Origin of the sequence: Amycolatopsis camponoti (assembly GCF_902497555.1) — a bacterium.
Classification (GTDB): domain Bacteria; phylum Actinomycetota; class Actinomycetes; order Mycobacteriales; family Pseudonocardiaceae; genus Amycolatopsis; species Amycolatopsis camponoti.
In genome coordinates this window covers 223438-335012 of record NZ_CABVGP010000001.1, presented here as the reverse complement: position 1 = coordinate 335012, position 111575 = coordinate 223438, and the positions used below count along the sequence as shown (strand labels likewise).

At 70.7% G+C, this 111575-nt stretch carries 112 protein-coding genes, 1 tRNA gene and 1 pseudogene (2 of these 114 only partly in view); 53 read left to right on the top strand and 61 right to left on the bottom strand.

The annotated features are described in order from the left end of the window. Both AA23TX_RS01655 and AA23TX_RS01650 read left to right on the top strand, forming a co-directional pair. On the top strand, positions 1 to 488 hold the final stretch of the coding sequence (locus tag AA23TX_RS01655; protein ID WP_155540836.1) for a molybdopterin-dependent oxidoreductase. The gene continues 631 nt to the left of window position 1, outside the view; 488 of the gene's 1119 nt are visible here — the last part of the coding sequence; its start codon lies off the left edge, out of view; the stop codon is at positions 486 to 488. Then, positions 485 to 1132, top strand: a complete 648-nt coding sequence (locus AA23TX_RS01650) for a ribosomal eL19 family protein (RefSeq protein WP_155540835.1) — start codon at positions 485 to 487, stop codon at positions 1130 to 1132. The genes AA23TX_RS01655 and AA23TX_RS01650 overlap by 4 nt, the downstream gene beginning before the upstream one ends. Positions 1133 to 1271: 139 nt before the next feature. On the opposite strand, the gene AA23TX_RS01645 is transcribed toward AA23TX_RS01650, so the two are convergent. From AA23TX_RS01645 to AA23TX_RS01615, 7 genes are all read right to left on the bottom strand, one after another. Further along, the gene (locus AA23TX_RS01645) at positions 1272 to 2690 is read right to left on the bottom strand and encodes a S1C family serine protease (RefSeq protein WP_155540834.1); all 1419 of its coding nucleotides are present in this window, start codon (positions 2688 to 2690) and stop codon (positions 1272 to 1274) included. A 72-nt stretch (positions 2691 to 2762) separates the two neighbouring features. After that, entirely contained in the window at positions 2763 to 3845 is a 1083-nt protein-coding gene (gene galT, locus AA23TX_RS01640) for a galactose-1-phosphate uridylyltransferase (RefSeq protein ID WP_155540833.1), read from the bottom strand. Then, entirely contained in the window at positions 3842 to 4642 is an 801-nt protein-coding gene (locus tag AA23TX_RS01635; RefSeq protein ID WP_155540832.1) for a DeoR/GlpR family DNA-binding transcription regulator, read from the bottom strand. Before AA23TX_RS01635 ends, galT begins: the two co-directional genes overlap by 4 nt. Before the next feature lie 145 nt (positions 4643 to 4787). Beyond that, entirely contained in the window at positions 4788 to 6197 is a 1410-nt protein-coding gene (locus tag AA23TX_RS01630; protein ID WP_155540831.1) for a HAMP domain-containing sensor histidine kinase, read from the bottom strand. Beyond that, a complete protein-coding gene (locus AA23TX_RS01625) occupies positions 6194 to 6886 on the bottom strand; it encodes a response regulator transcription factor (RefSeq protein WP_155540830.1) in 693 nt (230 codons plus the stop codon). Before AA23TX_RS01625 ends, AA23TX_RS01630 begins: the two co-directional genes overlap by 4 nt. Positions 6887 to 6953: 67 nt before the next feature. Further along, positions 6954 to 7562 carry a trimeric intracellular cation channel family protein gene (locus AA23TX_RS01620; RefSeq protein WP_155540829.1) on the bottom strand — a complete coding sequence of 203 codons (609 nt, stop codon included), beginning with the start codon at positions 7560 to 7562 and terminating at the stop codon, positions 6954 to 6956. Then, positions 7563 to 8216: a response regulator gene (locus tag AA23TX_RS01615; RefSeq protein WP_013230063.1), complete on the bottom strand. Its 654-nt coding sequence runs from the start codon at positions 8214 to 8216 to the stop codon at positions 7563 to 7565. A 263-nt stretch (positions 8217 to 8479) separates the two neighbouring features. Between AA23TX_RS01615 and AA23TX_RS01610 the strand changes: the two genes are divergently transcribed. Next, a tRNA-Arg gene (locus AA23TX_RS01610) sits at positions 8480 to 8552 on the top strand. Positions 8553 to 8565: 13 nt separating this feature from the next. Here AA23TX_RS01610 and AA23TX_RS01605 read toward each other — a convergent pair. Genes AA23TX_RS01605 through AA23TX_RS01585 form a run of 5 tightly spaced genes read right to left on the bottom strand, consistent with a single transcriptional unit; the run spans position 8566 to position 11900 of the window. Next, positions 8566 to 8868 (bottom strand): hypothetical protein, encoded by a 303-nt coding sequence (locus AA23TX_RS01605; protein WP_155540828.1) that lies wholly within the window; start codon positions 8866 to 8868, stop codon positions 8566 to 8568. Beyond that, positions 8861 to 9226, bottom strand: coding sequence for a hypothetical protein (locus AA23TX_RS01600; RefSeq protein ID WP_155540827.1), 366 nt, complete (start codon positions 9224 to 9226; stop codon positions 8861 to 8863). Before AA23TX_RS01600 ends, AA23TX_RS01605 begins: the two co-directional genes overlap by 8 nt. Positions 9227 to 9228: 2 nt before the next feature. Beyond that, positions 9229 to 10311, bottom strand: a complete 1083-nt coding sequence (locus tag AA23TX_RS01595) for a hypothetical protein (RefSeq protein WP_155540826.1) — start codon at positions 10309 to 10311, stop codon at positions 9229 to 9231. A 41-nt stretch (positions 10312 to 10352) separates the two neighbouring features. Then, positions 10353 to 11258: a hypothetical protein gene (locus AA23TX_RS01590; protein ID WP_155540825.1), complete on the bottom strand. Its 906-nt coding sequence runs from the start codon at positions 11256 to 11258 to the stop codon at positions 10353 to 10355. Between the two features lie 42 nt (positions 11259 to 11300). Beyond that, positions 11301 to 11900, bottom strand: coding sequence for a vWA domain-containing protein (locus AA23TX_RS01585; RefSeq protein ID WP_155540824.1), 600 nt, complete (start codon positions 11898 to 11900; stop codon positions 11301 to 11303). 146 nt (positions 11901 to 12046) lie between these two features. Between AA23TX_RS01585 and AA23TX_RS01580 the strand changes: the two genes are divergently transcribed. Continuing rightward, the gene (locus AA23TX_RS01580) at positions 12047 to 14938 is read left to right on the top strand and encodes an AfsR/SARP family transcriptional regulator (protein ID WP_230862299.1); all 2892 of its coding nucleotides are present in this window, start codon (positions 12047 to 12049) and stop codon (positions 14936 to 14938) included. Between the two features lie 41 nt (positions 14939 to 14979). Here AA23TX_RS01580 and AA23TX_RS01575 read toward each other — a convergent pair whose 3' ends face one another. Together AA23TX_RS01575 and AA23TX_RS01570 are read right to left on the bottom strand one after the other, a co-directional pair. Beyond that, positions 14980 to 15162 carry a hypothetical protein gene (locus tag AA23TX_RS01575; protein ID WP_155540823.1) on the bottom strand — a complete coding sequence of 61 codons (183 nt, stop codon included), beginning with the start codon at positions 15160 to 15162 and terminating at the stop codon, positions 14980 to 14982. 85 nt (positions 15163 to 15247) lie between these two features. Next, positions 15248 to 16492 (bottom strand): MFS transporter, encoded by a 1245-nt coding sequence (locus AA23TX_RS01570; RefSeq protein WP_155540822.1) that lies wholly within the window; start codon positions 16490 to 16492, stop codon positions 15248 to 15250. An 83-nt stretch (positions 16493 to 16575) separates the two neighbouring features. Between AA23TX_RS01570 and AA23TX_RS01565 the strand changes: the two genes are divergently transcribed. Continuing rightward, positions 16576 to 17406 (top strand): LysR family transcriptional regulator, encoded by an 831-nt coding sequence (locus tag AA23TX_RS01565; protein WP_155540821.1) that lies wholly within the window; start codon positions 16576 to 16578, stop codon positions 17404 to 17406. Here the strand turns inward: AA23TX_RS01565 and AA23TX_RS01560 are convergent. Both AA23TX_RS01560 and AA23TX_RS01555 read right to left on the bottom strand, forming a co-directional pair. Further along, positions 17396 to 18595, bottom strand: a complete 1200-nt coding sequence (locus AA23TX_RS01560) for an amidohydrolase family protein (RefSeq protein ID WP_155540820.1) — start codon at positions 18593 to 18595, stop codon at positions 17396 to 17398. The genes AA23TX_RS01565 and AA23TX_RS01560 overlap by 11 nt on opposite strands. Positions 18596 to 18605: 10 nt before the next feature. Then, positions 18606 to 19121 (bottom strand): GlcG/HbpS family heme-binding protein, encoded by a 516-nt coding sequence (locus tag AA23TX_RS01555; RefSeq protein ID WP_155540819.1) that lies wholly within the window; start codon positions 19119 to 19121, stop codon positions 18606 to 18608. A gap of 158 nt (positions 19122 to 19279) precedes the next feature. On the opposite strand from AA23TX_RS01555, the gene AA23TX_RS01550 reads away from it, so the two are divergent. Together AA23TX_RS01550 and AA23TX_RS01545 are read left to right on the top strand one after the other, a co-directional pair. Beyond that, entirely contained in the window at positions 19280 to 20383 is a 1104-nt protein-coding gene (locus tag AA23TX_RS01550; protein ID WP_230862298.1) for a sensor histidine kinase, read from the top strand. Next, the gene (locus AA23TX_RS01545; RefSeq protein WP_155540817.1) at positions 20380 to 21003 is read left to right on the top strand and encodes a response regulator; all 624 of its coding nucleotides are present in this window, start codon (positions 20380 to 20382) and stop codon (positions 21001 to 21003) included. Before AA23TX_RS01550 ends, AA23TX_RS01545 begins: the two co-directional genes overlap by 4 nt. Here the strand turns inward: AA23TX_RS01545 and AA23TX_RS01540 are convergent, their stop codons facing one another. After that, a complete protein-coding gene (locus AA23TX_RS01540) occupies positions 21004 to 21999 on the bottom strand; it encodes an aldo/keto reductase (RefSeq protein WP_155540816.1) in 996 nt (331 codons plus the stop codon). A 46-nt stretch (positions 22000 to 22045) separates the two neighbouring features. Here AA23TX_RS01540 and pdxR point away from each other — a divergent pair, with 46 nt between their 5' ends. Together pdxR and AA23TX_RS01530 are read left to right on the top strand one after the other, a co-directional pair. Then, a complete protein-coding gene (gene pdxR, locus AA23TX_RS01535) occupies positions 22046 to 23362 on the top strand; it encodes a MocR-like pyridoxine biosynthesis transcription factor PdxR (RefSeq protein WP_230862297.1) in 1317 nt (438 codons plus the stop codon). Positions 23363 to 23465: 103 nt separating this feature from the next. Continuing rightward, positions 23466 to 26711: a GH92 family glycosyl hydrolase gene (locus tag AA23TX_RS01530; protein WP_155540814.1), complete on the top strand. Its 3246-nt coding sequence runs from the start codon at positions 23466 to 23468 to the stop codon at positions 26709 to 26711. A gap of 72 nt (positions 26712 to 26783) precedes the next feature. Here AA23TX_RS01530 and AA23TX_RS01525 read toward each other — a convergent pair whose 3' ends face one another. From AA23TX_RS01525 to AA23TX_RS01515, 3 genes are all read right to left on the bottom strand, one after another. Continuing rightward, entirely contained in the window at positions 26784 to 27842 is a 1059-nt protein-coding gene (locus AA23TX_RS01525; RefSeq protein ID WP_155540813.1) for a glycosyltransferase, read from the bottom strand. A gap of 120 nt (positions 27843 to 27962) precedes the next feature. Continuing rightward, on the bottom strand, positions 27963 to 29447 hold the full coding sequence (locus AA23TX_RS01520) for a serine/threonine-protein kinase (RefSeq protein WP_155540812.1): 1485 nt from the start codon (positions 29445 to 29447) through the stop codon (positions 27963 to 27965). A 137-nt stretch (positions 29448 to 29584) separates the two neighbouring features. Next, complete coding sequence (locus tag AA23TX_RS01515) at positions 29585 to 30385, bottom strand: inositol monophosphatase family protein (RefSeq protein ID WP_155540811.1); 801 nt, start codon at positions 30383 to 30385, stop codon at positions 29585 to 29587. 29 nt (positions 30386 to 30414) lie between these two features. Between AA23TX_RS01515 and AA23TX_RS01510 the strand changes: the two genes are divergently transcribed. Continuing rightward, complete coding sequence (locus AA23TX_RS01510; protein ID WP_155540810.1) at positions 30415 to 31113, top strand: creatininase family protein; 699 nt, start codon at positions 30415 to 30417, stop codon at positions 31111 to 31113. On the opposite strand, the gene ribA is transcribed toward AA23TX_RS01510, so the two are convergent. Genes ribA through AA23TX_RS01480 form a run of 6 tightly spaced genes read right to left on the bottom strand, consistent with a single transcriptional unit; the run spans position 31102 to position 36105 of the window. Beyond that, positions 31102 to 31761: a GTP cyclohydrolase II gene (gene ribA / locus AA23TX_RS01505; RefSeq protein ID WP_196425144.1), complete on the bottom strand. Its 660-nt coding sequence runs from the start codon at positions 31759 to 31761 to the stop codon at positions 31102 to 31104. The genes AA23TX_RS01510 and ribA overlap by 12 nt on opposite strands. Next, positions 31758 to 32777 (bottom strand): lysylphosphatidylglycerol synthase transmembrane domain-containing protein, encoded by a 1020-nt coding sequence (locus AA23TX_RS01500; protein ID WP_155540809.1) that lies wholly within the window; start codon positions 32775 to 32777, stop codon positions 31758 to 31760. The genes ribA and AA23TX_RS01500 overlap by 4 nt, the downstream gene beginning before the upstream one ends. Continuing rightward, entirely contained in the window at positions 32774 to 33652 is an 879-nt protein-coding gene (locus AA23TX_RS01495) for a methyltransferase domain-containing protein (RefSeq protein ID WP_155540808.1), read from the bottom strand. The genes AA23TX_RS01500 and AA23TX_RS01495 overlap by 4 nt, the downstream gene beginning before the upstream one ends. Further along, on the bottom strand, positions 33649 to 34716 hold the full coding sequence (locus tag AA23TX_RS01490) for a glycosyltransferase family 4 protein (protein WP_155540807.1): 1068 nt from the start codon (positions 34714 to 34716) through the stop codon (positions 33649 to 33651). The genes AA23TX_RS01495 and AA23TX_RS01490 overlap by 4 nt, the downstream gene beginning before the upstream one ends. Next, complete coding sequence (locus tag AA23TX_RS01485; protein WP_155540806.1) at positions 34713 to 35111, bottom strand: 6-pyruvoyl trahydropterin synthase family protein; 399 nt, start codon at positions 35109 to 35111, stop codon at positions 34713 to 34715. Before AA23TX_RS01485 ends, AA23TX_RS01490 begins: the two co-directional genes overlap by 4 nt. A gap of 31 nt (positions 35112 to 35142) precedes the next feature. Next, positions 35143 to 36105: a zinc-dependent alcohol dehydrogenase gene (locus AA23TX_RS01480; RefSeq protein ID WP_155540805.1), complete on the bottom strand. Its 963-nt coding sequence runs from the start codon at positions 36103 to 36105 to the stop codon at positions 35143 to 35145. 78 nt (positions 36106 to 36183) lie between these two features. Between AA23TX_RS01480 and AA23TX_RS01475 the strand changes: the two genes are divergently transcribed. Continuing rightward, complete coding sequence (locus AA23TX_RS01475) at positions 36184 to 36945, top strand: CDP-alcohol phosphatidyltransferase family protein (protein WP_155540804.1); 762 nt, start codon at positions 36184 to 36186, stop codon at positions 36943 to 36945. Here AA23TX_RS01475 and AA23TX_RS01470 read toward each other — a convergent pair. Genes AA23TX_RS01470 through AA23TX_RS01455 form a run of 4 tightly spaced genes read right to left on the bottom strand, consistent with a single transcriptional unit; the run spans position 36942 to position 41257 of the window. Beyond that, the gene (locus AA23TX_RS01470; protein ID WP_155540803.1) at positions 36942 to 37901 is read right to left on the bottom strand and encodes a DNA polymerase domain-containing protein; all 960 of its coding nucleotides are present in this window, start codon (positions 37899 to 37901) and stop codon (positions 36942 to 36944) included. The genes AA23TX_RS01475 and AA23TX_RS01470 overlap by 4 nt on opposite strands. 38 nt (positions 37902 to 37939) lie before the next feature. Further along, positions 37940 to 39499 carry a DUF8728 domain-containing protein gene (locus tag AA23TX_RS01465; RefSeq protein ID WP_230862296.1) on the bottom strand — a complete coding sequence of 520 codons (1560 nt, stop codon included), beginning with the start codon at positions 39497 to 39499 and terminating at the stop codon, positions 37940 to 37942. Positions 39500 to 39548: 49 nt separating this feature from the next. Beyond that, positions 39549 to 40346 carry an oxygenase MpaB family protein gene (locus AA23TX_RS01460; protein ID WP_155540802.1) on the bottom strand — a complete coding sequence of 266 codons (798 nt, stop codon included), beginning with the start codon at positions 40344 to 40346 and terminating at the stop codon, positions 39549 to 39551. Between the two features lie 32 nt (positions 40347 to 40378). Beyond that, on the bottom strand, positions 40379 to 41257 hold the full coding sequence (locus AA23TX_RS01455; protein ID WP_155540801.1) for a LysR family transcriptional regulator: 879 nt from the start codon (positions 41255 to 41257) through the stop codon (positions 40379 to 40381). Between the two features lie 70 nt (positions 41258 to 41327). Between AA23TX_RS01455 and AA23TX_RS01450 the strand changes: the two genes are divergently transcribed. Then, positions 41328 to 42593 carry an FAD-binding oxidoreductase gene (locus AA23TX_RS01450; RefSeq protein WP_155540800.1) on the top strand — a complete coding sequence of 422 codons (1266 nt, stop codon included), beginning with the start codon at positions 41328 to 41330 and terminating at the stop codon, positions 42591 to 42593. A 3-nt stretch (positions 42594 to 42596) separates the two neighbouring features. Here the strand turns inward: AA23TX_RS01450 and AA23TX_RS01445 are convergent, their stop codons facing one another. Beyond that, a complete protein-coding gene (locus tag AA23TX_RS01445; RefSeq protein WP_155540799.1) occupies positions 42597 to 43019 on the bottom strand; it encodes a nitroreductase family deazaflavin-dependent oxidoreductase in 423 nt (140 codons plus the stop codon). Between the two features lie 105 nt (positions 43020 to 43124). On the opposite strand from AA23TX_RS01445, the gene AA23TX_RS01440 reads away from it, so the two are divergent. Continuing rightward, positions 43125 to 43589: a MarR family winged helix-turn-helix transcriptional regulator gene (locus AA23TX_RS01440; protein WP_155540798.1), complete on the top strand. Its 465-nt coding sequence runs from the start codon at positions 43125 to 43127 to the stop codon at positions 43587 to 43589. A gap of 1 nt (position 43590) precedes the next feature. Here the strand turns inward: AA23TX_RS01440 and AA23TX_RS01435 are convergent, their stop codons facing one another. From AA23TX_RS01435 to AA23TX_RS01425, 3 genes are all read right to left on the bottom strand, one after another. Then, a complete protein-coding gene (locus AA23TX_RS01435; protein WP_155540797.1) occupies positions 43591 to 43950 on the bottom strand; it encodes a PLDc N-terminal domain-containing protein in 360 nt (119 codons plus the stop codon). A gap of 59 nt (positions 43951 to 44009) precedes the next feature. Continuing rightward, positions 44010 to 44669 carry a cytochrome P450 family protein gene (locus AA23TX_RS01430; RefSeq protein ID WP_155540796.1) on the bottom strand — a complete coding sequence of 220 codons (660 nt, stop codon included), beginning with the start codon at positions 44667 to 44669 and terminating at the stop codon, positions 44010 to 44012. Positions 44670 to 44772: 103 nt separating this feature from the next. After that, a complete protein-coding gene (locus AA23TX_RS01425) occupies positions 44773 to 45447 on the bottom strand; it encodes a GNAT family N-acetyltransferase (RefSeq protein WP_155540795.1) in 675 nt (224 codons plus the stop codon). A 52-nt stretch (positions 45448 to 45499) separates the two neighbouring features. Between AA23TX_RS01425 and AA23TX_RS01420 the strand changes: the two genes are divergently transcribed. Beyond that, entirely contained in the window at positions 45500 to 46342 is an 843-nt protein-coding gene (locus AA23TX_RS01420) for a PaaX family transcriptional regulator (RefSeq protein ID WP_155540794.1), read from the top strand. Positions 46343 to 46373: 31 nt separating this feature from the next. Here AA23TX_RS01420 and AA23TX_RS01415 read toward each other — a convergent pair whose 3' ends face one another. After that, positions 46374 to 46775: a RidA family protein gene (locus AA23TX_RS01415; RefSeq protein ID WP_155540793.1), complete on the bottom strand. Its 402-nt coding sequence runs from the start codon at positions 46773 to 46775 to the stop codon at positions 46374 to 46376. Between the two features lie 67 nt (positions 46776 to 46842). On the opposite strand from AA23TX_RS01415, the gene AA23TX_RS01410 reads away from it, so the two are divergent. Both AA23TX_RS01410 and AA23TX_RS01405 read left to right on the top strand, forming a co-directional pair. Further along, positions 46843 to 49185, top strand: coding sequence for a bifunctional salicylyl-CoA 5-hydroxylase/oxidoreductase (locus tag AA23TX_RS01410; RefSeq protein WP_155540792.1), 2343 nt, complete (start codon positions 46843 to 46845; stop codon positions 49183 to 49185). Beyond that, entirely contained in the window at positions 49182 to 50348 is a 1167-nt protein-coding gene (locus AA23TX_RS01405; RefSeq protein ID WP_155540791.1) for an acyl-CoA dehydrogenase family protein, read from the top strand. Before AA23TX_RS01410 ends, AA23TX_RS01405 begins: the two co-directional genes overlap by 4 nt. On the opposite strand, the gene AA23TX_RS01400 is transcribed toward AA23TX_RS01405, so the two are convergent. The 8 genes from AA23TX_RS01400 to AA23TX_RS01365 all read right to left on the bottom strand — a co-directional run bounded on the left by AA23TX_RS01400 (position 50293) and on the right by AA23TX_RS01365 (position 59772). Further along, on the bottom strand, positions 50293 to 50934 hold the full coding sequence (locus tag AA23TX_RS01400) for a DUF2306 domain-containing protein (RefSeq protein WP_439328762.1): 642 nt from the start codon (positions 50932 to 50934) through the stop codon (positions 50293 to 50295). The two genes, AA23TX_RS01405 and AA23TX_RS01400, sit on opposite strands and share 56 nt — an antisense overlap. Positions 50935 to 51135: 201 nt before the next feature. Then, positions 51136 to 52539: a GH1 family beta-glucosidase gene (locus AA23TX_RS01395; protein ID WP_155540789.1), complete on the bottom strand. Its 1404-nt coding sequence runs from the start codon at positions 52537 to 52539 to the stop codon at positions 51136 to 51138. A 41-nt stretch (positions 52540 to 52580) separates the two neighbouring features. Further along, positions 52581 to 53576 (bottom strand): ABC transporter ATP-binding protein, encoded by a 996-nt coding sequence (locus tag AA23TX_RS01390; RefSeq protein ID WP_196425143.1) that lies wholly within the window; start codon positions 53574 to 53576, stop codon positions 52581 to 52583. Further along, on the bottom strand, positions 53573 to 54565 hold the full coding sequence (locus AA23TX_RS01385) for an ABC transporter permease (protein ID WP_155540788.1): 993 nt from the start codon (positions 54563 to 54565) through the stop codon (positions 53573 to 53575). The genes AA23TX_RS01390 and AA23TX_RS01385 overlap by 4 nt, the downstream gene beginning before the upstream one ends. Position 54566: 1 nt before the next feature. Next, the gene (locus AA23TX_RS01380) at positions 54567 to 55547 is read right to left on the bottom strand and encodes an ABC transporter permease (protein ID WP_155540787.1); all 981 of its coding nucleotides are present in this window, start codon (positions 55545 to 55547) and stop codon (positions 54567 to 54569) included. Further along, positions 55544 to 56623, bottom strand: coding sequence for an ABC transporter ATP-binding protein (locus AA23TX_RS01375; protein WP_230862294.1), 1080 nt, complete (start codon positions 56621 to 56623; stop codon positions 55544 to 55546). Before AA23TX_RS01375 ends, AA23TX_RS01380 begins: the two co-directional genes overlap by 4 nt. A gap of 15 nt (positions 56624 to 56638) precedes the next feature. Next, positions 56639 to 58309, bottom strand: coding sequence for an ABC transporter substrate-binding protein (locus AA23TX_RS01370; RefSeq protein ID WP_196425142.1), 1671 nt, complete (start codon positions 58307 to 58309; stop codon positions 56639 to 56641). 206 nt (positions 58310 to 58515) lie between these two features. Then, positions 58516 to 59772, bottom strand: a complete 1257-nt coding sequence (locus tag AA23TX_RS01365) for an ROK family transcriptional regulator (protein WP_155540785.1) — start codon at positions 59770 to 59772, stop codon at positions 58516 to 58518. Positions 59773 to 59904: 132 nt separating this feature from the next. On the opposite strand from AA23TX_RS01365, the gene AA23TX_RS01360 reads away from it, so the two are divergent. The 6 genes from AA23TX_RS01360 (at position 59905) to AA23TX_RS01335 (ending at position 68117) form a co-directional block, all read left to right on the top strand. After that, positions 59905 to 61140, top strand: a complete 1236-nt coding sequence (locus AA23TX_RS01360; protein ID WP_155540784.1) for an ROK family transcriptional regulator — start codon at positions 59905 to 59907, stop codon at positions 61138 to 61140. Positions 61141 to 61644: 504 nt separating this feature from the next. Beyond that, entirely contained in the window at positions 61645 to 62877 is a 1233-nt protein-coding gene (locus AA23TX_RS01355; protein ID WP_155540783.1) for a glycoside hydrolase family 16 protein, read from the top strand. A 77-nt stretch (positions 62878 to 62954) separates the two neighbouring features. Beyond that, complete coding sequence (locus tag AA23TX_RS01350) at positions 62955 to 64022, top strand: glycoside hydrolase family 75 protein (RefSeq protein ID WP_230862293.1); 1068 nt, start codon at positions 62955 to 62957, stop codon at positions 64020 to 64022. Further along, on the top strand, positions 64019 to 65881 hold the full coding sequence (locus tag AA23TX_RS01345) for a ricin-type beta-trefoil lectin domain protein (protein WP_196425141.1): 1863 nt from the start codon (positions 64019 to 64021) through the stop codon (positions 65879 to 65881). Before AA23TX_RS01350 ends, AA23TX_RS01345 begins: the two co-directional genes overlap by 4 nt. Then, on the top strand, positions 65878 to 67239 hold the full coding sequence (locus tag AA23TX_RS01340) for a chitinase (RefSeq protein WP_155540782.1): 1362 nt from the start codon (positions 65878 to 65880) through the stop codon (positions 67237 to 67239). Before AA23TX_RS01345 ends, AA23TX_RS01340 begins: the two co-directional genes overlap by 4 nt. A 218-nt stretch (positions 67240 to 67457) precedes the next feature. Then, positions 67458 to 68117 (top strand): DNA alkylation repair protein, encoded by a 660-nt coding sequence (locus AA23TX_RS01335; RefSeq protein WP_155540781.1) that lies wholly within the window; start codon positions 67458 to 67460, stop codon positions 68115 to 68117. 129 nt (positions 68118 to 68246) lie between these two features. On the opposite strand, the gene AA23TX_RS01330 is transcribed toward AA23TX_RS01335, so the two are convergent. Next, positions 68247 to 68969: a GntR family transcriptional regulator gene (locus AA23TX_RS01330; protein WP_155540780.1), complete on the bottom strand. Its 723-nt coding sequence runs from the start codon at positions 68967 to 68969 to the stop codon at positions 68247 to 68249. Between the two features lie 114 nt (positions 68970 to 69083). Between AA23TX_RS01330 and AA23TX_RS01325 the strand changes: the two genes are divergently transcribed. From AA23TX_RS01325 to AA23TX_RS01305, 5 genes are all read left to right on the top strand, one after another. Next, positions 69084 to 70328, top strand: coding sequence for an MFS transporter (locus AA23TX_RS01325; RefSeq protein WP_155540779.1), 1245 nt, complete (start codon positions 69084 to 69086; stop codon positions 70326 to 70328). A 77-nt stretch (positions 70329 to 70405) separates the two neighbouring features. After that, positions 70406 to 71200 (top strand): putative hydro-lyase, encoded by a 795-nt coding sequence (locus tag AA23TX_RS01320; RefSeq protein ID WP_155540778.1) that lies wholly within the window; start codon positions 70406 to 70408, stop codon positions 71198 to 71200. A gap of 1 nt (position 71201) precedes the next feature. After that, positions 71202 to 71951 (top strand): LamB/YcsF family protein, encoded by a 750-nt coding sequence (locus AA23TX_RS01315; RefSeq protein ID WP_155540777.1) that lies wholly within the window; start codon positions 71202 to 71204, stop codon positions 71949 to 71951. Next, positions 71948 to 72559: a 5-oxoprolinase subunit B family protein gene (locus AA23TX_RS01310; RefSeq protein ID WP_155540776.1), complete on the top strand. Its 612-nt coding sequence runs from the start codon at positions 71948 to 71950 to the stop codon at positions 72557 to 72559. The genes AA23TX_RS01315 and AA23TX_RS01310 overlap by 4 nt, the downstream gene beginning before the upstream one ends. Next, positions 72556 to 73389: a 5-oxoprolinase subunit C family protein gene (locus tag AA23TX_RS01305; RefSeq protein ID WP_155540775.1), complete on the top strand. Its 834-nt coding sequence runs from the start codon at positions 72556 to 72558 to the stop codon at positions 73387 to 73389. The genes AA23TX_RS01310 and AA23TX_RS01305 overlap by 4 nt, the downstream gene beginning before the upstream one ends. A 15-nt stretch (positions 73390 to 73404) precedes the next feature. Here AA23TX_RS01305 and AA23TX_RS01300 read toward each other — a convergent pair whose 3' ends face one another. Together AA23TX_RS01300 and AA23TX_RS01295 are read right to left on the bottom strand one after the other, a co-directional pair. After that, on the bottom strand, positions 73405 to 73584 hold the full coding sequence (locus AA23TX_RS01300; RefSeq protein WP_155540774.1) for a hypothetical protein: 180 nt from the start codon (positions 73582 to 73584) through the stop codon (positions 73405 to 73407). Next, entirely contained in the window at positions 73577 to 73930 is a 354-nt protein-coding gene (locus tag AA23TX_RS01295; RefSeq protein WP_155540773.1) for a hypothetical protein, read from the bottom strand. The genes AA23TX_RS01300 and AA23TX_RS01295 overlap by 8 nt, the downstream gene beginning before the upstream one ends. Positions 73931 to 74005: 75 nt before the next feature. On the opposite strand from AA23TX_RS01295, the gene AA23TX_RS01290 reads away from it, so the two are divergent. After that, positions 74006 to 74584 (top strand): ArsR/SmtB family transcription factor, encoded by a 579-nt coding sequence (locus AA23TX_RS01290; RefSeq protein WP_155540772.1) that lies wholly within the window; start codon positions 74006 to 74008, stop codon positions 74582 to 74584. Here the strand turns inward: AA23TX_RS01290 and AA23TX_RS01285 are convergent. From AA23TX_RS01285 to AA23TX_RS01270, 4 genes are all read right to left on the bottom strand, one after another. Continuing rightward, entirely contained in the window at positions 74581 to 75207 is a 627-nt protein-coding gene (locus tag AA23TX_RS01285) for an alpha-ketoglutarate-dependent dioxygenase AlkB family protein (RefSeq protein WP_196425140.1), read from the bottom strand. The two genes, AA23TX_RS01290 and AA23TX_RS01285, sit on opposite strands and share 4 nt — an antisense overlap. 247 nt (positions 75208 to 75454) lie before the next feature. Beyond that, complete coding sequence (locus tag AA23TX_RS01280) at positions 75455 to 76513, bottom strand: zinc-binding dehydrogenase (protein WP_155540770.1); 1059 nt, start codon at positions 76511 to 76513, stop codon at positions 75455 to 75457. Between the two features lie 47 nt (positions 76514 to 76560). Then, on the bottom strand, positions 76561 to 76905 hold the full coding sequence (locus AA23TX_RS01275; protein ID WP_196425139.1) for a transcriptional regulator: 345 nt from the start codon (positions 76903 to 76905) through the stop codon (positions 76561 to 76563). 72 nt (positions 76906 to 76977) lie between these two features. Beyond that, a complete protein-coding gene (locus tag AA23TX_RS01270; RefSeq protein WP_155540768.1) occupies positions 76978 to 77796 on the bottom strand; it encodes an LLM class flavin-dependent oxidoreductase in 819 nt (272 codons plus the stop codon). A gap of 158 nt (positions 77797 to 77954) precedes the next feature. On the opposite strand from AA23TX_RS01270, the gene AA23TX_RS01265 reads away from it, so the two are divergent. Further along, entirely contained in the window at positions 77955 to 78449 is a 495-nt protein-coding gene (locus AA23TX_RS01265; RefSeq protein WP_155540767.1) for a hypothetical protein, read from the top strand. A 28-nt stretch (positions 78450 to 78477) separates the two neighbouring features. On the opposite strand, the gene AA23TX_RS01260 is transcribed toward AA23TX_RS01265, so the two are convergent. Together AA23TX_RS01260 and AA23TX_RS01255 are read right to left on the bottom strand one after the other, a co-directional pair. Beyond that, positions 78478 to 79161 carry a metal-dependent transcriptional regulator gene (locus AA23TX_RS01260; RefSeq protein WP_155540766.1) on the bottom strand — a complete coding sequence of 228 codons (684 nt, stop codon included), beginning with the start codon at positions 79159 to 79161 and terminating at the stop codon, positions 78478 to 78480. Positions 79162 to 79201: 40 nt separating this feature from the next. Beyond that, a complete protein-coding gene (locus AA23TX_RS01255) occupies positions 79202 to 79642 on the bottom strand; it encodes a GNAT family N-acetyltransferase (protein WP_155540765.1) in 441 nt (146 codons plus the stop codon). A 64-nt stretch (positions 79643 to 79706) separates the two neighbouring features. Between AA23TX_RS01255 and AA23TX_RS49510 the strand changes: the two genes are divergently transcribed. Next, positions 79707 to 80024: a hypothetical protein gene (locus AA23TX_RS49510; RefSeq protein WP_196425138.1), complete on the top strand. Its 318-nt coding sequence runs from the start codon at positions 79707 to 79709 to the stop codon at positions 80022 to 80024. Between the two features lie 4 nt (positions 80025 to 80028). Here AA23TX_RS49510 and AA23TX_RS01245 read toward each other — a convergent pair whose 3' ends face one another. After that, positions 80029 to 81615: an amidohydrolase gene (locus tag AA23TX_RS01245; RefSeq protein WP_155540764.1), complete on the bottom strand. Its 1587-nt coding sequence runs from the start codon at positions 81613 to 81615 to the stop codon at positions 80029 to 80031. A gap of 47 nt (positions 81616 to 81662) precedes the next feature. Here AA23TX_RS01245 and AA23TX_RS01240 point away from each other — a divergent pair, with 47 nt between their 5' ends. Genes AA23TX_RS01240 through AA23TX_RS01225 form a run of 4 tightly spaced genes read left to right on the top strand, consistent with a single transcriptional unit; the run spans position 81663 to position 84931 of the window. Continuing rightward, positions 81663 to 82400, top strand: coding sequence for an enoyl-CoA hydratase/isomerase family protein (locus tag AA23TX_RS01240; RefSeq protein WP_155540763.1), 738 nt, complete (start codon positions 81663 to 81665; stop codon positions 82398 to 82400). Then, positions 82397 to 83920 carry an ATP-dependent acyl-CoA ligase gene (locus AA23TX_RS01235; RefSeq protein WP_155540762.1) on the top strand — a complete coding sequence of 508 codons (1524 nt, stop codon included), beginning with the start codon at positions 82397 to 82399 and terminating at the stop codon, positions 83918 to 83920. The genes AA23TX_RS01240 and AA23TX_RS01235 overlap by 4 nt, the downstream gene beginning before the upstream one ends. After that, positions 83917 to 84552: a TetR/AcrR family transcriptional regulator gene (locus AA23TX_RS01230; RefSeq protein ID WP_155544174.1), complete on the top strand. Its 636-nt coding sequence runs from the start codon at positions 83917 to 83919 to the stop codon at positions 84550 to 84552. Before AA23TX_RS01235 ends, AA23TX_RS01230 begins: the two co-directional genes overlap by 4 nt. 58 nt (positions 84553 to 84610) lie before the next feature. After that, on the top strand, positions 84611 to 84931 hold the full coding sequence (locus tag AA23TX_RS01225) for a hypothetical protein (RefSeq protein ID WP_155540761.1): 321 nt from the start codon (positions 84611 to 84613) through the stop codon (positions 84929 to 84931). Between the two features lie 66 nt (positions 84932 to 84997). On the opposite strand, the gene AA23TX_RS01220 is transcribed toward AA23TX_RS01225, so the two are convergent. Continuing rightward, positions 84998 to 86167 carry an acyl-CoA dehydrogenase family protein gene (locus AA23TX_RS01220; RefSeq protein ID WP_155540760.1) on the bottom strand — a complete coding sequence of 390 codons (1170 nt, stop codon included), beginning with the start codon at positions 86165 to 86167 and terminating at the stop codon, positions 84998 to 85000. 130 nt (positions 86168 to 86297) lie between these two features. On the opposite strand from AA23TX_RS01220, the gene AA23TX_RS01215 reads away from it, so the two are divergent. Beyond that, complete coding sequence (locus AA23TX_RS01215) at positions 86298 to 86984, top strand: 4'-phosphopantetheinyl transferase family protein (protein WP_196425137.1); 687 nt, start codon at positions 86298 to 86300, stop codon at positions 86982 to 86984. Here the strand turns inward: AA23TX_RS01215 and AA23TX_RS01210 are convergent. Together AA23TX_RS01210 and mihF are read right to left on the bottom strand one after the other, a co-directional pair. Beyond that, entirely contained in the window at positions 86981 to 88135 is a 1155-nt protein-coding gene (locus AA23TX_RS01210; protein WP_155540758.1) for an isochorismate synthase, read from the bottom strand. The two genes, AA23TX_RS01215 and AA23TX_RS01210, sit on opposite strands and share 4 nt — an antisense overlap. Positions 88136 to 88217: 82 nt before the next feature. Further along, the gene (gene mihF / locus AA23TX_RS01205) at positions 88218 to 88529 is read right to left on the bottom strand and encodes an integration host factor, actinobacterial type (protein WP_026468624.1); all 312 of its coding nucleotides are present in this window, start codon (positions 88527 to 88529) and stop codon (positions 88218 to 88220) included. Between the two features lie 445 nt (positions 88530 to 88974). On the opposite strand from mihF, the gene AA23TX_RS01200 reads away from it, so the two are divergent. From AA23TX_RS01200 to AA23TX_RS01160, 9 genes are all read left to right on the top strand, one after another. Then, on the top strand, positions 88975 to 90603 hold the full coding sequence (locus AA23TX_RS01200) for a long-chain fatty acid--CoA ligase (RefSeq protein ID WP_155540757.1): 1629 nt from the start codon (positions 88975 to 88977) through the stop codon (positions 90601 to 90603). 99 nt (positions 90604 to 90702) lie between these two features. Beyond that, complete coding sequence (locus AA23TX_RS01195; RefSeq protein WP_155540756.1) at positions 90703 to 92001, top strand: ABC transporter substrate-binding protein; 1299 nt, start codon at positions 90703 to 90705, stop codon at positions 91999 to 92001. After that, the gene (locus tag AA23TX_RS01190) at positions 91998 to 92894 is read left to right on the top strand and encodes a carbohydrate ABC transporter permease (RefSeq protein WP_155540755.1); all 897 of its coding nucleotides are present in this window, start codon (positions 91998 to 92000) and stop codon (positions 92892 to 92894) included. Before AA23TX_RS01195 ends, AA23TX_RS01190 begins: the two co-directional genes overlap by 4 nt. Next, complete coding sequence (locus AA23TX_RS01185) at positions 92891 to 93709, top strand: carbohydrate ABC transporter permease (RefSeq protein WP_155540754.1); 819 nt, start codon at positions 92891 to 92893, stop codon at positions 93707 to 93709. The genes AA23TX_RS01190 and AA23TX_RS01185 overlap by 4 nt, the downstream gene beginning before the upstream one ends. Before the next feature lie 54 nt (positions 93710 to 93763). After that, the gene (locus tag AA23TX_RS01180) at positions 93764 to 94186 is read left to right on the top strand and encodes a DUF4190 domain-containing protein (RefSeq protein ID WP_155540753.1); all 423 of its coding nucleotides are present in this window, start codon (positions 93764 to 93766) and stop codon (positions 94184 to 94186) included. A 58-nt stretch (positions 94187 to 94244) separates the two neighbouring features. Then, positions 94245 to 94679, top strand: a complete 435-nt coding sequence (locus AA23TX_RS01175; RefSeq protein ID WP_155540752.1) for a DUF4190 domain-containing protein — start codon at positions 94245 to 94247, stop codon at positions 94677 to 94679. 150 nt (positions 94680 to 94829) lie between these two features. Beyond that, the gene (locus AA23TX_RS01170) at positions 94830 to 96557 is read left to right on the top strand and encodes a TIGR03767 family metallophosphoesterase (protein WP_155540751.1); all 1728 of its coding nucleotides are present in this window, start codon (positions 94830 to 94832) and stop codon (positions 96555 to 96557) included. 97 nt (positions 96558 to 96654) lie between these two features. Beyond that, positions 96655 to 97056, top strand: coding sequence for a PaaI family thioesterase (locus AA23TX_RS01165; RefSeq protein WP_155540750.1), 402 nt, complete (start codon positions 96655 to 96657; stop codon positions 97054 to 97056). Positions 97057 to 97127: 71 nt separating this feature from the next. Continuing rightward, positions 97128 to 98390, top strand: coding sequence for a C39 family peptidase (locus AA23TX_RS01160; protein ID WP_196425136.1), 1263 nt, complete (start codon positions 97128 to 97130; stop codon positions 98388 to 98390). Between the two features lie 30 nt (positions 98391 to 98420). Here the strand turns inward: AA23TX_RS01160 and AA23TX_RS01155 are convergent, their stop codons facing one another. Then, positions 98421 to 98870, bottom strand: a complete 450-nt coding sequence (locus AA23TX_RS01155; RefSeq protein WP_155540748.1) for a carboxymuconolactone decarboxylase family protein — start codon at positions 98868 to 98870, stop codon at positions 98421 to 98423. 76 nt (positions 98871 to 98946) lie between these two features. On the opposite strand from AA23TX_RS01155, the gene AA23TX_RS01150 reads away from it, so the two are divergent. Next, positions 98947 to 99807: a sigma-70 family RNA polymerase sigma factor gene (locus tag AA23TX_RS01150; protein WP_155540747.1), complete on the top strand. Its 861-nt coding sequence runs from the start codon at positions 98947 to 98949 to the stop codon at positions 99805 to 99807. Positions 99808 to 99932: 125 nt separating this feature from the next. On the opposite strand, the pseudogene fdxA reads toward AA23TX_RS01150, so the two are convergent. Continuing rightward, a pseudogene (gene fdxA / locus AA23TX_RS01145) lies at positions 99933 to 100253 on the bottom strand (ferredoxin); the annotation flags it as partial. A gap of 161 nt (positions 100254 to 100414) precedes the next feature. On the opposite strand from fdxA, the gene AA23TX_RS01140 reads away from it, so the two are divergent. Together AA23TX_RS01140 and AA23TX_RS01135 are read left to right on the top strand one after the other, a co-directional pair. Then, positions 100415 to 101512, top strand: coding sequence for an S-(hydroxymethyl)mycothiol dehydrogenase (locus tag AA23TX_RS01140; RefSeq protein WP_155540746.1), 1098 nt, complete (start codon positions 100415 to 100417; stop codon positions 101510 to 101512). Between the two features lie 65 nt (positions 101513 to 101577). After that, positions 101578 to 102132, top strand: a complete 555-nt coding sequence (locus tag AA23TX_RS01135; protein ID WP_155540745.1) for a gamma-glutamylcyclotransferase family protein — start codon at positions 101578 to 101580, stop codon at positions 102130 to 102132. Here the strand turns inward: AA23TX_RS01135 and AA23TX_RS01130 are convergent. Beyond that, the gene (locus tag AA23TX_RS01130) at positions 102110 to 103729 is read right to left on the bottom strand and encodes an FAD-binding oxidoreductase (protein WP_196425135.1); all 1620 of its coding nucleotides are present in this window, start codon (positions 103727 to 103729) and stop codon (positions 102110 to 102112) included. The two genes, AA23TX_RS01135 and AA23TX_RS01130, sit on opposite strands and share 23 nt — an antisense overlap. Positions 103730 to 103826: 97 nt before the next feature. Here AA23TX_RS01130 and AA23TX_RS01125 point away from each other — a divergent pair, with 97 nt between their 5' ends. The 6 genes from AA23TX_RS01125 to AA23TX_RS01100 all read left to right on the top strand — a co-directional run bounded on the left by AA23TX_RS01125 (position 103827) and on the right by AA23TX_RS01100 (position 109198). Next, on the top strand, positions 103827 to 104390 hold the full coding sequence (locus AA23TX_RS01125) for a TetR/AcrR family transcriptional regulator (protein ID WP_155544173.1): 564 nt from the start codon (positions 103827 to 103829) through the stop codon (positions 104388 to 104390). Then, complete coding sequence (locus AA23TX_RS01120; protein ID WP_155540743.1) at positions 104387 to 105925, top strand: glycerol-3-phosphate dehydrogenase/oxidase; 1539 nt, start codon at positions 104387 to 104389, stop codon at positions 105923 to 105925. The genes AA23TX_RS01125 and AA23TX_RS01120 overlap by 4 nt, the downstream gene beginning before the upstream one ends. A 349-nt stretch (positions 105926 to 106274) precedes the next feature. After that, complete coding sequence (locus AA23TX_RS01115) at positions 106275 to 106544, top strand: helix-turn-helix transcriptional regulator (RefSeq protein ID WP_155540742.1); 270 nt, start codon at positions 106275 to 106277, stop codon at positions 106542 to 106544. Next, the gene (locus tag AA23TX_RS01110; RefSeq protein WP_155540741.1) at positions 106541 to 107089 is read left to right on the top strand and encodes a hypothetical protein; all 549 of its coding nucleotides are present in this window, start codon (positions 106541 to 106543) and stop codon (positions 107087 to 107089) included. The genes AA23TX_RS01115 and AA23TX_RS01110 overlap by 4 nt, the downstream gene beginning before the upstream one ends. Continuing rightward, positions 107082 to 108011, top strand: a complete 930-nt coding sequence (locus tag AA23TX_RS01105) for an ABC transporter ATP-binding protein (RefSeq protein WP_155540740.1) — start codon at positions 107082 to 107084, stop codon at positions 108009 to 108011. The genes AA23TX_RS01110 and AA23TX_RS01105 overlap by 8 nt, the downstream gene beginning before the upstream one ends. Next, positions 108008 to 109198, top strand: coding sequence for an ABC transporter permease (locus AA23TX_RS01100; protein WP_155540739.1), 1191 nt, complete (start codon positions 108008 to 108010; stop codon positions 109196 to 109198). The genes AA23TX_RS01105 and AA23TX_RS01100 overlap by 4 nt, the downstream gene beginning before the upstream one ends. Positions 109199 to 109201: 3 nt before the next feature. Here AA23TX_RS01100 and AA23TX_RS01095 read toward each other — a convergent pair whose 3' ends face one another. Both AA23TX_RS01095 and AA23TX_RS01090 read right to left on the bottom strand, forming a co-directional pair. After that, positions 109202 to 110548 (bottom strand): cryptochrome/photolyase family protein, encoded by a 1347-nt coding sequence (locus AA23TX_RS01095; RefSeq protein ID WP_155540738.1) that lies wholly within the window; start codon positions 110546 to 110548, stop codon positions 109202 to 109204. Positions 110549 to 110612: 64 nt separating this feature from the next. Beyond that, positions 110613 to 111575: the 3' portion of a citrate synthase gene (locus AA23TX_RS01090; protein WP_155540737.1), read on the bottom strand. The gene runs 354 nt beyond the window's last position; 963 of the gene's 1317 nt are visible here — the last part of the coding sequence; the start codon falls outside the window, past its right edge; it ends in the stop codon at positions 110613 to 110615.

Sequence of the window (111575 nt, the reverse complement as noted above, 5' to 3'; positions counted from 1 at the left end):
GGGTGTCCGGCCTCTCCTGGAAGACGGGCAAGGGCACGCAGGACCTCCCGGTGAACCGGACGGCGGCGGCCGCGGGCGTCACGTGGTCGGCGTCCTGGCGGCTCTCGGTGGTGACCCCGGGCGGCACGAAGAAGTTCTCGCTCGACGAGCTGCGCGCGCTGCCGCAGACGACGGCCGAGCTGCCGATCGCCTGCGTGGAGGGCTGGAGCCAGTCGGCGACCTGGCGCGGGATCTCGTTGCCGGTGCTGCTGAAAGCCGTCGGCGCGTCGCCCGGCACCGCGGTACGGGTGTCCTCTTCGGAGCGTTCCGGGCTCTACAGCGTCAGCGTCCTGCCCGGCGAGCACACGGCCGACGAACTGACGTTGCTCGCGCTGGAGCTGAACGGCGAGGTGCTCGACCTCGACCACGGGTTCCCGTGCCGCATCATCGCCCCGAACCGGCCCGGGGTGCTGCAGACGAAGTGGGTCACGAAGCTGGAGGCGCTGTGAAGACCGCTCGCGCTCTGCTCGCCCTGCCGGGCCTCGCGGCGCTGGCCTGGGGCGTGGTGTTGTTCGTCGAGTACGCGTTCCCGCTGCGTCCGGACGTCTTCGGGACGGTCGGCTGGATCGTCGGCGGGCCGCTCGTCAACGACGGCGTCGTCGCCCCGCTGACGGCGGTGCTCGGCATCGCCCTGGCTCGCGTCCTCCGGCCGCCCTGGCGGGTTCCGGTGGTCACGGGCACGGTCATCACGGGCGTGCTGCTGATCGTGGCGTTCCCGCTGCTCTGGCGCCCGTACGGAACGCCCCCGATGCCCGGCCTCCACGACGGCAACCCGGCCCTGGGCCTGGCCCTGACCCTGGCCGCCGTCTGGCTGGTGGTCGTCTTGACCGCCCTGGCCCGTGTCGTCCGCCCAGGTACGCGTGTCGTCCCTCCAGACACGCGTGATGCCCCGCCAATCACGCGAGATACCCCCGCAATCACGCAAGATGCCCCGCCAGACACAGCAGCCGACCCTCCAGGCACGCTGGCCGACCCCCCAGGCACGCGAACCGACCCTCCAGAAACGCCAGCCGCCCCTCCAGACACGCGAACCGACACTTCAAGTACGCCGGCCGACCCTCCGGCTACGCGAACCGACCGTTCCGGCACCTGACCCCGGCCGCAAACGCGGCCACGCGCGACCGGCATCGAGTGCCTGGTCGCGCGTGGCCTTTGTGGGTCCGGCCCCGAGGTGCGGGGGTCGAGCCGATGCTGGTCTCGGCCGCGCCGAGGCGGCCGAGCGTCTGGTGGGATCAGTTGGCCGGGACGGGCTGTCCGCCGAGCGTCACCTCGACCGTGCGGCCGTCGGAGAGGGTGAACGTCGCCTTCTCGTCCGGGGCGCGGGTGCGGATCGCGGCGACCAGCGTGTCGGACGTGTCGATGTTCCGGTCGTCGATCTTCGTCACGATGTCGCCGGACTTGAGGCCGGCCTTCTCCGCCGGGCTGCCGGCGGTGATGGCACCGAGCTTCGCGCCGCCCTGCGGGGCGTCCGTGACCTGCGCGCCGATGTAGGTCTGCACCGCCTGGCCGGTCTTGATGATCGTGTCCGCGGTGCGGCGGGCCTGGTCGATCGGGATGGCGAAGCCGATGCCGACGTTGCCGCTCTCGGAGCCGCCCTGGCCCTGGCCGCCGGACGCCGACTGCGGGCTGTAGATCGCCGAGTTGATGCCGATGACCTGGCCGGACATGTTGGCCAGCGGACCGCCCGAGTTGCCCGGGTTGATCGCGGCGTCGGTCTGGACGGCGTCCATCACCGTCTCCTGGCCGCCCTGGCCGCCGCCCGCCCGCACCGGCCGGTGCAGCGAGCTGACGATGCCCGAGGTGACCGTGCCGGCCAGCTCGAACGGCGAGCCGATGGCGACCACCGACTGGCCGACCCGCAGATCGTCGGACCGGCCGATCTCCACGGGGGTCAGGTTGGCGACGCCGTCGACCTTGACGACCGCGATGTCGGTCGTCGGGTCGCGGCCGACGACCTTGGCGGCGGACTTCTTGCCGTCCTGGAACACGGCCTGGATCTGCCCGCCGTTCGCGGCGACCTCGACGACATGGTTGTTGGTCAGGATGTAGCCGTCGGTGCTGATGACGAACCCGGAGCCCTCGCCGGCCCCCTGCTGCCCGCTCACCTGCAGCTCGACGACGCTCGGCGACAGCTTCTGCGCGACCGCCTCGACCGAGCCGGCGGGCGCGTTGCCCGTCTGCTGGGCCGGCTTCGGCGCGTCGAGCGCGTTGCTCCCCGGGCCGCTGGACGAGCCGCCGGTGAGGTACCCGACCGCCCCGCCCGCGATGCCGCCGACGAGCAGCGCGACCAGCGCGACGCCGGCGAGCAGCTTGCCGCCGGATCGCTTGGGCTGCGCGGGCGGCGCCGGCGGCGCGCCGTAGACGGACGTGCCGGGCTGCCCGTACGGGCTGGGGTTCGGGTAGACGCTCTGCTGGGTCTGACCCGACGCGGACCAGGGGTTCGAGTTCGGCGCCCCGTAGGACGGATCGGCCCCGGTCACCGCGTGGTAGGACGGCTCCGGCGACGAGTACTGCGGCGTGCCGCCGGACTCGGGCGTGGCGGCCTGGTCACCGTACGGGCTCCCCGCCCAACCGCCCTGAGCCGCCTGCTGGCCGGTCTCGGGGTGCCGCGGCGCGGCGGGGTCGTGCGCAGTGGGGTCGTTCTCGGTCATGTCATCACCTTGCGGGACGGTCCTGAGAGGTTCCTGAGCCGAACCTGTGCATCGGAGATGAGTATGGCCGGATCAGCCCGCCGCGCGGAGCTTTTCCGCGATCTGCTCCGGCGTCGCGTCGTTGACCCACACCGCCATGCCCGATTCGGACCCCGCCAGGTACTTCAGCTTGTCCTTGGCGCGCAACACGGAGAACAGTTCCAGGTGGAGCCAGCCGAGCTCGCGGTCGCGACGCACCGGCGCCTGGTGCCACGCCGCGATGTACGGCAGCGGCCGGTCGTACAGCGCGTCACACCGGCGCAGGACGTCCAGGTAGACCTCGGCGAAGTCGTCGCGCTCGGCGTCCGTCAGGGCCGGGATGTCCGGAACCTGCCGGTGTGGCACCACGTGCACCTCGATCGGCCAGCGCGCGGCCGGGGGCACGTACGCCGTCCAGTGCTCGCCGGACGCCACCACGCGCGCCCCGGACTTCCGCTCGGCGGCCAGCACGTCACCGAGCACCGGGCGGCCGTGTTCGGCCTGGTAGGCGCGGGCGACGTCGAGCATCCGCCTGGTCTTGGGCGTGACGAACGGGTAGCCGTAGATCTGCCCGTGCGGGTGCGACAGCGTGACGCCGATTTCCTCGCCGCGGTTCTCGAACGGGAAGACCTGTTCGACACCGGGCACTTCGGACAGCGCGGCGGTGCGGTCCGCCCACGCGTCCACCACGGCCCGCACCTGCTTCGGGCTCAGCCGCGAGAAAGCGCCGTCGTGGTCGCTGGTGAAGCAGACGACCTCGCAGCGTCCACGGCCGGGCCGCACCTGCACCAGCCCAAGACCATCCACAGTGGACGGCTCGCCGATGACATCTTCGGCGAAGGAAGGAAAGCGGTTCTCGAAGACGACGACGTCGTAGTCGCTTTCGGGGATTTCGCTCGGTTTCCCGGGCTTGCTCGGGCACAGCGGGCAGAGGTCCGCCGGCGGCTTGTAGGTCCGCGTCTGCCGGTGCGCGGCCATCGCGACCCACTCGCCGGTCAGCGGGTCCAGCCGGATCTCCGACGCGGCCGAAACCGGCGGCAGGTCGCGGGTGTCCTCGGCGACGCGGTCGGGCGCGCCGGGCTGGTCGAAGTAGATGATCTCCCGGCCGTCGGCCAGGTGTCGTACCGTGCGCTTCACGCTTCTTCGGCCTCGACTGTCTCCGCCGTTTCGGCGATCATGAGTTCCGTTGCCCTTTCGGCGAGTATTTCCTTGGCGTCGTCGGGAATTCCGTCATCGGTGACGACGACGTCGGCCTCGTCCAGGTCGGCGATCGTGGAGATCCCGACGGTGCCCCACTTGGTGTGGTCGGCGAGCACGACGAGCTTGCGCCCGGCCTCGACCAGCGCGCGGTCGGTCTCGCTCTCGGTGAGGTTGGGCGTCGTGAACCCCGGCCCCTCGGCCATCCCGTGCACGCCGAGGAAGACGACGTCGAGGTGCAGCGACCGCAGGCTGTGCACGGCGACCGGCCCGACCAGCGCGTCCGACGGCGTCCGCACCCCGCCGGTGAGCACGACGGTGCGGTCCGGCTGCGTCGACCCGCGGAGCACGTCGGCGACCTGGATCGAGTTGGTCACGATGGTGAGCCCCGGGATCGCGTCGAGCGCGCGGGCGAGCGTCCAGGTGGTGGTGCCGGCGGAGATGCCGATCGCGGTGCCGGGCCGCACGAGCGTCGCGGCGAGCTCGGCGATGGCCTCCTTCTGCGCCCGCTGGCGCACGGATTTGGCCTCGAAGCCGGGTTCGTCGGTGCTCTTGCCGACGATCGAAGTGGCGCCGCCATAGACCTTCTCGACAAGCCCTCGCCCGGCCAAGACGTCCAGATCGCGGCGCACCGTCATGTCGGAGACACCCAGCCTGGTCACGAGGTCACTGACCCGGACCGCACCCGTCCGGCGTGCCTCTTCCAGGATCACCGCCTGTCGCTGACGCGCCAGCACCGCTCAACTCCGTCCCCGTCACACCCCAACCACACAAAATCCTACACGATTCAACACAGGATCCGCAGGGTCGACCTGGGTGAACTTCGAATGACCAGGTCACGGAGCAGGCGTAGCGGGCGCGGGCGAACAACACCACGACGAATCAGCCAGGCGCCCCCGGCAGCCGGATCGTCATCAGCGCGCCGCCCTCGGGCGCCCGCGCCGCGTACACCGCGCCGCCGTGCCGTTCGGCCGCGTGCTTCACGATCGCCAGGCCGAGGCCCGAACCGGGCAGCGTCCGCGCTTCCGACGAGCGGTAGAAGCGGTCGAACACCTTGGGCAGGTCCTCCTCGGCGATGCCCGGGCCCTCGTCGGCGACCTCGACCACGGCGGTGCCGTCGCCGAGCGGGTACAGCCGCACCCAGACCGTCGCGTCCGCCGGGGAGAACTTCACCGCGTTGTCCAGCAGGTTCAGCACCGCGCGTTCGATCGAGCTGTTGTCGCCGGTGAGCACCCACGGCTGCAGCGAGACGTCGAAGTTGATCTCGCCCGCGCGGCGGCGCGCCCGGTCGAGCGCTCGCTCCACGACGTCCAGCAGCTCGACGCGCTCGAAGCGTTCGCGGGGCTCGTCCTGGCGCGCGAGCTCGACGAGGTCGCCGATGAGCTGCGTCAACTCGTCGAGCTGGCCGCTGATGTCCGCGACGATGTCGACGCGGTCCTCGTCCGGCAGCGGTGGCGCGCCCGGCTTGCTCGCGGCGAGCAGCAGCTCGAGGTTGGTGCGCAGCGACGTCAACGGCGTCCGCAGCTCGTGGCCGGCGTCCGCGACCAGCTGGCGCTGGCGTTCCTGCGAGTCCGCGACCGTGCCGAGCATGGTGTTGAAGCTGGTGGTGAGGCGCGCGAGCTCGTCGTCGCCACTGACCGGGATCGGCCGCAGGTCGCCGGTCTTGGCGACGCGCTCGGCGGCCGACGTCAGCCGGTCGACCGGGCGCAGACCGGTGCGCGCGACCGCGGTGCCCGCCGCGGCGGCGACCAGGATGCCGGCGCCGCCGATCAGGAACAGCACCAGCGCGAGTTCGTTCAGCGTGCGCTTGGTCGGCGCCATCGACTGCGCGAGCACGATGGCCTCGCCGTGCCCGGTGGGCAGCGCGACCACGCGGCTGTCCGTGCGGAAGTCCGTCCGCAACGACTCCGCCGAGTCGCCGTTCGCGACGGCCAGCTCGTCCTGCCCGAACGGCGGCGGCGAGCTCGAGAGCGGGTAGGTCATCACGGCGTGCTGGACGTCGGGCGCGGCGTTGAGCTGCCCGATCTGCAGGTCGGCGCTGGCCAGGAACGCGCCCGGCACCTGCCGCAGCTCGGTCTGCACCTGCGGCGACGCGACGGCCGCCTGGGCGCGCGCCATGAGGCCGTCGTCCAGCTGCTGGTAGAGGTTGTTGCTCACGACCATGTACGCGCCGAGCGACACCAGCGCGACGGCGCCGGCGACACAGGCGGCGGCCAGCAGCGTCACCCGGCCGCGCAGCGAGAACCGGCGCGTCCCCCAGCGCGTGCCGCGGGGATCGCCGGGCTCGGTCACGGCGGGGTTTCCCTCAGGACGTAGCCCACTCCCCGCACCGTGTGGATCAGCCTCGGCTCCCCCTCGGCTTCCGTCTTGCGGCGCAAGTAGCCGACGTAGACCTCCAGCGCGTTGCCCGACGTCGGGAAGTCGTAACCCCATACTTCCTCCAGTATCCGGCCCCGCGTGAGGACGTGCTTCGGGTAGGAAAGGAACAGTTCCAGCAGCGCGAACTCGGTCCGGGTCAGGCTGATCTCGCGGCCGTCGCGGCGGACCTCGCGCGTGCCCGGGTCGAGCGTCAGGTCGGCGAAGGACAGCATCTCCGATGCCTGGCCGTTCTGGGCGTCCGGGGTGGCGCGGCGCAGCAGCGCCCGCAGCCGGGCGAGCAGCTCTTCCAGCGCGAACGGCTTCGGCAGGTAGTCGTCGGCGCCGGCGTCCAGCCCGGACACGCGGTCGGAGACGGTGTCGCGCGCGGTGAGCACGAGGATCGGCAGGTCGTCGCCGGTGCTGCGCAGGCGGCGGGCCACCTCGAGGCCGTCGAGGCGGGGCATCATGACGTCGAGGACCATGGCGTCCGGACGGTCGGCGATGATCGCTTCCAGGGCTTGCGCACCGTCGCTGGCCAGCTGGACCTGGTAACCGTTGAACTCCAGGGACCGCCGGAGCGACTCACGGACGGCGCGGTCGTCGTCCACCACAAGGATGCGCATGGCGACAGTTTTACTCAGCGTGCTGAGACTCGCCTAAGAACACACACAGAACTAACAAAAAGAATCCTCACTCCGGTGCGCGCGCGACCGGAGCGTTCCAGTGCCGCCAGAGCGCGATCATCCTGATCGCGACGACCACGGCAGCCGCGATGACGGTCACCGGCCCCTCCGGCAGTCGCACAGCGTGACCGACCACGACGAGCGCCGAGCCGGCCAACGCGGCGACGGCGTAGATCTCTTTCCGCAGGACGAGGGGGATTTCCCGGAGTAGGAGATCCCGGACGGCCCCGCCGCCGATGCCGGTGGTCATGCCGATCAGGCACGCGGCGTAGACGGTCGCGCCGGCGTTCAGCGCGATGGTCGTCCCGGCGGTGGCGAAGACGCCGAGGCCGAGCGCGTCGGCGAGCAGCACACCGCGTCGCAGCCGCGCGACCTGCGGGTGGAAGGCGAAGACGACCAGGGCGGTCGCCGCGCAGACGGCGAGGTAGGGCCAGTTCCGCAAGGTCGTGGGCGGGTGGATGCCGAGCAGGACGTCCCGGATGACCCCGCCACCGAGCGCGGTGGTGAGCCCGACGACGACCACGCCGAAGACGTCGAGCCGCGCCCGCACGGCGGCGAGCGCCCCGGACGCCGCGAAGGCGACGAGCCCGAGGAACTCCAGCGCCGTGAGCAGCATCTACTGGTCGAGAAGTCCACCGCGGTAGGCCAGCAAAGCGGCCTGCACCCGGTTGGCCGCCCCGATCTTGGAGAGCACGGCGGAGACGTACCCCTTGACGGTGGCTTCGGACAGGTGCAGGCGGCCGCCGATCTCGGCGTTGCTCAGTCCCTGCCCGATGAGCGCGACGACCTCGCGTTCGCGTTCGGACAGTGAGGCGAGCAGCTTCCGGGCCGGCTGAGCAGCGCGTTGTTCGTCCCGGTGGGACTGGACCATCCGCGCGGCAACCCCCGGGTCCAGGACGGCCCCACCGCGGCTCAGGTCCCGGACGGCCCTCAGCAGAGCGGCGGGATCGATGTCCTTGAGGAGGAAGCCGTTGGCGCCGAGCCGCAGCGCGAGGCTGACGTACTCGTCGATGTCGAAGGTGGTCAGCATGGCCACGGTGGGCGGATCGGGAAGGGCGAGAATGGCCCTGAGGGCGCGAATGCCGTCGTCAGGAGCCCGCATCTTGATGTCGAGCAAGGCGACGTCGGGGTGGTACCGCCGGGCAACTTCCACTGCGGATCTGCCATCGGAGGCCTCGCCCACGATCTCGATGTCCTGAGCCCCGGACATCATCGCGCGCAACCCCGAGCGCACCAGTTCCTCGTCGTCGGCGAACATGAGCTTGATCAACGAAGCCCTCCGCAACAGCCAGTAGGAGGCGGCTCCCCGCGTCCCGTTAACGAAGGTTACCTACTGTTGTTCAGCAGTTCGAAACCAGACACGACCAGGTGACCGGCTGGTCCGTCCAGGTCAGGCGCGGTGGACCGCCCGGCAGGGTGTATCCGCCATGTGGGAGACCGGTGAGAACCACTCACCTGGGTGACGCCGTAGGTCGTACCGCCCCAGGTGCTCGACCACCCTTCGGCAGGCTAAGCTTGCGACGGCAGTAGCAGGCCCTCGTAGCTCAGGGGATAGAGCACCGCTCTCCTAAAGCGGGTGTCGCAGGTTCGAATCCTGCCGGGGGCACCTTCGGGTCGCGTCAAGCGCGGGCCAGGCGTAAGGCGACGTCGAGCATTACTCCTGAGCCAACGACGAACACCAGCGTCACCACTGCGAGCAGCACGGTTTCGCCGCGGCGACTCGCGTTGCGCAGGCGGTGGTTCGCGGCCAGTGCCACCGCGGCCGCGACTACGGGCAGCGTCCAAGACCAATGGGGATAGCGGACGATGCCCCAAATGGCGAAACCGGCGAAGACGAGGCTCAGTAGCCAAACGCCGAAATACGCCTTGCGCAAGATGGCGTCGGTGTCGAACAACGGTGATTCGTTTCGCGGGTCAGCCATCGAGCCAGTCCACCTCGGAGAAATCCTCGTCGTCGACGGAGTCTTGCCGTCTTCTGCGGGACGGCGCGGGCTTGTCGTCGGATGCCAGCTGTGACAACGCATTCCGCCCTGCTTCGGCTTGCGCGTCCTTCTCGGACTCGGACAGGTTGCCGTACCACTCGGTGAAGCCGGATGTGCTTCCGGCCAGCAAGTCGGCGTACGACGTCGAGCTCAACACTCCGCGCGGGGTCACGTTGCCGGCCAGGAGCTCGCGGGCCAGCTCGGCCGCCGCCGGGTTGGTTGTGTTGGCCGCCAGCTTCGTCAGGAGTGTGTGACGGGCGCGGTTCTTCACCGGGTCCGGGGAGAATTCCTGGGACACGCTCAAACTCCGGGGTGGTCGTAGCCGGCCGGCAGAGGGTGGGCTTCGAAGTTGCCGCCCGAACCGATGATGTCGAGGACACCGCCGTGGATGAGACGAACTGTGTTCTGCACGTTCATCAGCAGGTTTGTCATCTGCTTCCAGCCGTCGACGACGTTCTTGCACTCCAGCGCGGCCAGGCTCCAAAGAACCGCTGGACCGACGACCGTTTCGGCGAGGACACCGCCCGCCGCGAGCTCGATCGCGCCCCAGAAGATGCTGTCGAAGATGTCCTGGATGACGTCGTTGATCGTTTCGGAGAACTCCCACACGCCCTGAGCCGCTTCGCGGTACTTGTCGCGCAAGGCGCCGAGACCCTCCGCGTAGCCGTTCACGGTGTCGGTCAGCCCGCTGAAGTACTGGAACGCTTCGTTGGCCGCGTTGCCGGTCCAGCTCGTCAAGAGGACGGTGATGTTCGTCTTCAGGTCCTGAGCGAGATCAGCGGCAAAGAAGGACAGTGAGTTCAGTGCGTCCGACGCCTTGGCGAACTGTTCCCAATCGCCGGCCACCCAGTTCGAAAACTCCTCGACCGGATTGACCTGGATGGTGGCGTCCAGGAACTGCTGCGCCCAGTAGCCCGCGCTGATCAGGTTTCCCAGGTCGTTGACGAGCTGGATCGGATTGCTGAAGTCGGCGGCCTGCGGAGGCTTCAGCCGTTCCGCCGGAAAAGCGGTCTGCCGGACGACCTGCGTGCTGGTGTCCGCGGGCAAGCCCGGCACCGACGGCATCTGCGGCGGACGTCCGGGATCGGGATACGTCTGGTCCAGCCGCTCGGCTGAACCCGCGTCGACACGGTCGTACATCTGGCGGGCGCGATCGAGTTCGGCGCTGCTCGCCTCGCACACCGAGGCCAGGGCTGTCAGCGCTTTGACGATTTGGCCCTTGGCCTGCTCGTGGCTGCCGACCAGTTCGGCGATCAACCCGGGTTGCGCGCCGATCTGCAGGTTCGTCTCGGCGAAGCCCTCCGCGACCTTGGTGTCGTCGTGGTGGTTTCGCACGATGCCGCCGTACGAACCGATCTGGAAGGTGTCCACCATGAAGCCCACGCGAGCAGTATGCCCAGGACCAAGCCGCCGGACTGCCCGGTTCACTCGTCCGTGCCGCGCCAGCGGGCTCCGTACGCCAGGCCAGGCATCAGGCCACGGAATCGCAGGTGGACCTCCCCCGATGAATCCACTCGCGTCGGGCGGCCTCGATACCCCGGATCCGATACGTCCCTCTGGAACGCCCCGTCCAATGCCCAGACCTCGGGAGACGGGAGCCGACCGAAGCGGACCCGCAAGTCGAACGAATCGCACGGCTGACGCGGCACCGTGACCATGTACGGCCGCAACGACGGCGGCCGGAACAAGATCGCCACCTCCCACGACTCACCCCGCGTCAAGGGGCGGGGCAGCTCCAGCCCGTATCCCCAGCGGGTCGACGTCTCCATCCCGCGGTCCACCAATGTCCCGCCGTAGAGAACAGTGGCCGACGGGCGTCCGGCGGGGAGCGACACCGCCAGATCGATAGAGCGGAGCCCGTCCTGGTCGGCCACGATCCGGCGCTGCTCGAGAACCAACAGCTGGTCCAACACAAGAGCGATCGACAACGACGACGTGTGCCAGTCCCCAGAAACAGCCGGCGGCGACGAAGACGCCGAAGCCAGCTCCGCCAGCAAGTCGATCGCCTCGTCCACACGCCGCCGGACCGTTCGAGGATCGCGATCCAGACGGTTCGCTGCCCAGCGGACTCTTTCCTGGTACAGCGGCTGGCGGGCCTCCGCGCAGATCGCGAAAGCCGCCAGCGCCGCCACTCGCAGGTCCTCCGGGAGGTCCGCCGCCAGGCCCGTCAAACGATCCGACACCTTCTCGCGGATCGCCACCATCCCGTCCTCCGCCGAGACCGCGCACGCCGAACGAAGACACGGCCCCACCCGGTCCTCGACGCGACCCGCCAGGCCACGACCCTTGCGCAGCGTTTTCAGCTCCTGGACCAGCTCAGAACGCCCCACGGTTGCTCTCCTTCAGTGCGTCTCCATGGCCAGCACCCCCTTCTAGGACAGCGTGCGGCCGGGCGGTGGACCGGAAGTGGACAGAACGTGCATCACCGAGGCGATCAGCGCCGTCCCCAGGCGGACGCCATCGCGGCTCAGGTACGTGCGGAACGTGCCGATGCGGCCCAGCGCCTGCTCGTCCGCGTCGCCCACCCCGAACGCCACCACCCGGGGGCGGCGCGCCCAAGCCGGGTCGCACAACGACGAGAACGCCGACGGCCAGGTCACCGGATCCGTCGGCTGGCCGTCCGACAGGAAGAACACCAACGGCCGGTGGACCCGCACCCGGTGTGTCTCCAGGAGCCGGACGTCCACGTCGATGACCGAGCGCAGGAACGTGAACACCGGTCCGAAGTTGGTGCCCGCGCACGGGCTTGGCGGCGGCAGTTCGGCGACCTCGGCCGCGAGGTACAGCCCGTGGACCGCCGACGGCTCCTCCCCGAAGCCGATCACACTGCACAGGACCCGGTCGGCGACCGACGCGTCGGCGTGGACCGCCCCCCGGAACTCGCGTAGTCCCTTGTTCAGCTCCTCGATGTGGTCGGCCATCGAAAGCGAGATGTCGCACGCGACGTAACACGGCAACACGTCGGACCCCATACCGGTTTCTCCTTCACCCCTGATTCGACCGGCGGAGTCTGGCAACTCGGTGTGTATCGAACGTGCAAGAAATGCGGATTACCGAAACTCCAACGGCCGATTGCGCGACACAACCGGGGAAAGCAAGCTGACGCCGGGGAGGCCGCGTGGAGTTTCGGATGCTCGGCCCGCTGGAGGCGTGGCACAACGGCGTGCCGGTGCAGCTGGGTGACCAGCAGCAACGGTTCGTTCTCGTCGTGCTGCTCCTGAACGCCAACAAGCCGGTGTCGAGCGCCCGCCTCGCCGAGATCGTCTGGGCCGACCGCGAAGCCAAGCCCACCCTGATCCGCGGTTACATCAAGCGGCTGCGCGACGTCGGCGTCGGCATCGAGACCACGCCGACCGGCTATCTCCTGCGTGTCGGCGACGACCAGCTCGACACCGTCCGGTTCGCCCGGTTGCGCGCCCAGGCCGGCCGGAGCGACGACCCGCGCCGGAAGATCGAGCTGCTGCGGGAAGCCGTCGGCCTGTGGCGGGGGCGGTTCCTCGAGGACATCGACATCGACCGCGTCGGCGGGCCCGAGGTCGGGTTCCCGGAGGAGAGCCTGCCCGACGCCGTCGGCGACCTCGCCGAGCTGGAGCTCGACACCGGCGACCACCGCTCGGCGCGCGACCGGCTGCGGCCGCTCTTCCGGTCCGATCCCGCCAGCCAGAAGCACGCCGGTTTCCTCATGCGCGCCCTGCTCGCCGGGGGTGACCAGGTCGGCGCGCTGCGCGTCTTCAGCAGCACCCGCGACGCGCTCGCCGAGCTGCGCATGGAGCCCGGCCCGGTGCTGCGCAACCTCGCCGCGCGCGCCGAACACGGCGAACCGCCCAGCTCGCTGCCCTCCCGCCCCGGCGGGTTCACCGGCCGCGCCGCCGAGATCGCCGCGATCGAGACGGCCGCCGCGGCCGGGCGCCGCGCCGTCTGGGTCAGCGGCGCGCCGGGCGTCGGCAAGACCGGCCTCGCCGTCGAAGCGGCGCACCGGCTGCGTGACCGCTTCCCCGACGGCCAGCTCCTCGCCCGCCTGAACGGGTTCACCCCGGGCGTCCCCGAGACCAGCGTCGGCGACGCGCTCACCGAGCTGCTGGTCGAGCTCGGCGTGCCGGCCGAGCAGATCCCGGCCACCGTCGGCCGGAAGGTCACGCTCTACCAGACGACGTTGTGGGGTACGCGCACGCTGGTCGTACTGGACAACGCCGCGTCGCCGGAGCAGATCCGGCCGTTGCTGCCCGAGGCCGACGGCTGTCTCGCCGTCGTCACCAGCCGGCGGATGGGTGACGTGGGCGAGCCCGTCCGGCTGTCACCGCTGCCGCCGGACGAAGCGACCGAGCTGTTCCACGCGCTGACCGATCCGTCGCGGGTGCGCGGCCGGGCGGCCGAGGTGGCGCTGATCGTCAAGCGGTGCGGGTTCCTGCCGATGCCGATCCGGGTGGCCGCCGCGCTGTTCCGGCGGCACGACCGGTGGCCGCTGGAGCACCTGCTCCTCCTGCTCGAAGAGAACGGCCCCTGGGGCGAGGAAGACGGCATCGCCGCCGTCCGCGTGTCCTTCCAGCAGCTCGGCGAACCGCAGCGAGCCCTGTTCCGGCTGCTCGGCAGTCTGCCCGGGCCGGACGTCGACGTCGTCGGCGGCGCGGCGCTGGCCGGCTGCGACGTCGCCGAGGCCCGGCTGCTGCTCGACGACCTGCACGAGGTCAGCCTGCTGGAGGAGGCCGCGCCGGAGCGGTACCAGATGCTGGACCCGCTCAAGGAGTTCGCCGCCGTCGAACCGGCGCCCGGGCCGGCCCTGGTGCGGCTGCTCGACTTCTACCTCGTCACGCTGGCGGCCGCGGTCGGCGCCGCGTACCCGTTCGACCGGGCGCAGCTGCCCGCGTCCGACCGGTCGTGCGCGGTGACCCCGGACTTCGCCGACGCCGGCGCGGGCCTGCGGTGGATCACCGCCGAGCGCGACAACCTCGTGGCCGCGATCCGGTACGCCGCGCGGCACGACCTGCCCGAGCACACGTGGCGGCTGGCGGTGCTGCTGTGGCGCTACTTCAACACGACGAACCAGTTCGAGGACTGGATCGGCACCCTCGAACTCGCTTGGGAGACCGTCGCGGCCGATCCGGGCAACGACTACGGCCAGGCGCACGTGCTGCTGCGGCTGGCCACCGCGCACGACCGGCGCGGGCAGCTCGCCGAGGCCCTGGAGCTGGCCGCGAAGGCGCTGCCGAAGTGGCGCCGGCTCGGTGACAAGCGAGGCGAAGCGGCGACGTTGTGCGCGCTCGCGATCCCGACGATGGAGCTGGGCAAGCACGAGCAGGCGATGGCCCACCTCGAGGTCGCGTTGACGAAGTACGAGCAGAGCGAGGACCTGCGCGGCCAGGCCCACGCGCTGAGCATGCTCGGTTATCTGAACGAGCAGCGCGGCCACCTCGACGTCGCGCTGCGCCAGCATTCGGCGGCCGCGCGGATGCTGCGCGAAGTCGGCCACGTCCAGGGTGTGGCGCACACGCTGAACAACCTCGGTTCCGTGCAGGAGAACCTGGGTCTGCGTTCGGAAGCGTTGGCCAGTTACACGGAGGCGCACGCGCACGCCGCCGAGGTCGGGGATCACTGCGTCGAGGCCTACGCGCTGAACAACATCGGCAACGTTCACCGGCAGCAGGGCCGGCTCGCACAGGCCGTGCGCTACCACGACAAGGCGCGTGAGGTGGCGGCGAACGTGCCGGACGCCGACCTGCGCACGCAGTTGTACCTCGACCGCGGCGCGACGGCGCTTGCTCGCGGCGCGCGGCGGGACGCTTTGACGGCGTGCAAGGCGGCTTTGGACTTGGCTGACGGCAGCGGAAACCGCGCTTACCAGGCGCGCGCTCATCGCGGTGTCGCCGAAACGCTCCACGCGATGGGTGAGCATTCCGGGGCTGCCACGCATTGGGCTGCCGCCGAAACCGGATTCGACGCGCTTGATCTGCCGGAAGCCGGGGACGTGCGAGAGGAACGCGCGGCGCTGGAATGCGCCTGTGGCGCGCGGTGACGCATTCCGGGCCGGCCGGGGTGCGGCCGGCCCGGGGCGTGTCAACCGTGCCAGGGGTTGCCGTTGGTGCCCGCGGGCGGCGGGCCGGTGGTGGTGGGCGGCGGGGGCGTGCCGCCGTCGCCGTCCGCGAACGCCGCGGTGGAGCCGATCAGCGGCGCCGCCGCGATGATGCAGAGCGCCACGACGGGGCCGCCGATTCTGGCCAGCTTCTTGGGCATGGACATGACGAATCCTCCAAAGGAATGGTGGTTTTCAGGGATTCCGGAGGATTTCCGGGCCCTGCAACCAGGATTCGTCAGGCGGGATGCGTCAACAAGGCGTTTCCTGTTGCCTGCGGGAATAGGAAACAGGAAACAGGAAAGCGCCGGCGAGCAGGACGATCGCCGCGACGATCAGGGCAGTCGTGGCGGTCGAGAACGCACCCAAGATCGCCACGCCCAAGACCGCGCCCGTCTGGCGGGACGCGTTCAGTGCTCCGCCCGCGACGCCGGTCAGCTCCGGTGGCGCCGATCCCACCACCGCCGTCAGCAGTGAGGGGATCGTCAGGGATACACCGAAACCCAGCAATGCCAGCGCTATTACCGACCAGGACGTGAATGCCTGCAGGAGCGTGCCCGCCGACATCAGGACGAAACCCGATATCGCCGGGATGCGCGGGCCGATTCGGGCCACCAGACGGCCCGTGAAGATCGGGTTGAACGCCGTCGGGATCGTCAATGGCAGGAATGCCAGACCTGTCGATGACGGTGAATAGCCGCGCGTCTCCTGGAAGTACAGCGACAGCACGAACAGCACGCCCGACAAGGCGAAGTTCACGATCGCGCCGGCCAGGAGGTTCCGGGAAAGCAGGGAAACCGGCAGCATCGCGCCCGGGCGGCGTTGGGATGCCACGAACGCCGCGGCCGCGATCATCGGCAACGGCAGCAGCCAAAAGTTGCCCTCGACCAGCGCGTACGTCAATGTCGATAAAGCGACTACGGCCGTTACCTGGCCGAACAGGTCGACTCGTCGCGGCTTGGGCGGCGTCGCGGGGGCCGAGCGGGACAGCGCCAGTGCCACCAGCGCCACCGGGACGTTCACCACGAAGATCGCGCGCCAGCCGAACGCCTGGGTCAGGAGGCCGCCCAGGAGCGGGCCCGCCACCAGGCCCGTTCCGCTCACCGCCGCCCACACGCCCATCGCCTTCGCCCGGGCGGCCGCGGATGGGTAAGCCGAAGCGATCAGGGACAGCGATGACGGCACCAGCAACGCACCCGCGACTCCGAGCAACGCGCGGAGGGCGATCAACACGGCCGGCGAGAATGCGAAGGCCGACACCAACGACAACGCAGCGAACGACGTCAGGCCCGTGAAGAACACCCGGCGCGCGCCGAAGCGGTCCGATAACGCGCCGGCCGTCAACAGGAACGCCGCGAACGTGAGTGTGTAGCCGTTCGAAATCCATTGCTGGTCGGACAACGAAGACGACAGCGCGGGGAGCGCCACCGTCACGATCGTCGTGTCCAGCATGACCAGGAAGTAGCCCAGCGAGAGGCCGGTGAGGAGTCTTGCCACAAACGGAAGCCTGGACTCTCCGTGACATCGATGGAAGCAGGCAGTTACGATGGTTGGTATCGGGAACGCCGATGGGGGTCCTCATGGAACTGCGTCACCTGCGCACCTTCCGCGTCGTCGCGCGGACGCTCAACCTCACCCACGCCGCCGCCGAGCTGCACTACGCGCAGTCCAGCGTCAGCGAACAGATCCAGGCCCTCGAAGCCGAGCTCGGCGCCAAGCTCTTCGACCGGACGAGCCGGACACTCACCGCCGCCGGGAAACGCCTGTCCGGGTACGCCGACCAGGTGCTCGAACTCGTCGAAGAAGCCAAGGCCGCCGTCGACGACGAACGCGGCGAGCCCGACGGCGACCTGACCATCGGCGCGCTCGAAACCCTGTGCGCGCACTGGGTTCCCGGCATCCTCAGCGACTACCGGACGCGGTGGCCGGGCGTCAAGCTGACGCTGAAGGAAGGCGGCCGCGGCGAGCTGTACCACGGGGTCCGGGAGTCCGAAATGGACGTCTGCTTCACCTTCGGCGACGCGCCGGGCGAGCCCACCTTCGCCAGCCGGAAGATCGGCGAGGTACCGCTCGTCGTCATCGTCCCGCCTGGGCACCCGTTGGCGAGCAAGGAAAAAGCCGTACCCGGAGATCTTCGCGGGGTCGGGTTCCTGGCGACGCCGAAGGGGTGCGGCTTCCGGGAAATGCTGGACCGGCTCGACGGACCCGTCATCGACACCGAGGTGGGCAGCCTCGCCGCCCTCGGGCGGTGCGTCGCCGCCGGGATGGGCTGCGGGATCGTGCCCGCCCTGGTCGACCACCCCGGCGCCGTCGCCGTTCCGCTCGCCGGCGAGACCACCGACGTCACCCTGACGTGGCGACGGCGCGACGAACACAAACCCAGTATCGCCGCGCTGCTCGCTAGCGCTTGACCACGGACAAGCCGTCCGCCACCACGACTCCGTCGTGGACGACTGTCCGATCGCGACCGCGGTCCATCACCGCGCTGGTCGGCGTTTCGCCGTCGACCAAGACCAGGTCCGCTCGATCGCCGACCGCCAGGCCGGGGCGATCGGAAACGCCGGCCAGGCGCGGGACGTCGTGGCTCATGATCGACGCGCCGCCCATCGTCGCCACCGCCAGCGCCAGCTCGATGTGCGCGTCCTGGCGGAAGCCGCGGGTGAACGCCAGCTGCCACGTCCGGTCGAGCAGGTCGCAGTTGCCGTACGGGCTCCAGTAGTCCCGCTGGCCGTCCTCGCCGAGTCCGATGCGGACACCCGAAGCAACCAAGTCCAAAAGGGACAGTTGACCGGCGGCAGAAGGCGCCACCGTGGTCATCGCAATGTCCAGCGCGGCGAAGTCGTCGATCACCCGGCGGCTCACCGACTCGGAGATCGAGCCCAGGTCGTACGCGTGGGACATCGTCACCTTGCCCCGCATGTCCAGCGCGCGGACGCGCTCGATCACCAGGTCCGTCGAGAACAGGCCGAGGTGTCCCGGCTCGTGCAGGTGGATGTCGATCTCCGCCTGGTGCTTCTCCGCCAGGCCGAACACCGCGTCCAGGTGTCCTTTCGGATCGCGGTCCAGCGTGCACGGGTCGATGCCGCCGATCACCGTCGCGCCGGAGCGCATCGCCGCGTCCAGGACGTCCAGCGTGCCCGGTTCACGCAGGATGCCGGCCTGCGCGAACGCCATCACCTGCACCTCGGCCTGGTCGGCGAACTTCTCCCGCGCCGCCAGGACGGCGTCGAGCTTCTCCAGCTCGCAGTCGACGTCGACCTGCGCGTAGCTGCGGACGCGCGTGGTGCCGTGCGCGATCATCCGCTCGAGGGTCCCGGCCACCCGTTCCGGCAGCGGGACCTCCGCCGTGCGCCAGTTCTCGCGGTCGTTCGTCATCATCGCCACCACGCCGGGCCCGCCGGTGTGCGGCCGGAACGGCAGCCCGATCCGCGTCGAGTCGAGGTGCACGTGGACGTCGCTGAACGCCGGGAACAGCAGCCGCCCGCGGCCTTCGACGGTCGCCGGCCCAGGCGAGTGCGGGCGGACCGCCGCGATCCGGTCACCCCGCACCTCGACGTCACTTCGCGCACCGCCCCACGGGCGGACATCATTGATCACCACAGAGGACACGCTACTTGCCCAGCGCGTCCACACCGGCCTGCGCGAACGCCTCGTCCTGCGCACCGGACGGCGCCCCGGCGACACCCACCGCGGCGATCGGGACGGAGCCCGCGGTCACCGGGACCGCGCCGGCCAGGAACAAGGTGCCGTCGATGTCCTTCAGCGTCGGGGTCTGCTGCAGGCGGCCGACCAGTTCGGACGTCTTCGCGTTCCACGACACCGCAGTGAACGCCTTTTCCTGGGCGGAGCTGTAGGACTGCGGGCCGGCGCCGTCGCCGCGCAGGGTCAGGATGGTGTTGCCGTCGCGGTCCACGACGGCGACCGACACGTGCTGACCGGCCTTGCCCGCGGCGTCCAAAGCGGCCTGGGCGGCCTTCGAAGCGGCGGCGATCGACAGGTGCGACGTCTGGATGACGCCCTTGGGCGCGGCCGGGGCCGCGGTGGCGGACACAGCGCCGACGGTCGTGGCACCGACGGCGGCGAGCCCGGCGACAGCGGCGGCGATGCGGGTGCGGGTCGAGATCATGGTCTGCTCCTCGGGTTCCGGAAGTGCGATGACTCCAGCTTCACCCCGCCGCGGGCACGATCCGGTCGTCGTCCCGGCCGACAACCGGGTCATCCGATCGGCTGATGCGCGGCCCTTCCGCCGGGCTGAGGCTGGTCTCGGACGAGGAAGGAGCCAGCATGGACGGCATGACCGGAGCCGACGCCGACACGAGGTGGCTCGCCGTGGTCATGCACTCGGCGTTCTTCCTGCTGGTGCTCGCCTCGGCGGTCCGCTTCCTGACGCGCCACGACGGCAACCCGCTGACCCCCTGGGTGATCGCGTTCACCGCCGCGCTGGTCCTCGCGTACGGCGCGGGCCTGGTCTTCCGGCCGAGCAGCTTGCTCTGGCTGACCGTGGTCCTCGCGCTCTGGGTCGTGCTGGTGGTGCTCGCCCCCAGCTTCGCCTGGTCGGCCATCCCGCTGTTCGTCACCGGCCTGCGCACGCTGCCGACCGGGCAGGCCCTCGCCCTGGTCACCGTGATCACGGTGCTGGTGGTCGTCTCGCAGAACCGGCTGGCCGACGGCTTCGACCCGAACCTGACCATCGTGCCGATCGCCATCGCGGCGGTCACCGCCGCGGTCATCACCTACATGCGACGCCAGGCCGAGCGGCTGCGCGAGTCCGAGCGACGCGCCGGCGTGCTGGCCGAGCGGCACCGCGTGTCCCGGGAGCTCCACGACGCGCTCGCGCAGGGCTTGTCCAGCCAGGCGATGCTGCTGCAGGCCGCCGACCTGGCCTGGGACCAGCCCGATCTCGCGCGCGAACACGTGCGTGCTGCCCAGCGCATCGGCGCGGGCAACCTGTCGGAGGCACGCCGGCTCGTCCAGGACCTCGCTCCCGCCGATCTCGTCGACGCCACGCTCGAAGAAGCGCTGCGCGCGGTGGCCGGCCGGGCCGGGCTGCCCGTCGACGTCCGCATCGACGGCGCCGAGCGGCCGCTGCCCGAGCGCGTCCAGTCCACTGTGGTCCGGATCGCCCAGGGCGCGCTGGCCAACGCGCGCGAACACGCCGACGCCGGCCGCGTCGTCCTCACCCTCACCTACCTCGACGACCAGGTCGTCCTCGACGTCGCCGACGACGGGCGCGGTTTCCTCGAATCCGCGCCCGAGGGCGAGCGGGGCCACGGGCTGCCGGCCATGCGCGTCCGGGCTCAGCAGCTCGGTGGCAGGCTGACCGTGGAGTCCGCGCCCGGCCAGGGCACGGTGATTTCGGCCGCGATCCCCTGGGAGACCGTTCGATGACCATTCGCGTGCTGGTCTGCGACGATCACGCCGTCGTGCGCGCCGGCCTGCGCGCCCTGCTGGCGGGTGCGGACGGCATCGAGGTCATCGGGGAGGCGGCGAGCGGCGAGGAAGCCGTCGCGACCGCCGCCGCCACGCACCCCGACGTCGTCCTCATGGACATCCAGCTCGGTGCCGGGATCGACGGGATCGAGGCGACGCGGCGGATCCGGAGCACCCCCAGCGCGCCCCGGATCCTGGTACTGACGACCTACGACACCGACGCCGACATCAGCCGGGCCATCGCCGCCGGCGCCACCGGGTACCTCCTCAAAGCCGGGTCCGCCAACGAGCTGTACGCGGCGATCGAGGCGGCCGCGGCCGGGCGCACCGCGGTGTCCCCGCCGGTCGCCGACCGGATGATGGCCCAGCTGCGCGCCCCGCGGCCCACGCTGACCGACCGCGAAGGCGACATCCTCCGCCAGCTGGCCCAGGGGCTGGGCAACAAGGAGATCGCCCGCGCGCTGTTCATCAGCGAGGCGACGGTCAAGACCCACCTGGGCCGGATCTACGGCAAGCTCGGCGTCGACACCCGGGCCGGCGCGGTCGCGGTGGCCAAGGAACAGCGGCTGCTGGACTGATCACGCGTTGTCCAACAGGGACAGGTGCTCGTCCGGCAGCGCCAAGGTGAACGCCGGCGCGATCGACTCGTAGTGTTCCCAGGTCCGCGGGCCGATCAGCGGGAGCACGCCCCGGTGGAGCAACCACGCCAACGCCACCTGGTTGCCGGACGCGCCCAGCGCCGAAGCCACCTTCGCCACCGCCGCCAGCCGCGTTTCCGAGGCCGGGCCCGCATACGCACGCCAGATCTGCGTCGACTCGCGGTAGGCCGCGTCGTCGTAGATTCCGCGCAGCAGCGACGAATACGCGGCCAGCGAGACGTCCGGGTGCAGCGACAGCCAGTCCAGCAGCTCGCCGCCCGCGATCGAGGGGACGTCCGGGCCGCTCGGGCGCAGGTACGAGTGCTGGACCTGCACCGCCACCGGGGGCGCCCAGCCGTTGGCCAGCGCCAGGGACCGGATGCGGTCCAGGCGCCACGTCCGGACGTTGCTCCAGCCCGTGTAGCGGATCTTGCCCGACCGGACCAGACCGTCCAATGCGGACAGCGTCTCCTCCAGTGGTTCGCGGCGGAGGTCGACGTGGACGTAGTAGAGGTCGATGTGGTCGGTTCCCAAGCGCCGCAGGCTTTCCTCCACCTCGCGCCGGATCACCGCGGCGCTCGCGCCTTCGTAGGTGCGCTCTCGCGCCTCCCAGTCCGTCGTGCCGTCCGCACGGACGGCAGCGCGGGCCGCGGGGAGGTCCGTGGGCTGCGCCGAGACTTTCGTCGCCAGGAAAACCCGGTCGCGGCGCCCCTTCAAGAGGCGGCCGAGGAGGGCTTCGCTTTCGCCGCCGGCGCACGACGGGCCCGCCCACCACGCGTAGCAGTTCGCCGTGTCCAGGAAGTCGCCGCCCGCGTCGAGGTACGCGTCCAGGATGCGGGCCGATGTCGGCTCGTCCGTCGACGTGCCCATCGTCATGCAGCCCAGCGACACCTGGCTCACCCACTGGCCGGTCCGGCCCAGTTCCACCTTCTTCATGCGACGAACCTACGACCGAATCGGTCCGGTACTACAGTCCAATGGTGTGGCCGGATCACAGACCAATTGGGGCGTTCTGCTGGACCTGAGCGGTCCGGGGCCGAAGCACGAACAGCTCGCGCGCGCCCTGCGCCGGGCGATCCGCGGTCTCGACGACGGCGTCTCCGTCCCGCCGAGCCGGCAGCTCGCGGCCGACCTCGGGTGCTCGCGGTGGGTCGTCACGCAGGCCTACGCCCAGCTCGTCGCCGAGGGCTATCTCGACGGGCGCGCCGGCTCGGCCACTCGCGTGCGGCGGGTCGGGGACGCCGTCACGGCCAAGCCGCCGGCCCTGCCGGCGCCACCGCGGTACGACCTCGCGCCCGGACTCCCCGACCTGCGGCACTTCCCGCGGCAACGCTGGGCGGACGCCGTGCGCGGGGTGCTCGCGACCGTGCCGCACACCGACTTCGGACTCCCCGACCGAGACGGTCATCCCCGGCTCCGCAAGACCCTCGCCGGCTATCTGCGGCGGGTCCGCGGCGCCGAAACCGACGACGTCGTGATCTGCGGGGGCGTCACCGACGGCGTGACCCGCGTCTGCCGTGCCCTTCAGGCGAACGGCGTCACGCGGCTGGCCGTCGAAGATCCCGGTTGGACACGACTCCGGCGCGCCGCCGCGGCGACCGGGATGGCGATCGATCCGGTGCCGGTCGACGACGAGGGCGTCGACGTCGGACGGATCCCGCGCGGGACGCGGGCCGTGCTCGTCACGCCGGCGCACCAGTTCCCCACCGGCAGCGTCCTCTCGCCCCGGCGGCGCGCCGAACTCCTCGCCTGGGCGCGGGAGGTCGACGGCCTGATCCTCGAAGACGATTACGACGCCGAGTTCCGCTACGACCGGCGGCCCGTCGGCACGGTGCAGGGCACCGATCCGGGGCGGGTCGCGCTCTTCGGTTCGGTCAGCAAGACGCTCAGCCCCGCGCTCGGCCTCGGCTGGGTCGCGCTCCCTCCACAATGGACTCTTCCGGGACACGCGCCGCCGGTGGTCGACCAGCTCGCGCTCGCCGGGTTCGTCGACAGCGGCGGCTACGACCGGCACCTCCGGGCCGCGCGGCTGCGGTACCGCGCCCGGCGCGACCGGCTCGTCGAGGCGCTCGGGCCCGGGCGGCTTTCCGGGGTGGCGGCCGGGCTGCACCTCCTCCTGCACCTGGACCGGGACGCGGCCGAAGTGACGAAGAGGGCGCGCGCCAAGGGCGTGAAGGTGGCCGATCTCGACGACTACCGTGAGGCTCCCGGCGAGCCCGCGCTCGTCCTCGGCTACGGCAACCTGGCCGACAACGCTGTCGGTGACGCCGTCCGGTTACTGCGCGAAGCGGCCGGTTGAGGTCTTCTCAAACGCCCATCGAGGTGGAAAGCTGCTGACCGAACGACGGGCCTGACCAAAGGTCCGGTTCTGACAACGTTGTCATCTCCTGAGAGGTGCGCCCATGTGGTCGCAGAGCAGACGGCTGGCCGCCGCGGTGGCCGTGGGGGTGGTCGTCACCGGGCTGGCGCCGGCCGTGGCGGAAGCCGCCCCGCCGAGCGCGGATCCGGTGAGCCTGGTCAACCCCTTCGTCGGCACGCAGAACTTCGGCAACACGTTCCCCGGCGCGAGCGCGCCGTTCGGAATGGTGCAGGTCAGCCCGGACACCGGCGGTCAGGGCGGCTACGACTACCTGCAGAACGCGATCTACGGCTTCAGCCAGACGCACCTGTCCGGCGTCGGCTGCGGCGTGATGGGCGAGCTGCCGATCATGCCCACCACCGGCGCCGTCGACAACGTTGACAAGAACGCGTACAGGTCCGAGTACAGCCACGACGACGAGCACGCCGAGCCCGGCTACTACCGCGTCGGCCTCAAGAAGTACGGCGTGAACGCCGAGCTGACCGCGACCGCGCGCACCGGCTGGCAGCGCTACACCTTCCCCTCGACCGGGCAGGCGAACGTCCTGTTCAACACCGGCCAGGCCAACCAGTCGGTGAAGGACTCCGAGATCCACGTCGTCGGCGACCGCACCCTCGAAGGCCGCGTCCGCGCCGGCGGGTTCTGCGCCGGCCACGACGAGCACACCGTCTACTTCACCGCCACCTTCGACCGGCCCTTCAGCTCGTACGGCACCTGGCGCGACTCGACGCGCACGCCGGGCAGCCGCGACGCCGCGGGCACCGGCGGCAACGGCGCCTGGGCCAGCTTCGACGCGAGCACCGACCACGACGTCGTGCTCAAGGTCGGCCTGTCCTACACCGGGCTCGACGGCGCGCGGAAGAACCTGGCGGCGGAGACTTCGAACTTCGACTTCGACGCCACGAAGACCGCGCTGCACCAGCAGTGGGCCGACCGGCTCGGCGCCATCAAGATCGGCGGCGGCACGACCGAACGGCAGACGGCGTTCTACACCGCGCTCTACCACGCGCAGCTGCACCCGAACCTGGCCGGCGACACCGACGGCGCGTACACCGGCTTCGACGGCAAGGTGCACACCGCGAGCGGGTACACGCCGTACCAGAACTTCTCGCTCTGGGACACCTACCGGCCGCAGAACCAGCTGCTCGAAATGCTCGAACCGCAGGTCGCGCGGGACGTCGCGCTGTCGGTCGTGGCCATCGGCCGGGACGGCGGGTGGCTGCCGCGCTGGGCGCTGGCCGAGAGCGAAACCAACATCATGACCGGCGACCCGGTGACGCCGTTCCTCGTCGAAGCGTGGTCGAAAGGCCTGCTCGCCGGGCACGAAGAAGAGGCGTACGCGCTGCTCAAGAAGAACGCGACGAGCACGCCGCCCGCCGACTCGCCGTACAACGGGCGTTCCGGCGTCGACTACTACAACGACCGCGGGTACATCCCGAGCGGCTTGGAGCTGGGCAAGGACTGCGCGGCCAAGGGCGGCGACAACGACTGCGAGCACCCGGCGTCCGCGACCATGGAGTACTCGGCGGCCGACGCGGCGCTCGCGCTGATGGCGAAAGGCCTGAACCACCAGGCCGACGCACGGATGTTCGCCGACCGCGGCCAGTGGTACCGCAATTTGTGGGACTCGACCACGCAGCAGTTCCGCCCGCGCACCACCGAGGGCACGTTCCTCACGCCGTACAACCCGGTCGACGCCGACCACCAGTTCCACGAAGGCGGCGCGTACCAGTACCAGTGGCTCGTGCCGCAGGACCCGGCCGGGCTCGTCTCGCTGATGGGCGGCAAGCCCGCGACGCAGAAGCGGCTCGACTCGTTCTTCGCCTACGACAAGCTTTTGCGGGATCCGGCGGGCACCGCGCGCAACGACTGGATCGCCAGTCCGTACGACTACTACGGCAAGCCGACGTACAACCCGAACAACGAGCCCGACCTGCTCGCGCCGTACATGTACAACTGGGTCGGCGCGCCGGCGAAGACCGCGACCGTCGTCCGCGCGGCGATGACGCTGTTCACCACCGGCCCGGACGGCATGACCGGCAACGACGACCTCGGCACGATGTCCGCGTGGTACGTCTTCTCCTCGCTCGGGCTGTACCCGACGATGAGCGGCGCGAACTTCCTCGCGGTGTCGAGCCCGCAGTTCGAGTCGGCGACCGTCCGGATCGGACAGTACGGCCGGTCGCAGGGTGGCACGCTGACCGTGAACGCGCCGGGGGCTTCCGACGCGAACCGGTACGTCCAGAGCGTGTCGCTCAACGGCCGGGACGTCCGGCAGACGTCCCTCGATTGGTCTTCCCTGGCGCACGGTGGCGTCTTGAACCACAAGCTCGGGTCGAAGCCTTCCTCGTGGGGGACATCCGCCAGTGCCGAGCCGCCGTCGGTGAACAACGCCGTCGGTGACCTGCGGCGGCACGTCGACGCGTCGCTGCGGCAGTCGTCCGTGGTGATCCCGGCGGGGACGGCGCAGCAGGTGCACCTCGACCTGGACGTCCTCGCGCAGAACCCGGCCCTGCAGCCGGTGACCGTCTCCGTCACCGGGCCGGCCGGGTGGAAGACGAAGGTCCAGCCGGTCGACCTGATCTGGTCGGGACGGCTGCCGGTGCAGAAGACGGTGCCGATCACGGTGACCGTCCCGGCGGGGACCGCGCCCGGGACGTACGCGGTGCAGGTCAAGGTGTCCGGGCTGGGCGCGAACAGCGTGTCCCGGTCGGCGACGGTCGAGGTCCGGACGCCGTCGGCGTGTGCTTCGCCGGGTTCGCAGTGCGCGGTCGACCTGGGCCGCGACTACAACCACGACGGCACGGCGACGGTCGAGGCGTCCACGGAGGGCAACTTCGACGGCGGCGGCTGGAGCTACGACGCTTCGCTGCTGCCCGCGGCCGGCCCGGTGACCTGGGACGGCGTGACGTACGCGGCTCCGAACGCTTCGGGGACTTCGCCCAACTTCGTGGAAGCCCGTGGGCAGTCACTGCTGCTCCCGGCGGGTCAGCACGGCGCGCTGCGGCTCGTCGGGTCGTCGCACAACGGCCCGGTGTCGACAACCCTGACGGCGCACTACACCGACGGCACGAGCGCCGACCTCGCCGTGACGTTCGCCGACTGGGCGGGCTCGGGGTCATCGGTCGTGCTCGACATGCCGCACCGCATCAAGGCGGGCAGCGGAGTCGACGGGCCGCCGGTCCGGCTGTTCGGGGTATCGGCGACCTTGGACAGCGGGAAGACGCTGCAGTCGGTGAGCCTGCCGAACGATCCGCGGGTCGAGATCTACGCGCTCACCCTGGTCTGAGCGGTGCGAAGGCCCCCTTGCCGGCTCAAGTTGCCGGCGAGGGGGCCTTCGACGTCTTTCGGCGGAGCGCGGTCAGGCGACGATGCGGGGCTCGGAAGCCAACTTCGACAGCGCCTGCGTCAGACGCCGGGCCGCGGACTCCCACTCCTCCAGTGCGCTTCCCCGGCCCAGTGCCGCCGTTCTCAAAGACCGGCGCAGCTCCGGGTCCGCGTACCAGCGGTGCAGCGCGTCCGCCAGCGCGAACGGGTCGTTCGGTGGCACCAGCAACCCCGGCATCTCGCCGTCGGCATCCACGCCCAGTGCGTCGTACACCCCGCCGACCTCGGTGGCCAGTACCGGGATGCCGCGGGCCAGTGCCTGCGCTACGAACATGCCGGACGTCGCCGCGCGGGCCGGGATCACCAGCAAATCCGCCGCGTTGTACGCCGCGTTGAGGTCGACCGCGTCGCCCGCCAACGTTATGCGGCCGCCGAGGCCGAGCCGTTCGATGGACCAGCCGAGCTCGTCGACGTAACCCCGGTCGGCCTCCAGCGAGCCGGCCATGACGCAGGACAGCGCGAGGTGATCCACCTCGCCGAGGGCCTGGACCAGCAGGTCCTGGCCGTTGCGGCGGCTGACGTCGCCGACGCACAACAGCCGGGAGACGCCGTCCGCGCCCGCGGCGAGCGGCGCCGCGTCCGTGCCCGGCTTGGCCACGTAGACGCGGCCCGGGTCCAGGTCGTGGCGGTCGATCAGCAGGCGGGCGAGCCACGGGCTCGTCGCGACGACCATCCCGGCCATCCGCAGCGTCTCGCGCTCGCACGCGTCCAGCTCCGCCGCGTGTGACGGGTCGAGGCCGGGCTCGTCGGCCAGGGCCTGGTGCACCAGCACGGCCAGCCGCAGCCGGCGCGCGTGCGGCACGACGATCTCGGGCACGCCCGACGCGATCACGCCGTCGAGCAGCACCACCGTCCGGTCCGGCAGGGCGGCCAGGGATCTGGCCAGGCGACGCCGGGACGTCGCGTCGGGCTCGGGCCAGTCGCCGGCCATCGGCAGCTCCAGCACCGGCTGCCCGACGGCGGGCAGGTTCTGGCACATGCGCTTGTCGTACGTGTCGCTCCCCGGCGGTGCGGCCGGGAGGATGAACACCATCGGGTCGGCGGGCCTCATCGCGCGGGCCGGGGCAGGACGGTGGGACGGGACACGGCTACCTCCGGCGCGGTCGACGACGATGACGGCTCATCTGTCACACGCGGCCGGAGGCGAGACGGTTCAGCCTTGGGAGTCAATCATCCAAACGCCCTTCACCTGGACCATCGTGAAGGTGTCGGTCTCGGCCTTGCCACCGTCGTAAAGGACGGTCGCGGTCACCCTGCCGGGGCCGGCTTCCTTCACGTTGGTCGCGTTCACCGACTTGTACCGGCTCCAGAAGCTCTTGTACGTGTCGTACGTCTGGTGCCGGGAAGCCTTGAAGTTGTCCGTCAGGAGGTTCCACGCCGCCGGCAGGTTGCCGGGCAACAGCCGGTAGTAGGCCGAGAGCGCGTCCGCGGCGCTCGTCGTCGAGGACACCGGCGAGACCGGCGTCGAAGTGGAGGGCGCCGTGGTCGACGGGGTCGGGGAAGGCGACGGCGAAGGTGACGCCGATGGCGGAGGTGTCACGGACGCCGAGGTCGACGGCTGCGTCGCGGGCGGCGGGGCCGCGGTGTCCGTCGGCGCTTTCTGCCGCACGACCAGCAGGATCGCGACGACGACCGCGACGCACAGCAGCGCCGCGCCCGCCCCGACCGCGATCATGCCCTTGCGCGCGCCCGGCGACACGGTGGCGACTTCGCCGGCCGGCGGTACGGCGACGGTGGCCGGGACGGTCGGCACCGCGGCCGGCACGTCGGCGACCTCGGCCTCGGGGACCGTCGCCGCGAGGACCGACTCGCCCGGCTCCGCGTCCGTCAGCAGCGCTCGCAGCTCCTGCTCCACCTCGTCCATCGACGGCCGCTCGGCCGGATCGGTCGCGAGCATCCGCAGCAGCAGCGGGGTCAGCCGCTCCGCCTTGGTGGGCGGCTCGATCTCCCCGCTGGAGGCCTTGTAGAGCAAGGCGATCGGGTTGTCCGCCGTGCCGTACGGCGGCTGGCCCTCTACGGCGGCGTAGAGCGTGGCGCCGAGCGAGAAGACGTCGGCGGCGAAGTCCGCGTCCTCGCCGCGGGCCACCTCGGGCGCGAGGTACGCGGGCGTGCCGGCGATCTCGCCGGTCGCCGTCAGCTTGACGTCACCGATCGCGCGGGAGATGCCGAAGTCGGTGATCTTCGCCGTGCCGTCGTCGGAGACCAGGATGTTGGCCGGCTTCACGTCGCGGTGCACGATCCCGGCGCGGTGCGCGCCGGCCAGCGCCGAGCTGATCTGCGCGCCGACGCGGATGGCGTCGTCGACCGAGGCCGGTTCCTCGCCGATCAGCACGGCGAAGCTCTTCGACGGCAGGTACTCCATGATCAACCACGGCCGGTCCTCTTCCTCGAGGACGGCGAACACCGTGATCGCGTGGGAATGCTGCAGCCGGGCGGCGATCCGCGCCTCGCGCATCGCGCGGTTCTTCGCCTCTTCGGTGCGGTGCTCGTCGTGGTCGTGCGGCAGCAGGAGTTCCTTGATCGCCACGGTGCGGCCGAGCATTTCGTCCTGGGCCCGCCACACCGTGCCCATCGCCCCGCCGCCGATCGGCTCGAGCAGCCGGTACCGATCGCGGATCCGGCGACTTTCCACGAGCATCCACCATTCTCCGTACGTGCCTGCGAGATCCGGCCAGCATGCCAGGATCATCCGCCGGCCGGTACCAACGTAACCGAAAACCTCGGACGGACAGCGCAATCGCGCGCTGTGGCGCTGCCCACGGGGTACCCGGAATCCTAACGAACAACCCCGTACGCCCGATCAAGTGCGTCCAGAATCTCTTTGCGCAGACCGGCACCGACGGCGATCGTCGACGACGAACCGACCGTGTGCTCGCTGCCGTCGCGGTCCACGACGGCCCCGCCGGCCTCGCGCACGAGCAGCACACCGGCCATGGTGTCCCACGGGTTGTTGGACAGGATCAGTGCGGCGTCGAGCTTTCCGTCCGCCACCCAGGCGAGGTCGATCGCCGCAGTGCCGAGCATCCGGATCTTCTGCGCCCGCGCGCCGAGGTCGGACAGCAGCCGCAGGCGCGTCGCGTTCTTCTGTTCCGCCAGACGGCCGATCGCGAAGTCACCGACGGCGATCATGGCGTCCGACATTTCCGTCGCGACGGACGCGCCGACGCGCTCTCCGTTCGCGAAAGCACCTTCGCCGCGCGAAGCGGTGTACGTGACACCGAGGTACGGCAGGGCGATCGCGGCGACCGTGCTGTGCTCGCCGTCCACCAGGGCCAGGGAAATCCCGCAGAGCGGAATTCCGCGGGCGAAGTTCGCGGTGCCGTCGATCGGGTCGAGCGCCCACCAGCGGCCGCTGCCGTCGCCGCTGCGGCCGCGCTCCTCGCCCAGGACGCCGATCTCCGGCGTCTCGGCCGTGAGGAACTCCCGCAGCGCGTCCTCGACCGCCGTGTCGACGTCGGTCACCAGGTCGCGATCACCTTTCGCGGAAACGGAAAAAGTCGGGCGCGACCGGACGATCTCCGTCGCCTTCGCCACGGCTTCGCGCGCGACGTCGAGTAGTGCGGCATGCTCGCTCATGACTTCCAACCTAGTGAAGGGACGTACCCGTGACCGATCTCTTCCCGCTCTCGACCACGGCCGACGAGCAGCAGCGGGGCGCGGCGGTCGCGGTGCTGCCGGTCGGCAGCTTCGAGCAGCACGGCGCGCACCTGCCCCTGGCGACCGACACGGTCATCGCGGCGACCCTCGCGAAGGCCGTCGCCGGCGCCTACCCCGTGCTCCACCTGCCGCCGATCACGATCTCGTGCTCGCACGAGCACGCGGCGTGGACCGGCACGGTGAGCATCTCCGCGCGAACGTTGCACGCGGTGATCACCGATGTCGCCGCGTCACTGAAGGCGTCCGGGGTCGGGCGGCTCGTCCTGGTCAACGGGCACGGCGGCAACTACGTACTGTCCAATGTGGTCCAAGAGGCCGCCGGTGCGATGGCGTTGTTCCCCGGCGTCGCGGACTGGCAGGCCGCGCACACCGCGGCCGGCCTCCGGACGTCGCTGGACGACGACATGCACGCCGGCGAGCTGGAGACCTCGATCCTGCTGCACGCGCACCCGCACCTCGTGCGGCCCGGCCACGAGACGGCCGACCACGTCACCGACCGGGAGCACCTGCTGACGCTGGGCCTGCGGCCCTACACGGAGTCGGGGGTGGTCGGCCGTCCTTCGCTGGCGACCGCCGCGAAGGGCCACGTCGTGCTGGACACGCTGGTCCAGCGCTTCGCCGGCGTGCTCGAGGTGCTAGGCGCCTGAGAACGCCTGGCCCAGGTGCGGGAGCAGGTGGTCCATCCGTTCCGCCTTGGTCCGCAAGTACCGCAGGCTCTCGGGATTCGGCGGAACCAGCAGCGGAACCTGCTCGCTGATCCGGATTCCGTAGCGCGTGAGCTGTTCGACCTTGCTCGGGTTGTTCGACAGCAGCCGCACCGACCGGACCCCCAGGTCCTGCAGGATGCCCGCCGCCGCGTGGTAGTCGCGGGCGTCGACCGGCAGGCCGAGCGCCACGTTCGCGTCGACCGTGTCGAGACCCTCGTCCTGCAGCCGCATCGCCTTGAGCTTCGCGAGCAGGCCGATGCCGCGGCCCTCGTGGCCCCGGACGTAGACCAGCACGCCCGAGCCCTCTTCGACGATCCGGTCCAGCGCCGCCGCCAGCTGCTCGCCGCATTCGCAGTGCGTCGAGGCGAGGACGTCGCCGGTCAGGCATTCGCTGTGCACGCGGGTCAGCGTGCCCAGCTCGCTGATCTCGCCGTGGACCAGCGCGACCTGCTCGGTCCCGGCGCGGTCGAGGTAGCCGACCGCGCGGAAGGTCCCGTGCCGGGTCGGCAGCCGGGTGTCGACGACCCGCTCGACCACGGGCCGGTGCGGCAGACCCCCCGCAAGATCACTGACGTCGCTCGCGGTCATGACTTGAACCCCACTTCCGATTCGATCCCGGTGCCGGCCGCCATGCGCGGGGCGAGCGCGACACCGGTGTGCGGAGCGCGGGTCACGCGGAACCCGGCGACGCTCCGGACGAGCAGGACACCGGCGCCGGGCAGGCTCGCGACGAGCGTGAGCACGCCGTAGACCACAGCGACGGTGACACCTTGGGCGGCGCCCAGACCGGCCGCGCCGAAGAGCAGGGCGCAGACGCCCTCGCGCGGGCCGAAGCCGCCGACGTTGAGCGGGAGACCCATCGCGAGCAGCGCGAGGATCATCAGCGGCACGAGCTGCCCGACCGGCGCGCCCACGCCGGCGACGCGGGCGGCGACGACGAACAGCGCCAGGTGCCCGGCCAGCGTCGCGACCGACAGGAAGCCCACGCCGGGCCAGGTCTCCCGGGTGAACAGGCCGAGCCGCAGGTCGGCGAGCGTGACGGCGAAGCCACGCCGGACCTTCGACGGGCTGTGGATCCAGCGTCCGCCGAACACGCGCCCGGCGACGATCGCGGCGACCGCGGCCAGCACGACGACCACCCCGGTGATCGTCACGACCTCGCGGAACGCGCCGGGCACGACGTCCGGCGACACCAGCACGACGGCGACCGCGGACGCGATCAGCACGAGCTGGCCGGCGGTGCGCTCCAGGACGACGGCGCGCACGCCGCGCGGCACGTCGCCGGAGTCGCGGCCGTGCTGCACCGCGCGGTGGACGTCGCCGAGGACGCCCGCGGGCAGCACGCCGTTGAGGAACAGCGCGCGGTAGTAGTCGGCGACCGCGGTCCGCAGGGAAAGCCGCAGGCCGAGCCGGGTGGCGACGATCTGCCAGCGACCGGCGCTGAACAACGTCGTCGCGAAGCCGATGACCAGGGCGGCGAGCACGCCGGGCGGGTTGATCCGGCCGAGGCCGTCGAGGAAGGCGTCGCTGCCGAGCTGCCAGACGAGGACGCCGAGGATGGCGAAAGCGCCGAAGATCCGCAGCCAGGCCAGTGCGCGTTTCACGCCGCCACCTCCAGGCTCGGCGGCAGGACCAGCAGGTCGCCGTGGTGGATCACCGCGTGCAGCTCGCCGGCCTCGGCCATCTCGAGCCGGCGCTGCAGGTAGACGTCGGCGGCGGGGCGCAGCTCCGGCAGCTGCTCGACGGCGGCGCCGACCCACCCCTCGAGCCACTGCCGCTGTAGTTCGGCTTGGTCGGGCCCGAGCCGCCAGGCGCTCTCGGCGCGCACGACCGTGGCGCCGAGCCGGCCGAACGCGGTCGCCGCGACGTCCACCGCGGTGGGGCCGAGCAGCCGCCGGCCGCCGGTGAGCCGGCGCTGGTGGGCGTTGAAGGAGGACGAGAGGGCGGCGTCGAGCGGGTCGGCGGGCGACAGTTCCACCCGGCCGGTGACCGAAAGCATCAGCAGCGCCGCACAGCCCGCCTCGACGATCGCCCTGGCCAGCGCCGTGACCTCGGCTTCGGTCAGCAGATCGAGCAGGGCGGACGCGGTGACCAGCGACGTCCCGGCGAGGTCGGCGGCGCGCAGCGCGGTGACGTCCTGCTGCTCGGTGACGACGTCGACGGGGCTGCCGGCCAGCGCGGTGGACGGCAGGGAGGTGCGGGCGCGGGTGAGCAGGTCGGCGTCCTCGTCGTGCAGGATCCAGCGCTGGGGGCCGGGCAGGCGCGCGGCCAGCCAGCGGCCGAGCGAGCCGGTGCCGCAGCCGAGGTCGCGGATGACCAAGCCGCCGTCCGGCAGGTGGTCACGCAGCTCGTCGACGAGTTCGGTGGCGCGGGCCGCGGCGTCGGCGGGTTCCCGCAGGTACAGCCAGTCCGGGGCGAACGCGGCCGCTACGCTGCCGCTACGCGCAGTGCTGACTGATTCGCTCGCAAGCTCACTCATGCCGCCGCCTCCTGCCGCTGCAGGACTTCGGCGATCCGGCGGGCGGTGGCGTCCCAGCCGGTCAGGGTCTCGCGGCGCAGCTTCGCCGAGGCGCGCAGCCGCGTCCGCAGCTCCGGCTCGGTGAGCCAGCGGCGCAGGGCGGCGCCGAGCGCTTCGACGTCGTCGCCGGGCACGAGCATCCCGGGCACCGAGCCGTCCGGCGCGACGCCGACGGTGTCGGGCAGCGCGTCGACGTCGGTGGTCAGCACCGGCACGCCCCGGGCGAGGGCCTCGGTGACGACCATGCCGAACGTCTCGCCGCGCGAGGGCAGCACGAGCAGGTCGGCGGAGTGGTAGGTCGCGGCCAGCGCCGCGCCGGTGCGGGGGCCGGTGAGGGTGAAGCGGGCGCCGAGCCGGTGCTCGCGCAGCCGCTCGACGTACTTCGTCTCGCGCCGGATCCCGCCGACGCATTCGCAGGTCCAGCGCAGGTCGGCGACGGTTTCCAGGGCCTGGGCGAGCACGCCCTGGCCCTTGCGCGGGGTCACGTTGGCCACGCAGACCAGGCGGGACATGCCGTCGGTGCCGATGGCCGGCGGTGCCGGGTCGACGCCGGGCGGCACGGCGTGCACGCGGTGCGGGGCGAGACCGTGGTGGCTCACCAGCCGGCGCGCGGCCCACTCGCTGGTCGCGACGACCGAGCTCGCGGCCCGCAGCGTTTCGCGCTCGAGGGCGTCGAGCTCGGCGGCCAGCGCGGGCGGCAGGCCGGTCTCGTCGGCCAGCGGCAGGTGCACCAGCACCGAGAGCGACAGCCGGCGCGCCTGCGGGACGACGACCTCGGGCACGCCACAGGCGACCAGCCCGTCGAGCAGCACCGCGGACCCGGTGGGCAGCGCGGAGAGCAGGTGACCGAGGACCGCGCGGGCCTCGGTGTCCGGGCGCGGCCAGGAGCCGGAGACGGCGATCTCGTGGACGTCGAGGCCGGCGTCGGCGAGCCGGTCGCACATCCGGCGGTCGTAGGTGTTGCCTCCACTCGGGACGGACGCGTCGTCGACGTCCCCGGGGAGGATCACGTAGAGGCTGTTCACAGCGCACGCTCGTAACTCGCCCAGGCGACGTGCGATTCCTTCAGCGAGACGGCGATGCCTTCGAGGCCGCGCGCGCCTTCGCCGAGGCGTCCGGCGTGGACGGCGTCGGCGAGGCGGTCGGCGACGACCTTCGCGAGGAACTCGGTGGAGGTGTTGATGCCCTTGAACTCCGGCTCGTCGTCGAGGTTGCGGTAGTTCAGGTCGCTCAGCACCGCCCCGAGCTCTTCCGTGGCCTTGCCGATGTCGACGACGATGTTGTCCTCGTCGAGCTCGGCGCGGCGGAAGGTCGCATCCACCACGAAGGTCGCGCCGTGCAGGCGTTGCGCGGGTCCGAAGACTTCTCCGCGGAAGCTGTGGGCGACCATCACGTGGTCACGGACGGTGATGCTGAACACCAAGACCTCCGATGCGTTCGGGTGGACGTGGTCACTGCGGCTGATACATGACACGGAGGCAGAGGGCGGAAAGTTCATTCGTGGCCAACCTGGGTAACACGGACGGAAGATCTTCAAACACGCACTCGCCGCTGACCAGTGCTTCGAAGGCCGGATCGGCGAGCAGCTCGAGGGCGAGGCCGAGCCGCTGGGCGTAGTCCCGGTCGGGCCGCGCGACCGTCCCGACCTGGCTGCTGCGGATCGTCAGACGTCGCGAATGGAAGTTCTCCCCGAGCGGCACGCTCACCCGGCGGTCGCCGTACCAGGACAGCTCGACGACCGTCCCTTCCGGCGCGAGAAGCTCCAGCGCCTTCGCGAGCCCCGCTTCGGACGCGCTCGCGTGCACGACCAGGTCACAGCCGTCTTTCGCGGCTTCCGGCGTCGAGAAGTCGACCCCGAGGGCGTCGGCGATCCCGGCCCGCGAAGGGTCGACGTCGATCAGCTGCACGCGCGTGGCCGGGAAGCCCTGCAGCAGCTTGGCGACGCTGCAGCCGACCATGCCGGCGCCGATCACCGCGATCCGGTCGCCGAGCTTCGGCTGCGCGTCCCAGACGGCGTTGACCGCGGTCTCGACGGTCCCGGCGAGGATCGCGCGGCCGGGCGGAACGGCGTCCGGCACCGGCGTCACGGCGCTCGCGGGGACGACGTACGCGGTCTGGTGCGGGTAGAGGCAGAAGACCGTCTTGCCCTCGAGGTCGTCCGGACCCCGCTCGACGACACCGACGTTGAGGTAGCCGTACTTGACCGGGCCGGGGAACTCGCCCTCCTGGAACGGCGCGCGCATGACGTCGTGCTGGTTCGCCGGGACGCCGCCGCGGAAGACCAGGGTTTCGGTGCCGCGGGAGACGCCGGAGAAGAGCGTGCGGACGAGGACTTCGCCGGGTTCCGGCTCACGCAGGGTCACCGGGCGGAGGGCGCCTTCGCCGGGGCTTTGAACCCAGAAAGCCTGTTCCACGTGTTCTCCCTTGCAGGCGACCGGAGGCTGGTGTCGCCGCCACCTTATGAGCAGCCGTGCCGATTCGCGGAGTAAAAGATGATCAAGAACGAGGTTCTCCTACGCTCGGTGGCCCCGATGTCGGTGCTCGCCGCCGGGGCCTTCGCGAGCGGTGTCCTCGCCGTGGCGACCGGGCTCGCGTACGGCTTGGCGCTGGTGTTGCTGACGGGCTGGGGCCTGCGGCGCAGCGGCCGTGGCGCGTTCGGCCCGGCGGACTGGATCACGTTCGCCCGCGCGGTCCTGGTGGGCTGCGCGGCCGAGCTGATCGCGGCCGGCGGCCACCAGCTGTGGTGGCTCGTCGGGATCGTCGCGGTCGCGCTGGCGATGGACGGCTTCGACGGCCAGGTCGCCCGCCGCACGGGCACGGCGTCGGAGTTCGGCGCGCGGTTCGACATGGAGGTCGACGCGTTCCTGATCCTCCTGCTGTGCATCCAGGTGTCCCGGACCTTGGGGCTGTGGGTGCTGGCGATCGGCCTGATGCGGTACGCGTTCGTGGCCGCGTCGTGGGCGTTGCCGTGGTTGACGGCGCCGCTGTACCCGAGCATGGCCCGGAAGACGGTGGCCGCGGTGCAGGGCGTGGTGCTGGTGGTCGCGGTTTCCGGAGTCTTCGCGTCCGGGGTGACGTTCGCACTGGTGGTGGCGGCTCTGGGGGCGCTGGTGTGGTCGTTCGGCCGCGACACCGTATGGCTGGCCCGTCACCGCGTGGCGCCGTCGGAGCCGGGCCGGATCGTGGAGATCACCCGCACGACGCTGCGCCGCCCGCACGGCGCGGTCTGGCGCGGGCACAACCAGGCGGCTTAGCCGGACTCGCGAGCGGCCCGGGCCCGGCGCTTGCCCTCGTGCATCGCCACCACCCGGGCGATCGGGATCGTGTGCCCCTCCGCCACCAGGTCCTCCGGCAGCACGAACGGCTCGGGCATCTCCTCGGTCCAGGCGTCGGGCCCGGCACCCAGCAACCCCGGCGCGGTGTGCACGGTGAAGTCCCCCGGCTCGACCCCGTCGAGATCGGCCCAGCGCACGGGGAACGACACCGGTGCGCCCGGGCGGTGGCGGGGGCTGTACACCGACACCACCGTCGCGCCGCCCGCCCGGGTGGAATCCAGGAACACCTTGCCCGCACGGCGGTCCTTGACGAACTCGGTCGTCCCCAGCGACGGGTCGATGCGCTCGGCACGAGCCGCGACGGCCCGGGTGGCGGCCGCGATGTCCTCGGTCGACTGCCCCGGCGCGAGCGGCACGAAGACGTGGACGCCCTTGGAGCCGCTCGTCTTCACGGCGCCGTCGAGCCCGTCGTTGCGCAGCGCCTCGCGTACCAGCCCGGCGGCCCCGATGGCCAGGGAGAACGCCCCGTCCTCCGGCGGGTCCAGGTCGAGGATCAGGTGCGTCGGGCCGTGGCTCGGGTCGCCGCGGTAGAGGGACGTGTGGAACTCGATCGCCCGCTGGTTGCCGAACCAGATCAGCGTGCGGAGGTCGTTGCACAGCGCGTAGGAGACGTCCCGTTTGGACGTCTCGGCCCACACGCTGACCCGCTCGACCCAGTCCGGCGTGTACTTCGGCAGGTTCTTCTGCATGAACGGCCCCTGGCCGCGCAAGACCCGCAGCACGGTCAGCAGCCGGTCCCGCAGTTCGGGGAGCATCGGATCGGCGACGGCTTCGAGGTAGTCGAGCCACTCCCGCTTGGTCACCCCGGCGCCGGGGAAGACCTCCTGGTCGAGACTGCTCAGCTTGACGCCGTGGCGAACCTCGTCGCTGCTCATCGGCCCACCCTTGCGCCCCCGCGGGACGCGGTCAACTCTCAGAAGGGCAGCTGGCCGCGGAGCCGGTCGAGCCAGCGGCCGACGGTCGCCTCGGGCCGGTTCGGGTCGTTGACCTGCCGGGCGGCGTCGGCGCGCTGCCGGACGTGCTCGCCGACCGTCCCCGCGTACTGCGGCAGGACGAAGATGTCCTGCCAGTACCCGGCCCGCATCTCGACGGAGGCGACCTGCTCGTAGCCGGCGGTCGCCCGGGCCGCGTCGAAGCCGTAGCGCTTGCCCACCGGCTGCGGTCCCACGGACGTCACGACGAGCACCGTCGGCCGCCGTCGCATCACCACTTCCGTCGGGTCGGCGCCGTGCGCGATCTCCGGGTCGTTGAGGCCGATGTAGTCGATCGAGGTCCAGCCGCTGTAGTACGGGATCGCCCCGGCATCGGTGACGGCGACGCTGCGCGCCGGCCCCGGGACGTCGGCCTCGGCCAGGCCCTTGCCGATCGCGACGTGCGCGCGCTGCAGGTCCGGTCCGTAGTTGGCGATCAGTCCCAGCTCGGGCGAGCTGACGCCGGCGACGGCCGACCAGCCGACGGCCACCAGCCCGAGCACGGCACCGACGACCCGCTGGGCCAGCGTCCCCACCGCGATCCCGGTGCCCAGGCAGAGGACGGGGAACGCGTGGTCGGCGAAGCGGTCGAGGTAGTCCATGGTCGGGCCGGACACCGCGTACGTCAGGTACGTGACCGCGACGGTGGCCACCAGGAGCCCGCCCACCGCCCGCGTCGCCTTGCGGAACACCAGCGAAAGCGTCAGCAGCAGGAGCGGGAGGAGCAGCACGGTCGTGTGCTTCGTCCAGATCCAGCCGGAGTCGAGGTTGCCGAACTTGACGTAGAAGGTGTTCGGGAGCAGCTGGCCGTAGAAGCGCCAGCGCCACACGAAGTACGCGGCGCCGACGACGACCGCGCCGAGGGTCCACACCCAGCGCTTCGAACCGCGTTCGCGCACGAACCACACGACGAATACCGGAAGCGCGGCCAGCACGCCTTCCGGGCGCAGCATGCCGAGCAGGAGCAGCAGCGCCGGCGGCTCCCACGTCCGCACCGGCTCGTTCGCGAGCACGCGCAGCCCGAGCACGACGACGCGCAGCAGCACCGCGGCGAACGCGGCCGTTTCGAGCCCGGCGGTGATGTGGAAGTACGTCGGCAGGAACACGACGTACGCGCCGGCGCCGACCAGGACACCGGTGAGCCCGGCGCGGCGGTGGCCTTCGCGGATCAGCAGGTACAGCGTGGCCAGGCCGAGCAGCAGCGACGTCACCTTGGCGAACAGCGGCAGCGCCAGCCCCAGCCAGGCGCCGAGCCCCGACCAGACGACCCAGGCGAAGTTCGTGAAGCCCTCGACGCGCGGCCCGTCGACGTTCCACACCGGGCCGTGCCCGGCCGCGAGGTTCGCCGAGTAGCGGAAGCTGATGAACGCGTCGTCGATGGTGAGGAACCAGGCGGCCCAGGCGCCGACGAGGAAGACGGCCACGAGGACCGCGGACACCACGATCAGCGGTGCGCGCCGGGTGCCCTCTTCGGACGCGACGTCGGTCTCGATCGCCGTCATGGAGTCCCCTCGGGTGGCTGTGCCGAGCCGCCACTCTAACGGGGGAACCTCAGACCAGCGGACGCCCGGTGCGCAGCCGGCGGCGGAGGTCCCAGAGGCAGAGGTTGAAGGGGAACCGCCGGACCGCGGCGGGCAGCACGCGGGTGACCCGGCCGAGCGCGGCGAGGAGCGCGTCGAACCGGCGCTGGTCGCTGTCGGTCCAGGGCAGGCGCATCTCGTCGCGGAAGCGCGGCGGGAGGAAGCCGGTGGTGACGAACCGGTGGAACCGGCGCCCCGGCACGGCGACGACCGGGTGCAGGAACCGCAGGTCGACGAGGTCGGTGAGGTAGCGGCGGACGGTGTCGTCGACGCTGACCTCGGCGAGCCCGGCGGCCCAGTAGTCCTCGAAGGCCGCGCGGTCGGGCGGCCACATCCCGGGCTGGACCTGCAGCGTGGTGCCGAGCTTGGCGGCGTCGCGGTAGAAGCTGCCCGGTTCGCCGCCGACGAACGCGAGGTGGACGTCTTCGAAGCCCTTGTAGAGGCAGGCCGCGACCCACAGCTGGAGATCGGTGTCGAAGGCGTTGTAGGCGACGGGGCTGCCGGCCTTCGAGTGCACCTGCGCGTGGGCCTCGTTGACGCCGCGCCGGTACGCGGCCCGCTCGGCGTCGGTCCCCATGGTGGCGACGGCGAGATAGGTGAGGGTGGTCCGCGTCCGCTTCACCGGGTGCCGGAAGAGGTTGCCGCTGTCGACGCTGCTTTCGACCACGCCATACCCGACGGGCGCGCGGGAGAGCTGCATGATCACGTTCGCCGTACCGGCCAGCAGCCCAGCCCCGACGACAGCGTCCTGGAGCGCGGTTTCGGTCACGTCCTCCAGGGAACGACGCTGTTGACGAGATGTCAAGAGCGGTAGTTGCTTCGGGCGAAGGCGATCAGCGCCCGCGCCGCCGGGCTCAACGGGCCGTCCGTGCGCCACGCCAATGCCAGCACCCCCCGCAACCCCGGCCCCGCGATCGTCACCACCCGCAGCTCCGCCTCGTGGTACCGCGCCAGCGACTCCGGCACCACCGCCACCCCGAGCCCGCGCGTCGCGAGCTGGACCAGGACGTTCGGGTCCGCCGCCTCGAACGCGATCCGCGGTGTCAGCCCCTCTCTCACGAACGCCGTGTCCAGTGCCGTGCGCAGGCCCGTCCCCTTCGGCAGCGCCATCAGCGGCACCCCCGCCAGGTCCGCGATCGCGACCTCGGCACGGTCGGCCAGCAAGCCCGAGGTCACCGCCACGAACGGCTCGTCGACCAGCACCTGCGTCGCGATACCGGGTGGCGGATCCGTCGACAACCCGACCACCGCCAGGTCGAGCCGGCCTTCGCGCAGGGCCGTCAGCATCGTGTCCGAGTTGGCCTCGGACAGCGTGATCTCGACCGCCGGGTAGCGCTCGTGGAAGCGCGCCAGCAAGTCCGGCAGCCGGACCGGCCCCGCCGACGTCACCGCGCCGATCGCGACCTGGCCGCGGACCAGCCCGGCCAGCTCGTCGACGGCTTCGCGCACCCCCTTCACCGCCGCGAGCGCCGCCCGCGCGTGGGGCAGAGCCGCGGCGCCGACGTCGGTGAGCCGGACCGTGCGGCCCGAACGGTCCAGCAGCTCCTGCCCCAGCTCGCGCTCCAGCCGCCGGACCTGCGCGCTCACCCCGGGCTGGGCGACGTGCAGCCGTTCCGCCGCGCGCGTGAAGTTGCCTTCCTCGGCGACCGCGACGAAGTACGCGAGCTGGTGCAGTTCCATAAGCACTGATTCTAGCGACCAGACAAACCAGATCCTGGACTTCTGATCGTCGCGGCCCGAGGCTGGAGACATGCAGACATTCCGACCCGGCGAAGACGGTTACGCCGAAGAGATCGCCGGGTTCCAGACGTCCGTGGCCACGCAACCCGCGGTGGTCTTCGCCCCCGAGAACGCGGACGACGTCGTCGCCGCCACGAAGTACGCCGCCGAGCACGAGTTGCCGGTCGCCGTCCAGGCCACCGGACACGGCTTGACCGCCGGTACTGACGGCCTGCTGATCAGCACCCGCCGGCTGACCGGGATCGAGATCGACGCGGGCGCCAAAACCGCGCGAGTCGAAGCCGGGGTCCGCTGGGGCGCGGTGATCGAGGCCGCCGCGCAGCACGGGCTGGCTCCGCTGAGCGGCTCGTCGCCGGACGTCGGCGTCGTCGGTTACACGCTCAGCGGCGGCTTCGGCCTGATGGCGCGGCGGTTCGGCCGCGCGGCCGACCACGTGCGCGCGATCGACGTCGTCACCGCCGACGGCGACCTCCGCACCGTGACGCCCGGGGACGACCTGTTCTGGGCCCTGCTCGGCGGCCGCGCCGGCTTCGGCGTCGTGACGGCGCTGGAGTTCGGCCTCGTCGAGGTGACCGAGCTGTACGGCGGCGGCCTGTACTTCGACGCGGCGGACCTGCCCGCGGTGCTGCGCGCGTGGCGGACGTGGGCGGTGGCCGCGCCCGACGAGCTGACGACGTCGATTGCCGTGGTCGGGCTGCCCGACCTGCCGTTCCTGCCGGAGCCGATCCGCGGGAAGCACGTCGCCAACGTGCGGATCGCCTACCTCGGCGACGACGGCGACCAGCTCGTCAAGCCGCTGCGGACCGCCGCGCCGGTGCTGCTGGACACGCTGAAGCGGTTGCCGTACACGGATTCGGGGTCCATCGCCAGCGACCCGCCGCACCCGCACCCCTACCACGGGACGAACGCGACGGTGGAGGTTTTGAACGACGCGATGCTGGCGTCGATTGTCGAGCACGCGGACACGGAGACGGTGCTGATCATCGACCGTCTCGGCGGCGAACTGGCCCGCCGTCCGGCCGAGGGCGTCGGCTGGGACTCGAAGGCGGAGTTCGTGGTGCGGGCGCTGTCGGTCGTCGAGGACGACGTCGAGACGATCCGCCGGGCGCACGCGAAGCTGTTCGACGCGCTGGCGCCGTGGTCCACGGGCCGGCTGCTGCCGTTCCTCTACGGCGAACACTCGGCCGGGGAACTGGCGACGGCCTTCCCCGCCGGGGACCGCGCCCGGCTGAAGCAGCTCAAGGCGAAGTACGACCCGGCGGGGCGGTTCGGCTGAACGTCAGCGCTCGAGGACGACGATCGGGATGACCCGCGTCGTCTTCGTCTCGTAATCGGCGAAGCCCTCGGCGTGCGCGACCATGCCGGCGTAGAGGCGGTCACGCTCGGCGCGGTCTTCGATCACGGTGGCCGTGGCCTCGAACTTCTCGCTGCCGACCTCGACGGTGACCTTCGGGTTGGCGACGAGGTTGTGGAACCAGGCCGGGTTCTTCGGCGCGCCGCCCATGGACGCGGCGATGACGAGGCGGTCGCCGTCACGGGTGTAGACCAGCGGCGACAGGCGCTCCTGCCCGCTCTTCGCGCCGACCGTGGTGAGCAGGAGCACGTTCTTGCCCTCGAACATGCCCGTCACCACGCCGTCGTTGGCCCGGAACTCCTCGACGACCTGGTTGTTGAATGCGTTCATGTCGGCTGGCGCTGTCATGGGATCCCCTGTTTCTGGCCGGTACGCTCGTTCGTGTCCCGAGGTAGGCTCGAGACGTCGAGAAGCGTTTGCTTTGCAAACAAAGTTACCGAGGGGAGGCAGGCGGTGTCAACGGAGCCCGGGTTGAGCCTCGACGACGGCGTGCGCCGGCTCCTGCTGCTGATGCCGCGACTGGTCGGCCGCGCGAAGCGGACGCCGGTCCCCGAGGAGCTGAACGGCTGCGCGCTCGCGCCACGGCACCTGTCGTTGCTGTCGATCCTGCTGTTCGACGGCCCGATGACGGTCACCGAGCTGGCCGGCCGCCTGGAGGTCGCCCCGACGACGGCGAGCCTGATGGTCGGCGACCTCAGCCGCCAGGGCGTGCTGAACCGCGACGAGGACCCGGCGGACCGCCGCCGGACGATCGTGAGCATCACGCCGGAGCGGCGCCCGGCGGTCGACGCGTGGCTGGCGCGCGGCGCCCAGGCGTGGAGCAACGCGCTGGCGCCGTTGACGCCCGCCGAGCGCCGGCTGGTGATCTCGACGCTGGAAGCCTACGAACACGGGACCTGCGAGGGTCCCACCTGCTAGCTCAGTCCTCGGTCCGCTTGTCCCTGGCCAGTTTCCGCTGAGCCTCGGCGCGCTCGCGGCACTTGCGGAGGAACTCCTCGTCGTCGTCCGGACGGCCGGCCGCGAACCGGCCGGGGCGGTCGTACTCCGGGTACGCCGGGGCGTTGCGCTCGTACGGGCCGCGCGCCCGCACCACCTGCTGCGGCCGGCCCGCGACCAGCCAGATGATCGACCCCACCAGCGGCAGCACCAGCACGACGAGCAGCCACAGCCCCTTCGGCAGGTTGCGGCAGGACGACTCGTCCGTCGTGATCACGTCGACCAGGCAGAAGATCCACAAGCCGAGCGTGACGATGCCCAGCAGACCGTCGAAATACAGCATGCGCGCGCCTTCCCCCAAGAAGATGAACGCGGTAAGTAGTAGCAGAACCCGCCGCCGGGTCAGCCGCGGGTCGCCCGCATCGCCGTGAGCACGCCGATCGCCAGCGCGATCGCGTGCGCCGGCCCCGGGCACTCGCGCGGGCCCGTTCCGAACGGCGTCCCGGCCAGCGGCACCAGGACGTCCTCGCCGCCCACCCGGCGCCGGGTGTGGGCCACCGGCGGGTCCGCGCGCAGCACTTCCGCCACCGCCTCCTCCGGTGGCTTTCCCGCCCGCACCAACGGAACCGCGGTGCCGATCAGCTTGGCCGTGGCTTCGCAGGCCTGGACCAGCAGGCCGATCCGTGCGGCGACGGGTTCGTCCGTGGTGCCCCCGCACGCCGTGACCAGCCGCCCCAAGGCGGCTTCGGCTTCCGCGGACGGCGTCACGTGCGGGTGGTAGGCGGCCGCGACCGCCACGACGTCCGACGCCACCACCGGCAGGCCCAGCTCCCCCGCCAGCACCTCGACCACGATCAGGCGAGCGTCGCCGCCTGCTGCCTCGAAAGCTTTGCGCCGCAGCACTTCCGGCTCGACCGAAGCCAACGCGGACACGGCCAGCGAGCGTCGGCGGGCGTGGTCGGGACCATTGCTGAACCGGCCGACCGAAGCCCGCAACCAGGCGACGCTCCCGGGAACGACATCAGTGGGCACCGGCGGAACCGGAGCGGAAAGCGAAGTCATGCGGCGACGGTAGCCACGGGAAACGTCGGCAGCGGCCGAAGCTGTGTTGTGCCGGGGCTCCGCCCCGGGCCGGGGCTCCGCCACCCGGAACCCCCGAAAGCCCTTAGAGGAGCGACGCCGGGAACCACGTCGCCTGCGGACCACCGCAGCGCGTGGTCCGCGGGACGGAGTGCTGGAACCACCACGCCTCGGTCTCGCGCCCGTCCGGCAGCCGGTACGTCGGCGGGCCGGCGACACGGGCGAGTCCCGCGGCCAGCAGCGAACGCGCGCTCGCGACGTTGCCGACCTCGGCGCCGGCCCGCACCCGCGGGAGGCCGAGGTGCTCGTGCGCCAGGGTCAGCCCGGCGGCGAACAGCACCCGGCCGTTGCCACGGCCGCGGTAGTCCGGCGCGAGATAGCCGCCGGTCTCCGGGCCGCCGTCTTCGCCGGTGTGCACGCTCACCAGGCCGACGCACCGGTTGGCCTCGACGTCGATCATCACCAGGTCGATCGACTGCGGGTCGGGCGACTCCCAGTCCGGGCCGGTGCCGGGCACGACGCGCAGCGCGTCCGCCCGCGCGCCCCGGGCGACGATCGAGTCGCGCTGCCAGCCGAGCCAGCGCTGGGCGGCCGGATCGCTGCCGCAGGCGACCGCGGCGGCGTACTCCCACGCGGTCGGCGTCCGGAACAGGAACCGCCCGTCGCGCAGCACGTGGCCCTGCCGGTCGCAGGTCCGTTTGGTCATCAGACGGCCGCGGCGGGTGAGCCGGTCGAAGATCCCCTTGGTGGCTGGCAGCATCGCGGCGAAATCGTAGCGGAGCGATCGACAGGGGACGCGATATTGTGGCCCGATGACGGCCGTACCCGAGGCAACCGAACTGGACGGCTCCGGCCGTGCGGCCCAGCCTCGCCAGCTCATCGTGACGGTGTACGGCCTCTATTCGCGCACCGAAGGCGGGTGGCTTTCGGTCGCCTCGCTGATCGACCTGCTGGCCGCCGTCGGCGTCGACGAGCCCGCGGTGCGCTCGTCGATCTCGCGCCTGAAGCGGCGCGGGATCCTGGAAGCGGTGCGCCGCGGCGCGACGGCCGGTTACGAGCTGTCCGCCGACGCGCGCGAGATCCTGCGCGAGGGCGACGAGCGGATCTTCCGCCGCGGGCGCGCGACCGCGGCCGACGGCTGGCTGCTCGCGGTGTTTTCGGTGCCGGAGACCGAGCGGCACAAGCGCCACCTCCTGCGCACCCAGCTCGCCCGGATGGGCTTCGGCACGGCCGCGTCCGGCGTCTGGATCGCCCCGGCGCACCTGCACGCCGCGACCGCCGAGGCGCTGACCCGGCTCGGCCTGGCCGGGTACGCCGACCTGTTCCGCGCCGACCACCTGGACTTCGGCGACGTCCGGGCGAAGGTCCGCGACTGGTGGGACCTCGACCGGCTCGACGAGCTGTACACGACGTTCCTCGACGAGCACGGCCCCGCGCTGCGCCGCGAGTCCGTGACCGACGAGCAGGCGTTCGCCGACTACGTCCGGGTGCTGACCGGCTGGCGGCGGATGCCGTACCTCGACCCCGGCCTGCCGGCGGAGTTCCTGCCTCCCGGCTGGTCGGGCATCCGCGCGGCCGAGCTGTTCTTCGAGCTGCACGCGAAGCTGGAGGACCCGGCCCGGGCGTACGTCGCGAAGTCCATCAACCTCACCTGAGCCCGGCCGGTCGTGAGTGAGAAACAGTGTTCTAACCCTGTTTCTCACTCACGACCGCGAAGCCCTGGACCTCGACCAAGGCCTCCTCGTCCCAGAGCCGGGAGACGCCGATGCCGGCCATCGCCGGGTACTCCGTGCCCGCGAGGCGCTTCCAGACCGCGCCGATCTCGCGCGCGTGGGCTCGGTAGTCCGCCATGTCGACGATGTAGATCGTCACGCTGCACAGGTCCGACGGGGAACCGCCCGCCGCGCGCAGGGACGTCAGCAGGTTGCCGAGCGCGCGCTCGAACTGCTCGACCACGCCGTCGCCGACGATCTTGTTCGACGCGTCCAGCGCCGTCTGCCCGGCCAGGAAGACGACGCGGCCTTCGGCCACCACCGCGTGCGAGAACCCGGACGGCTTGCCCAGCTCCGGCGGGTTGATGCGTTCCATGCGGGACACCGTACGCCATCTATCGCATTGTTGACGATCGTAGTCATGACGACATACCCTGGACGACGTGCGTATCGCGGTCATCGGTGGCGGCCCGGCGGGTCTGTACTTCGCCGCGCTCACGAAACAGCTCGGTCCGGGACACGAAATCACCGTCTGGGAGCGCAACGCCCCGGACGACACCTTCGGCTTCGGCGTCGTGTTCTCCGACGAGACGCTCGGCGGCATCGAGCACGCCGACGCCACGGTGCACGAAGCCATGCGCGCCGAGTTCGCGCGCTGGGACGACATCGACGTCCACTACCGCGGCACGGTCACCACCTCGGGCGGCCACGGCTTCGCCGCGATGAGCCGCAAGCGCTTGCTCGGCATCCTCCAGCACCGCTGCGCCGAACTCGGCGTCGCGCTGCGCTTCCGCGAAGAGGCTCCGGCCGACCTGTCGGGCTACGACCTGGTCATCGCCGCGGACGGCGTCAACTCCGCGGTCCGCGCCGCCCACGCCGAAACCTTCCGGCCGAGCGTCGAGACCCGCCGGTGCCGCTACATCTGGCTGGGCACCGACCTCGTCTTCGACGCGTTCAAGTTCTACGTCCTCGAGACGCCGGCCGGGATCATGCAGATCCACGGCTACCCGTACGGGCGCGACGGCAGCACGTTCATCCTCGAGGTGCAGGAAGACGTCTGGCAGCGGACGTTCGGGCCGATCGCGGCGACGTCCCTCAAACCGGGCGAGAGCGACGAGAAGTCCATCGCGCTGATCCGCGAGCTGTGCGCCGACGTCCTGGGCGGCCACCGGATCATGGCGAACAACTCGAAGTGGGTCACGTTCGGCACCGTGCGCTGCGAGACCTGGGTGCACGACAACGTCGTCCTCCTCGGCGACGCCGCGCACACCGCGCACTTCTCGATCGGCTCCGGCACGAAGCTGGCCATGGAGGACGCGCTCGCGCTGGCCGCCTGCCTGCACGAAAACAACGGTGTCGCCGAGGCGCTCAAGGCGTACGAGCTGGAACGGCGTCCGGTCGTCCAGTCGACGCAGCGCGCCGCGCAGGCGAGCCTGGAGTGGTTCGAGAACATCGCGCAGTACGCGCACCAGGAGCCGCCGCAGTTCGCGTTCAACATCCTCACGCGCAGCCGCCGGGTCACCTACGACAACCTCCGGCTGCGCGACCCCGAGTTCGCGACCGAGCTGGACCACTGGTTCGCGACGTCGCTCGGCACGACGTCGCGGCCGCCGATGTTCCAGCCGTTCAAGCTCGGTTCGCTGGAGTTGCCGAACCGGATCGTCGTGTCGCCGATGGACATGTATTCCGCTGTGGACGGTGTGCCGGGCGACTTCCACTTGGTGCACCTGGGAAGCAAGGCCCTCGGCGGCGCCGGACTGGTGATGACCGAGATGGTCTGCGTCTCCCCCGAAGGCCGGATCACGCCCGGCTGCGGCGGGCTGTACACGGCGGAACAGGAAGCGGGCTGGAAGCGCGTCGTCGACTTCGTGCATTCGCAGTCCCCCGCCCGCATCGGTGTCCAATTGGGACACTCGGGGCGCAAGGGGTCGACGAAGCTCATGTGGGACGGCATCGACGAGCCACTGCCCGCGGACAACTGGGAGGTCTGCGCCCCTTCGGCTTTGCCGTACTCCTCGCAGAACCAGGTCCCGCGCGCACTGTCCACTTCGGAGATGGCGGCGATCCGCGACGAGTTCGTCGCCTGCGCCGGGGCGGCCGCCCGCGCCGGGTTCGACGTCCTCGAACTGCACTGCGCGCACGGCTACCTGCTGTCGTCGTTCCTCTCGCCGCTGACCAACCGGCGTGACGACGAGTACGGCGGCTCGCTCGAGAACCGGTTGCGGTTCCCGCTCGAAGTCTTCGACGCGGTGCGCGCGGTTTGGCCCGCCGAACGGCCGATGACCGTCCGGATCTCGGCGACCGACTGGGCGGACGGCGGCATCGACGCCGACGACGCGGTCGAGATCGCCCGCGCCTTCGCTTCCCACGGAGCGAACGGCATCGACGTCTCGACCGGCCAGGTCGTCTGCGACGAGAAGCCGCAGTACGGCCGCAGCTACCAGACGCCGTACGCGGACCGGATCCGCAACGAGATCGGCGAGGAGTACGGCATCGCGGTGATCGCGGTCGGCGCGATTTCGTCGTACGACGACGTCAACTCGCTCGTCCTGGCCGGGCGCGCGGATCTCTGCGCACTGGGCCGCACGCACCTCTATGATCCACAGTGGACATTGCACGCGGCGGCCGAGCAGGGCTACCCGATGCCGTGGCCGAAGCCGTTCGCCGCCGGTAGCCGGAAGCCGCAGTCGGGCCGCACCGACGGCCCGGAGCCGCGGCTCGACCTCGTCCGGTCGGGTCCGACCGGCACGTCCCATGCCCGCTGGCGACCGGGAGCCCCGTCATGACCTTCGCCCTCGACCCGTCCCAGCAGGCGTTCGCCGCGGAGGTGCGGCGGCTGGGTTCGGAGCAGCTGCGTCCGCTCGCCGAGTCCGGTGTGGAGGGTGCGGTGAACCGCCCGATGCTCAAGGAGATGGGTGCGCTCGGCCTGCTCGCGCGGCTCTTTCCGGGTGTCGCTTCCGGTAAGCCGTCCCGCCAGGCGGCCGCCACCGACCTGTGCATCCTGCGGGAGAACCTGGCCACGGTGAACACCGAGGCCGAAACGGCGTTGGCGTTGCAGGGACTGGGAAGTTACCCGATCCTCCAGTCCGGACAGGACGATCAGGTCGCGAAGTGGCTGCCCGCCGTGGCGGCCGGGGACGCGGTGGCGGCGTTCGCGCTGACCGAGCCGGACGCCGGTTCGGACGCGGCCGCGCTGTCACTGGCGGCCGAACCCGACGGCGACGGCTGGCGCCTGACGGGCGAGAAGATGTGGATCTCGAACGCTCCGGAAGCCGACTTCTACACGGTGTTCGCCCGTACGACGGGAGGCGCCGGCGCCCGAGGGGTCAGCGCGTTCGTCGTCCCCGCCGACCGGCCGGGACTGGGCGGCGAGCACCTGGACCTGGTCAGCCCGCACCCGATCGGCACGCTCACGTTCGACGGCGTCGAGGTCCGGCGCGAGGAGCTGCTCGGCGAGGAGAACCGCGGCTTCGCCGTGGCGATGCGGACGCTGGACCTGTTCCGCCCCAGCGTCGGCGCGTTCGCGGTCGGGATGGCCCAGGCGGCGCTGGAGGCCACTGTGGACCACACCGGTGCGCGGGAAGCCTTCGGTGGCCCACTGATCAAGCAGCAGGCGGTGGCGCACGCGCTCGCGGAGATGGCGACGCGCACGGAAGCGGCCCGGCTCCTGGTGTACGCGGCCGCGGGCGCGTACGACGCGGGCGAGCAGAACCTCGGCGGCCGCGCGGCGATGGCGAAGCTGTTCGCGACGGAGGCGGCCCAGTTCGTCGTCGACTCGGCGGTCCAGCTGCACGGCGCCCGCGCCTTGCGACGCGGGCACCTGCTCGAACACCTCTACCGCGAAGTCCGGGCCCCGCGCATCTACGAAGGGGCGTCGGAGATCCAGCGGACGATCATCGCGCGCTGGCTGGCTTCTTCGCGGGCCGCCGCTCCAGGATCAGCTGGCTGACGATCAGCGCGAACGCCAGCCCGCCCCAGGACGACAGGGCGCCGACGCTCTGGCTGTAGGCCAGCTCGCTGCCGCCGAAAGTCGTGGGGATCTGCGGCTCCAGCACGATCATCGCGATCGGTGAGATCACGCGGTTGACGATGATCGAGAAGGTCAGCGTCACGCTGCGGATCATCCACTTGCGATGGTCGCCGAAGCGGCGCTCGCGGACCGCGCGCCAGCCGGCGATCGTGCAGCCGATCCACAGTACCGAGGCGAGCACGTCGCTGACGCGCGTCACCGGGCCGAACGGGCTCTGCGACCCGATCGTCAGGGCCATCAGCCCGGACGGCAGCACCCCCGCGAAGACGTACGCGCGGCCGGCGTAGCGGTGGACCACCGGGTGTGTGCGGCGCAGCCACGGCCAGATCTGCAGCACCGCGCCGATCATCGCGATCGAGCCGAAGACGACGTGCCCGACGAGGAACCAGTAGTGCGCCGGGAACCCCTCGGGCGCCGGCACCCGCGACTGCGCGGGGTCGAGCGCCAGGTACGGCGGCAACGAGAAGGAGAGGAAGGCGAGCACGACGAGGGCCAGCGGGCCGATCCACGGCCGTCGCCACCAGGCCTTCGCCGTCGTCACCGGGCGTGGGATGGGCCTGGCCTCGGTCCGGACCGCCATGGTTCCCCCTGTCAGTCGATGCGGGATCTTGCCCGTCCGACGTTAGGGGTGCCCAGGGGTTGACGACCATGGTGCGCACCACCGACGCGGGGGTGGGGCATACCCCACCCCCGACCGGGTGACGCCTCAGCTGCCGCGAACCCGGCGAACCGTGTCGCGGTAGAAGTAGCCACTCTGCTTGATCGTGCGCTCCTGGGTCTCGTAGTCCACGCGGATCAGGCCGAAGCGCTTCGCGTAGCCGTACGCCCACTCGAAGTTGTCCAAAAGGGACCACGCGAAGTACCCGCGCACGTCCGCGCCGGCATTGCGAGCCGCCGCCACGGCCGCGATGTGCGACGCCAGGTACGCCGTGCGTTGCTCGTCGCGGACGAAGCCGGACGAGTCCGGGTCGTCGTCGAACGCCGAGCCGTTCTCCGTGATGTACATCGGGAGGCCCGGGTAGTCGCGGCCCAGCCGGGTCAGCAGCTCGGTGAACTTGTCCGGCAGGATCTCCCAGCCCATCGCCGTCGTCGGCTCGCCGAACGGGATCGTGCGGGACGCCGGGACGCCGTCGTCGTCCACCGCCTTGCCGGACTCGTCCACGCCCGAGAACTGCTGGCCGAAGTAGTAGTTCACGCCGAGGAAGTCCAGCGGGGTCGAAATGACGGACAGGTCGCCGTCCTGGATTGGCAGCTTCACCCCGCGGTCGGCCAGGTCCTCGACGACATCCGCCGGGTACTCACCCTTGACCAGCGGGTCGAGGTAGATCCGGACGCCGAGGCCGTCGGCCTGCCGCGCCGCGCGGACGTCCTCCGGCGAGTCCGTCGCGGGGTCGGCCGTGCACATGTTGAGCGTGATGCCGAACTCCGTGTCCGGCGGCGCGGCCTCGCGCATCCGCTGCGTCGCGAGGCCGTGGCCCAGCAGCAGGTGGTGCACGGCGTGCAGCCCGGCGGTGTAGTCACGCCGCCCGGGCGCCATCACGCCGTGGACGTACCCGTGCATCGCCGAGCACCACGGCTCGTTCAGCGTCGTCCAGTGCCGAACTCGATCGGACAGCCGGTCGAACACCAGCATCGCGTAGTCCGCGAACCGGTACGCCGTGTCGCGGGCCGGCCAGCCGCCCGCGTCCTCGAGCTCCTGCGGCAGGTCCCAGTGGTACAGCGTCAGCCACGGCGTGACGCCGCGCTCGAGGGTCTCGTCGACCAGCCGCTCGTAGAACCCGATGCCCGCCTCGTTGACGCCGCCGCGGCCGCGCGGCTGGACCCGGGGCCACGCCACGGAAAACCGGTACGTGTCCGCGCCCAGCTCGCCGACCAGCCCGATGTCCGCCGGCATCCGGTGGTAGTGGTCGCACGCGATGTCACCGTTGTCATTGTTGTCGATCGCCCACGGGACCTGGCAGAAAGTGTCCCAGATGGACGGTGTGCGCCCGTCTTCCGCGACCGCGCCTTCGATCTGGTACGCGGCGGTGGCCACGCCCCAGCGGAAGTCCGGCGGCAGCGTGTCGATCAGCGCCTGCTGTTCGGCGGTCGCGGCTGTGGTCTCGGTCAAGGCGGGTCTCCTCCAGGTGTACCGGACAGGACGGACGGCGTTCAGTGGGCGGCGACGGGGTGCAGGAAGCACGCCACTTCGCGGGTCGGGTCGCCACCGGGCAGGCCGAGCTCGGGCACCTTCGAGTCGCACGGCTCGAAGGCCTTGGGGCACCGCGGGTGGAACGCGCAGCCGGCCGGCATGCCGCGCGTGTCCGGCGGTGACCCCGGGATCCCGGCCAGCTCGCGGCGCGGACCGCGCAGGGCCGGGAACGAGTTCAGCAGGCCGAAGCTGTACGGGTGCAGCGCGTCCCGGTAGAGCTCGGCCGCCGGCGCCTGCTCGACGATCCGGCCGCCGTACATGATCGCGATCCGGTCCGAGAACTCCACCAGCAGCGAAAGGTCGTGCGTGATGAACAGGACCGAGAAGCCCAGCCGTTCCCGCAGTTCCACGAGCTGGCCGAGGATCTGGCGCTGCATCACGACGTCGAGCGCGGTGGTCGGCTCGTCCATGATGACGACCCGCGGTTCGAGCGCCAGCGCCATCGCGATCATCACGCGCTGGCGCATGCCGCCCGACAGCTGGTGCGGGAACGCCTCCAGCCGGTCGGCCGAGATGCCGACCAGCTTGAGCAGGTCACGGGCCCGCGCCACCCGGCTCGCACGAGTCGACTTCGGCTCGTGCGCCTTGATGACGTCGACCAGCTGCGTGACGACCTTGTGCACCGGGTTCAGCGAGTTCATCGCGCCCTGGAACACGATGGACGTCTCCGCCCACCGGAAGTCCCGCAGCTGCTTGTCGGACAATCGAAGGACGTCGTAGGGCTCGCCGTCCGCCGGGTGGTAGATCACCTCACCGCCGCGGATCACGCCCGGCGGTGCGAGCAGCCGCGTCAGCCCGTAGGCCAAAGTGGACTTCCCGCTGCCGCTTTCCCCGGCCAGTCCGAGGACTTCGCCGCGGTGCAGCGTCAGGTGCACGTCCCGGACCGCGCGCACGGCCTCGTCGCCGACGCCGTAGTCGACGTCCAGGCCCTTGATCTCCAGGACCGGGTCCATCATGGCTGTTCCTCCCGCCCGAGCACGGGCGTGAAGCCCACGCGCATGCGATGCGTGCGTCCGTCGGCGCCCTTGACGCGGGCCTTGCCGCTGCCGCGCAGCCGCGGGCTGACGAACTCGTCGATGCCGAAGTTGAGCAGGGACAACGCGGTGCCGAGGATCGCGATCGCCAGGCCGGCCGGCACGAACCACCACCACGCGCCCTGCGCGAGGGCCTGCTGGCTCTGCGCCCAGAACAGGATCGTGCCCCAGTTCCAGTTGGACAGTCCCGAGACGCCGACGAACGCGAGCGTGATCTCCGACATCACCGCGAAGATCACCGTGCCGACGAAGCTGGACGCGATCACCGCGGTCAGGTTCGGCAGGATCTCGAAGAAGATGATCCGCCACGTCGACTCGCCGGTCGCCCGGGCCGCTTCGACGTATTCCCGGCCCCGCAACGAAAGTGTCTGCGCTCTGAGGACTCGCGCGCCCCACGCCCACGACGTGAAGCCGATGATGACCGCCACCAGGTAGTCACCGCCGGTGGGCACCGCGCTGCCGATGATGATGATCAGCGGCAGCGCCGGGATCACCAGGAACACATTGGACAGTGCGGACAGTCCTTCACCGGGCGTCCCGCCGAGGTAGCCGGACGTCACGCCGACGATCACGGCGAGGATCGTCGCGACGATCCCGGCGGTCAGCCCGACGAGCATGACGCTGCGCGTGCCGACCACCACCTGGCTGAAGATGTCCTGCCCGAGGTGGGTGGTACCGAACCAGTGCCGGCCCGACGGCCCCTCCAGCAGGTCGTTGCTGCGTGCCGACGGGTCGTACGGCGCGATCCACTCGCCGATGACCGCGATCAGGACGAAGAACACGAGCACGCTCAGCCCGGTGACGGTCTTGCCGCCGGTGAGGAACCGGAACCGGCGCCGCTTGGCACGCCCGGCGATCGCGTCGACGGGAAGGGCTTGGGCGGCTTTGACGTCCGCCGCGGGTACGGCCATGTCAGCCCTCCTTCCGGGTGCGGGGGTCGAGCGCGAGGTACGCGACGTCGGCGAACAGGTTCGCGACCAGCACGGACAGCGTGATGATCAGGAAGATGCCCTGCATCAGCGGGTAGTCCTGCGAGCCGACGGCCTGGAACAGCTGGTAGCCGACGCCGGGGTAGGAGAAGACGATCTCCACCAGCAGCGTGCCGCCGACGATGAACCCGAGCGCCAGCGCGAAGCCGGACACGCTCGGCAGCAGCGCGTTGCGGGCGGCGTACCCGACCATCACCCGTCGCTCGGGCAGGCCCTTGGCGTGCGCGACGGTGACGTAGTCCTCCGATGCGACGGTGACCATCATGTTGCGCATGCCCAGGATCCAGCTGCCCATCGAGCTGATCAGGATGGTCAGCGCGGGCAGCAGGCTGTGCTGGATCGCGCTGCCGATGAACCCGCCGTCCCAGCCGGGTACCACGCCCGGGTCGTAGCCGCCGGACGACGGGAAGAAGCTGCCCGGCCCGGCCAGCAGCGCGAGCGCGATCAGGCCGAGCCAGAAGTACGGGATCGACGAGAGGAACGTCGTCACCGGCAGCAGGCCGTCGACCCACGAGCCGCGCTTCCAGCCGGCGACCACACCGAGCCCGGTGCCGAGCGCGAAGCCGACGATCGTGGTGATGCCGACCAGGATGATCGTCCACGGCAGGCTGTCGCCGATCAGCTCCGACACCGGCGACGGGAAGAACGTGAACGAGATCCCGAGGTCACCGCGGAAGAGCTGGCCCCAGTAATCGAAGTACTGGGAGATCAGGCTTTCGTTCTTGTCCAGACCGAAGAGGGTGTACAGCGACTGCATCGCTTCCGCGCTGATCATGCCCTGGTTCTTCGCGATCAGCGACTGCACCGGGTCACCCGGGATCATCCGCGGGATGAAGAAGTTGATGGTGACGGCGGCCCACGCGGTGAAGACGTAGAAGGCCAGCCGTTGCAGCAGGAACCTCATCGGGCGGCTCCGTCGTACAGCCAGCACGCGGCCCAGTGGCCGGGCGCGTCGTCGACCTCGAACCGCGGCGGCAGGTCGGTCTTGCACCGCTCCATCGCCACCGGGCAGCGCGGGTGGAACCGGCAGCCGGACGGCGGGTCGATCAGGCTCGGCGGCTCGCCGGCCCCGCGTTCGGCGGGTACCTCGCCGGGGTCGAGCTCGGCCGCGCCGCCGACCAGCCGGTCGGGGTCGGGCGCGGAGTCGATGAGCAGGCGCGTGTACGGGTGCGCCGGGTTCTGCGTGATGGTCTCACTGTCGCCGCCTTCGACCATCCGGCCCGCGTACATCACCATTGTCTCGTCAGCGAAGTAGCGCGCCGAAGCGATGTCGTGCGTGATGTACAGGATGGCCAGGTGCAGGCGCTCCTTGAGGTCCCGCAACAGGTTCAGCACACCGAGCCGGATGGAGACGTCCAACATGGACACCGGCTCGTCGGCCAGCAGCGCCTCCGGGTCCGCGCCGAGCGCCCGCGCGATCGCGACGCGCTGGCGCTGCCCGCCGGACAGCTCGTGCGGGAACTTGTCGATGTACCGCTCCGGCGGCGTCATCTGGACGCGGGCGAGCAGGTCGTGCAGCGACTTCTCGAGGTCGTCACCCGCCCGGCCGTGGATCTTCAGCGCTCGCGTCAGGTGGTACCGCACGGTGTGCACGGGGTTCAGCGACGCGAACGGGTCCTGGAAGATCATCTGGACTCGCCGGGCGTAGGCGCGGAACGCCCGGCCGTGCTTGACGTTCACGGTCTCGCCGTGCAGCCGGATCTCCCCGTCGGTGCGCGGGTAGAGCCCCGCGAGCAGCCGGGCGACCGTCGACTTGCCCGAGCCGGACTCGCCGACGAGGGCAGTGACCCGGCCTCGCCGAAGCGTGAGGGTCACGTCGTCGACGGCCTGGACGGCACGCCGCGGCCCGGTGAGGGCCGCGCGGCCTTTGCGGCGTACGGGGAAGTGCTTGGTGAGTCCCGCCGCCTCCAGGACGACGGGGAGGTCCCCCTCCGACCCGACGGCGACGGGGTCGGAGGGGGACTGCTCGGTCGTTGCCACGGACTCCGCCATCGATCAGGCCGCGGGCTTCAGGTGCAGGACGATGTCGAGCGCGTTGCGCAGGGTGGGCTGCGCCGGGCCGTACGGGTTGGCCTCGTCCGGCCAGCCGACCCAGTTCTTCGTGCTGTACTCGCCACCGGAGTTGGCCGCCGAGGTCGGGACCATCGGCTGCTGGTCGATCATGATCTTCTGCAGCGTCGCCATGGCGGCGGTGCGGGCGGCGTCGTCCTCGGCGTTGGCGTAGGTCTCGAGCGCCTTGGTCGCCTCGTCGTTCTTGAAGCGGCCGTAGTTGCCGTTGATGCCGCCCTGGCCGGTCGGCTTGTAGCGGTTGCCGTCCATCACGTCGCGGTACATGTCGTACGGCGTCGCACCGTCGTTGGTCCAGTGCATCAGGCCCTCGAAGTCACCGGTGTCGACCGACTTGATCCACGCGTCCTGGTTCATCTTCTCGACCGTCGCGGTGATGCCGATCTGCGACAGGTTGTCCTTGATGATCTCCAGGTCGGTGATGTAGTCCGACCAGCCCGACGGGACGGTGAGCTTGAGGGTGACCGGCTTGCCGCTCGGGTCGGCCAGCTTGTCGCCGTTGAACTTGTAGCCCGCGCCGGTCAGCAGCGACTTGGCGCCCGGGACGTCGACCTGGACCGTCTGGCCCTTGTACTGCGGCGCGATGAACGGGTCGCCCGCCGGCGTCGGAATGCCGGTGACCTGGTCGTTCTTCGGGTAGAAGTAGCCGGCCTCGCCCTGGTTGAAGATGTCGTCGCGGTTGATCACCTTGCTGACCGCCTGACGCAGCTTCGCGTCGTTCCACGGCGCCTTCTCGGTGTTGAACCACAGGCCGTGGACGGCCAGCTGCGCGGGGAACCACAGCTTGTAGTGCTGCGGGTCCTTGTTCGTGTAGACGGCCTTGTAGTTCGGGATGAAGACGAAGCTCCACTCCGACGCCCCGCTGACCAGCGCCGCGACCTGCGCGTTGTTGTCGGTGTAGGAGGTGTAGCGGATCTCCTTGACCTTCGGCGCTTCCTGCCAGTAGCCGCTGTCGCGCCGGGTGACGATCATCGTCTGCGGCGTGGCCGACTTGAGCGTGTACGGCCCGGTGCCGATCGGGTTCTTCACGGTGTCGAGCGCCGGGTCCTTGACGGACTGCCAGGCGTGCTTCGGCACGACGAGCGTCTGCAGGATCTTGACCTGGTTGACGAACTGGGAGCTGTCGAAGCCCAGCGTCACCTGGTTGCCGGCCGGGGTGATGTCCTTGTACGGGACCGCGTCGACGTTCAGCGCCTTGTTGTCGCGCAGCAGCTGGAACGTGTAGGCGACGTCCTCGGCGGTCATCGGCTGGCCGTCGGAGAACTTGACGCCGTCACGGACGGTCAGGACCAGCTTCTTGTAGTTGTCCGACCAGTCCCACTTCGTCGCCAGCCACGGCTTGCCGGGCTCCTGCGGCTTGACGCGGTTGAGCATGACCAGGGGCTCGTAGATCATCCACCGGTAGCCCATGTTGGACAGGGCGGACGTCTCGAGGAACGGGTTGTTGTTCTCCGACTGCGGGCCGTCGGGCTTGCCCACGTTGAGCACCTGGTCCGGGTTGCTCTGCGCGGCGTTCGAGCTGCCGCCCGAACACGCGGTCAGGCTTCCGAGGGCCATCACGGCCACCAGCGCTGCGACGATGGAGCGCTTGACTCGCATCGTTCCTCCTAGTCATCGACGACGTGCGTAGGTGTCGACTGGTAGCGAGCCCCGACCGCCGGCGACCGAACGACGTCCAGAAGTCAACCCGGGTGACTCGGGTCACGTCAATAACATGGCGGTAACGTTTTGTACCTAAGTTTAAGTAATAAAAGAACTGGCGGTCTGGACCTGTCGGCCGCATTACTCCTTGCGCCGCAAGGGAATCAGCCGGTCCGTCCCCCGTTCGCGAGCAGCTGCGCGATGGGCAGGGTGGCCGCGCCGAGCGCGACCGCCTCCGGCCCGAGCCGGCCGAGGACGACCTCGGTGCGCCCGGCGAGGTAGTCGAGCGCGTGCCGGCTCACCGCGTCGCGCACGGCGGGCAGGATCGCCGGTCCCATGATCGCCCCCGCGGAGCCGGAAAGCACCACCCGATCCGGGCTGAGCAGGTTGATCAGGTTCGCGATGCCGATCCCCAGGTACTCGGCGGTCTCGGCGAGCACGTCGGCGGCGGCGCCCGCGGACCGCGACTCGGCCACGATGCGCGCCAGTTCGTCATCGCTTTCGTCCCCGATGACCGGTTCCTTGCCCACCCGGTCGGCGTAGTGGCGGACGACCGCCTCGGTGCCGACGTAGGCCTCCAGGCAGCCGTGCGAGCCGCACCGGCAGGCCGCCCCGGCCGCCTTGACGACGGTGTGGCCCCACTCGCTGGTCGTGATGTCCGGGTGCGAGCGCCCGGCCGTCGCGACGGCGGCCCCGACCCCGACGCCGAGGAGGGCGACGATGGCGCGTTCGGCACCCCGGCCGGCGCCCCGCCAGGCCTCGGCCTGCCCGAGCGTGCGGGCGCGGTTGTCGAGGTGGACCGGCATCTTTTGGGGGGCCCAGGGGGGCTCGCCCCCCGGCCGGGGTTCGGGGCTCGGCCCCGAAGGGAACAGCGCTTCGATGTGGGGGTGGATCAGGTCGGCGAAGGCCACCCCACGCCAGCCGAGGGTGGGCGCGTGCACGATCCCGCCGTCCCGTACCGCGCCGGGCACGCCGATGCCGACGCCGAACACCGCGTCCGGTTCGCCGCCTTCGAGCACTTCCGCGATGCCGGTTCGCACCAATCCGGCCACTTCGTCCGGATCCAGCCGGGTGCCGACGAGCGGGTGACGCACGGTGCCGAGCGTCCCGAGCGCCCAGTCGAACAGGCCGACCTCGACGTGCGTTTCGCCGACGTCGACGCCCACGACGTGCCCGAAGTCCGGCCGCACGGCCAGCAGCGTCCGCGGCCGCCCACCGTCGGATTCGACCGAGCCGGCCTCCGCGACGACGCCGTCGGCGATCAACTCGGAGACGACGTTGGTAACGGTGGCGGCCGAAAGTCCCGATTCAGCTACTAGCTCCAGTCTGCTGACGGGGCCGCGGAGGTAGAGGGAGGACAGGAGCGCCGCGCGGTTGTGCCGTCGGAGGTCTCTCGTTGTCTGGCGTACCACCTGGGTCACCTGGGGGATTGTGCCAGAGAGTGTCCGTGGGACTATCGGTTCGGGACTTAGTTCATCACTTAATACATAGCCACAACTTACGGCGATCAGGCATTCTTGCAGGGAGCCGGTAAGAGTTCAGATGGGTTGCCCATGGCGAGCAAGCGCACCACCGTCCGTGACCTGCGGAGGCACAACCGTTCCCTGCTGCTGTCGAAACTCTACTTCGACGGCCCGCTGTCGCGACACGAACTCAGCCAGCTCACCGGATTGAGCGCGGCCACGGTCAGCAACGTGACCGCCGAACTGGGCGAAGAACGGCTCATCACGGAGGCGGGACAGGTCGAGTCGGACGGCGGCCGGCCCCGCGTGCTGCTGCGCGTCGACCCGGCGTACGGGCACGTCGCGGGGGTCGACATCGGCGAGACCGGCGTCAAGGTCGAGCTGTTCGACCTGGCGATGAACCGCCTCGCGACGGTGGAGCACCCACTGCCGAAGGCACCGGACCCGGCGACGGCGGTCGACCAGGTGACGTCCGGGCTGCGCGAGGTGTTCGCGAGCGCGGGCATCGACGACTCGGCGGTGCTGGGCGTCGGCATCGGCGTACCGGGCATGGTCGAGCAGGGATCGCGGGTGCTGGTGCACGCGCCGACGGTCGGCTGGGAAGCGGTGCCGCTGGTGTCGCTGCTGCGCGAGGCCGGCGTCGGGCTGCCCTTGTTCGTCGACAACGGAGCGAAGACGCAGGGCCAGGCGGAGATGTGGTTCGGCGCCGGCCGCGGAGCGCGTCACGCGGTGATAGCGCTGATCGGCTCGGGCGTGGGCGCGGCGGTGGTGACGGACGGGACGACGTACCGCGGGTCGACGAGCAGCGCGGGCGAGTGGGGCCACACAACGATCGCGTACGGCGGGAACGACTGCCGCTGCGGCGCGCGAGGCTGCCTGGAGGCGTACATCGGCGCGGCCGGGGTGCTGTCCCGCTACCGCAAGGTGCGCGGCAAGGAGGTCCCGGGCGAGGACGAGCAGGCCCAGTTCGCGGCCCTGCTGGAGGCGGCCCCCCGCTCCAAGACGGCATCCCGCGTCCTCGACGAGACGGCGGGCTACCTGGGGGCGGGGATAGCGAACTTGATCAACTTGTTCAACCCGGAGCGCATAGTGATCGGCGGCTGGGCCGGCCTGGCCCTGGGAGAGTTGCTGTTGCCGAGAATCCGCGAGGCGGCGGGCGAGCACGCGCTACAGCACCCGTTCAGCCAGACATCGATCCAGCTGGGCTCCCTAGGCCTGGACGCGGTGGCAACAGGAGCGGCAACGTTGCCAGTGGCAGACCTCCTGGACCAGGGAGCAACATCAAGAACGGCAAAGCCAGGAGCACCGGACTCCGACGCAGCCTGAGCAGGCAAACGGGCAAGCGGGCACGAGAACAGGCACCGAGGAGAACCCAGACTCCCCCGCACCCCGATCCGAAGCCAGAACACGGCCGGCGGCGCCGGGTCAAGGCATCTTTCCCGCCTTGACGCGGTGTCGCCGGCCGTAGTCACAATGAGGGCTTCGGGGTGCCGGAGGGGCCAAGCCGCGCCAAAGGCGGTCGACCACCGTGCACCACTGACCGGGAACCACCCCAAGGCCCCCGCGCCAAGGCCCACCCCCCGTCACCCACCCACCCTTAATTCGGGTTGAAAAAAAATGACCGCCCGACAGTTGCCCGCCTTGTCTGGACCATGCATACTTTGTTGCCAGGCACAACAAAGGTCTGAACCAACTCCGTGACCCACCCCCGCCCCGGGCCGCGGTGTCCGGTCCCGCCTGCCGCCGCCCCGGCATGCGAGGCCACCTCCCCCTCCCGCGTTTCGTGCTGCGCGCGGAACGCCGGTCCCCCTGGTGAGAGAGGCGACAAAGATGTCCACCTCGTTCCGCAAGTTCCGCGGCCTCCGAAGAGCAGCAGCCCTCTTCGCCGCCGGCTCCCTGCTCTTCCTCGGCCAGCAAGCGCTGACCGCCCCCGCCGCCGAAGCCGCCGCCACCTTCACCGACGACTTCAACGGCCCCGCCGGTGCCGCCGTCGACGGGTCCAAGTGGCAGCTCGAAACCGGCGACAACGTCAACAACCACGAACGCCAGTACTACACGTCCGGCACCAACAACGCCCAGCTCGACGGCCAGGGCCACCTCGTCATCACCGCGAAGCGCGAAAACCCCGGCAACTACAACTGCTGGTACGGACGCTGCGAGTACACCTCCGCGCGGATGAACACCGCCGGCAAGTTCAGCCAGGCCTACGGCCACTTCGAGACGCGCATGAAGCTCCCACGCGGGCAAGGCATGTGGCCGGCGTTCTGGATGCTCGGCGGCGGCAACTGGCCGACCGACGGCGAGATCGACGTCATGGAGAACGTCGGGTTCGAGCCGAACACCGTGCACGGCACCATCCACGGCCCCGGCTACTCCGGTTCCGGCGGCATCGGCGCGGCCTACAACGGCCCGAACTTCTCCGACGACTTCCACACCTACGCCGTCGACTGGGCGCCGAACCAGATCAAGTGGTACGTCGACGGCAACCTCTACCAGACACGCACGCCGTCCGACCTGAACGGCAACCGCTGGGTCTACGACCACAACTTCTTCATCATCCTCAACCTCGCCGTCGGCGGGTACTGGCCCGGCGACCCCAACAGCAGCACGCAGTTCCCGCAGCAGCTGGTCGTCGACTACGTCCACGTCACCAACGACACCGGCGGCGGCACCCCGAGCGGGCGCACCGGGCGGATCACCGGCATCGGCGGCAAGTGCGTCGACGTCGCCGGCGCGAACTCCGCCAACGGCACGCCGATCCAGATCACCGACTGCAACAACAACGCGGCGCAGAACTGGACCATCGGCACCGACGGCACGATCCGCGCTCTCGGCAAGTGCATGGACGTCAGCGCAGCCGGCACCGCGGACGGGACGCCGGTGCAGCTCTACGACTGCAACGGAACCGCCGCCCAGCAGTGGGCGATCTCCGGGGCGAGGGACATCGTGAACCCCAACGCGAACAAGTGTCTCGACGCCACCGGCAACTCCAGTGCGAACGGCACCCGCCTGCAGATCTGGACCTGCGGCGGCGGCGCCAACCAGAAGTGGACCACTCCCTGATCCACCACCACGGGTAGGCGAACCCCGCCCGGTTCGCCTACCCGGCACTGTTTCCTTCCCCCACAAGGAGAATCCAAGTGCGACGATTCCTCGTCGCGCTAATGGGGTGTGCCCTGTTAGCGCTTTCCTTCCTGACCACCGGCTCCGCCCAAGCCGCCGTCGAGGCCGGCCCGTCCGCGAGCCAGCTGCTCGCGAAGACGACGTCCTGCCAGCAGATCTCGAACGGCAAGTACTCCTTCGACGAAGGCGGCGCGGCGACCGTGCCCGTCTGCCAGGCCAACGGCGCGGTCTTCTTCAAGGCCGACATGGACATCGACTGCGACGGCGTCCGCACGTCGCAGTGCAACGAGCAGACCGACTGCTGCTTCTACCCGGACACCGCGTTCCACACGTCGACCGACCAGCCGCTCAACGCCGCGCAGCTGCCGTACATCGTGCTGCCGCAGCCGACGTCCACCTGGGACTATCGCAACTACGGCATCGACGGCGGCTCGGTCGTGGCGGTGATCTACAACAACCAGGTCACCTACGCAGTGGTCGGCGACACCGGCCCGACGAGCATCATCGGTGAGGCGTCCTACGCCACCGCGGTCAACCTCGGCATCAACCCCGACCCGTCGAACGGCGGCACCGAGGGCCCGGTGACGTACATCGTGTTCCCGAACACGCACGTCAACCCGATCGAGAACCACGCCAACGCCACCAGCCTCGGCGAGCAGGTCGCCACGCAGTTCGCCGGCGGCACCACCACGCCGCCCACCCAGAACGCGGGCCGGATCACCGGCGTCGGCGGCAAGTGCGTCGACGTCGCGGGCGCGAACAACGCCAACGGCACCGCCGTGCAGCTCTACGACTGCAACGGCTCGACCGCTCAACAGTGGACGGTCGGCACCGACGGCACGGTCCGCGCGCTCGGCAAGTGCCTCGACGTCACCAGCGCGGGCACGGCCAACGGCACGACGGTCCAGCTGTACGACTGCAACGGGTCGAACGCGCAGAAGTGGTCGGCCAACGGATCGCAGAACCTCGTGAACGCCGGCTCGGGCAAGTGCCTCGACGCCACCGGCAACTCGAGCGCCAACGGGACCCGGCTCCAGATCTGGACCTGCGGCACCGGCGCGAACCAGAAGTGGACACTGCCATGAGGAAGCGCTCTCTCTTCAGCATTCTCGGCGTGACCGCGCTCGCCGCGGCCACCTTCGCCGTGCCCGCGCAGGCCGCGGGCGAGACCGTGAACGTCTGGCTCACCACGACCGACGACGCCAAGGGCGTCAACGTCACCCGCGGCCTGCAACAGCAGACGCCGATCAGCTTCACCGCGGGCACCGGCACCGGCGGCCAGACCATCAACGTCAACGAGAACACGACCTACCAGCAGTTCGAGGGCGCCGGCGCGTCGTTCACCGACTCCGCCGCGTGGCTGCTCAACTCGAGCAACCTGCTCAGCGCCACCACCCGCAACCAGGTCATGCAGAAGCTGTTCGACCCGAACGCGGGCATCGGCATCAGTTTCCTGCGCAACCCGATCGGCGCGTCGGACATCGCGCGCTACAGCTACACGTTCGACGACGTGCCGGCCGGGCAGACCGACCCGAACCTGACGAAGTTCTCCATCGCGCACGACCAGACCGACGTCCTGCCGCTGACCAAGCAGGCGCTGCAGCTCAACCCGCAGATCAAGGTCATGGCGTCGCCGTGGAGCGCGCCACCGTGGATGAAGGACAACGACAGCTACCTGCTCGGCTGGGTCGAGTCGCAGTTCTACCCGGCCTACGCGCAGTACTTCGTCAAGTACGCCCAGGCGTACCAGGCCGCCGGCGTGCCGATCAACTACCTGTCCGTCCAAAACGAACCGACGTGCTGCGCGAGCTACCCGTCGACCAACTGGAACGGCGCCGGCCTGGCGTACTTCACCAAGAACAACCTGCTGCCCGCACTGCAGAACGCCGGACTGTCCACAAAGGTGCTCGCGCTCGACTGGAACTGGGACCAGTACCAGTCCTTCGCCGCGCCCACGATGGACGACGCGGCCATCCGCAGCCACCCGAACTTCGGCGGCATGGCGTGGCACGGCTACGGCGGCGACGTCTCGCAGCAGACGACCGTGCACAACCAGTACCCGAGCGTGAACGCGTACTCGACCGAGCACTCCGGCGGCACCTGGGTGTCGAACCAGCAGGCCGAGGACATGACGAACATCGTCGACTACACGCGCAACTGGAGCCGCACGGTCACCAAGTGGAGCCTGGCGATGGACCAGGCGCACAACCCGCACAACGGCGGCTGCGACACGTGCACCGGGCTGGTGACCGTCCACAACGGAGACGGGCGCAACGGCCAGGTCGACTACACCGTCGAGTACTACACGATGGGTCACCTGACGAAGTTCGTGAAGCCGGGCGCGTCCCGGATCGACTCGAACGACAACTCGACGGTCCGCAACGTCGCGTGGAAGAACCCGGACGGCTCGAAGGCGCTGATCGCGTACAACACCAGCACCGGCAACCAGAGCGTCCGCGTGAACTGGGGCAACTCGTCGTTCACCTACACCCTGCCGGGGCACACGTCGGCGACGTTCACCTGGGCCGGCACCCAGGGCAGCGGGGGCGGTGGCACCGGCAAGACCGGCCCGATCACCGGGCTCGGCGGCAAGTGCCTGGACGTCGCGAACGGCAGCAGCGCGAACGGCACCGCCGTCCAGCTCTACGACTGCAACGGCTCGGGCGCGCAAGCGTGGACGGTCGGCACCGACGGCACGATCCGCGCACTGGGCAAGTGCCTCGACGTCACCGGACAGTCCACAGCGGACGGCGCGCAGCTGCAGCTGTGGGACTGCGGCGGGACGGCGAACCAGAGATGGGCGGCGACCGCGGCGCGCGACATCGTCGGGGCAGCGTCGAGCAAGTGCCTCGACGCGACCGGCAACTCCAGCGCCAACGGCACCCGGCTGCAGATCTGGACGTGCACCGGTGCCGCCAACCAGAAGTGGAACGTGCCCGCATGAAGAAGACAGCAGCATTCGGCGCCCTGATCGCGGCGTCAGCACTGGTGTTCGCTCCGGGTGTCGCGCAGGCGGCGACCGGGCCCATCACCGGCCTGGCCGGCAAGTGCGTCGACGTCAACGCGGCGAGCACCGCGAACGGCACGGCGATCCAGCTCTACGACTGCAACGGCAGCGGCGCCCAGCAGTGGACGACCGGCAGCGACGGATCGCTGCAGGCCCTGGGCAAGTGCCTCGACGTCACGAGCGCCGGAACGGCCAACGGCACCACCGTCCAGCTCTGGGACTGCAACGGCTCCAACGCCCAGAAGTGGACGGCCAACGCGGCGAAGAACCTGGTCAACACCGGCTCGGGCAAGTGCCTGGACGCGACCGGCAACTCCAGCGCGAACGGCACCCGGCTGCAGATCTGGACCTGCGCGAGCACGGCCAACCAGCAGTGGACACTCCCGTCCGGCGGCACCACCCCGCCGCCGTCCGGGCCGGGCGTGATGGCCGTCGCGCCGTACCTCTACAACGGCTGGGGCAACCCGCCGAGCCCGCAGACGATCCAGAACGCCACCGGCGTCAAGTGGTTCACGCTGGCGTTCGTCCTGTCCAACGGCTACTGCAACCCGATGTGGGACGGCGGCCGGGCGCTGACCGGCGGCGTCGACCAGAACACGATCAACGCGGTGCGCGCGGGCGGCGGGGACGTCATCCCGTCGTTCGGCGGCTACTCCGGCAACAAGCTGGAGTCGTCGTGCGGCAGCGCGGGTGAGCTGGCCGCGGCGTACCAGAAGGTGATCAGCGCCTACGGCCTCAAGGCGATCGACATCGACATCGAGGCCGACGCCTACAGCAACCCGACGGTGCAGCAGCGCACGGTCGACGCGCTGAAGACGGTCCGGGCGAACAACGCGGGCATCAAGCTGTACGTCACGTTCGGCACCGGGCAGTCCGGACCGGACAACAGCCTGGTCAACCGGGCGGCCCAGTCGGGGCTCACGGTCGACGGCTGGGTGATCATGCCGTTCGACTTCGGCGGCGCCGGCCAGAACATGGGCACGCTCACGCAGCGCGCGGCCGAAGGGCTCAAGAACGTCGTCAAGTCGGCTTACGGCTACGACGACGACACGGCCTACCGGCACATGGGCATCTCGTCGATGAACGGCATCACGGACAACAGCGAGACGGTCACGTTGAACGATTTCAATGCGATCTTGGCCTACGCGAACCAGCACCACCTGGCCCGGCTGACGTTCTGGTCGGCCAACCGCGACCGGCCGTGCCCGGGCGCCTACCCGAACGACGACACGTGTTCGGGTGTTTCCCAGCAGGCGTGGGACTTCACGAGGATCTTCGCCCGCTACGCCGGCTGACCCCGGTTCGACGACGAAGGCCCGGCTCCGGCCGGGCCTTCGTGCGTTCCGGGCTGCCGGACCGTGACACTGGGGAGGCCCCGGCCCGGCAGCGAGGTGGTTCCGCCTGCCGCTGGGGGTCTCCGGCGGCGAAACCGCTCAGAGGTTATCCAGCCGGGATCGCTTTTGGGGAGTCCGGAAACCAGAGATGCCCGAAGGGGCACCCTAGACTGGCCGCCGTGCCCGAACCGACGGTGAACGACGTCCTGGCCGAGCTGGCCGCGCTCGACGAGCCGCGTGCCCGCGAGATCAACGCGAAGCACGGCGACGACCACGGCGTGAACCTCACCAAGCTGCGCGCGGTGGCGAAGCGGCTGAAGACGCAGCAGGAGCTGGCCCGCGAGCTGTGGGCCACCGACGACACGGCGGCAAAGCTCCTGGCGACGCTGATCTGCCGCCCGAAGGCGTTCGAGCGCGCCGAGCTGGACGCGATGCTGCGGACCGCGCGCACGCCGAAGGTGCACGACTGGCTCGTCAACTACGTGGTGAAGAAGAGCCCGCACGCCGAGGAGCTGCGCGTGGCGTGGTTCGCCGACCCGGACCCGGTGATCGCGAGCGCCGGCTGGGCGCTGACCACCGATCGCGTGGCACAGGGGCACGATGATCTCGGCAACCTGCTCGAAATCATCGAAAAGGAAATGAAGGACGCGCCGGAACGCCTGCAGTGGGCGATGAACCACTGCCTGGCCCAGATCGGGATCGAGCACGCCGAGCACCGCGCCCGAGCCATCGAAATAGGCGAACGCCTCGAGGTCCTGAAGGACTACCCGACGCCCCCGAACTGCACGTCGCCGTTCGCGCCGATCTGGATCACCGAGATGGTGCGCCGCAAGGGATAGTCACTCCACCGCGACGGCCGCCCGAGCCGCCGCGGCTCGGGCCGGTGCGACAGCCGAGCGCCTCGCCAACCCTTCCGCGCCAGGGCCCTGCCAAAGGCGGCCCGGCCCACCGCGCGCCGCCGAAAGCAGCTAGTCCACCGCGACCGCCGCCCGAGCTGCCTCGGCTCGGTCGGCGTACGCCTCGACCAGCTGTTCCTCCGCGTCCTCGAGGTACTTCATCAGCAGCTGCTCCGCGCCCGGGCCGTCGCCGGCCTCGATGCGGTCCAGGATCTCGTGGTTGCGGGGCAGGTAGCGCTCGTGGAAGCGCCGGGGCTCGGCCATGATGTGGAACACCAGCCGCAGCTCGGCGGTCAGCCTGCCGACCAGCTCGTTGACGCGCTCGCTGCCCGACAGGGCCGCCAGCTCCTGGTGGAACCACACGTTCGCGGTGCCGAGGTCCTTCCAGTTGCCGGTGCGCGCGGCCTCGTCGCCGATCTCGACCTTCTCGCGAATCCGGGCGAACGAAGCCGGCTTCGCCGTCACCCCCCGGACGGCCGCGCACTCGATGATCTTGCGGACGCGGTAGATGTCGACGACGTCCTCGACGCTCGGGATGCGGACGAAGACCCCGCGGTTGAGCTCGTGGGCGAGCAGCCGCTCGTGCGTGAGCAGCCGGAACGCCTCCCTGAGCGTGTTGCGCGAGACGCCGAGCGCGTTGCCGATGTCCTGCTCCGACAGCCGGCCGCCGGGCAGGAAGAAGCCCTCCGCGATGCGCTTGCGCAGCACGCCCGCCACCCGCTCGGCCGTGCTCTTGCGACTGACCAGGCCCCGGTCGGCCTCGAGGCCCGGGAGCCCGCTGTCTTCGATGACCACAAGACAGATGGTACCCGTCACACTGAGGACGATGTAATTGCCATCTTGTGGAATTGTTCAACAATCCCTAGTGTGTGAGGCACGCCACGATGAGAGACTGGCCAGGAGGTGCCCATGACTGCGACAACTGCTACCGAGGCCCGGCCGTTCGACTGGTTCCGCACGCTCGGCAAACGCGGGCAACGCGCGTTCGCGGGCGCTTTCGGCGGCTACGGCCTGGACTCGTTCGACTACCAGACCCTGCCGCTCGGCCTCGCCGCGATCACCGCGTACTTCGGCATTTCGAGCGGTGAAGCCGGCCTGCTCGGCACGACGACGCTGGTCGTGTCGGCCATCGGCGGGGTCGGGGCCGGCATGCTGGCCGACCGGATCGGCCGCGTCCGCACGCTCCAGATCACCATCGCGATGTACACGATCTTCACCGTGCTCTGCGGGTTCGCGCCGAACTTCGAGACGCTGCTCATCTTCCGCGCACTGCAGGGCCTGGGCTTCGGCGGTGAGTGGGCGGCCGGCGCCGCGCTGGTCGCGGAGTACTCGCAGGCCCGCTACCGCGGCCGGACCGTGGCCTTCGTGCAGAGCGCCTGGGCGGTCGGCTGGGGCCTGTCGGTGATCGTCTACACCGTCGTGTTCAGCCTGGCGAGCCCCGACCTGGCCTGGCGCATCATGTTCTGGACCGGCGTCATCCCGGCCCTGTTCGTGCTGTGGGTCCGCAAGAGCGTCAAGGACGCCCCGCGCGCCGAGGAACGCCTGAAGGCCGAACGCCCGAAGGGCACGCTCGTCAAGATCTTCAAGGCCGACCTGCTGCGCACGACGTTCTTCGCCGCGCTGCTCGCCACCGGCGTCCAGGGCGGGTACTACACGATCTCGACGTGGCTGCCGTCCTACCTGAAGAAGACGCGCGAGCTGACCGTGATCGGCACCGGCGGGTACCTCGCGTTCCTCATCACCGGCGCCTTCGTCGGCTACGTCTGCGGCGGCTACCTGACCGACCTGATGGGACGCAAGAAAACGTTCCTGACGTTCGCGCTGCTGTCGGCCGCGCTGATCGTCGCGTACACGCAGATACCCAAAGGCGCCAACGGGCTCGTGCTCGTCCTCGGCTTCCCGCTCGGCTTCTCGATGTCCGCGATCTTCAGCGGCTTCGGCGCCTACCTCGCCGAGCTGTACCCGACGTCGCTGCGCGGCACGGGTCAGGGCTTCACGTACAACTTCGGCCGTGCCGTGGGCGCGATCTTCCCGACCGTCGTGGGCTTCCTCGGCGCGGGCGGCGCGATCGTGTTCGGCGCGCTCGGCTACGGCATCGCCGTGCTCGCACTGCTGGGCCTTCCCGAGACCCGGGGTATCGAACTCGTCGACTGAATCTTGTGGGGGTGCAACCCCCACACCCCGCCCGGGGGCCCGCCCCCGGACCCGGAAATTTCCCTGAGGGGGAACTCATGACGACCTTTGACGAACCCGCGACGTTCACTCCCGCTCAAGCGCGAGAAGCGTTCCGCCGCGGCACCGCCCGGCCGACCACCGGCTGGGCCAACGGCTTCACGCAGACCAACCTGATCGCCGTGCCCGAGGACTGGGCGTACGACGTCCTGCTGTTCTGCACCCGCAACCCGCAGCCGTGCCCGCTGCTCGACGTCACCGACCCCGGCGACCCGGAAACCCGGCTCGCCGCGAGCGCGGACCTGCGCACCGACCTGCCGCGCTACCGGATCTGGCAGAACGGCGTGCTGGCCGGCGAGGTGTCCGACGCGACCGGCCTGTGGCGCAGCGACATGGTCGCCTTCTCCATCGGCTGCAGCTTCACGTTCGAGACGGCCCTGGCCGCCGAGGGCGTCCCGCTGCGGCACGTCGACCAGGGCCGCAACGTCGCGATGTACGTGACGAACCGGCCGTGCGAGCCCGCCGGGCGGCTGTTCGGGCCGATGGTCGTCTCGATGCGGCAGATCCCGGAGGACCGCGTCGACGACGCCATCCGGATCACCCGCGCGATGCCGGCCGTGCACGGCGCGCCCGTGCACGTCGGCGACCCGGGCGCGCTGGGGATCGAAGACCTCTCCCGGCCGGACTTCGGCGACCCGGTGGAGGCGGAGCCGGGTGACGTCCCGGTGTTCTGGGCCTGCGGGGTCACCCCGCAGGCGGCGCTGATGGCGTCACGGCCCCCCTTTGCGATCACCCACGCGCCGGGGTACATGTTCATCACCGACCGCCACGACAGCGAATACCGGGTGGGCTGAAATGGATCTGAACAGCGATCTCGGCGAAGGCTTCGGCGCCTGGAAGATGGGCGACGACGAAGCCATGCTCGACATCGTGACCAGCGCGAACATCGCGTGCGGCTTCCACGCCGGCGACCCGTCGGTGATGCGGCGGGTGTGCGACCTGGCGGCCGAGCGCGGGGTCGCGATCGGCGCGCACGTCGGGTACCACGACCTGGCCGGCTTCGGCCGGCGCGCGCTCGACATCGCGCCGGCCGACCTGGCGGACGAGGTGCTCTACCAGATCGGGGCGCTGGACGCGTTCGCCCGCGCGGCGGGCAGCCGCGTGACGTACGTGAAGCCGCACGGCGCGTTGTACAACACCGCGGCGGTGGACGTCGAGCAGGCCGCGGCGATCGTCGACGGCCTGCGCCGGTACGACCCCGGGCTCGCGCTGCTCTGCCTGCCGGACTCGGAAATGCAGCGGCAGGCGGAAAAAGCGGGCGTGGTGGCGTACGCGGAGGCGTTCGCCGACCGGGCCTACACGGCCGACGGCAAGCTCGTGTCGCGCAAGAAGCCGGGCGCGGTGCTGCACGACGCCGACGTGGTGGCCCGGCGCGCGGTCGGCATGGCCACCGGCGGCGTCGTCACGGAGGACGGCACCGAGCTCGAGCTGCGCCCGGACTCCCTGTGCGTGCACGGGGACACGCCGGGCGCGGTGGAGCTGGCCAAGCGGATCGCGGCCGCGCTGACCGAGGGCGGCATCGAGCTGGGGGCGTTCACCGGATGACCGTCCGGCTGCTGCCGTGCGGGCGGCGCGCGGTGCTGGTGGAACTGGACGACGTGCTGGGGTTCCAGGCCGCGCTTGCCCGCCTCGGCCCGGCGGGCGTCGAGGAGCTGGTCCCGGCGGCGCGGACGCTGCTGGTCCGCTTCGACCCGGCGGTGACGGACGCGGACCGCCTGGGCGCCCTGCTACGCGAGGTGTCCCCTGTGGACAGTGCGGTGTCCGCTTCGGCCGAGGTGGTGATCCCGGTGCGGTACGACGGCGAGGACCTGGCCGACGTCGCGGCCGAGGCGGGCTTGCGCATCTCCGAGGTGATCGCCCGGCACAGTGCGGGTTCGTACGTCTCGGCGTTCTGCGGGTTCGCGCCGGGATTCGCCTACCTGTCCGGTTCGGACCCGGCACTGCACGTCTCGCGCCGGTCGACACCGCGGACGCGCATCCCGGCGGGGTCGGTGGCGATCGCCGGGGAGTACAGCGCGGTCTACCCGAGCGCGTCGCCCGGCGGCTGGCGGCTGCTCGGCCGGACGGACGTGCCGGTGTGGGACGTCGAACGCGACCCGCCGAACCTGCTGCCACCGGGCACGAGGGTGCGGTTCGAGGCGGTGACGGCGTGAAGCTCGAAGTCGTGCGGCCGGGGTTCACGACGACGGTGCAGGACCTCGGCCGGCCCGGCCACGCGGCGCTCGGCGTCGGCCGGTCCGGCGCGGCCGACCGCGCGTCGTTCCGGCTGGCCAACCGGCTGGTCGGGAACCCCGCGGACGCCGCGGCGTTGGAAGTGACGCTGGGCGGTCTGGTGCTGCGCGCCTCGGCCGTCACGACGGTGGCGGTGACCGGCGCGCTGTGCCCGGTGTCGCCGGGTGGCATGAACGCGCCGATGACGTTGTGGCCGGGCGACGAACTGGTGCTGGGCACGGCTTCGCACGGTTTGCGTTGCTACGTCGCGGTGCGCGGCGGGATCGACGTCACGCCGGTGCTCGGCTCGCGGTCGACCGACACGCTCGGCAAGCTGGGGCCGCCGCCGCTCGCCGCCGGGATGCTGCTGCCGGTGGGCACGCCCGGCGCCTTCCCGGTGGCCGACCTGGCGCCGCGTGCGGCGTTGCCGGCCGCGCCGGTCCTGCGCGTCACGCCGGGACCGCGTCGCGACTGGTTCACCTCGCCGGACGACTTGCTGTCCACTGTGTACACGGTTTCGCCGGACTCGGACCGCGTCGGGATCCGGCTGACCGGGCCGCCGCTTTCCCGCGCACGGGAAGGGGAACTGCCGTCCGAGGCGTGCGTGCCCGGGTCGGTGCAGGTGCCGCCGTCGGGCCGGCCGATCCTGTTCCACGCCGACTCCCCGACGACGGGCGGGTACCCGGTGATCGCCGTCGTCGAGGAGGACGACCTCGACGTCGCGGCCCAGCTGCGGCTGGGCCAGACCGTGAGCTTCCGTCCCGCGTCGTGAGTGGGAAACAGGGTTCTAACCCGGTTTCCCACTCACGACCACCAGCAGCCAGACCACGTTCGTGAGGACGATCGCCAGCCAGAGCGGCCACCGGCGCCCGGTCGGCAGCCGGCCCGGCTCGGCCAGGTAGGCGTCGAGGGCCTCGGCGACCTGGTCGTCGATCTCGTCGCGCAGGCGCGGGTCCAGCTCAGACATGCGCCGGCACCGGCCGCGGGACCGCCACCGCCAGGCACGCCAGCGCCAGCGGGACCTCCAGACCGGCCATGAGCAGCGAGAACACCACGTCGTCGCCGGCCGTCACGACGTCGAACCAGGCGTCGGCCAGCAGGAGCGTCGCCGTGCCGATCGCGGCGAACGGCACCCGCGGGTCGTCGCGGCCGAGCAGCCAGGCCGTCGCCAGCAGGCCGGCCGCTTCCGCCGTGTCGAAGCCCGTCCACGCGAGCCGCCAGTGCTGCGCCTGCACGACCTCCGGCAGCGTCAGCCCCAGTACCGCGATCCACGGCAGCAGGCAGAGGCCCGCCGCCCAGAAGAGTCTTTTCATCGAAACCCCCGTTCGCCGACCACGGTAGCGATTGCAGAGGTTCTTTGCAAATATCCTCTGTAGTACGCTCCGGCCATGGTCGAACGTCCCGAACGGCGCGTCCTCACCGGCGCGGATCTCAAGGCCTTCTACAAGGCCCTGGCCAACCCGGTCCGCCGCGACATCCTGTCCTACCTGGGCAAACACGGCGAAGCGAACTCGACGAGCGTCGCGAAGGCCCTCGGCGAGAGCACCGGGACGACCAGCTACCACCTCCGCAAGCTCGCCGATCTCGACCTCATCGCGGAGATCGAAGACCGCGGAGACGGCCGCGAGCGCTGGTGGAAGTCGCTGATGAAGGACATCTACACCCCGCCCGGCCTCGAGATGACCGACGACGAGCGCGAAGCCGCGCGCAAGCTCGGCACGCTCAAGATGAGCCACGACCTCGGCCTGGTCGCGCGGGCGTACGCGGGCTACGACGACGCCAAGGGCTGGAACCAGATCTACCGCGGCGGGCTGACCCTGACGAAGGAGCAGATCGCGTCGTTCGTCGAGGAGTACCAGGCCCTGCTCTGGAAGTACGTCACCGAGCCGGGCCACCACCCGCCCGGCTCGCGCGCGGTCGCCGTCCGGCTGATCGTGGTGCCCGAAGAAGAGTCCATTGAGGACTAGAGGCCCGAGACCCGCAGCGTGATGTTCAGCCGGCCGGTCAGGCCGAGTGCCGGGTCCGCCGTGCCGGAGAGGGTCTTCGGCACGCCGTGGTAGGCGTACCGGGACGGGCCGCCGAACACGAAGACGTCGCCCGAGTGCAGCTCGACGTCCGTGTAGGGCTTGTTGCGGGACTCGGTGTTGCCGAAGCGGAACACGCACGTGTCGCCGAGGCTGAACGACACCACCGGGGCCGAGCTGCGCTCGTCCTTGTCCTGGTGCTGCCCCATCTTCGTCTTCGCGGCGTAGAAGTTGACCAGCGCGGTGTCGGGCTCGTAGCCGTCGGCCGGCTCGCCGTACGCGTCCGCGAGCGCGCGGCGGCCCAGGTCGCCGAGCCAGTCCGGGAACGGCAGCACCGGCTTGCCGTCGTCGGTCGTGCGTGAGTAGCCGTTGGGGTACCAGTGCCAGCCGAGGCAGACGGTCTTCACCGACATGACTCCGCCGTTCGGGTAGGTCGTGTGGCGGTAGCCGGGCCAGCCGCGGCAGGCGGCGACGAGCTCGCGCTGTTCGTCGAAGCCGAGCCAGTCGGGCACGTGCACGGCACCGGGCGCGAGTTCGGCGCGCGGGCGCGGGAGGAGGGCGTCCATCACCTCGATTGTGCCGGAGACTCCAGCCGCACACGTTCGGTGATCATCGACGGGACGACGTGGTGACCGCGGAACGTCACGCCGGACCTGGTGAACAGCCGCAGGAGACGTCCCAATGGACCAACGGGACGCTCCTGCGGCCGAATCCCCTCGCTTTGGGCCACCATGGCTAGACATTCCCACACCTGAATGTCACAAGCCAGCGTGGATCAGCTACGAACCGGTCACTTGACCTCGCCGCCGTGGATCAGTCACGAAAAGTCACGACGGTGACGCCCGGCTGAGCCGGCACCGGGTCGTTCATCGCGGCCAGCGCGGCCGGAACGTCGTCGAGACCGATCCGGCGGCCGATCAGCGCGCCGAGGTCGATCCCCGCCGTCTCGACGACGCGCAGCAGCTCCGGGTACTCGTGGGCCTGGAGCCCGTGGATCCCGACCAGCTCCAGCTCGCCGCCGATGACCCGGTGCATCGGGATCGGGGCGACACCCTGCGCGGGCGGCATCAGCCCGGCCTGGACGTGCCGGCCGCGCTTGCGGAGGCTGCCCACGGACGCCGCGCAGGTCGACGGCGCGCCGAGGCAGTCGAGCGAGACGTGCGTGCCGCCGCTGGTCAGCTCGCGCACGTGCGCGGCGACGGCTTCGGGACCGTCGAACTCCGACGAGTCGACGGTCGAGGTGGCGCCGGACTTCGCGGCGAGCCGGAGAGCGGCCGGCGAGACGTCGACCGCGACGACCTTCGCGCCCGCCGCGGCGGCCAGCAGGACCGCGGAGATCCCGACTCCGCCGCAGCCGTAGACCGAAACCCACTGCCCCGCGGTGACGCGCCCCTGCCGCAGCACCGCGCGGAACGCCGTGCCGAACCGGCAGCCGAGCGCGGCGGCTTCGGCGGCGCCGATCGTGTCCGGCAGCGCGACGAGGTTCGTCTCGGCGTGCTCGATGGCCACGCGCTCGGCGAACGAACCCCAATGGGTGGCGCCGGGCTGGAACTCGCGGTCGCAGATCTGCTGGTCACCGCGCGCGCACTGGGGGCACGTGCCGCAGGCGCAGACGAACGGCACGGTGACGCGCGCGCCGACTTCCCACCCGCGCACGCCCGCACCGAGCGCGACGAGGCGGCCGGCGAGCTCGTGCCCGGCGACGTGCGGCAGCTTCACCGCGGTGTCGTGGCCCTGCCACGTGTGCCAGTCGCTGCGGCAGACGCCCGTGGCGTCGACCTCGATCACCGCACCTCCGGGCGGCGCGACCGGCTCCGGCACGTCCCGCACGACCGGTGGGACGCCGAACTCCTCCATGACGACAGCACGCATGCCCGCGAGCCTACGTGCTCACCTGAGCGGTTTTCCGTTGGTGCCGCTCAATTGAGCGGCGGCGCCTGCACGTGGAAGCGCGCTCTTCCCCGCGGCGGCCCGAGGAGCCTGCTGAGCGCGCCGTCCGGCACGTTCAGGATGTCCTCGAGATTCCGCAACGCCTCCAACGATTCCGCCCGTTCGGGCCGGCACCGCCCGGACTGCCAGTGGCTGAGGGTGGCCAGGCTGACCGTGGTTCCCCTGCCGCGCAAGCGATAGCGGATCCGGTCGAGCCCGAGCCCGCGGGCCCGGATCGCCGCCCGCAGGGCCACGTCGAACGGCCCGGCGGAGAGCAGCTGGCTCAGCTCCGCCTGTTCCCCCCGGTCGATGGTGCGTGTTCGCTGACCGGTCATCACAACGCTCCGAAGCACTCCCGAGTACGAAAATTGGAGCGTAGGCCCAGCTTCGCAAGATCGGAAGGGCCCTCACCCACCTGCGAGCCGTGCCCGTTCGGCGATGGCGGCGAACGGTTCCGCGTAGCCCGAGTTGATCGTCACGTAGGAAATCCCCCACCGCTCCCGCCAGCCGAGAAGCCTTTCCACCGCTTGACCTGGATCAGCGGGCAGCACGGTGACGGCGCCGGCCGCGGCGAGCTCCGGGACGTCGACCCCGGCCCACCGCGCGATCCCGGGCGACGGCTCGTCCCCGACGGCCATGAGGTTCAGCCCGAGCTCGATGTCCGGCAGCCTTTCCTCAGCAAGCTTACGGAATCGATCCACAATGGACTCGGCTTCGGCTTCGGTGGTCTTGGGCGCCCACGTGAAGGTCACGGTGTCGGCTTCTTGCGCGGCGAGCGCGAGCATTTTCGGTCCCCCGGCGGCGAGCACCAGCCGCGGGCGGTCGATCGATCGCTTGAGGTGGGCGATCGTCTCCGCCATCCGCGTGATGCGCTCACCCGGTTCGCCGAACTCCCGGCCGAGGCTTTCGGTGTGCGCCTTCGCACCCGGCCGTCCGACGCCGAGCCCGAGCTCGAACCGGCCGCCGGTCTGCTGGTGCAGGGTCTGGACCTGCCAGTCGAGGGCCTTCGGGTCCCGGAAGGGATCGGCGAGGACGAAGGTGCCGACGGTGAGGTCCAGGGTGACCGCGGCGGCGGCCCCGAGCAGGACGAAGGGATCGGCCCGGCCGACGGGATCGGTGGCGAGCAGGGTGTCGAAGCCGAGCTTCTCGACCCGCTCGGCCTGGGCGGTCCACGAGGTCAGGTCGCGCGCGTGACCGGCGACGATACCGAAGCGGAAGGGTTTCATACGGCCATGGTCGCGGCCGCGGAAGGGTCACCACATCCGCTCCACGACGTCACTCGCGCGTACGCACCCCGACGTCATCACGGCTTGGTCACCTTCCGTAACAGCGGCCATGGCGCGGCCGTCTGAACGCACATCCGGCGAGGAGAGCGAGAACGGCAATGACCACCGAAGCGAATACCGACCAGGTGCCGCAGCCCGAACCCGTTCCACCGCCTGTGTCACGAAGCCGCAAGCCGCTCGTCTTCGTCGTCGGCGGCGTTGTCGCCGTGGCAATCGCGGCTGTCGTTGCCGTCGTCCTCATGACGTCGGGCAGCACATCGGTCAACGGCACCCTGTCCCTGCTGTGCGACATGCAGTGCACCAAGTCCACAGCTGACGGTTACGACGGCTACACCGACCTGAGCAACGGCTCGCAGGTCACCCTCGTGAACGAAAGCGGCAGAGTCGTGGCCACGACGGAACTGCACCGGACTCCCGGCGAAGAGACGAAGATCGTCGACGGGATGTGGGTGCGCACGTTCACCTTCACGTTCGCCGACGTGCCGAGCGCCGAACGCTACGGGGTTCACGTCGGCAACAGCAACCGTGGCACGTTGTGGAAGGACGCCGACGAGGCCGAACGCGCCGGTTTCCAGCTCTCGATCGGCGGGTGAATCCACAGGTCGACGGCACGGAGCGGGCTCAGCGCAGGGTGACCGACAGGGCCTGCGCGATCTCCTTGCCGATGGCGTGCGTCGCGGCGTCCGGCGGGGAGCCCACCTTCACCACCATCGGTCCCCCGAACGGCTGGCGCTCGACGACCTCGATGCGTTCGCCCAGGTTGATCGCGTGTTCCGTCAGGTAGCGCAGCAGTTCGGGGTCCGTGTCCCACACCCGCACGATCTCGCCCACCGCGCCCGGCTCGAGGTCGTCCAGGATGCGGACCGACAGCTCCTCGACGCTGCCGTCGGCGGCCGGGATCGGGTCGCCGTGGGGGTCGCGGACCGGGTTGCCCAGCTTGGCCGCGATGCGCTCGACCAGCCGGTCCGACACCGCGTGCTCCAGCGCGTCGGCCTCCGCGTGGACCTCGTCCCACGTGTAGCCGAGCTCGGACACCAGGTACGTCTCGATCAGCCGGTGCCGCCGCAGCACCGAGCGCGCCAGGAGCCGCCCGTCGGCGGTGAGCTCGATCCCGCGGTAGGGCACGTGGGTGACCAGCCCGAGCTGGGACAGCTTCGTGACCATCCCCGACGCCGAGGACGGGCTGACCTCCAGCCGGCCGGCGAGCGAGGTGTTCGTGACCGCCTCACCGCGTTCGACCAGGCCGTAGATCACCCGGACGTAGTCCTCGACCGACGAGGACCTCCGGACCGAACCATCTCCCATGCCGCACACGATACGGGGCCGGGATCTTTCTCGTGAAAGTTCAGGGTCGCCAGCGGTAGCGGACCCAGCCGGGGACGGGTTCGGCGCCGAGCTGGGCGTAGAACGCCTCGCCTTTCTCGTTGCCCGCCTGCATGTCCCACTCGACGCGCCCGGTCGTTCGGTTGCGCAGCTCGTCGAGCAGCTCGCCGCCGAGGCCGTGGCGGCGGTGGGCGGGCCGGACGAACAGATCGTCCAGCCAGATTCCGGGCCGCGCTTCCCAGGTCGAAAAGTTCCAGCTGCAGAAAGCGAAGCCGGCGACGGTCCCGGGCTCGCCCGGCGGGGTCGCGATCAGCACCCACGCCTTCGGGTCCGGCCCGAAGAGGTGACCGCTCATCTCGGCGCGGTCCAGCTTGAGGTCGTGGTTGTCCTCGTAGACGGCGTGCTCCTCGATGAGCGCGCAGATCTCTTCGATGTCGTCGAAGACGGCGTCGCGGACGGGCATCTCGCCTCCCGTTTCTGTCGGTGGTGGTCGTTACTGTCGGGCTTGAAGGATGCGGAGGTGGTCGATGTCACCAGAGGAGAGGTTCGAGGAGCTGGTCGACGAGTTCACCGGACGCCCGGGCATCACGCCACCCGGCGCGACCGGCGGCTTCGGGCGCACGGCCCTGCGCGTGCACGGGCGGATCTTCGCGATGTTCGTCCGCGGGCAGCTGGTGCTGAAGCTGCCTCGGAGCCGGGTCGACAAGCTGGTCGAGGGCGGGCAAGGGGTGCGCTTCGACGCGAACAAGGGCACGCCGATGAAGGAGTGGCTGGCGCTGGACGTGGCGTCGCCGCAGCCGTGGGCGGAGCTGGCCGAGGAGGCGCTGGAGTTCGTGGGGAGGTGAGTCATCAGGCTTGGTAACGCAGTTCGCCGCCGACGGCCGTTCCCCGCACGGTCAGCTCGTCCAAAGCGGACTCCTCCAGCGGCGATCCCGACAGCACGGCGAAGTCGGCGAGCTTCCCCTCCTCCAGCGTGCCCAGATCACGCTCGGCGAAGGTCGCGTACGCCGACCCGTGCGTGTAAGCGCGCAACGCCTCCTCCGGCGTCAACGCCTCCTCGACCCCGAAGGGCGCCCCCGACGCCGTACGCCGGCGAACCATGTCGGCCAGCGCGAGCAGCGGAGCGCCGTCCACGACCGGGCGATCCGAAGAGGCGGGAAGCACGCAACCCGCGTCGAGGACGCTTCGCAGCCGGTAGCACCAGGGGACGCGAGACTCGCCGAGCGCGGCGCGCATGCCGTCGCCAAGCTCGTTGACGAAGCGTCCCTGCGGCGAAGCGAGCAACCCCAGCGAAGCGAGCCGGGACAGCTCCGCGGGCTGAAGCACCGCGCAGTGCTCGATGCGGTGCCGGTGGTCCGTACGCGGCGAAGCGGCCAACGCGGCTTCGTACGCGTCGAGGACCACCGTGATCGCGCGGTCGCCGATCGCGTGCGTCGCGATCTGCCAGCCGGCGTCGTGCGCTCGCCGGATCGTCCGGGCCAGCTCGTCCTCGGGCACCTGGAAGTAGCCGACGTTGTCCGGTTCGCCGTCGAAGGGCTCGTGCATCGCGCACGTGCGCCCGACCAGCGAGCCGTCCGCGAACAGCTTCATCGGGCCGACGCGCAGCCACTCGTCGCCCAGGCCGGTGCGCAGGCCCAGGTCGAGGCCGAACCCTGCGCCGTCGGGCAGGTCGTGCAGCACGCTCGCCGCGACCATCACCGTGCTCCGGACGCGCAGCACCCCGGCCTCGCGCGCCTCCTGGTAGGCGGCCAGCTCCACGGGCGTCTCGCCGACCAGCCCGCCGCCGATCCCGGCCTCCTGGACGCTGGTGATGCCCTCCGACAGGTACCGCTCGGACGCCCGGTCGAGCCCGCGGACGACGCGCGAAACCGGCGTCGGGTAGGTCAGCGGCCGCAGCAGCAGCTGGGCCTGCTCGCGCAGCAACCCCGTCGGGGAGCCGTCCGGATCGAGCACGACGTCGCCGCCGACCGGCACGTGCGCCAGGTCCAGCTGGTCGAGGACCGCCGAGTTCACCACGGTCATGTGCCCGGACGTGTGCTTGAGCCGCACGAGCATCCCCGGCGCGGCCCGGTCGAGCCCGTGCCGGTCCGGGTGCCCGCCGGCGAGCTTGTTCTGGTCGTACCCGCTCCCGACCACCCAGCTCCCGGCCGGGAGCGTCGCGGCCCGCGCGGCGACGGCGTCGTACACCTCTTCGACGCTGCGGCAGCCGCCCAGCGCGACGTCGTCGAGGCCCATCCCGAACCACGCCATGTGGTTGTGCGCGTCGTGGAACCCGGGCACGACGAACCCGCCGCCGAGGTCGACCCGCGAGCGAGCGGACAGCGAAACCGCGTCGTCCCCGAGCGCGACCACCCGGCCGTGCAGGACAGCAAGGGCACTGGTCACGCCCGCACCCGTCCACACTGTGGCGTTCTCGTACACCGCATCGACTCGCACGAGTCCGAGGCTATCGATCGATCGATCGAACGTCTAGCATCGGCCGCATGCCCACCGTGGAGTTCGCCGTCGAGGACGGCATCGCGCACATCCGGCTGAACCGGCCCGAGCGGCTGAACGCGGTCGCCGCCGTCCTGGTCGACGACTTCCTCGCCGCGCTCGACGCCGCCGCGCGCAGCGACGCCCGCGTCGTCGTGCTGTCCGGCACCGGCCGCGCCTTCTGCGCCGGCCACGACCTCAAGGAACCCACCCCCGAGGGTGATTCACGGGCGCGGCTCGACCGGCTCCAGGACGTCACGCGTCGGCTGCGGGCGCTGCGCCAGCCGGTGATCGCGGCGGTGCACGGCTACGCGATCGGCGCCGGCGCGGAGTTCGCGCTCGGCTGCGACCTGATCCTGGCCGCCGAGGACGCCGTCTTCGCGTTCCCCGAGGTCTCGCTGGGGCTAAGCGTCACCGGCGCGGCGTCACGGCTGCTCCCGCTGCTCGTCGGCCCGCTCAAGGCGAAGGAGCTCCTGCTGCTCGGCGAGCGCTTCGACGGCCGGAAGGCCGCGGAGCTGGGCATGGTCAACGCCGCCGTCCCCGCGGAGCAGCTCCAGGCCGAGGCGCTGAGCTGGGCCAAGCGGATCGCCGAGCACCCGCCCGCGGCCGCGGCGATGGCGAAGCGCGTCCTCGATGCGCCGATCGACGTCGAACCGGCACTCGAACTCGAGGTCAGCCACGCGCTCATCACCGAAACCTCGGCCGCGGTCGCCGCGTCCACGGAGGCTTTCCGGAGCCGGACATGACCCCCCTCGCCGAGATCGGCACGCTCGCGCAACTGGTCACGCGGGCCGCGCGGCTCTGGCCGTCGCGCACCGCGTGGATCTTCGACGAGGGCGACCGGCGCTTCACCTTCGCCGAGGTCGATCGCGAAAGTTCACGAATCGCGGCGGCGCTGGCCGAACTTGGAATCGAGCCCGGCGACCGGGTCGCGGTGATGCTGCGCAACGTGCCCGCGTTCCCGCTGATCTGGCTGGCGCTGGCGAAGATCGGCGCACAGCTGGTGCCGGTCAACACGAACTACCGCGAGTTCGACGGCGCCCACGTCCTCCGTCACTCGGGCGCGAAGCTCGCCGTCGCCGCGCCGGAGTTCACGGATCTGCTCGGCCGCATCGGGCTGACCGAAGTGATCACCCCGGACCGGCTCCGCTCCGGCGCCGAGCCGCCCGAGTTCACGCCGGTGCCCGAACTCCCGGTCAACATCCAGTACACCTCGGGCACGACCGGCGCCCCCAAGGGCTGCGTCCTGCCGAACCGGTACTGGACGACCCTCGCGGTGAGCCTGGCGACCGACTTCCCCGCCGTCGGCGAGGACGACGTCATGCTGACCGCGCAGCCGTTCCACTACATCGATCCACAGTGGAACGTCGCGCTGGGGCTCGCCGCCGGCGCCACCCTCGTCGTGCTGGACCGGTTCCACCCCAGCACGTTCTGGGCGAAGGTGCGCGAGCACGGCGTCACCTGGTTCTACTGCCTCGGCCTGATGCCGACGCTGCTGCTGCGGCAGGAGCCGTCCGAGGCCGATCGGGACCACCGCGTCCGCGCGATCTGCGCGTCCGCGATCCCGCACGAGCTGCACGCCGAGCTGGAGGCGCGCTGGGGCGTGCCGTGGTACGAGGCGTTCGGGATGACCGAGACCGGCGGCGACATCCGGATGACGGCGGAGGACCACGACGAGACCGTCGGCACCGGCTGCATCGGCCGGCCGAGCCGCGACCGCGAGGCGATGATCGCCGGCGAAGACGGGAAGCCGCTGCCGCGCGGGGAAACCGGCCAGCTGCTGATCCGCGGCATCGGGCTGATGCACGGCTACCACGACGACCCCGAGGCGACGGCCAAGGCGTTCGAGGACGGCTGGTTCCACACCGGCGACCTCGCGCGGATGGACGACGCCGGCCGCGTGTACTACATCGGGCGGACGAAGGACATGATCCGCCGCAGCGGCGAGAACGTCTCGGCCGACGAGGTCGAGCGCGCGCTGCTGCTGCACCCGGCGGTGCGGCTGGCGGCCGTCGTCGCGGTGCCCGACGAGCTGCGCGGCGAGGAGATCAAGGCGTACGTGGTGTGCGACGGCGAGCGCCCGGAACCGGCCGCGCTGGCCGCGTTCTGTTCGGAAAAGCTCGCGTATTTCAAGGTTCCGCGGTTCTGGGCGTTCGCCGACGAGCTGCCGATGACGCCGTCCGAGCGCGTCGCCAAGGGCGAGCTGCGGAAGGTGGCCGACCCGCGCGCCGGTTCGTGGGACGCGAAGGCGGAAGCGTGGCTGTGACCAGCCGGGAGCGCGTCCGCGCGGCAGCGGTGAAGCTGTTCGCCACCAAGGGTTTCCACGGCACCGGCATCCGGGATCTGGCGCAGGAGGCGGAACTTTCCTCGGCGAGCCTGTACCACTACATGGGCACCAAGGAAGATCTGCTCGCCGAGATCATGCACACGGCGCTGAACCGCCTGCTGGACGCGGCCCGCGAAGCGACGGCCGGCAGCGCGGACCCGGTGCACCGGCTGCGGACGCTGGTCGCGTTGCACGTGCTCGCGCACGCCGTCGGCCCGGCGGAAACCCGCGTGGTGGACAACGAAGTCGACGTGCTGTCCCCGGCCGCGCGCGAGCCGGTGGTGGCGTTGCGGGACGCGTACGAAAACCTGTGGGCGGCGGCCATCGAAGAAGGCGTCGCGGCGGGGGTGTTCCACACCGAACACCCGGCGGTGACCCGGCTCGCGCTGCTGGAGATGTGCAGCGGCGTCGCCCGGTGGTATTCGCCGCGCGGACCGCTGGCGCTGGACCAGCTCGCCGAGCACTACGCGGAGCTGGTGTCGAGGGCACTGGGCTGCACGTCTCCGCCGGGCGTGGCCGACTTGCGACGCTGCCGGGAAATCGTCGCGAAAGAGTGGGGCATGTCCGTTTAGCGGCGCTTTTACCTGTGTACGCCTTGCCCAGACGGCGTGCGTGGGGGACGCTCGAAGGGTGACTGAGGAAACGATCCAACTGGAACTGGACGACTCGGGTCTCGCGCCGGGCCTCCCGACGCCGGCACACCCCCGCGATCAGGTGCAGGACGTACCCTACCGCCCCGTCGAGTTCCGCGATGACGATCTCCCCACCGCCCTGGAGCGGTGCTCCAAATGGCTACGGCAGGCACAGGAATGGCTGGGCGAGCCTCTCGACGTCCTGGCCATCCACCTCGACTACGACGACCGCCAGGGTTCGCCGTACTACGACGTGAAGCTGCTGTGCAACGAAGAGGACCTGGCCGGCGTCCCGATCGCCATTCGCAACAAGAAGTAACCCGAAGCAGCGCCGAGGCCGCCTCCCGGACGTCCGGGAGGCGGCCTCGTTCGCTTTCCGGGGACCTCAGCCGAGCACGCCGCCGACCTTCACGTGCCCCTTGAGCAGGTTGCGCGCGATGGTGCGGCGCTGGATCTCGTCGGTGCCTTCGTAGATGCGCAGCAGCCGCAGCTCGCGGTACCAGCGCTCGATCGGCAGCTCGCGCGTGTAGCCCATGCCGCCGTGGATCTGCAGGACGCGGTCGACGATTTCGTTGGCCTTCTGGCCGCCGTACAGCTTCGCCATCGACTGCGCGTGCCGCGAGTCGACGCCCTGGTCGACCTGCCAGGCGGCGTTGAGCACCAGCCAGCGCAGCGCCTCGAGCTCGACACCGGAGTCGGCGATCATCCACTGGATGGCCTGGCGCTCCGCGATCTTCTGCCCGAACGTCTCGCGGGTGTTGGCGTGCTCGATGGCCATCGAGATCAGCCGCTCGCACGAACCGATCGCGCGCGCCGGCAGCAGGTAGCGGCCCTGGCCGATCCACTGCATGGCCAGCTCGAAACCGCGGCCTTCCTCGCCGAGGATCTGCGTCTCGGGGACGCGGACGTCCTGGAAGATCAGCGAAGCCGGGCCCCACTCGCCCATGGTGTCGATGTACTCGGACTTCCAGCCGGCTTCGCGGTCGACGAGGAAGCACGTGACGCCGCCGTTCGCGCCCTTCTCCGGGTCGGTGATGGCGAAGACCATCGTGAAGTCGGCTTCGTTGCCGCCGGTGATGAAGGTCTTCTCGCCGTTGATGATCCAGTCGGTGCCGTCCTTGCGGGCGGTGGTCCGGATGGCCTTCGCGTCCGACCCGGCGCCCGGCTCGGTGATCGCGAAGCACGACTTGCGCTCGCCCGAGATGGTCGGCAGCAGGTAGGTCTGCTTCTGCTCCTCGTTGGCGTGGAACAGGATGTTGTCCGCGGCGCCGCCGAAGCGGAACGGCACGAAGGTGCGGCCGAGCTCCGCCTCCAGCAGCGCGGCCATCACGGCGGACAGGCCCATGCCGCCGTACTCCTCCGGCGTGAAGACGCCCCAGAAGCCGGACTCCTTCGCCTTCAGCTGGAGGTCCTTCAGCTCCTCGCCGGTCAGCCCGGGCTGGTGGGCGCGCTCGCGCCGGAGGACTTCCTGCTCGAGCGGGATCAGCTCCCGCTGGACGAACGTGCGGACCCAGTCGCGCACTTCACGTTCTTCGGTGCTGAGTGAAAAGTCCATGGGTGAGCTGCTCCTCCGACACTGGCTAAGCGCTTGCTTAGTTCAGGGTACCTCTTGGGAGCGTGATTACCCCAGACCTGTCCCCGAATTCGTGACAACCGCTTCGCCGCCCGGAAGGATCGGAGAGGTGATGGAGATCGTGGTCCGCTGGTCGTCCCCGCTGCCCGCCGAAGAGCGTTTCCTGCGCCTGCTGGACGACGTCGAGCAAGGCCGCTTCGAGGCGTACCGGCAGGACGCGGACAAGCGCCGCTTCCTCACCGGCCGCGTGCTGGCGAAGACGGTGGCGGCGGAGCGGCTCGGGCTGCCGGTCGACTCGGTGAAGTTCGACGCGACCTGCGAAGACTGCGGGAAGCCACACGGCAGGCCGCGGGTCCCGGGCGCGGACCTGACGCTGTCCATCTCCCACTCGGGCGAGCTGATCGGCGTGGCGGCGACCCCGTCGGTCCCGGTGGGCCTGGACGTCGAGACGGCGACCCGCAAGGCCGACGACGGCCTGATCGAGTACGCGTTGAGCCCCGCCGAGGCGGCCCACCTGACCGGCCTGACGGACGCGGAGAAGGCGTCGGCGTTCTTCGTCTACTGGACGCGCAAGGAGGCCGTGATGAAGGCCACGGGCAAGGGCCTGCGCATCCCGCTGAAGAGCATCACGTTCTCCCGCTTCGACGAACCGGCGCGGCTGGTGGAGTCCGGCGACCCGGCATTGGACCCGGCGACGACCCGCTCGGTGGACCTCAAGGCCGCGGACGGCTACCGGGCGGCCATCGCGGTCCTGACCACCGACGAGCTGTCGGTGACCGAGGAAGTCTGGGCCCCCTAGACCGGCAGGTCCGCCAGGCCCATCGCGGCCAGCAGGGTCCGGAACTTCGCCGTCGTCTCGTCCAGCTCCGCCCGCGGGTCCGAGGCCGGGACGATCCCGCCCCCCGCGTACAGCCGCATCGACGTCGACGCGATCTCGGCGCAGCGGATCGCCACCGCCCACTCGCCGTCGCCCGCGGCGTCGACCCAGCCGACCGCTCCCGCGTAGTAGTCGCGGTCGAACGGCTCCAGCTCCTGGACCAGCTCGCGCGCGCCCTCGGTCGGGGTGCCGCAGATCGCCGGCGTGGGGTGCAGGGCCGCCGCCAGGTCGAGCGCCGTGACGTCCGGGTCGGCCAGCTCGCCCGTGATCGGGGTGCGCAGGTGCCAGATCGCCGGGGTCGTGACCAGCTCGGGCTCCGCCGGGACCTCCAGCGTCCGGCAGAACGGCCGCAGCGCCTCGACCAGGTAGTCGATCACCACCGCGTGCTCCAGCTGGTCCTTGCGTGACGTCCGCAGTGCCTCGCCGTTGGCGCGGTCGGTCGCCGGGTCCGCGGACCGCGGCATCGAGCCCGCGTGGGGCGACGAAAACACCGTCCGGCCGGTGCGGCGCAGCAGCAGCTCGGGCGTGGCGCCGACGAGCGAGCGGCCGCCGGGCAGCTCGGCCGCGTACGTGAAGTGCCGGGGGTTCCCGACCGCCAGGTTGCGCACGATGCTCTCCGCGGACACCGGCGCGGCGAACTCGAGGTCGAGAGCACGGGCCAGGACGGCTTTGCGCAGGTCACGCGCGGCCAGCGCCTCGACGGCCGCCGAGACGGCCGCCATGTGCCGCTCGGGCGAGGGCACCGAACGCACCCGCACGGGCGCCGGCAGGACCTCACGCGGCAGCGAAGGCGCGCCCTCGGAGCGGTGGACGGTCCGGGGCACGACGAGGTGGCCCGGCACCTTCGTGGCGGGCCCGGTGTCGAACGGCAGGACACCGACGGCCAGCGAAGCGCCGGTCTCGGCCAGCACGCCGGGGATCGCCGAGGCGAGCCGACGGGGGTCCGTCTCGGTGACGGTCCGGATCGTGCCCTGCGCGAGGAGTGCGCGCTCGGCCGTCGTGAAGAGGAAGTCGCCCCGCTGGTAGCGGGCGGCGAGGTCGAGTGCCAGGGTCGCCGGGTCAGGTGAACTCACGACTCCAGCGTCCCAGGCTTCGGGAGATCCGCGGGGGGAGTGTCACGAGCGACACTCCCCCCGCGGGAGCTCCTGATGACGGCTACTTGAGCGCGTCGATGAGCGCCTCGCGCTGGCGCTCGCCCAGGCCGGCCGCACGCCGGTCCGGGTCGATGCCGGCCTGCTCGAGCAGGGCGGCGACCTTCACCGCGCCGAGGCCGGGGACGGCCTTCAGCAGCTGGGTGACCTTCGTCTTCCCGATGGTCTTGTTCTCCTTGGCCTGCTTGAGCACCTTCTCGATGCTCTCCTTGCCGGACTTGATCGACGCAAGCAGTTCCGAACGCGCCTTGCGAGCCTCGGCGGCCTTGGCCAAGGCGTCAGCGCGCTGCTCCGGAGTCAACGTAGGCAGAGCCAACGTAGTAGTCCTTTCCTCTCAGGTCTCCGCTTTCGCGGCCGACGGCTTTTCGACGTGCTTGCTGATGCAAGCGCTGGCCAGCCGTCTCTTACCACGGCCCCAGTAAACGCCACCGGCTTCACGGCCGTGCAACCGACACGCACTTATTACCCCCCGAGGTGATACCGGGCAACCCGCTCCGGCCTGCGGAAACGCTCCCAAGAAGCGTCCCGGGTGGCGTCACTCACCCGGAAGTGAACCTTCCACTCGATGTTGTTCCCGGGCGCATTTCCTTGTCCACAAGGAAAAGCGTAAGAATTGATGATCATGATCATCGTCCGGTCGTCGCCCGATCGCGGGACGACCGTGACCGAACGGAGCCGTTGTTGACCATGCCCGCTTCACCCGATCCGCACTAGAGTCGGCCCAACCCCAGTTCACCGGCGAACAACCCCCGGGAGCGACCATGTTGAGCACCATGCAGGACGGCCAGCTGTCGCTGGCGAACCTGCTCCGCCACGGCACGTCGGTGCACTCGGCGAGCGAAGTCATCACCTGGACCGGTTCAGAAGCCCGCCGCGAGAGCTACGGCGACCTCGGTCGCCACGCCGCCCGCCTCGCGAACGCGCTCCGGAGCCTCGGCGTGACGGGCGACCAGCGCGTCGGCACGTTCATGTGGAACAACGCCGAGCACCTGGCCGCCTACCTGGCCGTCCCGGCCATGGGTGCGGTCCTGCACACCCTGAACATCCGGCTGTTCCCCGAGCAGCTGGTGTTCGTCGCCAACCACGCCGAGGACCAGGTCGTCATCGTCGACGGCACGCTGGTCCCGCTGCTGGCGAAGCAGCTGCCGGAGTTCAAGACGGTCCGGCACGTCATCGTGGCCAACGGCGACGCGGCGTCACTGCAGGCCCCGGACGGCGTCCAGGTGCACTCCTACGCCGAGCTGCTGGCCGCCCAGCCGGACACCTTCGACTGGCCGGACATCGACGAACGCTCGGCCGCCGCGATGTGTTACACGTCGGGCACGACGGGTGACCCCAAGGGCGTCGTCTACTCGCACCGGTCGATCTGGCTGCACTCGATGCAGGTCTGCATGAGCGACAGCATGAACCTCGCCCAGCACGACAAGGCACTGGCGATCGTGCCGCAGTTCCACGCGATGGCGTGGGGCCTGCCGTACGCGGCGCTGATGGTCGGCGCGTCCCTGGTGATGCCGGACCGGTTCCTCCAGCCCGCCCCGCTCGCCGCGCTGCTGGCCGCCGAGAAGCCGACGTTCGCCGGCGCGGTCCCGACCGTCTGGCAGGGCCTGCTCGCCCACCTGGAAGCCAACCCGCAGGACATCTCGCACCTGCGCGAGGTCGTCGTCGGCGGGTCGGCGGTGCCGCCGTCGCTGATGCACGCGTTCGAGGAACGGCACCACGTCCGGATCCTGCACGCCTGGGGCATGACCGAGACGTCACCGCTGGGCAGCGTCGCGCGCCCGCCGGCCTCGGCGACCGGCGACGAGGCCTGGCGCTACCGCTACACGCAGGGCCGCTTCCCGGCGGCCGTGTCGGCCCGGCTGATCGGTGACTCGGGCGAGGAGCTGCCCTGGGACAACGAGGCCGTGGGCGAGCTCGAAGTCCGGGGCCCGTGGATCGCGGGGGCGTACTACGGCGGCGCGGATGTCGACCCGGACAAGTTCCACGACGGCTGGCTGCGCACCGGAGACGTCGGCAAGATCAGCGCGGACGGCTACCTCACGCTGACCGACCGCGCCAAGGACGTCATCAAGTCCGGCGGCGAGTGGATCTCCTCGGTCGACCTGGAGAACCAGGTCATGGGACACCCGGCGGTGGCCGAGGCCGCCGTCGTCGGCATCCCCGACGAGAAGTGGGACGAGCGGCCGCTGGTCGCCGTCGTGCTCAAGGAGGGGCGGACCGCGACCGCCGAGGAGCTGCGGGAGTTCCTGGCCGACAAGGTCGCGAAGTGGCAGCTGCCGGAGAACTGGACGTTCGTGGACGAAGTGCCCAAGACGAGCGTCGGCAAGTTCGACAAGAAGCGGATCCGCGCGTCCTACTCCGAGGGAAAGCTCGACATCGCACAGCTCTAACGGGTAAATCTCCGGCGTGCCTACAAGTCCGTGAAGGCCATCGTGAGGGACTCTACGTTCCTTCACGATGGCCTTCACGTTCACGGAGGGGTTCTGGGGATGCAGCGGAACAGGCGGAGCTTTCTCGCGCTCGCGGGAGCGGGCGCGGCGGGCGCGCTCGCGGCGGCGTGCGGGTCGAACACCGGGCGGCAGGGCACCGCGCCGCCGTCGACGGCGTACTCGGCGGGTCCGCCGCCCTCGGACGCGCCCAAGGTCACGCTCCAGCAGTGGTACCACGCGTACGGCGAAGACGGCGTCCAGGAAGCGGTCAAGCGCTACGCCGCGACCTATCCCGCGGCCACCGTCGAGGTCCAGTGGAACCCCGGCGACTACGACTCGAAGATCGTCACGGCGCTGCAGAACAGCAAGGTGCCGGACGTCTTCGAGGCGCAGGTCAAGATCGACTGGGTGCGGCAGAACCAGGTGGTGCCGCTCGACGACGTGATCGCACCGGTCAAGGGCGACTTCAGCCCGGCCGTGCTCGCCGCGCAGACCGTCGAGGGCAAGGTCTACGGCATCCCGCAGGCCATCGACACGCAGGTGCTCTTCTACCGCAAGAGCCTGCTGCAGGCGGCGGGCGTGCAGCCGCCGCAGACGGTCGACGAGCTGATCGACGCGGCCGCCAAGCTCTCGAAGGACGGCGTCAAGGGCTTCTTCGCGGGCAACGACGGCGGCGTCGGCGTGCTCACCGGGCCGCTGCTGTGGTCGGCCGGCCTCGACTACCTGAAGAACGGCAACCGCGAGGTGGGCTTCGACGACCCGCGCGCCGCGACCGCGCTGGCCAAGCTGCACACCCTCAACAGCAACGGTTCGCTGCTGCTCGGCGCGCCCGCCGACTGGTCGGATCCGGGCGCGTTCATCGACGGGCTCGCGGCGATGCAGTGGACCGGGCTGTGGAACGTGCCGAAGATCCGCCAAGCGTTCGACGACGACTTCGGCGTGCTGCCGTTCCCGAAGCTGGACGGCAGCGGCGCGCCGTCGGTGCCGGTCGGCGCGTACGGCGCGATGGTGAACGCCAAGAGCGCGCACATCGCCGAGGCCAAGGCGTTCGTGAAGTGGCTGTGGATCGACAAGACCGACGACCAGCTGGAGTTCGCGACGAAGTTCGGCTTCCACGTCCCGGCGCGCCAGAGCCTGGTCGGCCAGGCGAGCGGCCTCGCGTCGGGCCCGGCGGCCGACGCCGCGAGGTTCGTCAAGGAGAACAGCCACCTGGTCGGCGGTCCGGTGTGGACACAGCAGGCGAACACGGCGTTGTCCGACGCGGTCGCGAAGATCGCGAAGGAGGGGGCCGACCCGGTCGCGCAGACCAAGACCGCCGTTGACGCCGCGGCATCCGAGCTGAAGCGCCTGTTCGGATGAGGGGGCGCGACACGCGCGCGTTCTGGCTGTTCGTCGGGCCGTTCCTGCTGGGGCTCGCGGTCTTCGCGTACCTGCCGATCGGGTGGAGCGCGTACCTGTCCTTCTTCGACGCGCGCAACACGGTGACGCCGACCGAGTTCGTCGGGCTGGACAACTACGGGCACATGCTCACCGACGAGCCGTTCCTGTCGAGCCTGGGCACGTTCAGCGTGTTCGCGGTGTTCATCGTGCCGCTGACGTTCGTCCTTTCGCTGGCTTTGGCGCTGGGCGTCAACCGGCTTCGGTTCGCGCGGGCGTTCTTCCGGTCGGTGTTCTTCCTGCCGTTCGCGTGCTCGTACGTCGTCGCGTCGCTGATCTGGAAGACGTCGCTGTTCTCCGGTGTCCGCTACGGACTGGCGAACACGGTGCTCAGCCTGTTCGGCGCCGACCCGGTGGCCTGGACCGGCACGGTGAACCCGCCGCTGTACTGGATCGTGCTGGTGACCGCGCGGTTGTGGCTGCAGCTCGGGTTCTACATGATCCTGTTCATCGCGGCGCTGCAACGGATTCCCCGGCACCTGTACGAAGCGGCCTGGCTCGACGGCGCCAAGCCGGGCTGGCAGGTGTTCCGCTACATCACGTTGCCGCAGCTGCGCGCCACCGCGGTGGCGGTGCTCCTGCTGAACCTGATCAACGCCTACCAGGCGTTCGACGAGTTCTACAACATCATGGGCGACGCGCGCGGCTACCCGCCGTTCGCCCGGCCGCCGCTGGTGTACCTGTACTACACGTCGCTGGGCTCGGGCGGCCAGGACCTCGGCCGCGGCAGCGCGGGCGCGGTGATCCTGGCGCTGATCATCGCGCTGGTGACCCTGCTGCAAGGCCGTGTCTTCCGCTTCGGGCGGGTGTCATGAGGGCGTTCCTCCGGTGGACGGCGTTGATCGTCGCCGCGGTGCTGTTCCTGCTGCCGTTCTACCTGCTGGTGCGCAACGGCCTGGCTTCGCGGGCGGAGATCACCGCTCCACAGTGGACGTTCTTCCCGTCCACAGTGCACTGGGAGAACTTCTCGCGGCTGTTCTCCTCCGACGACGTCCCCTTCGCGCGCAGCCTGCTGAACTCTTCGGTGGTCGCCGCTCTGCAGACGGTCGGGCTGCTGGTGGTCTGCTCACTGGCGGGCTACGGCCTCGCGCGGATCCCGTACCGGCACTCCCGGATCGTGTTCTACGCGGTGCTGGCGACGCTGATGATCCCGACGTCGGTGACGTTCGTGCCGAGCTTCGTCGTGGTCTCGTCGCTCGGCTGGCTGTCGGACTTCCGCGGGCTGGTGATCCCCGGGCTGTTCAGCGCGTTCAGCGTGTTCCTGTTCCGGCAGTACTTCCTGGACTTCCCGCGCGAACTGGAGGAGGCCGGGCGGGTGGACGGGCTGACCCGCTGGGGCGTGTTCTGGCGCGTGGTGGTGCCGAACTCGAAGGGCTTCTTCGCGGCGATCGCGGTGATCACGGTGATCGGCAGCTGGAACGCGTTCCTGTGGCCGCTGATCATCGCCCAGTCGCCGGACTCCTGGACGGTGCAGGTGGCGCTGTCGGGCCTGCTGACGGCGCAGAACCCCCAGCTGAACCTGCTGTTCCTGGCGGCGGCGGTGTCGATCCTGCCGATCGTGCTGCTGTTCGCGTTCCTGCAGCGGTACCTGGTGCGCGGGGTGACGGAGTCCGGTTTGGGCGGGTCGTAACACGCCTCGGGCCGCGGCCGACTCCGGGAACGTCCCGAAGGAAGCAGGTGCTCGATGACCACGCCCGACCACTATTCGCCGCCGCAGCCGGAAGACCCCGCGGCGCACGCGCCCATCCCGGTCCAGCCCGGCTGGCAGCCCCAGCCGAACCCGATCTCGGTGCCGTTGCCCGCGCAGCCGTACCCGGCGGTGGCGGGCCCCTACCCGATGCTGCGCACCAGCGGACTGTGCGTCGCGGGCATGATCGTCGGCATCCTCGCCCTGCTCGGGTTCTGGATCCCGTTCGGCGACGTGCTGATGGGCCTGCTCGCGATCGGGCTGTCGTGGGCCGGCATGGCCCAGGCCGCCAAGCCCGGGTTCACCGGCCGCGGCATGGGCATCGCCGGCCTGGTGTGCGGCATCATCGCGATGATCCCCGCGATCATCGTCGTGGTCATCTTCATCACCGCGGCGACGACCTGCGGTATCTACTGCTGACGTAACACCCGGGGCCGGCGCACCGACGACTCCGGGTAACGAGAGAGACAGGTGCGCGATGACCGACTTCGACCCCTACCGGCAGCCGGATCCGGCGAACCCGGGCTACCCGCCTTCGGCGCCGGTTCCGCAGCCGTGGGGGACGCAGCCGTACCCGGTGCAGCCGTACGCCCAGCCGTCCTACGTCTCCCAGCCCTACTCCGGGTACCAGCCGCTGGTCACCAGCGGAATGGCGGTGGCGGGCATGGTCATCGGCATCGTCGCCCTGGTCCTGTTCTGGGTCCCGTTCCTCGACCTGCTCCTCGGCTTCCTGGCGATCGGCCTGTCGTGGGCCGGCATGGTCCAGGCCGACCGGCCGGGGTACACGGGCAAGGGCATGGGCATCGCGGGCCTGGTGTGCGGCATCATCGCGGTGATCCCGGCGCTGATCGTGATGCTGTTCTTCTTCGGCCTGTTCGCGGCGGCCGGAACGGCGTGCGGCATCGCCTGCTGAGCGGTCCTGTCGCCCGAAATCACCACGACGTTCGGCGGTACTCCCCGCCCCGACACCTGTGACAGGGTGGCTCGAAACGTCACGTTCACCGGCCGGACATCGGCGTCCGGCACGGTGCTGGGCAGCCGAGAAACTGGGGAGCGAACAACCATGGCCGAACTCACCCGGCGCACCTTCGCCACCGCGGGCGCCGCCGGTCTCGGACTCCTGCTGTGCACGCCGACCGCGAACGCCCTCGACCGCGCGCTGCGGCTGACGAGCGCCCGCTCGGTCTCCACCGCCGGCACCACCCTCGAACAGGTCGCCACGGGCGGCGGCACCGGGAGCTACAGCCGCCTGTCCGCCGGGCCCGGCTGGCCGTTGGTCGTGCGCGGCGACCTCGCCACCCCGCAGACCGGCCGCGACGACCGGCGCCGCGCCCTCAGCGCGTTCGTGCAGTTCACCGACCTGCACATCACCGACACCGAGAGCCCCGCGCGCTTCGAGTACCTGCACCCCTTCATCGGGTCCGCGCACCGGCCGCAGGAAGCGCTCGGCACCGTCGCGACCAGCGCGCTCGTCGAACGCGTCAACAGCGTGCGGCAGGGCCCGTTCACCGGACGGCCGTTCGACCTCATGGTCACCACCGGCGACAACACGGACAACCACGAGCTGATCGAGCTGGACTGGTTCCTCAAGGTCCTCAACGGCGGCAGCGTCACGCCGAACTCCGGCGCCACGAACGCCTACGAAGGCGTCCAGAGCTCCGGCAACAAGGAGTTCTGGAACCCGTCCATCGCGGGCGTGGGCGACGACTACTCCGCCAAGGGCTTCCCGCAGCTGCCCGGCCTGCTCGAAGCGGGCATCGGGACGTTCACCGCGCCCGGCCTCGACGTCCCGTGGTTCTGCACCTTCGGCAACCACGACGACAGCATCGTCGGCTCGCTGCCGGCGCAGATCCCCGGCATCGACGCCTGGTACACCGGGAAGTACAAGGTCATCGGCAAGGACGAGACCACCGCGAAGAAGCTCGCCGACGCCATCAAGAAGCCCGGCTCCAGCGTGCCGGTCGCCGAGCTGTTCGGCGGCTCGGGCACCATCCGCGAGATCACGCCGGACGCGCGGCGCCGCCCGTTCACCACCGGCGAGTTCGTCCGCGCGCACCTCGACTCGGCCAACACCGGACCCGGCCCCGCCGGGCACGGCTTCACCAGCGCCAACGCCGACGGCAAGAACGTCTACTACACGTTCCGGATCGCGCCGGGCATCACCGGGATCAGCCTCGACACGACGACCGACGCCGGGTTCGCCGACGGCTCGATCGGCCTCGCGCAGTTCAACTGGGTCGAGGCGACGTTGAAGCGCAACAGTTCGACGTACTACGACTTCTTCGGCCGCAAGGTCACCCACGCCGTCACCGACGAGCTGTTCCTCCTGTTCAGCCACCACACCAGCGGTTCGATGGGCAACGTGCTGCCGGATTCGCGCCACCTGCTCGACCCGCGCCTGAACGGCGACGCGTTCGTCGGGCTGCTCAAGCGGTTCCCGAACGTGCTGGCGTGGGTCAACGGCCACACGCACCTCAACAAGATCACCCCGCACGCCGGGAACACGCCGCAGCAGGGCTTCTGGGAGATCAACACGGCGTCGCACATCGACTTCCCGCAGCACGCCCGGATCGTCGAGGTCGCGGACAACGCCGACGGCACGTTGTCGCTGTTCACGACGCTGATCGAGGCGGAGGCCCCGTACGCGGTGGACTACGGCGACCGGACGCCGCAAGCGCTTGCGTCGCTGTACCGCGAGCTGTCCTACAACGACATCCACGTCGACCTCGGCCGCGTCGGGGACGCCGCCGACCACAACACCGAGCTGCTGCTGGTGAACCCGCTGGCGTGAGGTCGTGAGTGAGAAACAGGGTTAGAACACTGTTTCTCACTCACGACTACCCGCGAGGTAATCGCCCCGCGGCCGGTCTTCGGGCAGGCTGCGGGGCATGACCGATCCCGAGGGCACCCAGCTCTTCCACCGTTCCATGCCGTTCTCCGAGCGCCTCGGCGTCGAGGTGCTGGAGCATGGCAAGGCACTCGTCCGCAGCCGGCTGAAGTGGGACGAGAGCCTCTGCACGCTCGGCGGCGCCCTGCACGGAGGCGCGCTCATGGCGCTGGCCGACTCGACCGGTGCCGTGTGCGCGTTCCTCAACCTCCCCGAGGGCGCCCAGGGCACGACGACCGTCGAGTCGAAGACGAACTTCCTGCGTGCCGTGCGTTCGGGCTACGCCGTTGCGTCGTCCAGACCACTGCACGCCGGGCGCAAGTTCGTCGTGGTGGAGACGGAGATCCACGACGACGACGGCAAGTTGGTCGCGAAAGTGACACAGACGCAGGCCGTCCTGTAGGTACCTGTTTACATACCCGGCTCGACCGGCGAAAATCCCTGGCTACTGGGTGGGTCTATCAGGGAGCCGGGATGCGCGTACGCAAGTTGTTCACCTTATGGTCAGTGGTTGTGTTGACCGCTGTAACCGCGCAAGTCGCCGAGGCCGCGCCCGCCCGGCCCGGCGAAGACGAGGCGATCGGCTACCACGAGTGGAACGGCGGCGCGTTCTACGAAGGCCACTTCGCCGGGCTCGCACTGACCCACGACGGCCTGCGCATCACGCGCCCGGCCGGCACGGTCGAGCACACCGAGCCGGAGCTCGGCACGACGAGAACGTACGAGTACGGCCAGTGGACGTCGCCGTCGTACCGGCAGGGTTTCGGCGCGACGCAGCTGGTCGCGTCCTGGAACGCGCAAACGCCGGCGAAGACCTGGCTGCAGGTCGAAGCGCAGGGCAAGACGTCGGCCGGCGTCGAGACCGCGTGGTACGTGATGGGCCACTGGGCCAGCGGTGACGCCGACATCCTGCGCACCAGCGTCGACGGCCAGGACGACGCGAACGCCCTGGTCGACGTCGACACCCTGGTCATGAAGACCGGCGTCACGCTGAAGTCGTACAAGCTGCGGATCACCCTCTACCGGGAGAAGGGCTCCCGCGCGACGCCGTCGGTGACGTCGCTGGGCGCGATGACTTCGGCCGTGCCGGACCGGTTCGACGTGCAGACGACGAAGCCGGGCCGCGCCACCGGGATCGAGCTGAAGGTGCCGGCGTACGCGCAGAACCTCCACAAGGGACAGTTCCCGCAGTACGGCGGGGGCGGCGAAGCCTGGTGCAGCCCGACGTCGACCGAGATGGTGGCCGAGTACTGGGGCAAGAAGCCATCGGCGGCGGAGATGTCCTGGATCCCGGCGGACTACGTCGACCCGTCGGTGGCGTTCGCGGCGCGCTACACCTACGACCACGCGTACGACGGCACCGGCAACTGGCCGTTCAACACGGCGTACGCGGCGTCGCGCGGGCTGCGCGGGCACATCACCCGGCTGCACTCGCTGAACGAGCTGGAGACCTACATCGCCCGCGGCATCCCGGTGATCACGTCACAGTCGTTCCTGGCCTCGGAACTGGACGGCGCGGGGTACGGGACGGCTGGGCACATCATGGTGGTCGTCGGCTTCACGAAGGACGGCGACGTGATCGCGAACGACCCGGCGTCGAGCAGCAACGACCGCGTGCGCAACATCTACAAGCGCGACCAGTTCGAGAAGATCTGGCAGCGGACCAAGCGGTACCGCGCCGACGGGACCGTGGCGAGCGGCCCCGGCGGCATCGCGTACATCATCACCCCGGCCTGACCCGGGACCGGTGCGGCGACCGGCCGGCTTCTACCAGGTCTGGCCGGCCGGCTGCCGCGTCGTGCGGTTGATCCGGTTGAAGAAGTTGGTGAGCGCGATGTTCAGCGTGATCGCGGACAGCTGCCGCTCGTCGAAGTGCTTCGCGGCTTCCGCCCAGATCTCGTCGGTGACGCCGGGTTCGCCGTCCTGGAGCCGGGTCGCGGCTTCGGTCAGCGCGAGCGCCGCCCGCTCCGGCTCGGTGTAGAACGGCGTCTCGCGCCACGCGACGACGTTGTGCAGCCGCTCCTCGGTTTCGCCGTGCTTCTTCGCCGACTGGACTCCGCCGAAGACGCAGGGGCTGCAGCCGTTGATCTGGCTGGCCCGCAGGTGGACCAGCTCCAGCACCAGCGGGTCGACGCCGCCGGCGTGCACCGCCTTGATGATCTGCTGGATCGCGCCGAACACCTCGGGGTTCCCCGAGTCCTTGAGCCGTGCTTCCATCGGTCCTCCCTTTGTTACCTGTGCCCCTCCGGGCCCGTCATCCCCACGACGGAGCCGAACGGAGGAAGGTAACGACATGCCCGACACGGTGACCGAGGCCTTCGAAGCGCAGCGCGACCGGCTGCGCGCGGTGGCCCACCGGGTGCTCGGCTCGCACGCCGACGCCGAGGACGTCGTCCAGGAGGCGTGGCTGCGGCTGTCGCGCCAGGACGCGGCGACCATCGGCAACCTCGACGGCTGGCTGACCACGGTCGTCGGCCGGATCAGCCTGGACGTCCTGCGCTCGCGCCGGTCCCGGCCCGAGGCGCCCTACGACGAGATCGTCGTGGCGGTGGACGAGAGCCCGGAGGACGAAATCGCGCTCGCGGATTCGGTCGGGCTGGCGCTGCTGGTGGTCCTCGAGTCACTCGGGCCGGGCGAGCGGCTGGCGTTCGTGCTGCACGACCTGTTCGCGGTGCCGTTCGAGGAGATCGGCCGCATCCTCGGCAAGTCGACCGCAGCGGCCAAGATGCTGGCCAGCCGCGCCCGCCGGAAGGTGCGGACGCCTGCTGCTCTACCGGACGCGGGGAGGTCGCAGCGCGAGGTGGTGGACGCGTTCCTGAGGGCGGCCCGCGACGGTGACTTCGAGGAGCTGCTGCGCGTGCTCGACCCGGACGTGCGGCTGACGGTCGACACCCCGGACGGAGTGGTGGTGGTCCTGGGAGCGACGAACGTGGCGGCGGGAGCCCGCTTCGGCGCGGCGGGCGGAGGGCGGGCAGTGCTGGTGGGCGGCCTGCCGGGAGTGGTGGCCTGGCGCCCGGACGGGACACCGCTGTCGGTGGTGGCGTTCACGGTGACGGACGGGCGAATCGCGGGGATAGCGGCAGTGGCCGACCCGGCACGGCTGGCGTCGATGGACCTGCCGGAGCCGCCCGGAACTGTCGGTACCGCCGGGTAGCGTGGAACCCGGGGGCCGGAGGCACGCCCCGCTTCAGCCCGGGTCGCGCCGACCGCCGGATCGTCGGCACAGCCACAGCCGCCGTCCGGAGACTTCTCCCGCGGCGGCCGCCGTGCCGGCGGACGCTGCGGCGGCAGCGCCGCGACCTGGACCGTGTCCGCGTTCAGCGGGCCGACCGCGGCCGCACCGTTCGGAGAACCCAGTGGTGCGTCGCGCCCGGGGAGGATCTCGCTGAAGAACAGGCCGTTGTCCGGCGCGAGCGCGGGGTCTTCCACGTAGGAGATCGCTCCCACCGGGCAGACCGCCTCACAAGCGCCGCACTCGAGGCATTCGTCCGGATGGATGTAGAGGCTCCGCGCGCCCTCGTAGATGCAGTCCAGCGGACATTCGGCCACACACGCGCGGTCCTTGACGTCGACACAAGGCAGCCCGATCACAAACGCCATGCCAGGAACCTGGCCACATCGACCCCGGCCGGACAGAAGTTGCGCACAACGCAACACGTTGCGCATGAATCACCGAACCTCACTCATGCGGATGTCGCCATCTCCGCATGATCCGTGATTAGCTGCGGTCTGAGCCAGCAAAGCCGGAAGGGTGGATTCGCATGCCGTACGAGGTCCAGGGGGTCGTTTCGCGGGCGAAGGGCGAGCCGGTCTCGCTGGAGACCGTCCTCGTCCCCGATCCCGGGCCGGGTGAAGCCGTCGTGAACGTGCAGGCCTGCGGGGTCTGCCACACCGATCTGCACTACCGCGAAGGCGGGATCAACGACGACTTCCCGTTCCTGCTCGGCCACGAGGCCGCGGGCGTCGTCGAGGCGGTCGGCGAGGGCGTCACCGACCTCGAACCCGGCGACTACGTCATCCTCAACTGGCGCGCCGTCTGCGGCACCTGCCGCGCCTGCCGGCGCGGCAAGCCCTGGTACTGCTTCTCGACCTTCAACGCCACCCAGCCGATGACGCTCCAAGACGGCACCAAGCTGTCGCCCGCGCTCGGCGTCGGCGCCTTCCTCGAGAAGACGCTCGTCCACAGCGGACAGTGCACGAAGGTCAACCGCGAAGCCGAACCGGCGGTCGCCGGGCTGCTCGGCTGCGGCGTGATGGCCGGGCTCGGCGCGGCCATCAACACCGGCGCCGTCACGCGCGGCGACTCGGTCGCGGTCATCGGCTGCGGTGGCGTCGGCGACGCGGCCATCGCGGGCGCGAAACTGGCCGGTGCCACCACGATCGTCGCGATCGACAGGGACGACCGGAAGCTGGAGTGGGCCAAGGACTTCGGCGCCACGCACACGGTCAACAGCAAGGGCCTGTCCGAAGAAGCAGTCGTCGAAGCCATGCAGGACGCCACGAACTCCTTCGGCCCGGACGTCGTGATCGACGCCGTCGGCCGCCCGGAGACCTGGCGCCAGGCCTTCTACGGACGCGACCTGGCCGGCACCGTCGTCCTCGTCGGCGTCCCCACGCCGGAAATGCGCCTGGACGACCTGCCGCTGATCGACTTCTTCTCGCGCGGCGGCTCACTCAAGTCGTCGTGGTACGGCGACTGCCTGCCCAGCCGCGACTTCCCGATGCTGGTGGACCTCTACCTGCAGGGCCGGCTGCCGCTCGACAAGTTCGTCACCGAACGCATCGGCGTCGACGGCGTCGAGCAGGCCTTCGAGCGCATGCACCACGGTGACGTCCTGCGCAGCGTGGTGACCTTCTGACCCTGTTCACCGACGACGAATACCCGGCCGAGCCCTACCCGGGCACCCGGCCGGGCTATTCGTTCGTGCACGTCGACGGCGTCGGCCACCCACTCGACGCCGCCCCCGACGGCTGGCGCGACCGGATGGCGGTGCTGGCCTACGGCTCGAACGCGAACCCGTCGAAGATCACCTGGCTGCGCGGCCGGCTCGGGCTCGAAGGCCCGGTCGTCGTCGCGCACGCGCGGTGCGGCGGGCTCGCCGCGGTGTGGGCCGCCGGCTTCCGCGTGGTCGACGACCAGCGCCCGGCCACCCTCACCGCGCTCGACGGCGTCGAAGAGCACGCCATCTGGTTCGTGACGCCGGATCAGCTCGCCGTGCTCGACCGCTGCGAGGGCCGCGGCACGCGCTACCACCTGGCCCGGCTGACCGAACCCGACATCACGCTCGAAGACGGCACCCGCCTGACCGAGGTCCACACCTACGTCGGCGCCGCGCCGATCCGCTACCCGCTGCTGGTGGACGGCAAGCCGGTGCGCACCGCCGACGTCCCGCAGGCCGACGCGGCGAAGCTCGACGGCGTCGCCGCGGACAGCCACGGCGTCCCCTGCGAAGTGCTCAGACCAGCTTCCCCGGGTTGAGGATCCCGGTCGGGTCGACCGCCGACTTCGCCGCGCGCAGCACCTCGACGCCCAGCGAACCGATCTCCGCCTTCAGGTACGGCGCGTGGTCGACGCCGACGGCGTGGTGGTGCGAAATCGTGCCCAGCCCGGTGATCGCCTCGCACGCCGCCGCTTTCGCGCGCTGCCATTGGCCGACCGGGTCGGTCTCGTCGCGCGCCGTCAGCACCGTGAAGTACAGCGACGCGCCCGTCTCGTAGGCGTGCGAAATGTGGCACATCACGATCGACGGGCCCAGCGACGCCGTCAGCGCCGCGCGGACGTCGTCACGCAATTCGTCCACAGTGGACCAGTAGGCCGCGGTCTCCAGCGTCTCGACGCAGACTCCCTGATCCAGCAGGGCATCCCGCTGCCGCGGCCCGGCGAACCGGCCGTGCCGCCAGGACTCGCCGAGCGCCTTGCCGACTCGCACGGCGCCTGACGCCTTCAGCCGGCGCGTCGTCTCGCGGCGGCGCAGCGCGACGTCGTGCGCGGTGCCTTCCCAGCCGACGATGAGGAAGCACGGCCGCCGCACGCCGCGCGCGGCGAGGTACCGGCGCAGCGCCGTCGTCTTGAGCCCGGCGTTCAGCGACAGGGAGACTTCGGTTTCGTCCCCGTCGGACAGCCGGGTGATGTCGGCGAGCGCGTGGTTCTGCGCGAGGTCGCGGACGGCTTCCCGGCCCGCTTCCCAGCTCGGCAGCGCGTAGCCCTCGTACCGCTTGACCGGCGGCGCCGGCCGCACCCGCAGCGACACCTCGGTGATCACGCCGAGCGTTCCCTCACTGCCGACCGCGAGCTGCCGCAGGTCCGGCCCGGCGGCCGACGCCGGCGCGACCCCGAGCTTCCACTCGCCGCGCGGGGTGGCCAGCCGCACGCCGGCGACCATGTCCTCGAAGCGCCCGTAGCCCGACGACGCCTGCCCGGCCGAGCGCGTCGCCGCGAAACCGCCGATCGTCGCCCGCTCGAACGACTGCGGGATGTGCCCGAGCGTCAGGCCGTGCTCGCCGAGGAGGCGCTCGGCCTCGGGACCGCGGACACCGGCCTGCAGGACGGCGAGGCGCGACTCGGCGTCGACCGACACCAGCGCGTCGAGCCGGACGAGGTCGAGCGCGATCACCGACGCCTTCTCACCACGCAAGGCCGCGACCCCGCCGACGACCGAGGTGCCGCCGCCGAAGGGCACCACGCCGACGTCGTGCCGGACGCAGATGTCGAGTACCGCTTGGACCTCATCCGGGCCGGCGGGCAGCACGACCGCGTCCGGCACCGGGAAGTCCACCGAAGACGACCGGCGGCGCAGCAGATCCAGGTAGGACAGCCCGGTCGCGCGCGCCAGCCGTGCCGCGTCGTCGACCAGCACGTTTTCCGCGCCCACAGCCGCCGACAGCGCATTGACAGCAGATTCGTCCAGTTTCGGTGACGGTATTTCCACCGGCAAATCCGCCGGTGGGGCAGCACTGGGAGCCGCTTGGCCTATACGCTGTTCAAGCCACTTGGCCGCCCGCGCGGGCAGCCGGGCGGCGTCGGCGGCTTCCGAGGTCCAGGACCGTCGAAGGCGGTGGTCAATGAGCGCGTTCACCGATACAGTGTGACATATGGACGTGAAACGTCACACTATGGAGACCGCGGGATCGTCCGCGCTCGCGGACACCCGCAACCGCCAGACAGCGACGAGAGTGGCCGATGACGTGCTGCTCGACGCCGCGCGCTCGTGCGTGCTGGCCGTCGGTGTGCGCCGCACCACACTCGCCGAAATCGCCCGCACCGCGCGCGTCAGCCGGATGACGGTCTACCGCCGCTTCCCCGACGTCCGCAGCGTGCTCGCCGCCTTGATGACCCGCGAATTCAGCGGGCTGCTGCGCACGGCGAGCGAACGCGGCGCCGAGGCCGCGAACAGCCGCGAGCGGCTCGTGCTCATCGCGTCGGCCGGCGTCCGCGCGCTGTCGGACGACCCGCTGTTCCGCACGCTGCTCGACGTCGACCCCGAGCTGGTTCTCCCGTACATCGTGGAGCGGCTGGGCGCGACGCAGAAGTTCGCCGAGCAGGCGTTGCACCAGCTGCTGGAGGCCGGCCACCAGGACGGGTCGATCCGGCGGGCGCCGGTCGCGGCGCAGTCGCGGTCGGTGCTGCTGGTGGTCCAGTCGTTCGCGTTCTCGCTGCGACCGGCCACGGCGGACGTCGGCGAGGCGGCGTTGCTGGCGGAGTTCACGCACGTGCTCGACGCGGCGCTGAAGCCGTGACGTCCGGCTCGCTCAACGCGCGGCGCCGCGAACGCGAGCTCGCGGAGCTGGCGGCGGGCGAGCGCGTCGACATCGTTGTCGTCGGCGGCGGCGTCACCGGCACGGGCATCGCCCTGGACGCGGCGTCGCGCGGGTTGTCGGTGGCGCTCGTCGAGGCGCACGACCTGGCGTTCGGGACCTCGCGCTGGTCGTCGAAGCTCGTGCACGGCGGCCTGCGGTACCTGGCGCACGGCGAGTTCGGCCTGGCGCACGAGAGCGCGGTCGAGCGCGGCATCCTGATGACGCGCACGGCGCCGCACCTGACGCGGGCGATGCCGCAGCTGTTCCCGTTGTACCCCAGCACATCCCGCGCACAGCAGGCACTGGTGGCGGCGGGCCTGCGAGCCGGCGACGGCCTCCGCCGGGCGGCGCGCACCCCGTCGTCGGTGCTGCCGCGGCCGCGCTCGATCCCGGCCGCGGAGGCCTTGGCGCTGGCTCCGGGACTGTCCCCGGCCGGCCTGCGCGGCGCGTTGCTGGCTTACGACGGCGCTTTGGTCGACGACGCGCGCCTGGTGGTTTCCCTCGCGCGCACGGCGGCATCGTTCGGCGCCCGGATCTTGACGCGGCTTTCGGCGTCCTCGGTGTCCGCGGACCGGGTGACGGCCGTCGACGGTATTTCGGGCGGCTCACTGGAGATCCACGCACGCCAGGTGATCAACGCGACGGGCGTGTGGGCGGGAACACTGACCGGCGCGGTGCGCTTGCGCCCGTCGCTCGGTTCGCACCTGGTGCTCGCGCCGGGGACGGTGCCGATGGGCACGACGTCGGTGAACATCGGGGTGCCGGGCGAGAGCAACCGGTTCGTGTTCCTGCTCCCCCAGCCGGACGGCCGGGTCTACTTGGGACTGACGGACGAGCCGGTTTCCGGTTCGATCCCCGACGTGCCAGTGGTTCCCGAGTCCGATGTGGACTTCCTGCTGTCATTGGCTTCTTCGGTACTGGCTCGGCCGTTGACCCGGGCGGACGTGGCCGGTTCGTACGCCGGCCTGCGGCCGCTGGTGGAAGGTGGCGGGCGTTCGGCCGATCTGTCCCGCAAGCACGCGGTACTGGCGGGGTCGGACGGGTTGTTGACGGTGGTCGGCGGGAAGCTGACGACGTACCGCCGGATGGCGGAGGATGCGGTCGATGCCGCTGTCCGCCTGGCCGGTCTTCCCTCGTCGCCCTGCCGCACCGCGCGGTTGCCGTTGTTGGGGGCGGCTTCGCGCTCTGATCTGTCTCTTGTGGACGCTGCGCCGCGGCTGGTGGCCCGGTACGGCACCGAGGCCCCACGAGTGGCGGCGCTGGGCGAGCTGGACGCGGAGTTCGCGGCCCCGGTCACACCGGGCGCGGACATCACGGCGGCCGAAGTCGTGTGGGCGGTCCGCAACGAAGGGGCGCTGGACGTGGCGGACGTGCTGGAGCGCCGGACCCGGCTGGCGCTGATCCCGGCCGACGCGGAGGCCGCCGCGGGGCGGGTCGCGGAGCTGGTCGACAAGTCGCTCGCCGGCCTCGCCTGACACGGGCCCGGCAGCCGCTTCACCCGGCAAAACCGCCAAGAACGGGACCGTATCAGCGTAGCGGCGGCAAATTGCCGCCGAGGCGGGTAGCCCCATGACTCAGCGGGGACAGCCGATGCCACCGCCAATGACTCATTCGCGACCAGCCCCACCCGACACAGCCCCACCCGACACGGCCCCCGCCCTCCCTGGGGGGCGTGCCCACGTCCAGCCTATCGGCGCCCACCGACAGCAACCCCCGCCCAACGGCCACACGCCGGACCTGTCCACATCACGCCGCCCCTGTGCACAACCCGACTTGATGTTCACTTAACTTGACGACCTGTTGGGTTTTTGCAACAGTTACCCCATGAGCCCGGTCAGACGCGGCAAAGAGCTGCCGATCTACAACCGGCTCCCCGTGCTCCGAGCCGAGCGCGGGCTGAGCAGGGTCGCTCTCGCGAACGCCGTCGAGGTCAATCCTCAAACCATCGGCGCTCTCGAACGCGGCGATCACTATCCGAGCCTGGACCTGGCCTTCCGGATCTGCGCGGTCTTCGACCTGCCGGTCGAAGCGGTGTTCAGCCGCGTGCCGTTCACGCCACTGTCCACTCAGGTCTACCGCGAGGGGGGAGCATGACCGAGCAGCCCGGCCGGCTCGCGGCCTACTGGGAACGTCAGCTGGACAAGATGGACGAGCGCGAACTGCGCCACTCCCGGCGGCTGCCGGGCTGGCGCACCCGCCGGCGCCGCCGGGCCCTCACCACGGCGCTGGCGCTCGCCGATCTCGGGCTGATCGCCGGCGCGGCCGTCTTCACCACGGCCGGCGACTGGCTCTTCGGCGCCGTCTGGGTCGGCAGCGCTCTCCTCGGCGGCGTCTCGTTCCTGCTGCTGCGGATCCTCACCGGCCGGATGAGCGGCGGCTTCTCGCGGCTGCTGGACGAACGCGAGCGCGAGTGGCGCCACCGCGTCACCTACATCGGCTTCCAGGTCCTGAGCTACCTGATGATCGCCGCGATGATCTACAGCCTCCTGGTCGCCCACGCCGAAGACGGTGGCCTCCGCGGCGCGATGATGATCTCCGCGCTGCTGGTCACCGGGACGACCGTCCCGTCACTGCTGCTGGGCTGGTCGCTGCCGGACGACGACCCCGAAGACTTCGAAGAGGGGATGCGGAATGACTGAGGGGACACTGGAGATCGACGGGATCTCCAAGCGCTACGGCACGAAGGTCGCGCTGGACGGCGTCACGTTCGACGTCCGCGGCGGCGAGCTGTTCGGCTTCGTCGGCAGCAACGGCGCCGGCAAGACCACGACCATGCGGATCGTGCTCGGGGTGCTGGCCGCCGACAGCGGTGAAGTGCGCTTCAAGAACGAAAAGATCACGCACGAAGCCCGGACCCACATCGGCTACATGCCCGAGGAACGCGGGCTCTACCCGAAGATGAAGGTCCTCGAGCAGCTGATCTACCTCGCCGAGCTGCACGGCCTCAGCGCGAACGAAGCCCACCGCAACGCGGAGAACTGGATCAGCAGGCTCGGCCTGGCCGAGCGCCGCAAGGACGAGGTGCAGAAACTGAGCCTCGGCAACCAGCAGCGCGTCCAGCTGGCCGCCGCGCTGGTGCACGACCCGGCCGTGCTGGTGCTCGACGAGCCGTTCTCCGGCCTCGACCCGCTGGCCGTCGACGTCATGAGCGGCGTGCTGCGCGAGAAGGCCGCGGCCGGGGTGCCGGTCGTGTTCTCCAGCCACCAGCTCGACCTCGTCGAGCGGCTGTGCGACCGCGTCGGCATCATCCGCGGCGGCCGGATGGTCGCCGTCGGCACCGTCGGCGAGCTGACCGCCGGCGCGAACAGCAAGCTCGTCGTCACCGCGCCCGCCGCACCGGCGGGCTGGGCCGGGGGCCTCCCCGGCGTGCGCGTCCTGGAGAATCACGGCGCCACGACCGTGCTCGACCTCGACCCGGGCGCCGACGACCAGGCTGTGCTGGCCGCGGCGCTGGCCACCGGGCCGGTCACCGAGTTCAGCCGCCGCCACCGGTCGCTGACCGAGCTGTTCCGCGACTCCGTGTCTTCGAGTGCCACCGCCGACGAGGGGGTCAAGCGATGAGGAAGCTGAGCGGCCGGCGCGCCGTCTGGCTCGTCATGAAGCGCGAGCTGAACACGCGGCTGCGCACGCGGTCGTTCGTCATCGGCACCGTCGTGATGCTGGTGCTGCTGCTGGGGTACGTCGGCTTCCAGACGTCGCTGGCGGGGGCGGCGGACAAGAGCACGGTCGGGCTCACCGGCCAGGCGACCGGGATCGCGCGGCAGCTGCAGGTCGAGGCCGCCCAATCCGGGCGGCAGATCTCGACGGTCACCATCACCGACCCGGCCGAGGGCCGCCAGAAGGTCGAGGACGGCGATCTCGACGCGCTCGTCTCGGGCAGCGCGGCGAAGCTCACCGCCACCTACAAGTCCTCTTTGGACGACCAGTTGCGCAAGGTGCTCGACCAGGTCGCGCAGCAGCAGGTGCTCGACGGCGTGCTGTCGTCCGCCCAGCTCGAGCCGGCCGACGTGATGGCCCAGGTCGACGGCACCCACGTGCAGGACGACCCGATCTCGCCGGAGCCCGCGGACCACACGCAACGGCTCGTCGTCGGGCTGATCGTCGCGTTCCTGCTCTACATCAGCATCATCACCTACGGGATGATGGTGGCCCAGGGCGTCGTCGAGGAGAAGTCGAGCCGGGTCGTGGAGATCCTGCTCGCGAGCGTGCGGCCGTGGCAGCTGTTGCTGGGCAAGGTGATCGGGCTCGGCCTGGTCGGGCTGACGCAGCTGGTGATCCTGGCCGCGGCCGGGCTGGTCGCGGCGTCGGCGACCGGGGTGTTCACGCTGTCCGGCTTCGCCACCGGCGCGATGCTGTGGGGCCTGCTCTGGTACCTGCTGGGATTCCTGTTGTACGCCACGATCTACGGCGCGCTGGGGTCGCTGGTGTCGCGGCAGGAGGACACGCAGTCGGTGGTCGGGCCGCTCAACATCGTGCTGATCGTCGGGTTCGTCGCGGGGTTCAACCTGCTGCTGCAGGACCCCGACGGCACGGGGACGAAGGTCATCTCGCTGATCCCGTTGTTCTCGCCGATCCTGATGCCGGCCCGGATCGCGACCGGCGCGGCGACGGGCTGGGAGATCGCGCTGTCGCTCGGGCTGACGGCCGCGCTCGTCGCGCTGCTCACCTGGCTGGGCGGCAGGATCTACGGCAACAGCGTGCTGCGCATCGGCAGCCGCATCAAGCTGTCCGAAGCCCTGCGCGGCTGACACTCACGAGGTGATCTTCCCGTACCGCTCCAAGGACACCTGGCGCTCGTGGGCGTGGTCGACCATGGGCTCCGGGTACTCCTCGGGCCGCTCCTTCAGCTTGTGGACGGCCTTGCCCCCGACACCGCGCAGCTCCGGCACGTACTTCCGGACGTAGTCGCCGTTCGGATCGAACTTCTCGCCCTGCGTCGTCGGGTTGAAGATCCGGAAGTACGGCGCCGCGTCGGTGCCGGAACCCGCGACCCACTGCCAGTTCAGCTGGTTCGACGCGAGGTCGCCGTCCACGAGGTGCTTCATGAAGTGCCGCGCGCCGAGCCACCACGGCAGGTGCAGGTCCTTCACCAGGAAGCTCGCGACGACCATCCGGACGCGGTTGTGGATCCAGCCCTCGGCCAGCAGCTGCCGCATCCCGGCGTCGACGATCGGGTAGCCCGTCTTGCCCGCGCACCACCGCTCGAACGCCTCGCGGTCGTCGTCGTGCTTCATCCCGTCGAAGCGCTTGTCGTAGTTCTTCCGCGCGGTTTCCGGGCGGTGCCACAGGACGTCGGCGTGGAACTCGCGCCAGCAGAACTCGCTGCGCAGCGACTTCGCGCCGACGCGGTCGTCACCCGCCAGGTCGGCCAGCAGCGTCCGCGGGTGGACGCAGCCCCAGCGCAGGTACGGCGAAAGCCGCGTCGTGCCTTCGCGGTCCGGGCGGTCACGATCGGAGTCGTAGGTCTCGATGCCGTCGTCGAGGAACGCGTGCCAGGCGTCCAGCGCGGCCTGCTCACCCGGCTCCGGCAGCGTCGCGGAAACCTTGGGCGGCTTCGGGATCCTCAGCGAGCGCGGCGGTTCGACCCAGTCCACAAGGGACGGTCCGGTGTCGGCGGGCGAGTGCCAGCCGTGCGCGGTCCACGCCCGGAAGAAGGGGGTGAAGACGCGGTACGGGTCGCCGTCCGGCTTGGTGACGCGGCCCGGGGTGACGGCGTATGACGAGCCCGTCTCGACCCAGTCGATGTTGTTGTCCGCCAGCGCTTTCGCGACTTCGGCGTCCCGGCGTCGACCGTACGGGCCGGTGTCCGTGCTGACGTGCACGGCCGCGGCGCCGATCTTCTTCGCGGCCTTCACGACCTCGGCCGCCGGTTCGCCGCGCACCAGCATCAGCCGGCCGCCGAGCTGCTCGTTCAGCTTCTCGAGGCATCCGTAGAGGAACGCCTCGCGCGGCGCGCCGCCCGGCTTCAGCAGCGCCTCGTCGAGGACGTACAGCGCGAGGACGTGCTTGCTGTGCTTCGAGGCTTCGAGCAGGGCGGCGTGGTCGCCCAGCCGCAGGTCGCGACGGAACCACAGGACGACGGGTGCTTCTTTGGTCACGACGGGCAACGATAAACGCCCCGTCGTGCGGGTGCACGACGGGGCGTTTATCAGGGTGAGCGGATCAGCGCTCCGACATCGGGGTGTAATCCCGCGAAGCGTGGCCGGTGTAGATCTGCCGCGGGCGGCCGATCTTGGTGGCCGGGTCGTTGATCATCTCGCGCCAGTGCGCGATCCAGCCCGGCAGGCGGCCGAGCGCGAACAGCACAGTGAAGAACTTCGTCGGGAAGCCCAGCGCCCGGTAGATCAAGCCGGTGTAGAAGTCCACGTTCGGGTACAGCTTGCGCTCGATGAAGTAGTCGTCGGAAAGGGCGGTCTCTTCGAGCTTCTTGGCGATCTCGAGCAGCTGGTCGCCGCCCTTGAGCTTGCCGAGGATCTCGTCCGCGGTGTTCTTGATGATCTTCGCGCGCGGGTCGTAGTTCTTGTAGACCCGGTGCCCGAAGCCCATCAGCTTCACGCCCTTTTCCTTGTTCTTCACCCGCTCCACGAACTTGGCGACGTCGCCGCCGTCGTTCTTGATGCCCTCGAGCATGTCGAGGACCGCGGCGTTCGCGCCGCCGTGCAGCGGGCCGAACAGGGCGTTGATGCCGGCCGAAATCGAGGCGAACAGGTTCGCCTCGGACGAGCCGACCAGGCGCACGGTCGAGGTCGAGCAGTTCTGCTCGTGGTCGGCGTGCAGGATGAACAGCAGGTCGAGCGCCTTCGCGACGTCCGGGTCGACCTCGTACGGCTCGGCCGGGAAGCCGAACGTCATGCGCAGGAAGTTCTCGACCAGGCCGAGCGAGTTGTCCGGGTACAGCAGCGGCTGGCCCACGGACTTCTTGTACGCGTACGCGGCCAGGGTCGGGACCTTGGCGAGCAGGCGGATCGTGGACAGCTCGACGTTCGGCTCGTCGAACGGGTCGAGCGAGTCCTGGTAGAAGGTCGACAGCGCCGACACCGCGCTGGACAGGACCGGCATCGGGTGCGCGTCACGCGGGAAGCCGCTGAAGAACGCCTTCAGGTCCTCGTGCAGCAGCGTGTGCCG

Excerpts from the sequence above, each read along its gene's own strand:
- AA23TX_RS01645 (WP_155540834.1), bottom strand. The coding sequence starts at position 2,690 with ATGACCGAGAACGACCCCACTGCGCACGACCCCGCCGCGCCGCGGCAC.
- AA23TX_RS01625 (WP_155540830.1), bottom strand. The coding sequence starts at position 6,886 with ATGCGCATCCTTGTGGTGGACGACGACCGCGCCGTCCGTGAGTCGCTC.
- AA23TX_RS01620 (WP_155540829.1), bottom strand. The coding sequence starts at position 7,562 with ATGCTGCTCACGGCGCTGGAGTTCCTCGGGCTCGTCGCCTTCGCGGCG.
- AA23TX_RS01605 (WP_155540828.1), bottom strand. The coding sequence starts at position 8,868 with ATGGCTGACCCGCGAAACGAATCACCGTTGTTCGACACCGACGCCATC.
- AA23TX_RS01585 (WP_155540824.1), bottom strand. The coding sequence starts at position 11,900 with ATGGGGTCCGACGTGTTGCCGTGTTACGTCGCGTGCGACATCTCGCTT.
- AA23TX_RS01575 (WP_155540823.1), bottom strand. The coding sequence starts at position 15,162 with ATGTCCATGCCCAAGAAGCTGGCCAGAATCGGCGGCCCCGTCGTGGCG.
- AA23TX_RS01565 (WP_155540821.1), top strand. The coding sequence starts at position 16,576 with ATGGAACTGCGTCACCTGCGCACCTTCCGCGTCGTCGCGCGGACGCTC.
- AA23TX_RS01555 (WP_155540819.1), bottom strand. The coding sequence starts at position 19,121 with ATGATCTCGACCCGCACCCGCATCGCCGCCGCTGTCGCCGGGCTCGCC.
- AA23TX_RS01550 (WP_230862298.1), top strand. The coding sequence starts at position 19,280 with ATGGACGGCATGACCGGAGCCGACGCCGACACGAGGTGGCTCGCCGTG.
- AA23TX_RS01545 (WP_155540817.1), top strand. The coding sequence starts at position 20,380 with ATGACCATTCGCGTGCTGGTCTGCGACGATCACGCCGTCGTGCGCGCC.
- AA23TX_RS01540 (WP_155540816.1), bottom strand. The coding sequence starts at position 21,999 with ATGAAGAAGGTGGAACTGGGCCGGACCGGCCAGTGGGTGAGCCAGGTG.
- AA23TX_RS01530 (WP_155540814.1), top strand. The coding sequence starts at position 23,466 with ATGTGGTCGCAGAGCAGACGGCTGGCCGCCGCGGTGGCCGTGGGGGTG.
- AA23TX_RS01525 (WP_155540813.1), bottom strand. The coding sequence starts at position 27,842 with ATGGTGTTCATCCTCCCGGCCGCACCGCCGGGGAGCGACACGTACGAC.
- AA23TX_RS01520 (WP_155540812.1), bottom strand. The coding sequence starts at position 29,447 with ATGCTCGTGGAAAGTCGCCGGATCCGCGATCGGTACCGGCTGCTCGAG.
- AA23TX_RS01515 (WP_155540811.1), bottom strand. The coding sequence starts at position 30,385 with ATGAGCGAGCATGCCGCACTACTCGACGTCGCGCGCGAAGCCGTGGCG.
- ribA (WP_196425144.1), bottom strand. The coding sequence starts at position 31,761 with ATGACCGCGAGCGACGTCAGTGATCTTGCGGGGGGTCTGCCGCACCGG.
- AA23TX_RS01495 (WP_155540808.1), bottom strand. The coding sequence starts at position 33,652 with ATGAGTGAGCTTGCGAGCGAATCAGTCAGCACTGCGCGTAGCGGCAGC.
- AA23TX_RS01475 (WP_155540804.1), top strand. The coding sequence starts at position 36,184 with ATGATCAAGAACGAGGTTCTCCTACGCTCGGTGGCCCCGATGTCGGTG.
- AA23TX_RS01470 (WP_155540803.1), bottom strand. The coding sequence starts at position 37,901 with ATGAGCAGCGACGAGGTTCGCCACGGCGTCAAGCTGAGCAGTCTCGAC.
- AA23TX_RS01465 (WP_230862296.1), bottom strand. The coding sequence starts at position 39,499 with ATGACGGCGATCGAGACCGACGTCGCGTCCGAAGAGGGCACCCGGCGC.
- AA23TX_RS01455 (WP_155540801.1), bottom strand. The coding sequence starts at position 41,257 with ATGGAACTGCACCAGCTCGCGTACTTCGTCGCGGTCGCCGAGGAAGGC.
- AA23TX_RS01450 (WP_155540800.1), top strand. The coding sequence starts at position 41,328 with ATGCAGACATTCCGACCCGGCGAAGACGGTTACGCCGAAGAGATCGCC.
- AA23TX_RS01445 (WP_155540799.1), bottom strand. The coding sequence starts at position 43,019 with ATGACAGCGCCAGCCGACATGAACGCATTCAACAACCAGGTCGTCGAG.
- AA23TX_RS01435 (WP_155540797.1), bottom strand. The coding sequence starts at position 43,950 with ATGCTGTATTTCGACGGTCTGCTGGGCATCGTCACGCTCGGCTTGTGG.
- AA23TX_RS01430 (WP_155540796.1), bottom strand. The coding sequence starts at position 44,669 with ATGACTTCGCTTTCCGCTCCGGTTCCGCCGGTGCCCACTGATGTCGTT.
- AA23TX_RS01425 (WP_155540795.1), bottom strand. The coding sequence starts at position 45,447 with ATGCTGCCAGCCACCAAGGGGATCTTCGACCGGCTCACCCGCCGCGGC.
- AA23TX_RS01420 (WP_155540794.1), top strand. The coding sequence starts at position 45,500 with ATGACGGCCGTACCCGAGGCAACCGAACTGGACGGCTCCGGCCGTGCG.
- AA23TX_RS01415 (WP_155540793.1), bottom strand. The coding sequence starts at position 46,775 with ATGGAACGCATCAACCCGCCGGAGCTGGGCAAGCCGTCCGGGTTCTCG.
- AA23TX_RS01405 (WP_155540791.1), top strand. The coding sequence starts at position 49,182 with ATGACCTTCGCCCTCGACCCGTCCCAGCAGGCGTTCGCCGCGGAGGTG.
- AA23TX_RS01390 (WP_196425143.1), bottom strand. The coding sequence starts at position 53,576 with ATGATGGACCCGGTCCTGGAGATCAAGGGCCTGGACGTCGACTACGGC.
- AA23TX_RS01385 (WP_155540788.1), bottom strand. The coding sequence starts at position 54,565 with ATGGCCGTACCCGCGGCGGACGTCAAAGCCGCCCAAGCCCTTCCCGTC.
- AA23TX_RS01380 (WP_155540787.1), bottom strand. The coding sequence starts at position 55,547 with ATGAGGTTCCTGCTGCAACGGCTGGCCTTCTACGTCTTCACCGCGTGG.
- AA23TX_RS01370 (WP_196425142.1), bottom strand. The coding sequence starts at position 58,309 with ATGCGAGTCAAGCGCTCCATCGTCGCAGCGCTGGTGGCCGTGATGGCC.
- AA23TX_RS01360 (WP_155540784.1), top strand. The coding sequence starts at position 59,905 with ATGGCGAGCAAGCGCACCACCGTCCGTGACCTGCGGAGGCACAACCGT.
- AA23TX_RS01355 (WP_155540783.1), top strand. The coding sequence starts at position 61,645 with ATGTCCACCTCGTTCCGCAAGTTCCGCGGCCTCCGAAGAGCAGCAGCC.
- AA23TX_RS01345 (WP_196425141.1), top strand. The coding sequence starts at position 64,019 with ATGAGGAAGCGCTCTCTCTTCAGCATTCTCGGCGTGACCGCGCTCGCC.
- AA23TX_RS01340 (WP_155540782.1), top strand. The coding sequence starts at position 65,878 with ATGAAGAAGACAGCAGCATTCGGCGCCCTGATCGCGGCGTCAGCACTG.
- AA23TX_RS01325 (WP_155540779.1), top strand. The coding sequence starts at position 69,084 with ATGACTGCGACAACTGCTACCGAGGCCCGGCCGTTCGACTGGTTCCGC.
- AA23TX_RS01320 (WP_155540778.1), top strand. The coding sequence starts at position 70,406 with ATGACGACCTTTGACGAACCCGCGACGTTCACTCCCGCTCAAGCGCGA.
- AA23TX_RS01315 (WP_155540777.1), top strand. The coding sequence starts at position 71,202 with ATGGATCTGAACAGCGATCTCGGCGAAGGCTTCGGCGCCTGGAAGATG.
- AA23TX_RS01310 (WP_155540776.1), top strand. The coding sequence starts at position 71,948 with ATGACCGTCCGGCTGCTGCCGTGCGGGCGGCGCGCGGTGCTGGTGGAA.
- AA23TX_RS01300 (WP_155540774.1), bottom strand. The coding sequence starts at position 73,584 with ATGTCTGAGCTGGACCCGCGCCTGCGCGACGAGATCGACGACCAGGTC.
- AA23TX_RS01295 (WP_155540773.1), bottom strand. The coding sequence starts at position 73,930 with ATGAAAAGACTCTTCTGGGCGGCGGGCCTCTGCCTGCTGCCGTGGATC.
- AA23TX_RS01290 (WP_155540772.1), top strand. The coding sequence starts at position 74,006 with ATGGTCGAACGTCCCGAACGGCGCGTCCTCACCGGCGCGGATCTCAAG.
- AA23TX_RS01285 (WP_196425140.1), bottom strand. The coding sequence starts at position 75,207 with ATGGACGCCCTCCTCCCGCGCCCGCGCGCCGAACTCGCGCCCGGTGCC.
- AA23TX_RS01280 (WP_155540770.1), bottom strand. The coding sequence starts at position 76,513 with ATGCGTGCTGTCGTCATGGAGGAGTTCGGCGTCCCACCGGTCGTGCGG.
- AA23TX_RS01275 (WP_196425139.1), bottom strand. The coding sequence starts at position 76,905 with ATGACCGGTCAGCGAACACGCACCATCGACCGGGGGGAACAGGCGGAG.
- AA23TX_RS01270 (WP_155540768.1), bottom strand. The coding sequence starts at position 77,796 with ATGAAACCCTTCCGCTTCGGTATCGTCGCCGGTCACGCGCGCGACCTG.
- AA23TX_RS01265 (WP_155540767.1), top strand. The coding sequence starts at position 77,955 with ATGACCACCGAAGCGAATACCGACCAGGTGCCGCAGCCCGAACCCGTT.
- AA23TX_RS01260 (WP_155540766.1), bottom strand. The coding sequence starts at position 79,161 with ATGGGAGATGGTTCGGTCCGGAGGTCCTCGTCGGTCGAGGACTACGTC.
- AA23TX_RS01255 (WP_155540765.1), bottom strand. The coding sequence starts at position 79,642 with ATGCCCGTCCGCGACGCCGTCTTCGACGACATCGAAGAGATCTGCGCG.
- AA23TX_RS49510 (WP_196425138.1), top strand. The coding sequence starts at position 79,707 with ATGTCACCAGAGGAGAGGTTCGAGGAGCTGGTCGACGAGTTCACCGGA.
- AA23TX_RS01240 (WP_155540763.1), top strand. The coding sequence starts at position 81,663 with ATGCCCACCGTGGAGTTCGCCGTCGAGGACGGCATCGCGCACATCCGG.
- AA23TX_RS01235 (WP_155540762.1), top strand. The coding sequence starts at position 82,397 with ATGACCCCCCTCGCCGAGATCGGCACGCTCGCGCAACTGGTCACGCGG.
- AA23TX_RS01220 (WP_155540760.1), bottom strand. The coding sequence starts at position 86,167 with ATGGACTTTTCACTCAGCACCGAAGAACGTGAAGTGCGCGACTGGGTC.
- AA23TX_RS01215 (WP_196425137.1), top strand. The coding sequence starts at position 86,298 with ATGGAGATCGTGGTCCGCTGGTCGTCCCCGCTGCCCGCCGAAGAGCGT.
- AA23TX_RS01200 (WP_155540757.1), top strand. The coding sequence starts at position 88,975 with ATGTTGAGCACCATGCAGGACGGCCAGCTGTCGCTGGCGAACCTGCTC.
- AA23TX_RS01195 (WP_155540756.1), top strand. The coding sequence starts at position 90,703 with ATGCAGCGGAACAGGCGGAGCTTTCTCGCGCTCGCGGGAGCGGGCGCG.
- AA23TX_RS01190 (WP_155540755.1), top strand. The coding sequence starts at position 91,998 with ATGAGGGGGCGCGACACGCGCGCGTTCTGGCTGTTCGTCGGGCCGTTC.
- AA23TX_RS01185 (WP_155540754.1), top strand. The coding sequence starts at position 92,891 with ATGAGGGCGTTCCTCCGGTGGACGGCGTTGATCGTCGCCGCGGTGCTG.
- AA23TX_RS01180 (WP_155540753.1), top strand. The coding sequence starts at position 93,764 with ATGACCACGCCCGACCACTATTCGCCGCCGCAGCCGGAAGACCCCGCG.
- AA23TX_RS01175 (WP_155540752.1), top strand. The coding sequence starts at position 94,245 with ATGACCGACTTCGACCCCTACCGGCAGCCGGATCCGGCGAACCCGGGC.
- AA23TX_RS01170 (WP_155540751.1), top strand. The coding sequence starts at position 94,830 with ATGGCCGAACTCACCCGGCGCACCTTCGCCACCGCGGGCGCCGCCGGT.
- AA23TX_RS01165 (WP_155540750.1), top strand. The coding sequence starts at position 96,655 with ATGACCGATCCCGAGGGCACCCAGCTCTTCCACCGTTCCATGCCGTTC.
- AA23TX_RS01160 (WP_196425136.1), top strand. The coding sequence starts at position 97,128 with ATGCGCGTACGCAAGTTGTTCACCTTATGGTCAGTGGTTGTGTTGACC.
- AA23TX_RS01155 (WP_155540748.1), bottom strand. The coding sequence starts at position 98,870 with ATGGAAGCACGGCTCAAGGACTCGGGGAACCCCGAGGTGTTCGGCGCG.
- AA23TX_RS01150 (WP_155540747.1), top strand. The coding sequence starts at position 98,947 with ATGCCCGACACGGTGACCGAGGCCTTCGAAGCGCAGCGCGACCGGCTG.
- AA23TX_RS01140 (WP_155540746.1), top strand. The coding sequence starts at position 100,415 with ATGCCGTACGAGGTCCAGGGGGTCGTTTCGCGGGCGAAGGGCGAGCCG.
- AA23TX_RS01115 (WP_155540742.1), top strand. The coding sequence starts at position 106,275 with ATGAGCCCGGTCAGACGCGGCAAAGAGCTGCCGATCTACAACCGGCTC.
- AA23TX_RS01110 (WP_155540741.1), top strand. The coding sequence starts at position 106,541 with ATGACCGAGCAGCCCGGCCGGCTCGCGGCCTACTGGGAACGTCAGCTG.
- AA23TX_RS01105 (WP_155540740.1), top strand. The coding sequence starts at position 107,082 with ATGACTGAGGGGACACTGGAGATCGACGGGATCTCCAAGCGCTACGGC.
- AA23TX_RS01100 (WP_155540739.1), top strand. The coding sequence starts at position 108,008 with ATGAGGAAGCTGAGCGGCCGGCGCGCCGTCTGGCTCGTCATGAAGCGC.